This is a genomic window from Stenotrophomonas sp. Ker107b (assembly GCF_053847245.1).
In genome coordinates this window covers 420,001-535,343 of sequence record NZ_JBSPHX010000002.1, presented here as the reverse complement: position 1 = coordinate 535,343, position 115,343 = coordinate 420,001, and the positions used below count along the sequence as shown (strand labels likewise).

90 protein-coding genes and 2 rRNA genes (2 of these 92 only partly in view) are annotated in these 115,343 nt (G+C 67.2%); 25 read left to right on the top strand and 67 right to left on the bottom strand.

Features of this window, described 5'->3' with window-relative positions; all coding sequences use genetic code 11:
* The 12 genes in view from ACWV8V_RS12285 to ACWV8V_RS12230 are tightly spaced (at most 22 nt apart) and all read right to left on the bottom strand, a layout consistent with a single transcriptional unit that may run on beyond the window.
* A protein-coding gene (locus tag ACWV8V_RS12285) for an MMPL family transporter (RefSeq protein WP_259261970.1) crosses the window boundary here: on the bottom strand, positions 1-1,507 show its 5' portion. It extends 839 nt beyond the left edge of the window; 1,507 of the gene's 2,346 nt are visible here — the first part of the coding sequence; its start codon is at positions 1,505-1,507; the stop codon falls past the left edge of the window.
* A complete protein-coding gene (locus ACWV8V_RS12280; protein WP_259261969.1) occupies positions 1,500-2,120 on the bottom strand; it encodes an outer membrane lipoprotein carrier protein LolA in 621 nt (206 codons plus the stop codon). Before ACWV8V_RS12280 ends, ACWV8V_RS12285 begins: the two co-directional genes overlap by 8 nt.
* Complete coding sequence (locus ACWV8V_RS12275) at positions 2,117-2,539, bottom strand: acyl-CoA thioesterase (RefSeq protein ID WP_259261968.1); 423 nt, start codon at positions 2,537-2,539, stop codon at positions 2,117-2,119. The genes ACWV8V_RS12280 and ACWV8V_RS12275 overlap by 4 nt, the downstream gene beginning before the upstream one ends.
* Positions 2,526-4,082: an HAL/PAL/TAL family ammonia-lyase gene (locus ACWV8V_RS12270; RefSeq protein ID WP_455899838.1), complete on the bottom strand. Its 1,557-nt coding sequence runs from the start codon at positions 4,080-4,082 to the stop codon at positions 2,526-2,528. The genes ACWV8V_RS12275 and ACWV8V_RS12270 overlap by 14 nt, the downstream gene beginning before the upstream one ends.
* On the bottom strand, positions 4,072-5,019 hold the full coding sequence (locus ACWV8V_RS12265) for an LpxL/LpxP family acyltransferase (protein WP_259261966.1): 948 nt from the start codon (positions 5,017-5,019) through the stop codon (positions 4,072-4,074). The genes ACWV8V_RS12270 and ACWV8V_RS12265 overlap by 11 nt, the downstream gene beginning before the upstream one ends.
* Positions 5,016-5,801 (bottom strand): glycosyltransferase family 2 protein, encoded by a 786-nt coding sequence (locus tag ACWV8V_RS12260; protein ID WP_455899837.1) that lies wholly within the window; start codon positions 5,799-5,801, stop codon positions 5,016-5,018. The genes ACWV8V_RS12265 and ACWV8V_RS12260 overlap by 4 nt, the downstream gene beginning before the upstream one ends.
* Positions 5,794-7,479, bottom strand: coding sequence for an AMP-binding protein (locus ACWV8V_RS12255; protein WP_346468703.1), 1,686 nt, complete (start codon positions 7,477-7,479; stop codon positions 5,794-5,796). The genes ACWV8V_RS12260 and ACWV8V_RS12255 overlap by 8 nt, the downstream gene beginning before the upstream one ends.
* Positions 7,472-8,023: a COG4648 family protein gene (locus ACWV8V_RS12250; protein WP_088433443.1), complete on the bottom strand. Its 552-nt coding sequence runs from the start codon at positions 8,021-8,023 to the stop codon at positions 7,472-7,474. The genes ACWV8V_RS12255 and ACWV8V_RS12250 overlap by 8 nt, the downstream gene beginning before the upstream one ends.
* 22 nt (positions 8,024-8,045) lie before the next feature.
* Positions 8,046-8,303: an acyl carrier protein gene (locus ACWV8V_RS12245; protein WP_019185496.1), complete on the bottom strand. Its 258-nt coding sequence runs from the start codon at positions 8,301-8,303 to the stop codon at positions 8,046-8,048.
* A gap of 20 nt (positions 8,304-8,323) precedes the next feature.
* Positions 8,324-8,584 carry a phosphopantetheine-binding protein gene (locus tag ACWV8V_RS12240; RefSeq protein WP_019185497.1) on the bottom strand — a complete coding sequence of 87 codons (261 nt, stop codon included), beginning with the start codon at positions 8,582-8,584 and terminating at the stop codon, positions 8,324-8,326.
* Positions 8,571-9,374 (bottom strand): lysophospholipid acyltransferase family protein, encoded by an 804-nt coding sequence (locus tag ACWV8V_RS12235; protein WP_455899836.1) that lies wholly within the window; start codon positions 9,372-9,374, stop codon positions 8,571-8,573. The genes ACWV8V_RS12240 and ACWV8V_RS12235 overlap by 14 nt, the downstream gene beginning before the upstream one ends.
* Complete coding sequence (locus ACWV8V_RS12230; protein ID WP_346468702.1) at positions 9,367-10,101, bottom strand: beta-ketoacyl synthase chain length factor; 735 nt, start codon at positions 10,099-10,101, stop codon at positions 9,367-9,369. Before ACWV8V_RS12230 ends, ACWV8V_RS12235 begins: the two co-directional genes overlap by 8 nt.
* Positions 10,102-10,281: 180 nt before the next feature.
* Here ACWV8V_RS12230 and ACWV8V_RS12225 point away from each other — a divergent pair, with 180 nt between their 5' ends.
* Positions 10,282-11,304, top strand: a complete 1,023-nt coding sequence (locus ACWV8V_RS12225; RefSeq protein WP_455899835.1) for a chorismate transformation enzyme, FkbO/Hyg5 family — start codon at positions 10,282-10,284, stop codon at positions 11,302-11,304.
* 555 nt (positions 11,305-11,859) lie between these two features.
* Here ACWV8V_RS12225 and cydB read toward each other — a convergent pair.
* The 3 genes from cydB to ACWV8V_RS12210 form a co-directional block, all read right to left on the bottom strand.
* Positions 11,860-12,873, bottom strand: coding sequence for a cytochrome d ubiquinol oxidase subunit II (cydB, locus tag ACWV8V_RS12220; protein WP_455899834.1), 1,014 nt, complete (start codon positions 12,871-12,873; stop codon positions 11,860-11,862).
* 1 nt (position 12,874) lies between these two features.
* Positions 12,875-14,272 (bottom strand): cytochrome ubiquinol oxidase subunit I, encoded by a 1,398-nt coding sequence (locus ACWV8V_RS12215; protein WP_346468700.1) that lies wholly within the window; start codon positions 14,270-14,272, stop codon positions 12,875-12,877.
* 132 nt (positions 14,273-14,404) lie between these two features.
* On the bottom strand, positions 14,405-14,866 hold the full coding sequence (locus ACWV8V_RS12210; protein ID WP_455899833.1) for a hypothetical protein: 462 nt from the start codon (positions 14,864-14,866) through the stop codon (positions 14,405-14,407).
* A gap of 455 nt (positions 14,867-15,321) precedes the next feature.
* Between ACWV8V_RS12210 and ACWV8V_RS12205 the strand changes: the two genes are divergently transcribed.
* From ACWV8V_RS12205 to hemF, 5 genes are read left to right on the top strand one after another with little or no spacing between them, the layout of a single operon-like run.
* Entirely contained in the window at positions 15,322-17,688 is a 2,367-nt protein-coding gene (locus tag ACWV8V_RS12205) for a prolyl oligopeptidase family serine peptidase (protein WP_455899832.1), read from the top strand.
* A 7-nt stretch (positions 17,689-17,695) separates the two neighbouring features.
* Positions 17,696-18,133, top strand: coding sequence for an NUDIX hydrolase (locus tag ACWV8V_RS12200; RefSeq protein ID WP_455899831.1), 438 nt, complete (start codon positions 17,696-17,698; stop codon positions 18,131-18,133).
* A 30-nt stretch (positions 18,134-18,163) separates the two neighbouring features.
* Positions 18,164-18,763: a hypothetical protein gene (locus ACWV8V_RS12195; RefSeq protein WP_259261955.1), complete on the top strand. Its 600-nt coding sequence runs from the start codon at positions 18,164-18,166 to the stop codon at positions 18,761-18,763.
* 51 nt (positions 18,764-18,814) lie between these two features.
* Complete coding sequence (locus tag ACWV8V_RS12190) at positions 18,815-20,449, top strand: hypothetical protein (protein WP_455899830.1); 1,635 nt, start codon at positions 18,815-18,817, stop codon at positions 20,447-20,449.
* Positions 20,450-20,501: 52 nt separating this feature from the next.
* Positions 20,502-21,398, top strand: coding sequence for an oxygen-dependent coproporphyrinogen oxidase (gene hemF, locus ACWV8V_RS12185; RefSeq protein WP_455899829.1), 897 nt, complete (start codon positions 20,502-20,504; stop codon positions 21,396-21,398).
* A 108-nt stretch (positions 21,399-21,506) separates the two neighbouring features.
* Here the strand turns inward: hemF and ACWV8V_RS12180 are convergent, their stop codons facing one another.
* On the bottom strand, positions 21,507-21,980 hold the full coding sequence (locus ACWV8V_RS12180; RefSeq protein WP_123729821.1) for a DUF421 domain-containing protein: 474 nt from the start codon (positions 21,978-21,980) through the stop codon (positions 21,507-21,509).
* A 357-nt stretch (positions 21,981-22,337) separates the two neighbouring features.
* Complete coding sequence (gene polA / locus ACWV8V_RS12175) at positions 22,338-25,109, bottom strand: DNA polymerase I (protein ID WP_455899828.1); 2,772 nt, start codon at positions 25,107-25,109, stop codon at positions 22,338-22,340.
* 97 nt (positions 25,110-25,206) lie between these two features.
* Between polA and ACWV8V_RS12170 the strand changes: the two genes are divergently transcribed.
* Both ACWV8V_RS12170 and ACWV8V_RS12165 read left to right on the top strand, forming a co-directional pair.
* Entirely contained in the window at positions 25,207-25,488 is a 282-nt protein-coding gene (locus tag ACWV8V_RS12170; protein WP_123729819.1) for a DUF2782 domain-containing protein, read from the top strand.
* Positions 25,489-25,571: 83 nt separating this feature from the next.
* Positions 25,572-25,811, top strand: a complete 240-nt coding sequence (locus tag ACWV8V_RS12165; RefSeq protein ID WP_259261951.1) for a hypothetical protein — start codon at positions 25,572-25,574, stop codon at positions 25,809-25,811.
* Positions 25,812-25,851: 40 nt separating this feature from the next.
* On the opposite strand, the gene ACWV8V_RS12160 is transcribed toward ACWV8V_RS12165, so the two are convergent.
* The 3 genes from ACWV8V_RS12160 to ACWV8V_RS12150 form a co-directional block, all read right to left on the bottom strand.
* Positions 25,852-26,298 (bottom strand): universal stress protein, encoded by a 447-nt coding sequence (locus ACWV8V_RS12160; RefSeq protein WP_121040915.1) that lies wholly within the window; start codon positions 26,296-26,298, stop codon positions 25,852-25,854.
* A 75-nt stretch (positions 26,299-26,373) separates the two neighbouring features.
* A complete protein-coding gene (locus tag ACWV8V_RS12155; protein WP_346468695.1) occupies positions 26,374-26,943 on the bottom strand; it encodes a sugar O-acetyltransferase in 570 nt (189 codons plus the stop codon).
* Between the two features lie 49 nt (positions 26,944-26,992).
* Positions 26,993-27,250, bottom strand: a complete 258-nt coding sequence (locus ACWV8V_RS12150) for a hypothetical protein (RefSeq protein ID WP_259261949.1) — start codon at positions 27,248-27,250, stop codon at positions 26,993-26,995.
* Positions 27,251-27,473: 223 nt separating this feature from the next.
* Here ACWV8V_RS12150 and ACWV8V_RS12145 point away from each other — a divergent pair, with 223 nt between their 5' ends.
* The gene (locus tag ACWV8V_RS12145) at positions 27,474-28,205 is read left to right on the top strand and encodes a ThuA domain-containing protein (RefSeq protein ID WP_455899827.1); all 732 of its coding nucleotides are present in this window, start codon (positions 27,474-27,476) and stop codon (positions 28,203-28,205) included.
* On the opposite strand, the gene ACWV8V_RS12140 is transcribed toward ACWV8V_RS12145, so the two are convergent.
* The 11 genes from ACWV8V_RS12140 to ACWV8V_RS12090 all read right to left on the bottom strand — a co-directional run bounded on the left by ACWV8V_RS12140 (position 28,206) and on the right by ACWV8V_RS12090 (position 39,311).
* Positions 28,206-28,760, bottom strand: coding sequence for a hypothetical protein (locus ACWV8V_RS12140; RefSeq protein WP_455899826.1), 555 nt, complete (start codon positions 28,758-28,760; stop codon positions 28,206-28,208).
* A 120-nt stretch (positions 28,761-28,880) separates the two neighbouring features.
* Complete coding sequence (gene uvrD, locus ACWV8V_RS12135; protein ID WP_259261946.1) at positions 28,881-31,070, bottom strand: DNA helicase II; 2,190 nt, start codon at positions 31,068-31,070, stop codon at positions 28,881-28,883.
* A gap of 63 nt (positions 31,071-31,133) precedes the next feature.
* The gene (locus tag ACWV8V_RS12130) at positions 31,134-32,507 is read right to left on the bottom strand and encodes an FAD/NAD(P)-binding protein (protein WP_455899825.1); all 1,374 of its coding nucleotides are present in this window, start codon (positions 32,505-32,507) and stop codon (positions 31,134-31,136) included.
* A gap of 54 nt (positions 32,508-32,561) precedes the next feature.
* Entirely contained in the window at positions 32,562-33,980 is a 1,419-nt protein-coding gene (gene cls, locus ACWV8V_RS12125) for a cardiolipin synthase (RefSeq protein ID WP_123729810.1), read from the bottom strand.
* A 154-nt stretch (positions 33,981-34,134) separates the two neighbouring features.
* Positions 34,135-34,302 (bottom strand): 50S ribosomal protein L33, encoded by a 168-nt coding sequence (gene rpmG / locus ACWV8V_RS12120; RefSeq protein ID WP_172407465.1) that lies wholly within the window; start codon positions 34,300-34,302, stop codon positions 34,135-34,137.
* Positions 34,303-34,312: 10 nt separating this feature from the next.
* On the bottom strand, positions 34,313-34,549 hold the full coding sequence (gene rpmB / locus ACWV8V_RS12115) for a 50S ribosomal protein L28 (RefSeq protein WP_019185625.1): 237 nt from the start codon (positions 34,547-34,549) through the stop codon (positions 34,313-34,315).
* Positions 34,550-34,776: 227 nt separating this feature from the next.
* Positions 34,777-36,333: an AAA family ATPase gene (locus tag ACWV8V_RS12110; RefSeq protein WP_121040929.1), complete on the bottom strand. Its 1,557-nt coding sequence runs from the start codon at positions 36,331-36,333 to the stop codon at positions 34,777-34,779.
* 4 nt (positions 36,334-36,337) lie between these two features.
* Positions 36,338-36,886, bottom strand: a complete 549-nt coding sequence (locus tag ACWV8V_RS12105; protein ID WP_259261945.1) for a hypothetical protein — start codon at positions 36,884-36,886, stop codon at positions 36,338-36,340.
* Complete coding sequence (locus ACWV8V_RS12100) at positions 36,883-37,104, bottom strand: hypothetical protein (RefSeq protein WP_455899824.1); 222 nt, start codon at positions 37,102-37,104, stop codon at positions 36,883-36,885. The genes ACWV8V_RS12105 and ACWV8V_RS12100 overlap by 4 nt, the downstream gene beginning before the upstream one ends.
* A 9-nt stretch (positions 37,105-37,113) precedes the next feature.
* Entirely contained in the window at positions 37,114-38,829 is a 1,716-nt protein-coding gene (locus tag ACWV8V_RS12095; protein ID WP_259261944.1) for a hypothetical protein, read from the bottom strand.
* Positions 38,826-39,311 carry a hypothetical protein gene (locus ACWV8V_RS12090; protein ID WP_259261943.1) on the bottom strand — a complete coding sequence of 162 codons (486 nt, stop codon included), beginning with the start codon at positions 39,309-39,311 and terminating at the stop codon, positions 38,826-38,828. Before ACWV8V_RS12090 ends, ACWV8V_RS12095 begins: the two co-directional genes overlap by 4 nt.
* A 198-nt stretch (positions 39,312-39,509) precedes the next feature.
* Here ACWV8V_RS12090 and ACWV8V_RS12085 point away from each other — a divergent pair, with 198 nt between their 5' ends.
* A complete protein-coding gene (locus tag ACWV8V_RS12085) occupies positions 39,510-40,724 on the top strand; it encodes a glycosyltransferase (protein ID WP_455899823.1) in 1,215 nt (404 codons plus the stop codon).
* Between the two features lie 84 nt (positions 40,725-40,808).
* On the opposite strand, the gene ACWV8V_RS12080 is transcribed toward ACWV8V_RS12085, so the two are convergent.
* The 13 genes from ACWV8V_RS12080 to ACWV8V_RS12020 all read right to left on the bottom strand — a co-directional run bounded on the left by ACWV8V_RS12080 (position 40,809) and on the right by ACWV8V_RS12020 (position 54,457).
* Positions 40,809-43,991 (bottom strand): efflux RND transporter permease subunit, encoded by a 3,183-nt coding sequence (locus tag ACWV8V_RS12080; protein ID WP_455899822.1) that lies wholly within the window; start codon positions 43,989-43,991, stop codon positions 40,809-40,811.
* 35 nt (positions 43,992-44,026) lie between these two features.
* The gene (locus ACWV8V_RS12075) at positions 44,027-45,016 is read right to left on the bottom strand and encodes an efflux RND transporter periplasmic adaptor subunit (RefSeq protein ID WP_259261940.1); all 990 of its coding nucleotides are present in this window, start codon (positions 45,014-45,016) and stop codon (positions 44,027-44,029) included.
* A complete protein-coding gene (locus ACWV8V_RS12070) occupies positions 45,013-46,293 on the bottom strand; it encodes a TolC family protein (protein WP_455899821.1) in 1,281 nt (426 codons plus the stop codon). Before ACWV8V_RS12070 ends, ACWV8V_RS12075 begins: the two co-directional genes overlap by 4 nt.
* 54 nt (positions 46,294-46,347) lie before the next feature.
* Positions 46,348-46,728 (bottom strand): DUF2946 family protein, encoded by a 381-nt coding sequence (locus tag ACWV8V_RS12065; RefSeq protein ID WP_259261938.1) that lies wholly within the window; start codon positions 46,726-46,728, stop codon positions 46,348-46,350.
* A gap of 99 nt (positions 46,729-46,827) precedes the next feature.
* Positions 46,828-48,615: a DUF885 domain-containing protein gene (locus ACWV8V_RS12060; RefSeq protein WP_259261937.1), complete on the bottom strand. Its 1,788-nt coding sequence runs from the start codon at positions 48,613-48,615 to the stop codon at positions 46,828-46,830.
* Positions 48,616-48,699: 84 nt separating this feature from the next.
* Positions 48,700-49,041, bottom strand: coding sequence for a lipid-A-disaccharide synthase N-terminal domain-containing protein (locus ACWV8V_RS12055; protein WP_121040949.1), 342 nt, complete (start codon positions 49,039-49,041; stop codon positions 48,700-48,702).
* A complete protein-coding gene (locus ACWV8V_RS12050) occupies positions 49,041-49,763 on the bottom strand; it encodes a glycosyltransferase family 2 protein (protein WP_346468683.1) in 723 nt (240 codons plus the stop codon). The genes ACWV8V_RS12055 and ACWV8V_RS12050 overlap by 1 nt, the downstream gene beginning before the upstream one ends.
* Positions 49,764-49,850: 87 nt before the next feature.
* Complete coding sequence (locus ACWV8V_RS12045; RefSeq protein WP_259261935.1) at positions 49,851-50,816, bottom strand: SDR family NAD(P)-dependent oxidoreductase; 966 nt, start codon at positions 50,814-50,816, stop codon at positions 49,851-49,853.
* An 86-nt stretch (positions 50,817-50,902) separates the two neighbouring features.
* Positions 50,903-51,211 (bottom strand): helix-hairpin-helix domain-containing protein, encoded by a 309-nt coding sequence (locus tag ACWV8V_RS12040; RefSeq protein WP_019185615.1) that lies wholly within the window; start codon positions 51,209-51,211, stop codon positions 50,903-50,905.
* 35 nt (positions 51,212-51,246) lie between these two features.
* Positions 51,247-52,170, bottom strand: a complete 924-nt coding sequence (locus tag ACWV8V_RS12035; protein WP_259261933.1) for a ParB/RepB/Spo0J family partition protein — start codon at positions 52,168-52,170, stop codon at positions 51,247-51,249.
* On the bottom strand, positions 52,170-52,967 hold the full coding sequence (locus tag ACWV8V_RS12030; protein WP_259261932.1) for a ParA family protein: 798 nt from the start codon (positions 52,965-52,967) through the stop codon (positions 52,170-52,172). The genes ACWV8V_RS12035 and ACWV8V_RS12030 overlap by 1 nt, the downstream gene beginning before the upstream one ends.
* Positions 52,968-53,168: 201 nt before the next feature.
* Positions 53,169-53,807, bottom strand: coding sequence for a 16S rRNA (guanine(527)-N(7))-methyltransferase RsmG (gene rsmG / locus ACWV8V_RS12025; protein WP_259261931.1), 639 nt, complete (start codon positions 53,805-53,807; stop codon positions 53,169-53,171).
* 50 nt (positions 53,808-53,857) lie between these two features.
* Positions 53,858-54,457 (bottom strand): 4'-phosphopantetheinyl transferase family protein, encoded by a 600-nt coding sequence (locus tag ACWV8V_RS12020; protein WP_259261930.1) that lies wholly within the window; start codon positions 54,455-54,457, stop codon positions 53,858-53,860.
* A gap of 90 nt (positions 54,458-54,547) precedes the next feature.
* On the opposite strand from ACWV8V_RS12020, the gene ACWV8V_RS12015 reads away from it, so the two are divergent.
* Entirely contained in the window at positions 54,548-54,799 is a 252-nt protein-coding gene (locus ACWV8V_RS12015) for a GlsB/YeaQ/YmgE family stress response membrane protein (protein WP_123729793.1), read from the top strand.
* Positions 54,800-54,861: 62 nt separating this feature from the next.
* On the opposite strand, the gene xth is transcribed toward ACWV8V_RS12015, so the two are convergent.
* Positions 54,862-55,629, bottom strand: coding sequence for an exodeoxyribonuclease III (gene xth, locus ACWV8V_RS12010; protein ID WP_259261929.1), 768 nt, complete (start codon positions 55,627-55,629; stop codon positions 54,862-54,864).
* A gap of 262 nt (positions 55,630-55,891) precedes the next feature.
* Between xth and ACWV8V_RS12005 the strand changes: the two genes are divergently transcribed.
* Positions 55,892-56,125 carry a hypothetical protein gene (locus tag ACWV8V_RS12005; protein ID WP_455899820.1) on the top strand — a complete coding sequence of 78 codons (234 nt, stop codon included), beginning with the start codon at positions 55,892-55,894 and terminating at the stop codon, positions 56,123-56,125.
* 256 nt (positions 56,126-56,381) lie between these two features.
* The gene (locus tag ACWV8V_RS12000; protein ID WP_259261927.1) at positions 56,382-56,897 is read left to right on the top strand and encodes a PH domain-containing protein; all 516 of its coding nucleotides are present in this window, start codon (positions 56,382-56,384) and stop codon (positions 56,895-56,897) included.
* A gap of 22 nt (positions 56,898-56,919) precedes the next feature.
* On the opposite strand, the gene ACWV8V_RS11995 is transcribed toward ACWV8V_RS12000, so the two are convergent.
* The 3 genes from ACWV8V_RS11995 to ACWV8V_RS11985 form a co-directional block, all read right to left on the bottom strand.
* Positions 56,920-58,335 (bottom strand): coniferyl aldehyde dehydrogenase, encoded by a 1,416-nt coding sequence (locus ACWV8V_RS11995; RefSeq protein ID WP_259261926.1) that lies wholly within the window; start codon positions 58,333-58,335, stop codon positions 56,920-56,922.
* A 179-nt stretch (positions 58,336-58,514) separates the two neighbouring features.
* On the bottom strand, positions 58,515-60,170 hold the full coding sequence (locus ACWV8V_RS11990; RefSeq protein WP_123729789.1) for an MFS transporter: 1,656 nt from the start codon (positions 60,168-60,170) through the stop codon (positions 58,515-58,517).
* A gap of 66 nt (positions 60,171-60,236) precedes the next feature.
* Entirely contained in the window at positions 60,237-61,664 is a 1,428-nt protein-coding gene (locus ACWV8V_RS11985) for a DcaP family trimeric outer membrane transporter (protein WP_455899819.1), read from the bottom strand.
* A 382-nt stretch (positions 61,665-62,046) separates the two neighbouring features.
* Between ACWV8V_RS11985 and acs the strand changes: the two genes are divergently transcribed.
* The 3 genes from acs to ACWV8V_RS11970 all read left to right on the top strand — a co-directional run bounded on the left by acs (position 62,047) and on the right by ACWV8V_RS11970 (position 65,593).
* Entirely contained in the window at positions 62,047-63,990 is a 1,944-nt protein-coding gene (acs, locus tag ACWV8V_RS11980) for an acetate--CoA ligase (RefSeq protein ID WP_259261924.1), read from the top strand.
* A gap of 90 nt (positions 63,991-64,080) precedes the next feature.
* Complete coding sequence (locus tag ACWV8V_RS11975; RefSeq protein WP_121040978.1) at positions 64,081-64,746, top strand: response regulator transcription factor; 666 nt, start codon at positions 64,081-64,083, stop codon at positions 64,744-64,746.
* Between the two features lie 268 nt (positions 64,747-65,014).
* On the top strand, positions 65,015-65,593 hold the full coding sequence (locus ACWV8V_RS11970; RefSeq protein ID WP_259261922.1) for a manganese efflux pump MntP: 579 nt from the start codon (positions 65,015-65,017) through the stop codon (positions 65,591-65,593).
* A gap of 30 nt (positions 65,594-65,623) precedes the next feature.
* Here ACWV8V_RS11970 and ACWV8V_RS11965 read toward each other — a convergent pair whose 3' ends face one another.
* Positions 65,624-69,073: a hybrid sensor histidine kinase/response regulator gene (locus ACWV8V_RS11965; protein WP_259261921.1), complete on the bottom strand. Its 3,450-nt coding sequence runs from the start codon at positions 69,071-69,073 to the stop codon at positions 65,624-65,626.
* A gap of 63 nt (positions 69,074-69,136) precedes the next feature.
* Positions 69,137-70,498, bottom strand: coding sequence for a sensor histidine kinase (locus ACWV8V_RS11960; RefSeq protein ID WP_455899818.1), 1,362 nt, complete (start codon positions 70,496-70,498; stop codon positions 69,137-69,139).
* Between the two features lie 239 nt (positions 70,499-70,737).
* Between ACWV8V_RS11960 and ACWV8V_RS11955 the strand changes: the two genes are divergently transcribed.
* Positions 70,738-72,585, top strand: coding sequence for a tetratricopeptide repeat-containing diguanylate cyclase (locus tag ACWV8V_RS11955; protein ID WP_346468674.1), 1,848 nt, complete (start codon positions 70,738-70,740; stop codon positions 72,583-72,585).
* A 13-nt stretch (positions 72,586-72,598) separates the two neighbouring features.
* Here the strand turns inward: ACWV8V_RS11955 and ACWV8V_RS11950 are convergent, their stop codons facing one another.
* The 5 genes from ACWV8V_RS11950 to ACWV8V_RS11930 form a co-directional block, all read right to left on the bottom strand.
* Positions 72,599-73,609 (bottom strand): OmpA family protein, encoded by a 1,011-nt coding sequence (locus tag ACWV8V_RS11950; protein ID WP_259261918.1) that lies wholly within the window; start codon positions 73,607-73,609, stop codon positions 72,599-72,601.
* A gap of 10 nt (positions 73,610-73,619) precedes the next feature.
* Positions 73,620-76,976, bottom strand: coding sequence for a hypothetical protein (locus ACWV8V_RS11945; protein WP_455899817.1), 3,357 nt, complete (start codon positions 76,974-76,976; stop codon positions 73,620-73,622).
* Positions 76,973-86,527, bottom strand: a complete 9,555-nt coding sequence (locus tag ACWV8V_RS11940) for an SdrD B-like domain-containing protein (RefSeq protein ID WP_455899816.1) — start codon at positions 86,525-86,527, stop codon at positions 76,973-76,975. Before ACWV8V_RS11940 ends, ACWV8V_RS11945 begins: the two co-directional genes overlap by 4 nt.
* A 230-nt stretch (positions 86,528-86,757) precedes the next feature.
* The gene (locus tag ACWV8V_RS11935; protein WP_259261915.1) at positions 86,758-87,507 is read right to left on the bottom strand and encodes a response regulator transcription factor; all 750 of its coding nucleotides are present in this window, start codon (positions 87,505-87,507) and stop codon (positions 86,758-86,760) included.
* 121 nt (positions 87,508-87,628) lie between these two features.
* Positions 87,629-89,776 (bottom strand): S46 family peptidase, encoded by a 2,148-nt coding sequence (locus ACWV8V_RS11930; RefSeq protein ID WP_455899815.1) that lies wholly within the window; start codon positions 89,774-89,776, stop codon positions 87,629-87,631.
* Positions 89,777-89,901: 125 nt separating this feature from the next.
* On the opposite strand from ACWV8V_RS11930, the gene ACWV8V_RS11925 reads away from it, so the two are divergent.
* Both ACWV8V_RS11925 and ACWV8V_RS11920 read left to right on the top strand, forming a co-directional pair.
* Positions 89,902-91,587 (top strand): molecular chaperone HscC, encoded by a 1,686-nt coding sequence (locus ACWV8V_RS11925; RefSeq protein WP_346468670.1) that lies wholly within the window; start codon positions 89,902-89,904, stop codon positions 91,585-91,587.
* The gene (locus tag ACWV8V_RS11920) at positions 91,584-92,930 is read left to right on the top strand and encodes a hypothetical protein (RefSeq protein WP_259261912.1); all 1,347 of its coding nucleotides are present in this window, start codon (positions 91,584-91,586) and stop codon (positions 92,928-92,930) included. The genes ACWV8V_RS11925 and ACWV8V_RS11920 overlap by 4 nt, the downstream gene beginning before the upstream one ends.
* A 69-nt stretch (positions 92,931-92,999) precedes the next feature.
* Here ACWV8V_RS11920 and ACWV8V_RS11915 read toward each other — a convergent pair whose 3' ends face one another.
* From ACWV8V_RS11915 to glyQ, 4 genes are all read right to left on the bottom strand, one after another.
* Positions 93,000-96,845: a translocation/assembly module TamB domain-containing protein gene (locus ACWV8V_RS11915; protein ID WP_455899814.1), complete on the bottom strand. Its 3,846-nt coding sequence runs from the start codon at positions 96,843-96,845 to the stop codon at positions 93,000-93,002.
* Positions 96,842-98,647 (bottom strand): autotransporter assembly complex protein TamA, encoded by a 1,806-nt coding sequence (locus ACWV8V_RS11910; protein ID WP_259261910.1) that lies wholly within the window; start codon positions 98,645-98,647, stop codon positions 96,842-96,844. The genes ACWV8V_RS11915 and ACWV8V_RS11910 overlap by 4 nt, the downstream gene beginning before the upstream one ends.
* Positions 98,648-98,910: 263 nt before the next feature.
* Positions 98,911-101,007 (bottom strand): glycine--tRNA ligase subunit beta, encoded by a 2,097-nt coding sequence (glyS, locus tag ACWV8V_RS11905; RefSeq protein WP_455899813.1) that lies wholly within the window; start codon positions 101,005-101,007, stop codon positions 98,911-98,913.
* Complete coding sequence (gene glyQ / locus ACWV8V_RS11900; RefSeq protein ID WP_259261908.1) at positions 101,004-101,915, bottom strand: glycine--tRNA ligase subunit alpha; 912 nt, start codon at positions 101,913-101,915, stop codon at positions 101,004-101,006. The genes glyS and glyQ overlap by 4 nt, the downstream gene beginning before the upstream one ends.
* An 81-nt stretch (positions 101,916-101,996) precedes the next feature.
* Between glyQ and ACWV8V_RS11895 the strand changes: the two genes are divergently transcribed.
* The 3 genes from ACWV8V_RS11895 to ACWV8V_RS11885 all read left to right on the top strand — a co-directional run bounded on the left by ACWV8V_RS11895 (position 101,997) and on the right by ACWV8V_RS11885 (position 105,562).
* Positions 101,997-103,835 (top strand): GspE/PulE family protein, encoded by a 1,839-nt coding sequence (locus tag ACWV8V_RS11895; protein ID WP_455899812.1) that lies wholly within the window; start codon positions 101,997-101,999, stop codon positions 103,833-103,835.
* A complete protein-coding gene (locus tag ACWV8V_RS11890; RefSeq protein ID WP_259261906.1) occupies positions 103,807-104,526 on the top strand; it encodes a glutamine amidotransferase in 720 nt (239 codons plus the stop codon). Before ACWV8V_RS11895 ends, ACWV8V_RS11890 begins: the two co-directional genes overlap by 29 nt.
* A 136-nt stretch (positions 104,527-104,662) precedes the next feature.
* On the top strand, positions 104,663-105,562 hold the full coding sequence (locus ACWV8V_RS11885) for a BPSS1780 family membrane protein (RefSeq protein WP_070470085.1): 900 nt from the start codon (positions 104,663-104,665) through the stop codon (positions 105,560-105,562).
* A gap of 44 nt (positions 105,563-105,606) precedes the next feature.
* Here ACWV8V_RS11885 and tatC read toward each other — a convergent pair whose 3' ends face one another.
* From tatC to ACWV8V_RS11865, 4 genes are all read right to left on the bottom strand, one after another.
* Positions 105,607-106,356, bottom strand: a complete 750-nt coding sequence (tatC, locus tag ACWV8V_RS11880) for a twin-arginine translocase subunit TatC (RefSeq protein WP_102788725.1) — start codon at positions 106,354-106,356, stop codon at positions 105,607-105,609.
* Entirely contained in the window at positions 106,353-106,898 is a 546-nt protein-coding gene (gene tatB, locus ACWV8V_RS11875; protein ID WP_455899811.1) for a Sec-independent protein translocase protein TatB, read from the bottom strand. Before tatB ends, tatC begins: the two co-directional genes overlap by 4 nt.
* A gap of 15 nt (positions 106,899-106,913) precedes the next feature.
* A complete protein-coding gene (gene tatA, locus ACWV8V_RS11870; RefSeq protein WP_259261903.1) occupies positions 106,914-107,141 on the bottom strand; it encodes a Sec-independent protein translocase subunit TatA in 228 nt (75 codons plus the stop codon).
* A gap of 75 nt (positions 107,142-107,216) precedes the next feature.
* Positions 107,217-108,107, bottom strand: a complete 891-nt coding sequence (locus ACWV8V_RS11865; RefSeq protein WP_259261902.1) for a lipid-binding SYLF domain-containing protein — start codon at positions 108,105-108,107, stop codon at positions 107,217-107,219.
* 166 nt (positions 108,108-108,273) lie between these two features.
* Here ACWV8V_RS11865 and hemH point away from each other — a divergent pair, with 166 nt between their 5' ends.
* The 3 genes from hemH (at position 108,274) to ACWV8V_RS11850 (ending at position 112,246) form a co-directional block, all read left to right on the top strand.
* Positions 108,274-109,236: a ferrochelatase gene (hemH, locus tag ACWV8V_RS11860; RefSeq protein WP_346464594.1), complete on the top strand. Its 963-nt coding sequence runs from the start codon at positions 108,274-108,276 to the stop codon at positions 109,234-109,236.
* The gene (locus tag ACWV8V_RS11855; RefSeq protein ID WP_455899810.1) at positions 109,233-110,081 is read left to right on the top strand and encodes an alpha/beta fold hydrolase; all 849 of its coding nucleotides are present in this window, start codon (positions 109,233-109,235) and stop codon (positions 110,079-110,081) included. The genes hemH and ACWV8V_RS11855 overlap by 4 nt, the downstream gene beginning before the upstream one ends.
* Positions 110,082-110,515: 434 nt before the next feature.
* Positions 110,516-112,246, top strand: a complete 1,731-nt coding sequence (locus tag ACWV8V_RS11850) for a methyl-accepting chemotaxis protein (protein ID WP_455899809.1) — start codon at positions 110,516-110,518, stop codon at positions 112,244-112,246.
* Between the two features lie 3 nt (positions 112,247-112,249).
* Here ACWV8V_RS11850 and ACWV8V_RS11845 read toward each other — a convergent pair whose 3' ends face one another.
* From ACWV8V_RS11845 to ACWV8V_RS11830, 4 genes are all read right to left on the bottom strand, one after another.
* The gene (locus ACWV8V_RS11845; RefSeq protein ID WP_455899808.1) at positions 112,250-112,555 is read right to left on the bottom strand and encodes an NAD(P)-dependent oxidoreductase; all 306 of its coding nucleotides are present in this window, start codon (positions 112,553-112,555) and stop codon (positions 112,250-112,252) included.
* Positions 112,510-113,112, bottom strand: coding sequence for a hypothetical protein (locus tag ACWV8V_RS11840; RefSeq protein ID WP_455899807.1), 603 nt, complete (start codon positions 113,110-113,112; stop codon positions 112,510-112,512). Before ACWV8V_RS11840 ends, ACWV8V_RS11845 begins: the two co-directional genes overlap by 46 nt.
* A 44-nt stretch (positions 113,113-113,156) precedes the next feature.
* Positions 113,157-113,271, bottom strand: a 5S ribosomal RNA gene (rrf, locus tag ACWV8V_RS11835).
* Positions 113,272-113,397: 126 nt separating this feature from the next.
* Positions 113,398-115,343, bottom strand: a 23S ribosomal RNA gene (locus tag ACWV8V_RS11830) (it continues 933 nt past the right edge of the window).

Below are 115,343 nucleotides of genomic sequence, written 5' to 3'. Positions count from 1 at the left end.
GCTCGAGCACCTGCTCGGCGGTGTCACCCTGGACCAGATAGAACTGCGCCGGGCTGGGCATGCCCAGCATCTGGCTGATGCGGATCTGCTGGGCGATCAGCTCCGGTGGCGACGACTGCAGGCTGCGCAGGTCATCGTTGGTCTGCAGGCGCGCGATGCCGATCGCCGACAGCAGCGTCACCACGCCCAGGAACATCGCCGCCTTGCGCCCATGCAGGCGCGGCCAGCGCTCCAGCGTGGCGCCGAGCCAGCGCGCAAAGCCGGTGCGACGGATTTCGCCGCCATCCAGCCACGGGAACCAGAAGATCACGGTCAGGAATGCGGCGGCCAGGCCCACCACCGAGAACAGCGCCATCTGGCGCAGCCCCGGGAACGGGGCCAGGCCCAGCGCGAGATACGCCAGCGCGCTGGTCAGCAACGCCAGCCACAGGCCCGGCAGCAGATGCCGCAGCAGCTTCCAGCGACGGTCGGCCGGCTCGGCCTGGCGCGAGGCGAACCAGTGGATGCCGTAGTCCTCGGCAACACCGACCAGTGACGCACCAAACACCAGCGTGAGCACGTGCACCTTGCCGAACACCAGCACCGTCACCGCCAGCGCGACACCGCAGCCGATCAGCAGCGAAGCGGCCACCAGCAGTATCGGGCGCAGTGAGCGGAATGCCAGCCACACCAGCAGCAGCACCGCGGCCAGCGAGCCCCAACCAATCGTGTTGATTTCCCAGTTGGCCTGCACCGCAGCGGCTTCGGCATGCAGCGGCACACCGGCACGCAGCACCTCCAGTCCCGGCGCCTGCCTGGCGGCCGCCTCGGCGGCGGTGTCCAGCAGCAGATCGATATGGCGCTCGCCATCGAGCTGGAACGCCGAGCCGACCGTGTCGTACTGCACGATCGACCAGTGTTTGCCATCGGCCTCCAGCAGGCCGTCGTCGCCCATCTGCAGGCCCGAGCCCAGCGCGCGTTCCTGCCACCACTGCGGCCACAGCGACAGCGGATCCTGCCGCCACTCGGTCAGGCGCGGTGCGCCCATCGGGCCGTACAGCGCCGCCAGCGCGGACTCGGCCAGGCCCTGAGTGGGTTCGTTCTGCAGCCGCTCGCGCTGTGCGCTGGTCAGCAGGCGGTCGCGATACGGTGCGTAGAACGCGCGGGCCTGATCGAACCAGCCCTCGATCGAGCCGCTCTCCTGGAGCAGGGCCTTGCCGTCGGCGCTGTCGCGCAGGGTGGCGCGGAAGGCCGCCTCGGCTGCCTTGGTCTGCGCCGCATCGGTGCTGCCCAGCAGCACCACGATCTGGCGCGCATTGGCATCGGCGATGCGCCGCGTCACATCGGACAACAGGCGGTCATGCGCGTCCTGCGGCAGCAGCGCGAGAATGTCGGTATCGATCCGCGATTCGCTCTTCCACAGCTGCCACTGCTGCACGCCCAGGCCGACCAGCACCAGCAGCCAGGCGATGGCCAGCCAGCGCCAGATGCGCTGCAGGCGGCCGTTCGAGGTCAGCACGTCATTCAAACCTGCGACCCTCGTCGGTGCTCAGCGTGGTCGGCGTATCGCTCATGCCGGCAAACTGGATGCGGGTGACATCCTGGTTGGCCTCGTTGATCTGGACCTCGCGCACGTAACGGTCGCCGCTCAGGGTGAGCTGCGCGAACACCTTGCCGAGCATCGCCGAGCGCGGGGTCAGCTGCATTTTCCAGCCGTTGCCGGGCAGCACCTCGACCTTGACCGTGAACTGCGCCGACAGCGCCTGCGCATCGCCACTCATCAGCGCGAACATGATCGCGTTGACCGAGCGCATCGCCGGTTGCTGACGGCCATCCAGTTCGACCCGGCTGCTGCCATCGCTTTGCCGGCTGAGGATGCGGTCCCGGGTGACCACCACCTCGGACGGGAACGGCTTGAGCGTGGTCCAGATCACGCCGTGATCCTGGGCCAGCACAAAGCGGCCCTGCGAGCGCAGCGGGTTCTTGAAGCCGGCGACCTGCTTCTCCTGGGTGAACTCGCCACGCAGCACGTCGACCTTGGCCACGCGCTGTTTGACGGCCTCCACATCGGTGGCGGCCAGCGCCGGGGCGACCACGGCCAGCATCACCAGCACGCACAGCGTGCGCAGGAAACGGTTCATTGCGGTTGCACTCCCAGACGCTCCCACAGCACCGGCGGGCACAGGTAGAGCATTTCATTGGTGGCCGCGTCGACCGCGACCTGGATGGTGTGGGCGCGGGTCAGCGTGGTACCGCTGTCCGCATCCAGGATGTCGTAGGCGATCTTCAGGCGGTTTTCCCACTCGGTGATCGTGGCGCGCACGCGCAGCGCCTGGCCGTACAGCAGCGGCCGGATGTACTTGACCCGCGCATCGACCACCGGCCACAGGTAGCCGGAATCGCGCATCTGCGGGTAGTCGTAATCGTAGCGCTGCAGCAGTGCGCAGCGCGCGATCTCGAAATACTTGAAGTAATTGCCGTGCCAGACCACTTCCATGGCGTCGCAGTCATGGAAAGCCGGCGACAGCGTCACCTCGAAGCTCAGATCAGGCGTCGACATACAACTCCCAGCGCTGTGCGCGGATGTCATTCAGCAGGGCGCGCAGCTCGCCATCCAGCGCACGGTCTTCCTCGATCAGGGCGATGCGCTCGGACAGGTCCTGGTACATCGCAGCCAGATCGCCGTGCAACGTCGCCTTCATGCCGACGCGCTCGCGCAGGGCGACACCCTGGCGGGCAGTGATCAGCAGCGCGGCGACGACCTGTTCGGTCAGTTCGATCACGCGCAGGCAATCGCGCGCGGCGATGGTGCCCATGCTGACCTTGTCCTGGTTGTGGCATTCGGTAGAGCGCGAGAACACCGAGGCCGGCATGGTCTGCTTGAGGGCTTCGGCGGTCCAGGCCGACACGCTGATCTGCAGCGCCTTCAGGCCATGGTTGATCGCTGCACGCTCACCGGTGGCCGCCGACAGATTGGCCGGCAGACCGTGGTTGAAGCGCGCGTCCACCACCAGCGCCATCTGCCGGTCGAGCAGATCGGCCAGGTTGGCGATGGTGTTCTTCAGCGCATCCATCGCAAAAGCGATGTGGCCGCCATAGAAGTGCCCGCCATGCAGGATGCGCTCGCCCTCGACGTCGATCAGCGGGTTGTCGTTGGCGCTGTTGAGTTCGGTTTCGATCAGCTGGCGGAAGAACGGCAACGCGTCCTGCACCACGCCGATCACGTGCGGCGCGCAGCGCAGCGAGTAACGGTCCTGCAGGCGCTGTTCATTGCGCGGCGGGCGGTCGCTGTGCAGGTCCTGGCGCAGGCGCGCGGCGATCTGCGTCTGCCCCGGGTGCGGCTTGGCGGCAAACAGCATCTCATCGAAATGGTGCGCATTGCCGTCGCTGGCCAGCACGTTGAACGCGGTCAGGCGCGTGGCCAGCTTGGTCAGGTAATCGGCGCGGTCATAGGCCAGGCAGGCCAGCGCCGTCATCACGGCGGTGCCGTTCATGATCGCCAGGCCTTCCTTGGGCCGCAGCCGCAGCGGGGTCATGCCGATCTCGGCCAGCACTTCGGCGGCCGGGCGGCGCGCCCCCTGGTACATCACCTCGCGCTCGCCACACAGCACCGCGGCCACGTAGGACAGCGGGGTCAGATCGCCACTGGCACCGACCGAACCCTCGGCCGGAATCAGCGGCAGCACGTCGTGACGCAGCAGCGTGGCCAGGCCCTGCAGCAGCGGATGACTGACGCCGGACATGCCACGCACCAGCGAGGCCAGGCGTGCAGCGATCACCGCGCGGGTCTCCTGCGGATCCAGGAAACGGCCCAGGCCACAGCCGTGGTAGGTGAACAGGTGATGCGGCAGCTCGGCCACCAGCGCCGTCGGGATGTTCACCGTGCACGAATCACCGTAGCCGGTGGTCACCCCGTAGATGACGCCATCTTCGCGCAGCAGGCGATCAAGGAAATCCGCGCCGCGCTGGATGTGCGCGGTGAATGCCGCATCGTCGGTGACGACGGCCTGTGCCTGCCGCTGCGAGAGCGCGACCACGTCTTCGATGGTCAGCGGCGCATCGCCGAAGCGGACGGAGGGTGCCTGATCGGCCTTACTTGCCATGAGATGCCTGATCCCAGAAGGGGAAGAAATTGAACCAGTCCAAGGGTGCCTGGGTGACCTGAACTTCCAGCCACCGGGCGAAATCTTCAGCCTGCGCAGTCAGCGCGGCGTCACGCGAACCGCGCGGCAGTACGATGCGGTCGGTGAAATGCTCAAAGCGCACGCGGTAGCCCGCGCCGTGGTGCAGGCAGGCCATGGTGTAGACCGGGCACGCCAGCGCCGCAGCCAGCACATAGGCGCCGATCGGGAACTGCGCGGTGTGGCCGAGGAACGAGGCCGGTACCGTGCGACCGCCGCGCAGCGGCACGCGATCGCCGACGATGGCCACGAAGCCACCCGCCTCGACCCGGCGCTGCAGCTCGACCGCGGTGGCCGGCCCCATGTCCGTCACCTGCAGCAGCTCCACCGAGGCCAGCGGATCGAGCCGCTGCATCAGCCGGTTGAAACGCTGCGCGTGCGCGGTGTGCACCAGCACGGTGATGTGGAAGCCGGGCACCTGCTCGGCCAGCACCTGGCACAACTCCAGGCACCCGATGTGCGCGGTGAGGATCAGGCCGCCTTCACGGCGCGCGATCTTGTCCAGCACCAGGTCGCGCTGCAGATAGATGCGCTCGGGCGGATAGCGGCCGCCCAGGCCCAGCAGCTTGTCGAGCATGGTGTCGGCAAACAGCGCGAAGTGCTTCAGGCTCTGCCAGCGGCCCGGCGGTGCGGAAAACACGCCGGTGTGCGCCTGCAGACGCTGCAGATACTGCAGCGAGGATTCGCGCGCGACCCGGTTGGTCAGCCAATGGCACAGCACCACCGGGTAGACGCACAGGCGGAACGGCCAGCGCCCGAACCAGCGGTGCACCCAGCACAGGAACAGCACGCCGGCGGCCGAGGTCGACTCGCCGATGTCGGCCCAGTGCGGCGCGCTCTCAGGTGCAGGCGTGGTCATGCGCGAGGACCTGCGATGCGCTGCCACAGCAGCCGCGGTGCGCGCCACAGCATCCCGAAGAACAGGCGCGCGTGCATGCGGCTGATGCGCACGTTGTCGCGCCACACGTCGAAGTGCGAGACGCCATCACTGGGATAGGTGACGGCGGTCGGCACATTGATCACGTTGACGCCGCGCCAGAACAACCGCACCAGGATTTCACTGTCGAAATCCATGCGCCGGCCGATGGTTTCCTCGCCGACCAGGCGCGTCACCGGTGCCAGCGGATACAGGCGGAAGCCGCACATCGAGTCGCGGATCTGCAGCGACAGCGTGTTGATCCAGACCCAGATATGCGTGACATAGCGGCCGTACAGGCGCGCCTTGGGCACACTGGCATCGTAGGCGGGCGTGCCGCAGATCACCGCGTCCGGCTGCGCCTGCGACAGCGCGACAAAGCGCGGGATATCGCCGGTGTCGTGCTGGCCATCGGCATCGATCTGCAGCACGTGGCTGTAGTCCAGACGCGCGGCCTCGGCGAACCCGGCCAGCATCGCACCGCCCTTGCCCTGGTTGACCGCCAGCCGCAGCAGCGTCACCTGCGGTGCGTGCGCGCGCGCCAGGGCATCGAGCACCTGCGCGCAGTCCAGATGCGAACCATCGTCCACCAGCAGGCACGGCAGGCCACTGGCGAGCACGCCCTGCACCACCGCGCCGATCGCATGCGCGTGGTCGTAGACCGGGATCACCACCAACGGGGTGAAGGCCGGCCTGCTCATGCCACTGCCCGTGTCATCACGCATCGCCGAACACCACCCGGCCGCTGGCATGCACGCCATGGTCGGAAACATAGCGGAAGCTCATTGCCGATTTGGCCGCATCCCAGCCCAGGCTCAGCTGCAGGCAGTCGCCGGGGCGCGCCACATGCTGGAACTTCACCGCATCCATCCGTACGAACCGCGGCGGCATCGTGAAGGCGCTGCGGCCGTAGTGGATCGCCCAGTCCAGCTGAACCACACCGGGCAGGATCTTCGCCTGCGGGAAATGCCCGTCGAACGCCACCAGGTCAGCGTCCAGAACAAACTGCAGCGACGCGGTGGTGTCATCGCGCTGTTGCCACTCGGCCGTCGGCATCAACGGGCGGAACAGCGCCGCCAGTGCCGCGGCAGTGACCTTGCCCTGTGCGTTGACGGGCAGTTCGTCGATGAAGCGCCAGCGGCGCGGCCGGGTCACGGCGTCATGGCTGCGGGCCAGGTGCGCGCTGAGCTGCTGCGCCTGGCGGCGGCGCTCGGCGTCATCCCACTGTGCGGCGCCCGTCGCCTGCGGCACCACCACGGCGGCCAGCTGTTCGCGCGCGCCCGGCAACACCAGTACGCGCACCTCCTGTACGGCCGGGTGCGCGCGCAGCTGCTGCTCCAGGGCATCCAGCGAGACGCGGCGCTCTTCGATCTTGACGATGCGGTCGGCCCTGCCGAGCAGGCGGAAGCTATGGCCGTCGTCGGCCACGGCACGGTCCTGGGTCAGCCACCAGTCCTCGCTCGCCAGGTGCGGCGAGCGGACCGCCAGGCAGCCCTCGTCGATCCGCCAGGCGACGCCGGGCAACGGATGCCACTGCGGCCGCGCTGCACTCCAGCGCCGCCACGCCACGCCACCGGTCTCGCTGCTGCCGAAGACTTCGGTCGGGGCCACGCCCATCACGGCGCGCACCTGCAGCGCCGCGTCGGTCGGCAACGGACCGCCAGAGGAGAACACCGCGCGCAGCTGGCCGTCCAGCGAGGACCAGTCCAGCTGCTCGGGCAGACGTTTGAGATGGGCCGGGGTGGCCACCAGCACTGACGGCTGGCCGCCCAGCGCGCTGAGCAGGTCTTCGTGGAAGAACCGGCGCGGCTGGATCGCGCGCCCGGCCACCAGCGGCCACAGCACCCGGAACAGCAGCCCGTAGATGTGCTGGTGGGAGACCGTGCCCTGCACCTGCGCACCGTCGAGCTGCTCGCCGAAGGCGGCCTGCAGCGCATCCACCTCACGGGTCAGCTGGCGCATGCGTTTGACGATGGCGCTCGGCGCGCCGGTGCTGCCGGAGGTGAACACCACCAGCTCCAGCACCGCTTCGTCCAACGGCTGCAGCACCTGCTCCGGATCGGCTGCCGCATCGGGCTGCAGCGGCGCATACCGGGCCGGCACGTCGCCGGCGAACCCGGCCACGCGCGGGCTCAGCGCTTCCAGCGTGGCCGGCAGGTTGTCGCCGCCCAGGAACACCCGCTTGCCCGCATGCCAGGCACCCAGCAGGGCGGCGGCGAAGGTGAGCGTGTCATCGAAATACAGGGCCCAGTCGGTGCCGGGGGCACGCGCGAACGCCTGCTGCCAGCCCAGCACCTGCGCGCGGAACTGCGGGTGCTCCACCACGGTGTCGCCGGCGATGCCCACGATGCGGCCCGGGTGCGGGGCCAGCGCCAGCCGGTCCAGTGCGATCCACTCAGCCATGGGCATGCGCCGCCTTGACCCGTCGCCGGACCAGCCATTCCCCGCCAAACAGAGCACCCATCATCACGTACGCCAACAATCCGTTGTAGAACGCCCAGACCTGGTTGGACGCCCACAGCGCCGTGGCCAGGGCCAGACTTCCGTTGAGAACAAAGAATCCGCACCAGATCCACGTGACGCGGCGGGTATAGATCACGGCAAACGGCGGCAGGTCCGGCTCGCTCAGCCGCGCCAGGCGCTCCACGGCACTCGGCCCGAAGCGCAGGCTGGTGGCGAAGATGACCAGCATCACCGCGTTCACCAGCGCGGGGTACAGCTTCAGCGGCAGCGCCTCGTTGAAGGCCGTGGCCACCAGGGCGAGTACACCGGTGCCGAGTGCGGCCACCCACCACACCGCCTGGCGGGTGGTCAGCGCGCGCAGCGCGGCCAGGGTGAACAGCAGCAGCGACAACCAGCGCGGCTCGAACCGGCCCAGCGACAGGTAGACCACCAGCGGGTATGCCAGCGACAGCAACGCAAACGCCGCGACGCGTACCCGGACCATGGTCAGTCTTCAGCGATGGCCGTCAGGCGGCCGCTTGACCGGGCAACAGCCCGTGCACCACATCCACGATGTCCTGCACGGTGCGCACCTGTTTGAACGCTTCCGGCTGCAGATTGCGGCCGAGCAGCGGCTTGAGCTGCACGATCAGGTCGACCGCGTCGATGCTGTCGATGTCCAGGTCGTCATACAGCCGCGCGGCGGGCGTGATACGGCTCGGCTCGATCTCAAAGCTGTCCTTGAGGATCTTGACGATGCGCTCGAAAAGTTCGTTCTTGGTCATGGGTAAATCCTGACGCGCCGTTAGGACGGCTGGCGTGCGGCGACAAACTCGCTCAGGGCACGCACGCTGGAGAAATGGCGACGGGTCTCTTCCGAATCGGCTGACAGGCTGACACCGTACTTTTTCTGCAGGGCCAATCCAAGTTCCAGCGCGTCGATCGAATCCAGGCCCAGTCCTTCAACGAACAGGGGCGCGGCGGAATCGATGTCTTCGGGAGTGATGTCTTCCAGTGAAAGCGATGAAATGATCAATTCCTTGATCTCGTGCTCAAGTGCTTGCACGGGTCGGGTCTCCAGCGAAGTCGAAGTAATGGGCAAGATGATCGGTCACACGCCGGGCGGCCAAGGCATCCCCCCTGGGCGCATCGCCGGTCTCGTTCAGAAACGGGGCAATCGGGAGATCCTCCCCGACTTCCAGCTGAACGTGAAATCGCCGTGATGGCACACGATACCATTTCTGGCCCTTGGTCAGGGTCAGCGGGGTGCAGGTGATCCGGACCGGCGTGATGTCCAGCCGGCCCCGCACCGCGATGTTGGCGGCCCCGCGCTGCAGGCGCAGCGCCTGGCCCGGCACGGTGCGGGTGCCCTCCGGGAAGATCACCAGGTTGCCGCCGGCCTGGACCGCGGCGATGCAGTCATCCACCAGCCCCGCCCCGTCATCATTGGAGACGTAGCCGGCCGCGCGGACCGGGCCGCGCATGAACGGGTTGCGCGCCACGGCCTGCTTGACCACGCAATCGGCATTGGGCAACTGGGCGATCAGCAGCACCACGTCGATCAGGGTCGGGTGGTTGGCCAGGATGAGCAGGCCGTTGCGCTGCAGGCGCTCGCCCCCGCGGATCTCATAGGTCATCAGCCCGAGCCGGCGCATCAGGCCGACGTGGGTGGCGAAGCTGCCTTGGACCAGGCGCCGCGCCAACACGCGCCGGCGCACCGGATCGCGGATCAGCAGCAACGACAGGAACAACAGGCCGCCCAGCACCAGCCCCCCGATCCCGAAGGCGGCAAAGCTCAGCCCCGTGCCCAGCACCCGCCAGGCATGGTTGATCCGGGCCGGCCAGCGCTCAGCCATGGCGTTGCCAGGTCCAGCGTTGGCCATCGGCGTCCAGCGCCAGCGAGGGCGCGCCGGCCAGCAGGAAGCGCAGGGCTTCCAGGCCATGCGGCAGCCCTTCGGACGGGCGGTCTTCGCCACCGGCGCCCCAGCCCAGCGACAGCCGGGTGCCCGGACCGTCGGCCGGCCCCAGCCGCCAGCACCACGCGAAGAAGGGGTCGGGCTCGTCAGCGAAACCCGCGTAGACCGGCGGCAAGGCCGATTCATAGACCACCAGACGCACCTCGGGCGCGCCATCGGCCAGCAGCCCGAAGGCCTCGATGCAGGCGGTCTCGACCGTGGCCCGGCCGGCGGCAAGCGCCAGATAATTGCCGCGATGCCCGCGGGCGATCGAATACAGCGCGGCAATCGCGTTGTGCACCGACAGGCCGAAGGCCGTGGGCGACATCGGCTGGTCCGCGCTCAGGGTGTTGAGCAGCTCCATCGAGCGGGCCACGTCGCCATGTCGCGAGGCGAACACCAGTGGCACCTGGCCACCGTCGTCGGGCTGCTCACACCAGCAGGCGGTCTGGATCGCCATGCGCCCCAGCCGCTCGATCCGGCGGCGCTGCATGGCCGGCACTTCGGACAGTGCCGGGGTGTCCTCACCGGTCGGCAGCCAAGGGGCGATCGCCCACGCCTGCCACTGCTCCCGGGTGGTGATGCCCGGCGCCCAGGCCGACCAATCCAATACTGAAAACTCGATCATTCACGCCAACATGATGGATGGGTACCAGGACGGGCACGCGCCATGAGGCAACGCGGAGCGGCTCCCCCATGCCAGCCGGCCCGCGCCTGTCGTCGACAGCGTCCGGCACCGGACGCGGTGCCGAGAAAGGTGCGCACGCTATCATGACACTCTCGGCACTGGCAGCATTCACATTCTGAAATGAGCAACACGATCAACACCGCAACGGCCCCGGCAGTCGCTTCCCCGTCCTCCGGACCCGCGTCGTTCCGTGTTGCGTATGCCCCGGCCGCAGACCGCGAGACCGCCCTGGCCGACCCGTGCACGCTGGCCGTCTTCGGCTTTGGTCTGCGCCACGCGGCGCTGGAGGACCCGCGCTGGCTGCACGTACCGCTGGCCGAACACGGCCCGGCGCAGATCGAGGTCTGGCGCGGTGGCACCCCGGTCGAGCACGGGATTACCGAGGGCGTGCGCTGGTCGCACACCGACAGCGTGCTGTTCGGGGTGCTGGAGATCGACGAGATCGACAGCGACATCGAGTCGGCCGCGACCGAGGCCTACGCGCGGATGAGCGGGTTCCTCTCGCGCTGCGGTTATCCGCACCTGCTGCGGACCTGGAACTATCTCGACGCGGTGACCGAAGGCGATGGCGATGATGAACGCTATCGACGTTTCTGCGTGGGCCGCGTGCGGGGCCTGCGGGAGCTGGATGAGGCCGCGTTGCCGGCGGCAACCTGCATTGGTCGTTTTGACGGTGTGCGCCGGCTGCAGGTGTATTGGCTGGCCGCGCGCGAGCCGGGCCAGCCGCTGGAGAATCCGCGCCAGGTGAGTGCGTTCCGTTATCCACGCCAGTACGGGCCGCAGTCGCCGAGTTTTTCGCGGGCGCTGCTGCCGCCGTTGGCGACGGGTCTGCCGTTGCTGCAGTCGGGGACGGCGGCGATCGTGGGGCATGTGTCGCAGCACACGGGGGCGGTGGATGAGCAGTTGCGGGAGACGCTGAGGAATCTGCAGAGTCTGGTGGATGCGGCGCGCGGTCAGCGGCCGTCGCTGTCACCGGTGCTGGGGGCGACGTCGGTGCTGAAGGTGTATGTGCGGCGCGCGGAGGATATGGCGGCGGTAGCGGCGCAGATGGCGGCACTGCCGACGGCACCGCCGTTCTTGGTGTTGCATGCCGAGGTGTGTCGTGCGGAGTTGCTGGTGGAGATCGAGGGGCTGCACGGCTGAGTTTTCGCCGGAAGCCAACAGCGTTGGTTTGCTGGGCGCGCCTGGCCTGGGTCGGCGTGGGTGGGATGTCGGGACCCGCTGCAAGTCCCGCTCCGCGGCCCGGCCCAGCCGCTGGCGGCTGTGCGTTCAGTCGCATGCGAGGCAGTGCCTCGCGAGCAATGCGCCTTCACCCATGTAAGCCCATTGCCATCCATGGCAACACATGGTCCCGCCACCCCACCCACACCGCCCCTTCGACAGTTGGCTGGTGCGCATGGGAAACATCAAAAACAGACGGCACCCGATCGGCGCCTTGCTGCTTCTTCTCGACGATTCAGGCGAGGTGACGCTCTGTTAGAGCGGAGCCATGTCGGCTGCTCTTGACCCGTTTTTATGCGGTTGACTCTTCCCACCGACGACGCAGACCTTTCAGGGCGAGGGCGGTCGGACCCTGCCGGGACCGTCGGGCGCCATGGATGGCGCCCGTCGAGCCCCCAGGGATGGGTTCACGGCGCGTCCCGGCAGGGTCTGACCGCCCTCGCACACACGGAACCGGGAATAGCCACCGTGCTTTCCTCAGTGATACCCCACATCCGCCCGCACCTTGCCGCGGAACACCCGGTACGACCACGCCGTATAGCCCAGGATCACCGGCAGCAGGATCACCAGCCCGACCAGGCTGAAACTCAGCGACGAGGCCGGCGCGGCGGCCTGCCACAACGTCATGCTCGGCGGCAGCAGGTACGGCCACATGCCCAGCACCAGGCCGATGAAGCCAAGGACGAACAGCGCCAGCGTCAACAGGAACGGCGGCAGATCGCGCTTGGGGTGCATCGCGCTGCGCCACAGCGCGGTGGCGACCGCCAACGTCAGCAACGGCACCGGCGAGAGCCACCAGAAGTTGCCATCGCTGAACCAGCGCGCCATCAAGCGCGAATCCAGGAACGGCAACCACGCGCTCACCAGGCCCATGAACACGATCACCGCCACCACCAGCGGGCGGGTCAAGGTGCGCGCGAAGGTCTGCTCGCGGCCTTCGGTCTTGAGGATCAGCCACGTGCTACCCAGCAGTGCGTAGCCGAACACCACCGCTGCACCGGTCAGCATCGAGAACGGGCTGAACCAGCTGAACGCGCCGCCCACATAGCGGCCATCCACCACCTGCAGGCCCTGCACCAGTGCGCCAAGGATCACGCCCTGCGCGAAGGCGGCCAGCAGCGAGCCCAGGCCGAAGGCCACGCTCCACAGCCTGCGCGAGCGTTGCGCCTTGAAGCGGAATTCGAAGGCCACGCCGCGGAACACCAGTGCCACCACCAGCAGCAGCACCGGCAGGTACAGCGCCGACAGCAGCGCGGCGTAGGCCTTCGGGAAGGCGGCCATCAGCCCGGCCCCGCCCAGCACCAGCCAGGTTTCGTTGCCGTCCCAGATGGGCGCGGCGGTATTCATCATGATGTCGAGCTGCTCCTCATCCTCGGCCATCGGCGCGAGGATCCCGATGCCGAGCACGAAACCATCGAGCACCACATACATCAGCACACCAAAGCCGATCACCGCGAACCATGCCACGGGCAGCCAGGTTGTCATCTCCATCTCAGCGCTCCTCCAGCGGTTCATCGGCACCGGACAGCGGCCGCGCCGGGGTGTGGCTGCCGGCATCCAGCGCCGGTGCCGGCTCATGCGGCTTGGGACCAGTGCGGATGATCTTCACCAGGTACCAGACGCCCCAACCGAACACGAAGGCATAGCCGACGATGTACACCCCCAGCGACAACGCCGTCATCCACGCACTCTGTGGGCCGACGGCATCGGCCGTGCGCAGCACGCCATAGACCACCCACGGTTGCCGGCCCATCTCGGTCACGAACCACCCGGAGATCAGCGCGATGAAGCCGCTGGGCAGCATCCAGTTCCAGCCGCGGATCAACCAGCGTGACTGCAACAACTTGCCGCGCCACCACTGGAACGCCGAGACCCAGGCCAACAGCAGCATCAGCGTGCCCAGCCCGACCATCACCCGGAACGCGAAGAACACCGGCACCACCGGCGGCCGCTCGCTGGCGGGCACCGAGGTGAGCGGATCGAAGGTGCCGTCCAGTGAATGGGTAAGGATCAGGCTGCCCAGGCGCGGGATCGCGATTTCGTAGTCGTTGCGCTCGGCCTTTTCATTGGGCACCGCGAACACCACCAGCGGCACGCCCTTGCCCTCGCCTTCGGAATGCCAGTGCGCTTCCATCGCCGCGATCTTCATCGGCTGATGCTTGAGGGTATTCAGGCCATGCATGTCGCCGACGAAGATCTGCACCGGCACCGTCAGCGCGGCAAATCCCACCGCCGCCAGCAGCATCTTGCGGCCAGCTTCGCGGTGTACGTCCTTGCGCAGGTACCACGCGCCCACGCCACCGATCACGAAGCAGGTGGTGATGAACGAGCCCAGCGCCATGTGCGCCAGGCGGTACGGGAAGGACGGGTTGAAGACGATCTGCCACCAGCTGTCCGGGTGCACGATGCCATCGACCATCGTGTAACCGGCCGGCGTCTGCAGCCAGCTGTTGGAGGACAGGATCCAGAACGTGGAGACCAGCGTGCCCAGCGCCACCATGCAGGTGGAGAAGAAATGCAGGCGCGGCGAGACCTTGCCCCAGCCGAACATCATCACGCCCAGGAAGCTGGCTTCCAGGAAGAACGCGGTGAGCACTTCATAGGTCAGCAGCGGGCCGATCACCGTGCCGGCCACCTCACTCAGCCGTGGCCAGTTGGTCCCGAACTGGAAGGCCATGACGATCCCGCTGACCACGCCCATGCCGAAGGAGACCGCGAAGATCTTCTGCCAGAAGAAATACAGCTCGCGCCAGACCGGATTGCCGGTGCGCAGCCAGCGCGATTCGACAAAGGCCAGCCAGCTGGCGGTACCGATCGTGAAGGCCGGGAACAGCACGTGGAAACTGATGACGAACCCGAACTGGATCCGGGACAACAACAACGCGTCCAAGAGACGCCTCCGACTGGCTTCTGAAATCCGCACCAGTCTGGGCCTGTATCCGTGAAAGGCACATGCGACCCGGTGACGCGCTGCTTCACTTTGTCGCAGGCGGCGGCCCCCGGACCGCCGCGCACCGGCGGATCAGCGTGTGACCAGACTCTCGTGCACCCAGCCGTCGTGGGTCAGGATCAGGGTGGCCTTGGAGGTCACGCTGTCCTGCGCGTGCTTGTCCAGCTCGGGGTAGGCGCTGCGCAGCGCGTCAGAACGCGCCCAATCGGCGCTGCCCTTGACCGTATAGGTGTACTCGACGTGGGAGAGCTTGACCCCCATCAGCTCGCCCGGCTCGGTGAAGTTGGTCACGTCCTGCACCTTGTAAGCCCCGCTGCAGAAGGCGGAGCGCTGGACCAGGGTATTCGGCGCCTGGGCGACCAGGGCACTCTGGCCGGCCGCCGTCGCGCGGTATTCGGTGGCGCGGCGGGTACTGCTGCCGAAGGGCTGCTTCACCTCGGTCGGGTGTGACGACAGCAGGCCCGCCTGGACCAGAGCATCGGCGCGGGTCTTGTTCTGCGGGAACAGGTCCTGGTCGGGCAGGGTGAAGGGCACCTCGTTGGCCGCAGCGGGACACAGAGCCCGCTCTGCCCATCCAGGTAGGCCTGGATGGCACGGGTGAAGTTGGCTTTGCTTGCCTCGCGGGGATTGCTGCACGCCCCCAGCGCCAACACGGCGCCGGCCAGCACGGTCACGCGGGTGATCGTCTTGAACATCGAATCGCTCCTTGAAATGGATGTCCCCCTTGAATCCCCGGGGGTCACGCCCACCGTAGAGAGCCGGTTCCGGGCTGTCGACGCGACCAGCGGTTGCGACGTGCCAGGCAAGACAGGACAAGGCCTGCGCTCGGTCGGCGCGTGTCGGGATCACCCTCACCCCGCGCATGGCAGCGCCTCAAGGTCACCACGTTGCCGATACTGTCGATGGGGCCGCGACATGACCTGTGGCCCCCTCCCCCGGCCCTTGCGGCTGCTACGCTTGCCGGGTTTTCCTCATTGGTGCCGCCCGCAATGCCCAGAACGCTGCCTTTGTCCCTGTTGCTGCTCGCCGCCCTCGGCGGTGCTGCCCATGCGGCGCCGACGCCGATCACCATCGAGCAGGCCATGGCCGACCCGGACTGGATCGGTCCGCCGGTCGAGAGCGCGTGGTGGTCCTGGAACAGTCAGCAGGTGGAGTACCAGCTCAAGCGCAACGGCAGCCCGGTGCGCGATACCTTCCGCCAGCCGATTGCCGGTGGCGTGGCCGCACAGGTTGGCGATGACCAGCGCGGCACCCTGGATGTGGACAGCCCGGTCTACGACAGCGCGCGCCAGCGCTCGGCCTTTGTGCGCAACGGCGATGTGTTCGTGCGCGACCTGCGCAGCGGCGCGCTGACCCAGCTGACCCGCAGCACCGAGAAGTCCAGCGCGGTCAATTTCGCCCGCGACGGCGGTGTGATCTGGCGCACCGGCCAGAACTGGTTCCATTGGACCGCCGCGGCCGGCGTGCAGCAGGTCGCCAGCCTGAAGGCCGAGAAGAATCCGGACGACGCGCCCAAGGCCGATACCCTGCGCGAGCAGCAGCTGCGCACCCTGGCCACGCTGCGCAACGACCGCGCCCAGCGCGACGCGCTCAAGGCCCAGGAAGCCAGCTGGCGCCGCGCCGATGGCACGCGCGCACCGGGCCCGGTGTATCTGGGCGCGGATGTGGAGATCGTCGACAGCGTGCTCTCGCCGGATGCGCGCACCCTGATCGTGGTCACCAAGCCGAAGAGCTTCGATGAGGGCCGTGGCGGCAAGATGCCCAAGTACGTGACCGAGTCGGGCTACGAAGAGTTCGAAGACACCCGCACCCGCGTGGGCCGCAACGATCCGGAGCCGAACGCGCTGTGGCTGGTCGATGCCGTTGCCGGCACGGTCAAGCCGCTGTCGCTGGACGGCCTGCCGGGCATCGGCACCGACCCGCTGGCCGCGCTGCGCAAGGCCGCTGGCAAGGACGCCCTCAAGGGCAACCGCCCGGTGGAAGTGCTTGGTGGCCCCGGCGCGCCCGGCATCCGCTGGAGCCCCGATGGTCAGCAGGCCGCGATCATGCTGCGCGCCAACGACAACAAGGATCGCTGGATCGCCAGCGTGACCCCGACCAGCGCCAAGCTGGAGACGCGTCATCGCTTGACCGACAGCGCCTGGATCAACTGGAGCTTCAACGATTTCGGCTGGTCCAACGATAACCGCACGCTGTGGCTGCTGTCCGAAGAATCCGGCTATTCGCACCTGTACACCCAGCAGGGCACGGCCAGGCCGCAGGCGCTGACCGGTGGCAAGTGGGAAACCTCGATGCCGGTGCCCAGCGCGGACGGGCGCGGCTTCTACTTCCTGTGCAATCAGCAGTCGCCGGGCGACTACGAAGTGTGCGCGGTCGACACCGCCAGCAAGCAGGTGCGTGAGCTGACCGCGCTCAACGGCGTGGGAGACTTCTCGCTGTCCCCGGACGGCCAGCAGCTGCTGGTGCGTTACTCCGGCGCCTACCTGCCGACCCAGCTGGCCGTGGTGCCCGCTGCCGGTGGCCAGGCCAAGGTGCTGACCGACACCCGCACCGCCGAGTTCAAGGCGCGCGAGTGGATCCAGCCCAAGCTGGTGCAGGTACCGTCCAAGCACGGCGCCGGCGTGGTCTGGGCCAAGTACTACGGCCCGGAGACCTTCGAGCCGGGCAAGCAGTACCCGATCGCCATGTTCGTGCACGGCGCCGGTTACCTGCAGAACGTGCACCAGCAGTACCCGGCCTACTTCCGCGAGCAGATGTTCCACAACCTGCTGGTGCAGAAGGGCTACGTGGTGCTGGACATGGATTACCGCGGCAGCGCCGGCTACGGCCGCGACTGGCGCACGGCGATCTACCGCAACATGGGTCACCCGGAACTGGAAGACTACAAGGACGGCCTGGACTGGCTGGTCGCCACCAAGCAGGGCGACCGTGACCACGCCGGCATCTACGGCGGTTCCTACGGCGGCTTCATGACCTTCATGGCGCTGTTCCGCTCGCCGGGCACGTTCAAGGCCGGCGCCGCGCTGCGCCCGGTGGTTGATTGGCACCAGTACAACCACGGCTACACCGCCAACATCCTCAACACCCCGGACATCGATCCGGAGGCCTACCGCAAGTCCTCGCCGATCGAGTACGCCGAAGGCCTGCAGGATCACCTGCTGATCGCGCACGGGATGATGGACGACAACGTGTTCTTCCAGGACTCGGTCAACCTCACCCAGAAGCTGATCGAGCTGCACAAGGACAACTGGACGATCGCGCCGTACCCGCTGGAACGCCATGGCTATGTGCGTGCCGATTCCTGGCTGGACCAGTACAAGCGCATCCTCAAGCTGTTCGAAGAGAACCTGAAGTAATCCAGCGATGACGTCGGTTTCTACTGACGGGCAGCACGCGGCGACGATCGATATCGTCGCCGCGGTCGTTTTCGATCCCGGCGGCCGCGTACTGGTCGTGCGCAAACACGGCTCGGACACCTTCATCCAGCCCGGCGGCAAGCCCGAGCCCGGTGAAGCACCGTTGGTTGCCCTGGCGCGTGAGCTGCAGGAAGAACTCGGGGTCACGGTGGAGCCTGCCAGTGCCGTGCCGCTGGGCCGGTTCGAGGCATGGGCGGTGCACGAAGCCGGGCACCGCGTACGGGCACATGCCTACCTGGTGACGGTCATCGGCATGCCCCGCGCACAGGCGGAAATCGCCGAACTTGCGTGGGTGCCGCTGCGCCCGCCGCATGGCCTGCGCTTGGCACCGTTGAGCGCAGACCATATCCTGCCCGCGGCCGCGAACGCGGTGGCTGCGACCTAGACGTCACGGCCTGCCCAATCAGGACACCGGATGTCAGCCTCGCTTCCCCCGCAATTGCCCTCCTGCACGCCACGCCCCAGCGGGGATGGCGCGCCTGCCTTCCTCGCTCCGCTGCTCAAGTCCGTGCTGCTGGTCTGTGTGGCCTCGGCCGCGCTGTGGGCGGTGCTGGCACTGATTGCCATTCCTTTGTCAGCCTCGGAGACGCTGCAGGCGCTGCTGGCCGATGAGGATTTCCACTGGCTGCCCGGCTCGCTGCGCTGGCTGCTCACCCACCCGGTGCTGGCGAACGTACTGCTGTGCGTGTCCAGCCTGCTGGGCGTTGCCGCGTGCTGGGGCATGCTGCGGCGCTGGCGCTGGGCGTGGGGATCGTTCGTGGCGCTGCTCGCGATCACCGCCGTGCTCAATGGGGTGGTGGTCTGGGGCGTCGACGATGCCTTCCGCCACCTGCTGGCGCAGCTTCCGGCGGAGACCTATTCGCTGGAGATACTGCAGTTGCGCAGAGACCTGCGGGTGCTGCGCGTGATCTGGACGGGCTTGACCGGGCTGACCGCTGCCGCGTTCGCCGTGCTGCATGGCTGGCTGATCGTGCGCCTGTGCGCGGCCGATGTACGTGCGCTGTTCCGCCGCTGACATGTTTCCCGCAGCGCCACGGTGCGCTGCACGACCTGCAAGGATGATCGTGTGACTGTTTCCCTCCCCCTTCTGCGCCGCCACGGCTGGCGCGCGACCCTGTTCACCCTGCTCACGGCGGTCAGCCTGCCGGCGGCGGCCCAGGCCATGGTCTGTGGCACGTTCGTGGCCAAGGACAGCGGCACCACGTTGACCCTGCACAGCGCCAACGAGGGCGTTCGGCAGATTCCCGGCCAGGCGCCCGAGCCTTACATCCTCAGCCGCATCGGTGACGAACTGAAGTTGGCCGACCTCGACAACGGCGGCGTCGGATCGCTGAACGTGCAGGAGGGCGGTCGCCTGCTCAGTGACCGCTTCAACGAATACCGCTTGCAGAAGGCGGCCACCTGCCGTCGTGCGACGGTGTTTCCGGCGGCGTCGTGCCGGGCCGAGATCGGCACCTGCCTGAACGACACGCTCTTTGCCAGCAACGACCGCCTGCGGCAGTGGTGCCGCGAGGATGTCCCGGCCGCCTGCAAGCGCCTGCTGGCCAACTTCCAGACCGAAGCGCGCGAGGCCGACAGGGTGGTCGCGAGACAGAACATTGCCGCAGAGCCGCCCGAACCGGACGTCTGCAAGCCCGAATCCGCTCAGTATGACGAGGACGCCTGCCTGGAGGCCGCGCGCGAGGCCGTGAGCCAGGCCTTTGCCAAGGCCCTGCTCGGCGGCCTCACCGCCGCCAATCCCTCGCCACTGCCCGCCGCGCAACTGGATGAGATCACCACGCTCTGCCAGGCGCAGACCGGCGGCACCTTCTGCGCCAAGGCCGCCGAAGCGCTGTGGGACGCCGGCCGCCTGGTTCCCGCCCGCGATGCGCTGCAACGGGCCTGCACCCACGGCAAGGACCCGCGCGCCTGCCAGCGGGCCGCCCCGCTGGCCACGCTGGATGCCAAGGCACTGACCTCGGTGGCGGTCACTGCCCTGCCCTGCGGCAGCTACGTGGCCAGCCAGGGCCTGATGGACCATCTGCCGTTCGGCGATGGCGGCATGATCGACAGCGGCTTCGGCGGCAAGCTGCGCGCGCGGCTGGTCGATGGCAACATCCATGTGCGCCATGAACAGGGCGATGACTTCGTGTTCAAGCGCCTGGCCAACGGCAATCTGATCGGCATGGACAGCTGGAACCGCTTCAGCTACTACGAGCACACCGGCGAGGCGCAGCAGTGCAGCACGCCGGTGGTCTTCGTCGAGACCCCCCTGCCGCAGGATTGCCCGACGCTCGGCCGCGAGGGCGGTGCGCAGGCGTGCTGCGCGGCAGGCAAGCTGCAGGGCTGCAATGCCGCCGGCCACCAGCTGGCGCTGCGCAACCGCTGGGCCGAGGCGGCGCCCTTCTATATGAAGCTGTGCACCGCTGGCGTACGCGAAGGCTGCGAGAACCTGGCCAGCGTCTACGAGCACACCGGTGACGAGGCGCTGCCCGAACAGATGGCCGCCCTGTGCGCGAAGGATGGCAAAGGCACCCATGTGGCCTGCGATGTGCACGCGACCCGCAACTGGGGCCTGATGCGGGTCAGCGCCGGGCTGGAACAGATTGCCGAGCGTATGGCGACCGAGCCCGATGCCGAAGCGGACGACGACGATGCACCGGCCGAGGCGCCCGCCACGACGAAGAACAGCAAGAGCAGCAACCGCAAAGGCGGCCACTGAGCGCAGCTGAGCACACGCAGGCCGTGCACCGGCCTGCGGTAAAGTAGCGCCCATGAACGACTTCGACCGCGTCCGCGCGTATCTGACCGACCTGCAGGACCGCATCTGTGCGGCGATCGAAACCGCCGACGGCCAGGCCCGCTTTGCCGAAGATCTCTGGCAGCGTGCAGAGGGCGGCGGTGGCCGGACCCGCATCCTGCGCGATGGCGCGGTGTTCGAGCAGGCCGGGATCGGGTTCTCCGATGTGGCCGGCACGCGCCTGCCGCCGTCGGCCTCGGCGAACCGTCCGGAGCTGGCCGGGGCTTCCTGGCGCGCCACCGGCGTCTCGCTGGTGTTCCATCCCGCCAATCCCTACCTGCCGACCACGCACGCCAACGTGCGCTACTTCCGCGCCGAGCGCGATGGCGTGGCGGTGGCCTCGTGGTTCGGGGGTGGCTTCGACCTCACCCCGTTCTATCCGATCGACGAAGACGTGCGGCACTGGCATCAGGTCGCGCACGATCTGTGCGCGCCCTTCGGCGAAGAGCGCTATGCGGCGCACAAGCGCTGGTGCGATGAGTATTTCTTCCTGCGCCACCGCAACGAGACGCGCGGCGTGGGCGGATTGTTCTTTGACGATCTGCACGGCGATTTCGAGCGCGATTTCGCGTATCTGCGTACGGTCGGCGATGGTTTCCTGGACGCCTATCTGCCGCTGGTCGAGCGCCGCAAGGACACGCCGTATGGCGAGCGCGAACGCGAATTCCAGCTGTACCGGCGCGGGCGCTATGTCGAATTCAACCTGGTCTACGACCGCGGCACCCTGTTCGGGCTGCAGAGTGGCGGGCGCAGCGAGAGCATTCTGATGAGCCTGCCGCCGCGCGTGCGCTGGGAGTATGGCTTCCAGCCGGAGGCCGGCAGTGATGAGGCGCGTTTGGCCGATTACCTCGTCCCGCGCGACTGGCTCTAACGGGGACGGGGACGGCTCTAACGGGGACGGGGACGGCTCTAACGGGGACGGAGGTAGTTAAGCGCATGCGCTTAACTACCTCCGTCCCCGTTATTTCTTCCGTCCCCGTTATTTCTTCGGCACGATCGTGATGTGCCCGTTGATCTCCAGCACCGCCAAGGCGACGTCGTCGATGGTCAGGCAGCCCTGCTGACGCAGCGCGGCGTCCAGGTCGGACGGGGTGACCAGCTCACGCTTGAGTACCGAGTCGAGCACTTTGCCATCGCGTGCGATCAGCACCGGCTCGCCTTCGACCAGCGATTCGATCCGTCGGCTGCGCGTGGTCAGCCAGCCGACGCCGTAGTTGATCGAGATCAGCGTCGCCGCGAGCAGCAGGCCGCCGCCCAAGGACGTGTCCTGGCCCAGCAGTGCGTTCTGCACCGCGTTGCCCAGCAGCACGATCAGCAATACGTCGAAGGGGGTGATCTGGCCCAGCGCGCGTTTGCCCGAGAGCCGCACCATGCCCAGCACCACCACGTACACCACCACCGCGCGGAGGATGAATTCCCACCACGGCATGGCCAATGCAAACAGGTCGCTCATCGCCTCTCCCCGACTGGTCCGGCCAGCATGGGCCGGCACCCGGTCAGAGGCAATGGTTGGGCGTCGCGGGCAGGCGCTTTCGGCCGCCACAAATAAAAAGCCCCGCCAACCAGGGGGAGGTTAGCGGGGCCGGGGAACGGGCGCTTGGGGAGGAGCCCCCGTTCCGAGATCTGCTCCAGGGGATGGGAGAGATCCACAACAGGCATTGCGCCTGTCGAGGTCTATAAAAGCACTCCGAACATTGATAGTTCGTGAAGGGGCCCAATTAATACTGGGCTCCTCCCGGGAACATTCATCCAGCAGTCAGATTATCGGGAAGCAATGAACCAATTCAGCCTTTTGACTGTGATTCAGGCCTCAATGTGCCTCATCCCAGTTGTCGCCGACGCCAGCGTCCACCACCAACGGCACGCGCAGTTCGGCGGCTGACGACATCAGTTCAACCACTTTCAAACGCAAGGTGTCGAGGAAACTGCTTTCGGTTTCAAACACCAGTTCATCGTGTACCTGCAGAATCATCTTGGCCTGGTCGCTGTGCTCCTGCAGCCAGTCGTCCACCTTCACCATGGCGCGCTTGATGATGTCCGCCGCGGTGCCCTGCATCGGGGCATTGATCGCCGCCCGTTCAGCACCGGCGCGCAGGCCCTGGTTGCGGGCGTTGATATCGTTCAGGTACAGACGGCGGCCGAACAGGGTTTCCACATAGCCCTGGTCACGGGCCTGCTGACGCATCCGCTCCATGAAGTCGCGCACGCCCGGGTAGCGGCTGAAATACAGCGCCACGTAGTCCTGGGCCTGGCCGCGGTCGATCCCGAGGTTGCGGGCCAACCCGAACGCGCTCATGCCGTACATCAGGCCGAAGTTGATCGCCTTGGCGGCCCGGCGCTCGTTGGAGGTCACGTCCTCCAGGGATCGGCTGAAGACTTCCGCCGCGGTCGCCCGGTGCACGTCCACGCCCTGCTCGAAGGCCCTCACCAGGCCGGGGTCCTCGGAGAGGTGGGCCATGATCCGCAGCTCGATCTGCGAGTAATCGCAGGCCAGGATCTTGCGGCCCGGCGGGGCCACGAAGGCGCGGCGGATGCGGCGGCCGTCCTCGGTGCGGATCGGGATGTTCTGCAGGTTCGGGTCCGAGGAGGACAGCCGGCCGGTGGCGGCGCCGGACTGGTGGTAACTGGTGTGCACCCGGCCGGTGTCCTGGTTGATCATCTCCGGCAGCTTGTCCGTATAGGTGCTGCGCAGCTTGGCCAGCCCGCGGTACTCCAGGATCACCCGCGGCAGCTCGTGCTGCTCGGCGATCGCCTCCAGCGCCTCTTCATTGGTGCTGGGCTGGCCCTTGGGGGTCTTCACCAGCGCCGGCAGCTGGAGTTCGTCGAACAGCACGGCCTGCAGCTGCTTGGGCGAATCCAGGTTGAAGGTGCGCCCCGCCAGCTCGGTGGCCTTCTGCTGGGCGGCCAGCATGCGCGAGCCCAGGTCCTGGCTCTGCCGGCGCAGTTCGGCCATGTCGATGTGCACGCCATTGGCTTCGATACGGGTCAGCACTGGCACCAGCGGCATCTCGATGTCGCGGTAGACGCTGTCCAGCGAGGGCGTGGCCCGCAGCTGTGGCTGCAGCGCGTGGTGCAGGCGCAGGGTCACGTCGGCATCTTCGGCGGCGTAGCGGCAGGCTTCGTCCAGTCCCACCTGCGAGAACGAGATCTGCTTGGCACCCTTGCCGGCCACCTCCTCGAACTTGATGGTGGTGTAGCCCAGATAGCGCATCGCCAGCGAGTCCATGTCATGGCGCGTGGCGGTGGAATTGAGCACGAAGCTCTCCAGCATGGTGTCGTCGTGGTACCCCTGCACGTTCACGCCGTGGCGGCGCAGCACGTGCAGGTCGTACTTGCCGTGCTGGCCAAGCTTCTTCTTGGCGGGGTCTTCCAGCGCCGGGCGCAACGCCGCCAGTACCTGCTCACGCGGCAGCTGGGCCGGCGCGCCGGGGTAATCGTGACCGACCGGGATATAGGCCGCCCGGCCCGGCTCGACCGCCAGGCTGATGCCGACCAGGTTGGCGCGCATGGCGTCCAGCGCGTCGGTCTCGGTATCGAAGGAGATCAGCTCGGCATCGGCCAGGCGCTGCACCCAGGCGTCGAGCTGCTCGCTGGTCAGCACCATCTCGTACTCGCCGGGGGCGGACAGCGCCGGGTCGACCGGCACCACCGCCTCATCCGGCGTAGCACGCGCGTAGCCGGCCGCGGTGCCACGCAGGCTGACCGGGACATCGCTGGCAGCGGCCGGGGCCGGCACGGGGCCGCCCAGCTCCTTGAGCGCCTGGGTGAAGCCGTAACGCAGGTACAGCTCGCTCAGCGACGGCACGTCCGGCTCGCGCAGCGGCAGCGTCTGCGCCGACACCTCCAGCGGCACATCGGTACGGATCGTGACCAGCTCGCGGTTGAGCGGCAGGCGCTCCAGCGCCGCGCGCAGGTTCTCGCCGATCTTGCCCTTCATGGTCGGCGCCGCCGCCATCACCCCCTCCAGGTGCTGGTATTCGGCCAGCCACTTGGCGGCGGTCTTGGGGCCGCACTTTTCCACGCCGGGCACGTTGTCCACAGCGTCGCCCATCAGTGCCAGCAGGTCGACGATCTGGTCGGCGCGCACGCCGAACTTCTCCATCACCGCCGCGTCCGAATCCATGCGGCTGCCGGTCATGGTGTTGACCAGCTCGATACCCGGGCGGACCAGCTGGGCGAAGTCCTTGTCGCCGGTGGAAATGGTCACCTGCAGGCCATCGCGGTGACCCTGCAGGGCCAGCGTGCCGATCACATCATCGGCTTCCACGCCGGGGATGCGCAGGATGCTCAGGCCCAGCGCCTCAACGATGCGGCACATCGGCTCGATCTGCGGGCGCAGGTCGTCGGGCATCGGCGGGCGGTTGGCCTTGTAGTCGGCATACAGGTCGTCACGGAAGGTCTTGCCGGGCGCATCGACCACGAAGGCGACGTACTCGGGGCGCTCCTTCAGCGTGGCGCGCAGCATGTTGACCACACCGAACAGCGCGCCGGTGGGTTCACCGTGTGCGTTGGTCAGCGGCGGAAGCGCGTGGAACGCGCGATACAGGTAACTGGACCCGTCAATCAGGACTAATCGGCTCATGTGACGATTCTACGCGCCCGGCCCTGACCGTCGTCGGCACCGGCCTCACGATCCATCGGGCATAATCAGGCCCTCTTCGCCCAAGGACTCCCGGCCCATGAAGATTCTGTTGCTCGCAGGCGTTCTCGCGCTGGCTGGCTGTGCCACCGGTGGTGGCGGCAGGCCCCCGGTCGATGTCACCGGTGCCGATGTGGTCAAGACGGTGCAGGACAACGGCGACACCATCGAGGAATACCGGGTCGGCGGCCAGTTGCGGATGGTCAAGGTGACCCCGTCGCGCGGTGCCCCGTTCTACATGTACGACCAGAACGGCGATGGCCGCATGGACGGGGACAAGGACGGCGTCTCGCCGGTGTACTGGAAGCTCTACAGCTGGTGATTCCGGGCGTCGACCGCGCTGCCGCCCCGTGACCGCACGGGGTCGGCCAGGCGCTGACCCCCATCCCTGCTTTCCCACGCTCGATGACGACACCCGAACGCCGCCACGATCCGAATCCGGCCCAACTGCGCGCCGGCCTCACTGCAGAGCAGCGCCAGGCGGTGGAGACGCTGGAGCATTTCGGCTGGCAGCTGCGCTTCGTGCGCCGCCCGCTGTTCCGTGATCCGATCCCGGTACTGTTCGACCGCAGCGGCGAGCGTTATGTCGTGCTGCAGCCGGATGGCACGCTGGATGAATCGCAGACGCTGAAACTGCGCGACTGAGGGGCACTGCCGGCCAGCGGCCGGCACTACCGCTTTCCCGTTATCGGATGACCAGCACCGGCACCGTGCTGCGGGCCAGCACTTCGGCCGTCTGGCTGCCGAGCAGCACGCGGGTGACGCCACGGCGGCCATGCGAGGTCATCACGATCAGGTCGCTGCCGCGTTCGGTGGCGGTATCGATGATGCCGTCAGCGGCATAGCGGTCCAACACGTGCACGGTCGCCGTACGCAGGCCTTGCGCTTCCGCGGCGGCCTTGGCCGGCTGCAGCACCTTCTGCGCGGTCTCTTCGCGGTCGGCTTTGTATTCGGGCGTGTTCATGTAGCCCACGCTCCAGCCCATCGCGTCGTACATACCGACGGCCCATGGCTCGGAGACGGTCACGATATCGACCTCGGCATCGAGGTCTTTGGCCAGCTCCAGGCCCTTGGCCAGGCCTTTCTCGGCCAGCTCCGAACCATCGGTGGCAATCAGGATGCGCTTGTACATGGCAGAGCTCCTTGGGGTGGGCAATGGGAACATCACCATTGCACACCCGATGTGGACGCGGTGCCTTGAGTTGGATCAATCGCCGTGGGCGCGCGCAGGCACCCTCCGCGCCGGATTGCCCACCACGGTCGCGCCCGCCGGCACATCGCGGGTGACCACACTGCCCGCACCCACCACCGCGTCATCGCCGATGGTGACGCCGGGCAGCACGATCGCGCCGCCACCGATCCACACATTGCGCCCGATCCGGACCGGCTTGGCCGACTCCAGGCCTTCAGCCCGTGCCTGCGGATCACGCGGATGATCGGCGGCATACAGCTGCACTGCCGGACCGATCTGGGTGCCATCGCCGATGCTGACCTCGGCCACGTCCAGGATCACGCAGTTGTAGTTGAGGAACACGCCCTGCCCCAGGCGGATGTTGTAGCCGTAATCGCAGTGGAATGGCGGCCGGATCACCGCACCCTCGCCGACCGCACCGAGCTGCTCGCGCAACAGCGCGCGGCGCACGGCCGGGGTTTCGGCCAGGGCAGCGTTGTAGCGGACCATCCACACCTTGGCCGCAGCCATGTCGGCCTGCAACTCGGGATCCCCGGGGCGGTATGGCAGCCCGGACAGCATCTTTTCCTTTTCACTCGGACTCATATGGCCTCCATCAGAGAGAGGCCGATGATGCCGGTTGCGTGTTCGACTGTCAGCGCGTGCGGCGACGCGTGCCCAGCAGCGCGACCACCGCGAAGACGATGCCGCTCAGCCAGAACCACAGTGTTGCCTGGCCGATGCACACCCCACTGGGCTGCGGCTGGCAGCGCAGGCGCAGCAGATCGAAGTCGCCACCGTCGGCCAGGCAGGTCTGCGCGTGCTGGAACAGGGCCAGCACCGGCTCGGCCCAGCCTGCCGACCATGTCAGCAGGACCAGTGCAGCAAGCAGATACGGAATTCCCTTGTTCACGAGTGCGCTCCCAGCGGACAGGGGCAGACTCTGGGCGCAGGCCCGGGGTGCGACAAGCGCCACGCGACGAACTGTGTGAAATCCGGGATGAGCCGGGGGCGATCGGGGATGAAGCGAGGCGCTCTGGCCCACCACAACGCGGATAGCGCAGGCATGCGCTGCTTGGGATGCCTGTGCTGCAGCGCAGGACGGAGACCGGCAGCGCCCATGACAGACTTCACGCATGCGCCCTCTGCTCATCGCCCTGCTGTGCTCGCTGGCCCTGCTGCCGCTACCCGGCCTTGCCGCCGCGCCGGGTCCGGACCGCGTCCTGATCTTCAGCCGCACCGCCAAGTTCCACCACGACTCGATTCCTGTGGCCGTGGCGGCGCTGCGCGAGCTGAGTGCCGAGGCCGGCATGACGGCGGACCCGAGCGACGATCCCCGGGATTTCCGCCCCGACAACCTCGCCCGCTATCGCGCCGTGGTCTTCGCCAATACCACCGGCGATGTACTCGACGACACGCAACAGGCGGCGATGGAGCAGTTCATCCGCAACGGCGGCGGCTTCATGGGCGTGCACGCCGCGGCCGACACCGAGTATGACTGGCCGTGGTACGGCGAACTGGTCGGCGCGTGGTTCCACAAGCACCCGGAGGGTCTGCAGGACACGCGGGTGCAGCCTGAGCGTGACGGCAAGCCGTCAGGCCCGTCGTGGCCGATCCGCGATGAGCTCTACAACTACCGGCGCAATCCGCGTGGGATGGTGCAGGTCATCGCGACGGTGGACGAAGCACGCTACGACGGCGGCACCATGGGCGCCGATCATCCCATCGCCTGGTGCCGGCCCTTCGATGGCGGCCGCAGCTGGTACACCGGGCTGGGCCATGATGCTGCGGTGTACGCCAATCCGGATGTGCGGGCGCAGCTGCGCCGTGGCCTGCGCTATGCAGCAGGCCACGCGCCGGACTGCTGATCAGGCGGTACGCACCACGCGTGCGCCCTGGCACAGCGGGTAGCTCGCCAGCAGATCGGCGATGCACGCATACAGGGTGTCGAACGAGGCGCCATACAGATACAGCCCCGTCTCGGTCGGGCCCTGCCACCAGCTGCAGATCTCGCCGTGGCCTTCGATGCGCTCGACGATCTGTTCGAACACATAGTTCGAATCACACTGTTCGTAGACCTCATCGGGCAGATCGGTGCCGTTGAGATACAACGCCAGGCCTTCGGTGACGCCGAACGGCTGATCGGGGGCGCCTTCGCGCTGGATCAGCGAGCCCTTCGGCGCTCCCAGCTGCTCCAGCAGCTCGATCACACCAGGCAACGAGGCCGGATCGTTCAACGCGACCTCGATATCGCCGTAGTCCACTTCACCGTCTTCGGTCAGCGCGGTGCCGCCGCCCGTGATCTCGCCCAGCTCGGCACTGCCCAGCAGCGCATCGAGCGGATCTTCGAACAGCTCATGGCGATGCTCGGGCTGGAGCTTGGCATTCAATTTGACGGTGAGGTGCAGCGGCGAATCGGTCATGGCGGGGGCCTGTTCGAAAAGGATGGCGCCATTGTAGTGCCGGCCGCTGGCCGGCTCGCGACAACGCCGCGGCAAAGAGCAGCCGGCCAGCGGCCGGCACTACTGGATGACGGCCGTCGCTCAGAGCACCGTCAGATTGGCATACGCCATCACCAGCCACTTGCTGCCGGCCTCGATGAATTCCACCTGCACGCGGGCGTGCTGACCGCTGCCTTCGTAGTCGGTGACCATGCCTTCGCCGAACTTGGGATGGTTGACCATCGCGCCCAGCTTGAGCGGCGGTGCTTCCAGCGCCGCGTGGCCCATCACCCGGTTGGCACCGAGCGAGGTGCCGCGCGAGACCTGCACCTTGGGGCGCACTTCGTTGACCAGCTCCCGCGGGATCTCGCGCAGGAAGCGCGAAGGCACGTTGTAGTTGTCCTGGCCATGGATGCGACGTGATTCGGCGTAGCAGAGCACCAGCTTCTGGCGCGCGCGGGTGATGCCCACATACGCCAGGCGACGTTCTTCTTCCAGCCGGCCGCTTTCTTCCAGCGAGCGCGCGCTCGGGAACAGCCCGTCTTCCATGCCGGCCAGGAACACCAGCGGGAACTCCAGGCCTTTGGCGGCGTGCAGCGTCATCAACTGCACGCCCTCTTCGCCGGCCTGGGCCTGGCCTTCGCCGGCCTCCAGCGAGGCATAGGCGAGGAAGGCGACCAGCTCGCTCATGTCCTGGGTTTCTTCGACATCGTCTTCGCGACGCACGAAGCGCGAGGCCACCGAAACCAGTTCGTCCAGGTTGTCCGCGCGCGATTCCGAATCCAGCGCGTTGCGGCTTTCCTTGGACCAGTGCTCGCGCAGGCCCGAGCGCATCAGCACGTGGTCGATGCGTTCAGCCAGGGTCATCGTGTCGGCTTCGGCTTGGAGCTGGTTGACCAGCACCAGGAAACCGGCCAGCGCGTTGCGTGCACGTGCAGCGAGCTCATTTCCCTGCGTGGTCAGCATCGTGGCCTCCCACAGCGAGATGGCGTGGGTACGGGCCAAACGGCGCACTTCATCCAGGGTGCGGTCGCCGATGCCACGCGTCGGCGTGTTGACCGCGCGCTCGAAGGCAGCGTCATCGTTGCGGTTGGTCATCAACCGCAGGTACGCCAGCGCGTCCTTGATTTCGGCGCGCTCGAAGAAGCGCATGCCGCCGTACACGCGGTACGGCACCTGCTCGGAGAGCAGCGCTTCTTCGAAGGCACGCGACTGTGCATTGCTGCGGTAGAGCACGGCGACGTCGCCGTAGCTGCCACCATCGCGCACCCACTGGCGCGCGCGCTCGACCACGTAACGCGCCTCGTCCATTTCGTTGTAGGCCGCGTACAGATCGATGGGATCGCCATCGCCGCTGTCGGTCCACAACTCCTTTCCGATACGGTCCGGGTTGTGCGCGATCACCGCATTCGCCGCGCCGAGGATGTTGGCGGTGGAGCGGTAGTTCTGTTCCAGGCGCACGGTCTGCGCGCCCGGGAAATCCTTCAGGAAGCGCTGGACGTTCTCGACCTTGGCGCCGCGCCAGCCGTAGATGGCCTGGTCGTCGTCGCCGACCACGAACACGTGACCGGTATCGCCGGCCAGCACGCGCACGAAGGCGTACTGGATGGCGTTGGTGTCCTGGAACTCGTCCACCAGGATTTCGCGGAAGCGCGAGCGGTAGTGCGCCAGCAGCGCCGGGTTGTCGCGCAGCAGTTCATGCGCGCGCAGCAGCAGCTCGGCGAAATCGACCAGACCGGCGCGGTCGCAGCGCTCCTGATAGGCGATATACGCTTGGCGCATGGTTTCCAGCCACGCGTCATGCGGCTCGGGCTGGATATGCTGCGGGCGACGGCCCTCGTCCTTCTGCTCGTTGATCCACCAGGCGATCTGCTTCGGCGGGAACTTGCCGTCATCGATCTCCAGCTGCTGGACCACGCGCTTGACCAGCCGCAGCTGGTCGTCCGAATCCATCACCTGGAAGCTGTCGGGCAGCTTGGCGTCCTGGAAATGCAGGCGCAGCAGGCGATGGGCCAGGCCGTGGAAGGTGCCGATCCAGGCACCGCGGCTGCCCTGCGACAGCTGCAGGTCGATGCGGTGACGCATCTCGCCGGCAGCCTTGTTGGTGAAGGTCACCGCAAAAATGCCATGGGTCGGCACGCCGCAGACTTCATTGAGCCAGGCGATGCGGTGGATAAGCACGCGGGTCTTGCCGGAACCGGCACCGGCAAGCACCAGATGGTGGCCGGGCGGGGCGGACACAGCTTCGCGCTGGGCGGGGTTCAACCCGTCGAGCAAGTGGGAAACATCCATGTCCCCATTTTACCCTCGGGCGGGGCGCTCCGGGCCGTTACCCGGCACCCGGATCGAACGGGTTCAGCCGCGCGCGGCCTGTTCGGCCTGCACGCGCAGTTCCGGGATCGCCAGACTCTCCCACAGGGTGCCGATGCGCAGGCTGCCGACCACCCGGATCGCGGGCTGCGGCTGGCCATGGCCATCGATCAGGGCACCCTCGTCCACGGTGGTCTCCAGCCCAAGGCCATGCGGGCCCGGGCAGGCATGTCCGTCCGCCAGCAGCTGCTGGATCAGCGGATTGCGCATGGACAGCGCGCGGGTCTCCACCCCGGTGGCATTGATCACCGCGCCCACGGTCAGGGGCCGCAGGCCACCGTCCGGGCTGCGGCCGTGCAGCTGCAGCCCGCTTTCCTGCACCAGCAGCGTATCCAGCCGGGCCCGATGGCGCTGCAGCTGGCCGCTGCGCTCCAGCTCGCTGACCTGGGCATGCACCGATTCGGCGATGCGGTGGCGGTGCACGTCCCAGTACCGCACCACGTGGCGCAGGAAGCGGCGCTGATCGGCCTCGCCCAGGCTCAGCCACAACGCCTGGCCCATCGGCCGGATACGGTCCATCACGCTCTGCCATGGAATGCCTTGGGCCACGGCGGCATCGGCCTGCGCGCGCAGCTCGCGCACGCGCTGGCGCAACGACATCGTCAGCAGCGGCTGCGGATCGAAGGTGACCGCATCGCCGTGCGCCTGTGGCAACGGCAGCAGCGCATGGCGCGACAGCACGTAGATGCGCCCGCGGTGACCGGCAGCGGCCAGGGCAACGACACTGTCGGCCATGCTCAGGCCCGAGCCGATGATGGCCAGATCGTCATCGCCGGCCAGCACGCGCACGCCGTCGTAGTCCCACGCTTCCACCGCCTGCGCGGGCGGCAGTGCGTCGGCACCGGGTACCGGCAGCGGGCGCATGCTGTTGCCACAGGCCAGCACCACGCGCTGCGCGCGCCACGTCGCGTCATCGTCGAGCCGCAGCTCCACACCGTGTCCGGTCGGCTCCAGTGCGAACACCGGCTGCTCGACCACCTCCAGCGACGCTTCGCTGCGCTCGCACGCCTGTTCCAGGCGCTCACGCAGGTAGGCGGCGAAATGGCGGCGCGGCACGAACTGGTCCGCCAGCACCTCGCGCGGCACATCGGCAAGCGCCTGGCTGTCGATCAGGTAATCCAGGAAATCCGCAGGCTGATCGGGCAGCCCGCTCATCTTGCCCGCCGGCACGTTGAGCAGGTGCTCAGGCCAAGGGGTGGCGTAGGCGATGCCCTCGGCCAGCGCCGACGCCGGCTCGAACAGCACGATGCGTGACGGTCGCGCAGCATGGCGCAGGGCCTGCAGCGCGACGAGGACGCCGGCAGCGCCGCCGCCGACGATGGCCAGATCACACTGGCGGTGGGTATCGGACGCAGTCATGCCTCGATTGTAGGCGATGCGCGTGGACCGGCCGTCCACGTGCGTCACAGCGGGCTACATCAACGCATCGGCCAGCCGCGCGATGCCTTCACGGCTGCGCTTCCACGCCGGCCGTTGGCGCCACGTCGCCAGATCGAGCTGACGGGACTGTTCGAGATAGTCGGCTTCGATCTGCGCCAGCTGCCGCACCATGCCCGGGTCATAACAAAGCATGCCGATCTCGGCATTGAGCGCGAACGAGCGGATATCCAGATTGATCGAGCCGACCAGGGCGATGTCTTCATCGACGGTCAGGTGCTTGGCATGCAGGAAATGCGGTTCGTACAACGCGATGCGCACACCGCTGCGCAGCAGCTCATCGTAGTAGGCCTCCTGCGCCCACGAGGTCAGCCGCTGGTTGGTGCTGGCCGAGAGGATCAGCTGCACCTGCACGCCGGACAAGGCGGCGATGCGCAGCGCACTCAAGGTCGCCTCATCCGGCACGAAATACGGCGTGACCAGCACGATGCGCCGGCGCGCCAGATGGATCAGCGCGTTCACCGCATCGCGCGCGTTGCTGAAGGGATAGGCCGGGCCACTGGGCAGCAGCTGGGTCGGCACATCGGCCGAGCACACCGGCACGGCGGTGAGCACATCCAGGCGCTGCCCGGTTTCCATGTACCAGTCGCTGGCGAACACCGCTTCCAGGTGCGCCACCACCGGCCCGCGCACGCGCGCCACCAGCTCCTTGTTCGGGAACCCGGCAACAAACTGCGCGCGCGCCAGATTCTGTGAGCCGATGTAGCCGACACGGTTGTCGATCACCGCGATCTTGCGATGGTTGCGCAGGTCCATGCGGCCACTGCGGCGCCAGCGCAGCCCACCGGGCAGCATCGCGCGCACATCCACGCCAAGAGCTTGGAGACGGTGGCGGTAGTGGCGCAGCCCGCGCTTGGCCCCGACTGCATCGAGCAGCACGCGGCAGTGCACGCCGCGGGCCGCAGCCCGCTGCAGCGCTTCGACGATGGCCTCGCCGACGGCATCGTCGAACATCAGGTAGTACAGCAGGTGCACGCGCTCACGGGCCTGGTCGATATCTTCGATCAGGGCCTGCAGCGAGGCGTCGTAGTCATTGAGCAGATCCACCGCGTTGCCGTGGATGGGCATGAAATCGCCCTGGCGCTCGATCAGCGGCACGATCTCGGCGGTGGCCGTCTCCGGCGGCGGCGTCCAGCGCAGGGGCGGCTGCAGGGCCTGCTCCTCGCGGATCACCTGGGAGGCCTCGGCCTGGCGCTGCACGCGCTGGCGCGACAGCCAGGGGTGGCCAAACAGCAGATACAGCGGCAGCCCGAGCAACGGCACGAAGCCGACCAGCAGCAACCAGCTGCGCGCGGCACCGGGCGTGGTGCGGCTGGGAATCCACAACAGCGCGGCCAGCCGGATCAGCCAATCCAGCATCAACAACCACGAACCCAGCAGCCACTCGAACAGCATCGCGTCGCCCGTCGGGAGGGGAACCGCATTCTGCCATGGGCCGCTGCATGCAACCGGTAGTGCCGGCCGCTGGCCGGTGCCCCGTATCGCCGCCCAACAAAAAACCCGCCACGAGGGCGGGTTTTTCGTCGGGAAGCTCAAGGATCCTTGCGGATTACTTGATCTTGCCTTCCTTGTACAGGACGTGCTTGCGCACGACCGGATCGTACTTCAGGAATTCCATCTTCCCGGGGGTGTTCTTCTTGTTCTTGTCCGTCGTGTAGAAGTGGCCAGTGTTGGCCGTCGAAATCAGACGGATCTTATCGCGCTTGCCTGCCATGATCGTTTACTCCTCAGACCTTTTCGCCGCGCGAACGCAGCTCAGCCAGAACGGAGTCGATACCGTTCTTGTCGATGGTGCGCAGGGCATGCGCGGAAACACGAAGCTTGACCCAGCGGTTTTCGCTGGCAACCCAGAAGCGGCGCTCGTGCAGGTTGGGCAGGAAACGACGACGGGTCTTGTTGTTGGCGTGCGAGACGTTGTTACCCGTCTGCACTCGCTTGCCGGAAACTTGGCATACGCGGGACATTGCGCACCTCGATAAAAGTAGTTGTCAGCCCATAGCCCGGGCGACGGCGGCCTCGGCGGTTTCCCGCCACACGTCATGAGAATCAAAGGGTTACGCTGTCGAGGGCGGACCGGATGACGTGTTCCCGGCCACCGATCCAAAGGTTTTTGGACACAGCGAGCCGCGCATTATGCCCGCTTGGCCCTGATGGCGCAACCGAGGCCGGCAGGGCCTGCCGGCCGGGTCGTTCATGCCAGGACGGCGCGGCGCGGCCGCCCGGCGGCCGGGGTGCTGGCCGCAATCGGCTCACCCGAGGCCGGTACGGCCCGTTCACGGCCCCACGCGCGGATGTTCTCGATCTGCTCCGGTGCGGTCCGCGACAACGGCACCACGTTCTGGAAACTCCGCCGGAACAGCGCATCGGTGACCACGGCATCGCCCTTCAGGTACGCCTCTTTCACCACCTCACGCACCGCCGATTCCAGGTCCGAACCGGCAAAGCCCTCAGACAGCTCGACCAGCTCGTCGAGCAGCGCCGGCGCCAGTTCGCGCTGCTGCAGGCCCCGCCGGGCGTAGATGCCGATGATGTCGCGGCGTTCCGGCGCGGTCGGCAGGTCGACGAAGAAGAGTTCGTCGAACCGGCCCCGGCGCAGCAGCTCCGGCGGCAGCTTGGACACATCATTTGCAGTTGCCACCACGAACACGCGGGTACGTGCTTCCTGCAGCCAGTACAGGAACTGGCCGACCAGACGGGTCGAGGTGCCGCCGTCGCCGCCCCCGGTGGCGCCGGCCAGGCCCTTTTCGATCTCGTCGATCCACAGCACGCAGGGCGCCACGTGATCCGCCGTGGCAAGCGCTTCCTTGAGGCGGCCTTCGCTCTGGCCCAGGTACTGGCCGTGGATGGTGGAGAGGTCCAGGCGGTACAGCGGCAACTGCCAGTCCTGGGCAATGGCCTTGGCCGACAGCGATTTGCCACAGCCCGGTACGCCGACCAGCAGCACGCCTCGCGGCGGGCGGATGCCGCGCTCGCGCAGATCGGCGGTCAGCAGCGGCCGTTCGCGTGCCAGCCAGCTCTTGAGGCCACCAAGGCCACCCACACTCAGATCGCCCCCGCGCACCGGCACACGCTCGATGCCGGAAATGTCGGCGAAGATCCGGTCCTTGGCATGCATCAGTTCGACCAGATCATTCTTGTCGATGCGCCCGTTGACCAGCAGCGTGGCGATGATGTTCTCCGCCTCCAGCCGCGAGATGCCGGCCAGGATGGCCGCCGCCTGGCGGATGTCGGCGTCGTCCCACTCGATCTGGAACTGGCTGCGGTACGGATCGATCTGTTCGTGGATGATCGCCGCCATCTCGTCTTCGGTGGGCGGCGACAACACCAGCGACATGCCCAGCCGCTGCAGCTGGCCGAATACCGGCTTGCTGGTGACCACCACCAGCGAACCACCGTGGTCGGCCGCCAGCATCGCCACATCGATCAACTGCCGCGCCGAGGGCGTGTCGTCCTCCAGGTCGGACACTTCAGTCAACACGAAACTGAGGTTCTGCCGTTGCGCCATCTGCTGGCTGGCGAAGTCGACCGCGCCGATGACCGAGCGGTCTTCGTTGACGATCCGCCCGGTGGCCAGCTCGCGCGTTCCCTGCGAGAGGGTGTGCACGTAGAACGGCGCACTCAGCGCACCGGCCACGTCACGCAGGATATCCAGCACCCGCGCGCGCTCGGTGCTGCGGATGGAGATGAAGGGCACGCGCGCTTTCAGGTAGCGGGTCAGCGTGGCATGGAACTCGCGGGTATCGCTCATGGATTCAGATCATCAAGGTTCGCCGGCGACCCGCTACGGCGGGGACGTCGGCAGGTGAAGCAGACGGGAGTGGCGGCGGCGCGGCGGCATCCAGCGCGGCCGGCCGGTAGTGGCACAGGCTGTTGTAGCGCACCGCACGCAGGGTGCGGTCGCAGCGCAGCGTGCGTGCGTTGGCTTCCAGGTCGGCCTGCATCCTAGCCGTGATGCGGACCAGTTCGTCGCGCAGGAACGCACGCAGCGATTCAGGCAGCGTTGCCAGCGAGGCCAGCTGATGCAGCACACTGAAGTGCCGACGCGCATCCAGCAGCGCACGCACCAGGGTCACTTCATCGGCGCGATCACCCAGATCGCGCTGCAGGCGAGCGCTGCAGTGCTTCAGCCGCAGGTCAAGCAGCGTGGTCACCCGGTCGGTGAACAACTGCGCCACGCCGGGGGTCCAGTCCAGGCGCCCAGCCGCCATGGCCGCGAGCGCCTCGGCTTCGCGACCTCCTTCGCTGAAGGCATCCAGGACCTGGCTCCATTCGGCATAGGTCCGCGGAACCGGCAGTGTCATCCGTGCGAGGCGCGTTTGCGGCGTACGAAACCGGTCTTCGGCAGCAGGTCCCAGCCAGGCAGGGCGCCGGCGAGCGCATCCGGGGCCGCAATATTGACCAGCGGCGCGCCGGAAACAACCGGGGTAGCCGCCGCGACATCGTTCAGCGGCGGCGGGAGGGCGTCCTGGGCCGGCAACGGAGGCGGCACGGCGGAAGCATCAAGCAGGGAACGGGTCATGGTCGGGCCTCAGGCGGTGGCAGCAAGGATGCGGCGGGTAGTGTCATGACCGCCAAGGGTGAACTGCTCGGGCGTGATCGACTCCAGCAGCGCGGTCAACTCGGCAGACTGGGCATCGCGTGCGGCGAGGTCACGCCGCACCTCCACGACTTCAGCCATGCAGGCCTTGAGCGCGTTCTGCAGTTGCTCGCGCTGCCGCGTGAAGTCGGCGCGGACCGTTTCGCGGGTCTTTTCCAGATTCTTGTAGGCCATGCCCACCCACAGCAGCATCAGCGCGGCGATCACCATGCCGATGACGTTGCCAATGGTCATCACCAGCAGCAGGACACCCAGCACCAGGACAGCCCAATGCTGGAAGCGCAGCTTCACGCCCGCCAGCGCCTGGGCCAGCCCGGTGTCAACGTGCGCATTGAGCGAGGTCTCCAATTCAACCTGGTTGCTGCCATCGCGGGTGCTGCCCTGCCATGCATCCAGGGTGACCTCCACGTCGGTCGGAATCGCCTGGCGGATGCTGGCAGTGAGATCGTGGTGAGCCTCCAGAATCCAGCTGCGCGACTGGGCGGTCGCAAAGCGCTGGGTGGCGCGCGAGGCCTGCGAGGTTTCAGGATGCATCGCGGCGTTGGTGAGCAACTGGGTGAAGCTGATGCGGTGCTCCAGTGCCGGGTCCTGCAGCTGGAAGCGACGGTCGGCCGCGGGGCGGTCACCGTTTTCATCGATGATCAGCTTGCACAGGGCTTCATCGCGCCGCAGCGGCAGCTCTTCGGCATCGAAGTGCGAGACCAGCTTGGTCAGCAGGGCGTCGACATCGGCGGCCAGACCGGCCGTCGCACGTACATCGCCGCTGAACACACTCTGGAAATGCCGGGTGACAGCCGCGTGGGTCGCCGTGGCATTGAGCGAGTCCTGCAGGGACGGCCAGGTTGGACTGAACCGCTGCAGGTGCGGGTAGCGGGCGCTGTCGTCGCCATTGGGGGTCTTGGAGCGCAGTGCATCGATCCACTGGCTGCGCTGGGCCTCCACGAAGCCGGCCCGCTGGGCCAGCTCTTCGATCCATTCATTGGTGCGGGCCACACAGATGCGGGCGGTATCCACGCCGAACACCCCCCCCGCGATCGCGTCGATCAGCACCACCGTCTGGCGGTCCAGTTCCACCGGGTTCTGCATGCCCAGATAACGGTCCATCCATTGCTGGGCGGCCGACAGACGACCCGCGCGGCGGCTGACAAGAGAGAACAGCAGGCTGGTTTTCTCGTCATCACGACGGATGGCCTCGGCCAGCGCACGCTGCGCCAGATCCTGCTGGTCGTTGAGCCACGCGGCCAGCGCCACCAGTGCCGGGGCCAGCCAGTAACCGGGCGCCGCCAGCATGAGATTCTCGCTGGCGGCACGGATGGTGTCCTGCCGGACCAGACTGATGTCGGCCGCCTGCAGGATGCCGGTGGTCTGGCGGCGGACCTCGGCGTAGTGGCCGAACCGGTTCTCCAGCTCCTGGCGGATCTTGACCTGACGGGTTTCGGCCAGCGACAGTTCCTTGGCTTTCAGGTCCGCTGCCACGAAATCCATGAATGCCTTTTCCAGGCGCGCCAGTTCGCTGCGGGTGGCACCTACATCGCTCTGGATCGCGTGGGCCTGGGTGTGCAGTGCGTCCAGGTCCCGCCCCAGCGAGCGCAGGCTGCTGTTGATGGCGGACAGATCCGCCATATGGATGATGCGTTGTGTGCTCATGTCGTTCCTTCGATGACGGCGGTCTGGCCGGAGTCGCTGACGGTGACCATCCGGTTCGCGTACACCTCGATGAAGGCGTAGGACGGATGCAGGGCCAGCGTGCGTGCCCGTTCGAGCGTTAGCGGCAGGGTGTGGCCGATCTTGAAGTGCTCGATGATCTGCCCGGTCATGTCCAGCGTATGGACCTCATAGGGGTGACCGAGCATGCAACGGCTGACGATGCCGAGCAGGCGATCCTCGAGGGCTATCTCGCCGAGCTCCGCGGCGACCAGCTGCTTCAGCGCCGCCAATGCGTCGCGATCGTGCACGTGGCCGCCAACATCGACCCGGGTCATGGCCTGCACGTACGCGGGCGATCGTTTCTGCCGGAGCCGGCTGTCGAGCGAGGCCGCGCCCAGCGTGGTGGTGCGTGCCTGAGAGCGCGTGGCGACAGACAGGCCCGCGATAGCGGCCTCCTTGCCGAACAACAGATTGCGAGCCATTCCCTGCTTCCTGCGACACCGCGAGCGCGGTCGTTCCGAGGCGGAAAGTAGCAGAGATGCCGTGCCGTTCCAATGCGATGCGTGCGTGGACGATGCGGCCGTCACTGGCGCCTGCGCTAGGCTGGCCACCTGAGAAGGACCGCCCCGCATGAAGATTCTCGCAATGACCTGTCGTGCCATGTTCCCGAAGCGCCTGCCATGAAGCTGCTCGCCCTGACCTACGGCACCGAAGGCGATACCCGCCCGCTGGTGATGCTCTGCCATGGATTGATCGCCGCAGGCCATGAGGTGCGGCTGCTGGCCGAGCGCGGCACGCTGGAGACCGCGCGCGAACTGGGCGTCCCGCATGCCGCGCTGGAAGGCGACATCCATGACGAGGTGGTGGCATTGGTCTCGCGCGGCAACGCCCGGCTCGCCGCCTCACGGGGTCTGGCGCGGATGGCGCAACGGCACGTGCCCGGATGGATGCGCCAGGCCGATGCCGCTGCCGCCGGGTGCGATGCCGTGCTGACCGGCGGGCTGGCCGCTTTCGTGGGACTGACCGTGGCCGAGCACCACGGGCTGCCGGTGATCGGCACCGGGATGATCCCGCTGACGCCGACCACCAGCTTCCCCTCCCCGTTCCTGCCGCGCCTGCGCCTGCCGGGGGGGCTCAACCGGCTCAGCTACACCCTGGTCAACCAGGCGGTATGGCGCACCTTCCGCCGCCCGATCAACGCGGCGCGCCAGGCACTGGGAATGCCGAGGCGCGCCTCCCCCTGGCGGGATCTGCCGATGCTGTACGGCATCTCGCCCCGTCTGCTGCCACCGCCGCCGGACTGGCCGGACAACCACCAGATCTGCGGCCAGTGGCGCGCGCCCGAGCGCGGCTGGCAGCCGCCGCCGGATCTGCAGGCCTTCCTGGACGCCGGCCCCGCCCCGGTCTACCTCGGCTTCGGCAGCATGACCGGCTTTGATCGCGAGCAGGTGCTACCCGCGCTGCTGGCGGCCTTGGCGCCGCGGCGGGTGCTGCTGTTCCCCGGCTGGGCCGGGCTGCCCAGTGCTCCCCTGCCGCCCAACGTGTTCGTGATCGGGCCGACCCCGCATGAGGCCTTGTTCCTGCGCTGCGCGCTGATCATCCATCACGGTGGCAGCGGCACCACGCATTCGGCCTGCCGGGCCGGGGTGCCCTCGCTGGTGATGCCGTTCGCCGCCGACCAGTTCTTCTGGGCGGATCGGCTGCACCGGCTGGGCGTGGCACCGGCGGCGCTGTCGCCGAAGCGGTTGGATGCCGTCCGGCTGGCCAGTGCCATTGCCGTTGCCGAGCGGGCCGACACGCGCTCGCGTGCCGTCGCGCTTGGCCGGGCGATGACGGTCGAAGATGGCGTGGCCGTTGGCGTCGCGGCGATCGAGGCGTATCTGTCACCTCGATGACCGCGGCCATGGTGGGCACGGCAGTTGCCGTGCCGCCTGCGGGTTTACCCGACCAACGGTCGGGTGTTACCCCACAACCCGGTGCTACCCCGTAACCGGTACGGCGGCGTCCTTGCGATGCAGCCACCGATACAGCACCGGCAACACCAACAACGTCAGCAGCGTGGACGAGACGATCCCGCCGATCACCACGGTCGCCAGCGGACGCTGCACCTCCGAGCCCGCACCAACATTGAACGCCATCGGCACGAAGCCGAGCGAGGCCACCAGCGCGGTCATCAGCACCGGGCGCAGACGGCCCAGCGCACCGTCGCGGACCGCCTGCGGCAGCACCATGCCCTGCTCGCGCAGGCTGCGCACGAAGCTGATCATCACCAGGCCGTTGAGCACCGCCACGCCGGACAGCGCGATGAAGCCGACGCCGGCCGAGATCGACAACGGAATGCCGCGCAGGGCCAACGCAAGCACGCCGCCAGTGAGCGCCAGCGGCACGCCACTGAACACGATGGCCGCATCCTTGACCGAGCCGAATGCCCAGAACAGCAGCGCGAAGATGATCGCCAGCGTCACCGGCACCACGATCGACAGGCGCTGGCTGGCCGAGATCAGCTGCTCGAAGCTGCCGCCGTACTCGATCCAGTAGCCGTTGGGCACCTGCACATCGCGCCCGATCGCCTGCTGCAGCTCGCCGACGAACCCGCCGAGGTCGCGGTCACGCACGTTGGCGGTGACCACGATCCGGCGCTTGCCGTTTTCGCGGTTGATCTGGTTCGGCCCTTCGCTGTTGCTCAGCGTCGCCAGCTCACGCAGCGGCACGGTGCGTGCACTGCCGCTGGTCCAGCTGCCGGTGCGGCTGGACTCGTCGGCGTCATCGGCCAGCGCCGTCTCCAGCGACACCGGCAGATCCGCCAGTGCGGCCGGGTCCTGGCGCAGTGCTTCAGGCAGGCGCACCACGATGTCGAAGCGGCGGTCACCCTCGAACAGCTGCCCTGCCACCTGCCCGCCGACCGCAGTGGCTACGGTCGACTGCACCTGGCCGGGATTCAAGCCATACCCGGCCAACGCGGTGCGGTTGGGGGTAACGGTCAGCAACGGCAGGCCACTGGTCTCCTCCACCCGCACATCCGCCGCGCCCGGCACCGTGCCGACCACCGCCGCGATGCGCTTGCCGACCGACAGCAGCGTGTCCAGGTCATCGCCGAACAGCATCACCGCCACGTCGGCACGGACGCCGGAGATCAGCTCGTTGGTGCGCATCTGGATCGGCTGGGTGAACTCGTAGTTGTTGCCGGGCAGCTGCTCGACCGCCTCCTCCAGCTCGGCCAGCAGTGCCGCGCGCGACTTGCGTGGATCCGGCCAGGCCTTGCGCGGTTTCATCATGATGAAGGTATCGGCGACCGACGGCGGCATCGGATCGGACGCGACTTCGGGCGTGCCGATCTTGGAGAACACCTTGTCCACCTCGGCGAACTGCACCAGCCGGTTCTCGATCTGCTTCTGCATCTCGATGGACTGGGTCAGGCTGGTCCCGGGGATGCGCATGGCGTGCATGGCGACATCGCCTTCGTCCAGGTTCGGCACGAACTCGCTGCCCAACCGCGTGGCCAGCAGGCCGCAGCCGATCACCAGCACCAGCGCACCACCGACCATCCAGCGGCCGCGACGCAGCGCGAAGCCCAGCATCGGCTCGTAGCGCCGACGCACCCAGGCCATCAGGCGGTTCTCCTTCTCCTGCACACGGCCACCGAGGAACAGCGCGATCGCGGCGGGCACGAAGGTCAGGGCCAGCACCATCGCACCGGTCAGGGCCAGCACCACGGTGATCGCCATCGGGTGGAACATTTTTCCTTCCACGCCAGTGAGCGCGAAGATCGGCAGGTACACCGCGGTGATGATGCCCAGCCCGAACAGGCTCGGGCGGATCACCTCGGCGGTGGCGCTGGCGGTTTCGGCGAAGCGTTCCTCGCGGGTCATGTCGCGGCCGAGCGCGTGCTGGCGCTCGCCGAAGCGGCGCAGGCAGTTCTCGATGATGATTACCGCCCCATCGACGATCAGGCCGAAGTCCAGCGCCCCCAGGCTCATCAGGTTGGCCGAGACGCCGCCACGGGCCATGCCGGTCAGCGTGAACAGCATCGCCAGCGGAATCACCGCCGCGGTGATCAACGCCGCGCGGAAGTTGCCGAGCAGCAGGAACAGCACCACGATCACCAGCAAGGCGCCTTCGATCAGGTTCTTGGCGACCGTTGCGATGGTGCGGTCGACCAGCGCGGTGCGGTCGTAGCTGGCGGTGACGGTGACGCCCTCGGGCAGACTGGCCTGCGCCTGCTGCAGACGCGCCGCCGCGGCCTGGGCCACATCGCGGCTGTTGGCCCCGATCAGCATCACCACCGTGCCCATCACCACTTCATGGCCGTTCTGGGTGGCCGCACCACTGCGCAGTTCCGGTCCGTCCTGCACCTGGGCGACGTCGTGCACGTGGATCGGCACGCCTTCGCGGCGGGCCAGCACGATGTTGCCGATCTCCTCCAGGTTGGCGACCTGGCCGGGGATGCGGACCAGGAACTGCTGGCCGTTGCGTTCGATGTAGCCGGCGCCGACGTTCTGGTTGTTGGCCTCCACCGCCTGCGCCACGTCCTCCAAGGTAAAGCCCAGCGCGCGCAGCCGTGCCGGATCCGGCGTGATGTGCACCTGGCGCTGGAAGCCACCGATGGTGTTGACCTCGGTCACGCCGGGCACGTTGCGCAGCTGCGGCCGGATCACCCAGTCCTGCAGGGTGCGCAGGTCGGTGGCGGTGTACGGCGTGCCATCGGCCTTGCGCGCCTTGGGATCGGCATCGATGGTGTACATGAAGATCTCGCCGAGGCCGGTCGAGATCGGTCCCAGCTGCGGATCCAGCCCGTCGGGAATCTGCGATTTGACCTGCTGCAGGCGTTCGGCGACCTGCTGGCGGGCGAAGTAGATGTCGGTGCCGTCCTTGAAGACCACGGTCACCTGCGAGAGCCCGTAGCGCGACAGCGAGCGTGCCTGCTCCATCGCCGGCAGGCCGGCCATCACTGTTTCCACCGGATAGGTGATGCGCTGTTCGGTCTCCAGCGGCGAGTAGCCGGGGGCCGCGGTATTGATCTGCACCTGGACATTGGTGATGTCCGGCGTGGCGTCGATCGGCAGCCGGGTGAAGCTCCAGCTGCCGATGACGATCAGCACCAACGTCAGGGCCATCATCAACCAGCGATGGGCGATGGCGGCGCGGAGGATGCGCTCAAGCATGGTGGCGCCCTCCATGTGCGGGGCGCGGCAACGCATCAATGTTCATGCGATGCCCCTGCCTTGCCGATGTCGGCCTTGACCACGTAGCTCTGCTCGACCACGACGTCTTCGCCGACGGTCAGGCCACTGAGTACTTCCACCTTGCCCGCATCGCGCGCACCCAGGGTCACCGCACGCGCGGTGTAGGTGTCGCCTTCGCGCACGAACACCACGTCCTTGCCGTCCATCGTCTGCAACGCACTCAGGGGCACCACCTGCGCGGCCGGCGTGGTGGCCACCACAATGCGCGCCTTGACCGCGGCACCGGGCCGCCATTGGCCGTCGTCGTTGCGCAGCGTGGCGCGCGCGACCGTGCTCTGGCTGGCGGTGGCGGTGCCGGGCAGCACGCGCTCCAGCGTGGTGGTCTGGCTGACGCCGTCGGTCATGCGTGACACCGTGACCGGCACGCCGGCAGTGATGTGCTGGGTATCGTTGCCGAAGATATGCAGATCCACCCACAGCGTGGACAGATCACCGATCTCGAACAACGGCGTGCCCTCGCCCGCCACCCCGCCCACCTGCGCCTGGCGCGCGAGCACCACGCCGCTGATCGGTGCGGTCACGGTGTACGTGGTGAGACTGAGGTTGCTCTCGATGCTGGCCAGCACCTGGCCGGCACGCACGCGGTCGCCCACATCGGCGCGCAGCGAGCGGATCGGGCCGGGAAAGCGCGCCATCACCTGGGCAACGCGGCCATCGACCGGGGTCAACAGACCCTGCACATCGTGTTCGTCAGCGATGGTGCCGGCCACGACCGGTGCCACGCGGATGCCGGCCTGTTCGGCCATGGCCGCGGCGATGGTGGTGCTTTCCGGGGCGTCGTGGTCGTCATGATCATCGTCATGCCCGGCCTCGCCATGGCCGGCATCCGTGCCGGCGGCCTTGTCCGGCGCTGCAGCGGGCGCACTGCTGCCACAGCCGGTGAGCGCCATCAGCGCGATCAACAGGCTGCCGGCCAGCGCGGTACGGGTCTGGAAAAGGGTCATCGGCGGTCCTCCGTGGACACGGTGTCGGTAGCGGCGACCATGCTCTGGCCGGTCAAGCGCTGGAGTTCGATCAGGGCGGTCTGTGCGGCGATGGCCGCGTCCAGCTGGCGCTGGCGTGCGTCGATCCGCATCGCCTGCAGCTGCGCCCATTCCATGTAACTGATCGCGCCGGCGCGCCATGCCTTCTCGGCAGCGTTCTCGGCACGCTGCAGCTGCGGCAGTACGTCGCGCGCCATGCGGGTGACTTCCAGCCGCGAGGTCAGGTAGCGGCCATGTGCTTCGGCCAACGTGGCGTACAGCTGCAGCGCGCGCGACTCGCGCTCCACACTGTTGAGCGCCAGTTCGGCCTCGGCGGCGCGGATCTCCGGGTCGGCACGGCGCACACTGCCCAGCGGCAGGCTGAAACCGGCGACCAGGGAGGTGTCGCGGGTATCGCGCGCATTGCGCACGCCCACCTGCCAGCTGACATCGGGCCGTGCCTGGGTGCGGGCCAGCTGCACCTGCGCTTCGCGGATGCGGCGCTCGCCGGCCAGCACTGCCAGTTCCGGGGTGCGCTGCAGTTCCTCGGCGAGCACGGCGAAGTCCTGCAGCGCGGGCAGCTGCATCGGGTCGCCGGTGACCACGTCGAAACCGGGCTCGCGCTGGCGCCACAACGCCGACAGCGCCGCACGTGCGGACTGATCCATCTGCCGGGCGCGATCGCGGTCCAGCTCGGCCTGGGCCTGCATCGCCTGTGCGGTCAGCAGCACCGATTCCGGTGAGGCACCGGCCTGCAGACGCAGCCGCGCGGCGGCGACGGCGCGCCTGCGCTGCTCGATATCGGTCTCGGCGATGCGCAGCTGCTGGCGCGCGTCGGTCACGGCCAGATAGCGGCGGGCGACCTCGGCCATCAGATCCAGCCGTGCGGTTTCGCGCTGCGGGGCCAAGCTGTCCAGGTTCGCTTGGGCCACGGCACGGCGGGCATCCAGCTTGCCGCCGCGTTCCAGCACGCCGGCCAGGGTAACGGTGACTTCGGCGGCATCGAAGCCACGAGCGTCCCCGCTGCCGAGTGCGTTCTCCAGCTCCACGCCCACCGTCAAAGGGGGCGACAGGCCGGCCGCGTCACGGCGGGCTTCCCACACCGGGCGCTGAGCCTGCGCCAGGCGCAGGTCGGGGTGGTACTGGGCGACGCGCGCGATGGCGTCGTCGAGGGTCAACGGTGCAGCAGGTGTCGTGCCCTGTGCGTACACGCACGGCACGAACGCAATGGCAGCCAAAGCTGCCAGACGCATCCACATGGGAGTCTCCAGAAAGCGATCAGATGGCAAACGGCGGCGCGCGGCCGCAGGGCATCAGATCGCTATCGGAGGACGCAGCAGGTTCTCGGGCGGCTGCGTGCGCAGCTGCGCGATCAACCCGGCAGGCACGCCGTGGCTGGGGGCCGCCGGCAGGCTCCAGGCCATCGCGGCCATCGGCAGCACGCCGCCGTGGCCATGACAGTGACCGCAATGCACCAGGGCATGCAGCCAGTCTTCCTTGCCGTCGTCGTCAACTGGTACATCGGCGGCGGCGTCATCCAGGCTGCCATGCACGTCGCTGCTGTCCGCGTGCACGGTCAGGTGGATGTCGGCCAGGGCCGAGGCCAGCGAACTGCCGAACACGCCCACACCGACCACCACCAGCATCAGCAGGCGGAGCAGCAGGGACGGACGCGGGCGGGCACGACGGAACATGGCCCGCAGGGTAGCCGGGCGTGAAGCCGTTACACAATCGCAGCCCGGCCGCTTGGTTCACGTTGGCCGGGGCCGGCGCGATGGCCGGCCCGGCGCACCTCAGCTGGCGGCGGCCTTGCGCTGGGCGATGAAGGCCTGGATCTGTTCCTCCAGCACCGGCAGCGGCACCGAGCCTTGGCTGAGCACGGCGTCGTGGAAGGCCTTGACGTCGAAACGGTCGCCCAGCTCCTGCTCGGCCTGCGCGCGCAGGCGCACGATCGCGATCTCGCCAAGCTTGTAGCTCAGCGCCTGGCCCGGCCAGGAGATGTAGCGGTCCACTTCGGTGGTCACTTCATGCTCGCTCAGCGCGGTGTGGTCGCGCAGGTAGGACAGCGCCTGCTCGCGGGTCCAGCCCTTGTGGTGCACGCCGGTATCGATCACCAGGCGCGCGGCACGCCACATCTCGTAGGTGAGGCGGCCGAAATCCTCGTACGGGGTTTCGTAGATGCCCATCTCCACGCCGAGCTTCTCGCAGTACAGACCCCAGCCTTCGCCATAGGCGGAGATGTAGTTGTTGCGACGGAATGCGGGCTGCTCGCCCTGCTCTGCCGCCAGCGCGCCCTGCAGGGCATGGCCCGGATCGGACTCGTGCAGGGTCAGCGCGGGCAGGTTGTACAGCGGCCGCGCCGGCAGGTTGTAGGTGTTGAGCCAGTAGGTGCCCATGCCACCGCGGCCGGCGGTCCAGAACGGGGCGATGTCCGGCGGCACCGGCACGATGGTGAAGCGCGCACGCGGCAGCGTCATGTACTTGCCGATCACGCCATCCACGCGCTTGGAGATCCATGCCGCCCGGTGCAACAGCTCGTCCGGGGTCTTGGCGTAGAACTGCGGATCGGTACGCAGGAAGGTCAGGAACTCGGCGAAGCTGCCCTTGAACTCGACCTGCTGGATGATGCCGTTCATCTCGGCCTGGATGCGCGCGACTTCCTTCAGGCCGATCTCGTGGATCTGCTGCGGGGTCAGGTCCAGCGTGGTGTACTCGTGGATCTGCTGCTTGTAGTACGCCTTGCCGCCCGGCATCGCCTCAGCGGCCAGGGTGGTGCGCGCCTGCGGGACGTACTCGCTGACGAAGAAGGTGCGCAGCTTGGCGAACGCCGGCACCACGCTGCCGCCGATGGCCTGGCGGGCCTGTTCCTGCAGCTGTGCCTGCTCGGCGGCCGGGATGCTGGCCGGCAGCTTCTTGAACGGTGCGTACAGCGGCGACTGGGTCGGGTCCTTCAGCTCGGACACGGTGGCAATCGAGACCTCGCGCCCATCGAGCACCGCACGCGGCACGCTGAAGCCGCGCTTGAGGCCGGCACGCATGTTCTCGGTCTGCTGGTCGAAGTAGCGCGGCACATCGTTCAGGCGCGCGATGTAGTTGCGGTAGTCCTGCGCGGTCTTCATCTCGCGCCGGGCCATGAAGGACAGGTTCGACCAGAACGAGGAGTCCGCGTTGAACGGCATTTCGTAGGCGCGCAGGCGTACCTCGGCGGCCAGGTTGAACACCTGGTCGCGGTAGATCGCGTAGTTGATGCGGTTCTCGGCCGAGAGTGCCTTGGGGTCGACCTTGTCCAGCTGGGCCAGGACGTCGTCCCAGACCTTCAACCGGCCCTGCTGCGCGGCCGCGCCGACATCGGGCATACGGGTGGCGTTGGCCGGGCCGTCGCCGTCTTCGCTGGCTTCACCACCCCCGGCTTCGCGCCAGGCCCATTCTTTCTCGTAGATCGCGCGGAACTGCGCATCGGCGGGGCTTTCGGCAGCCAGGCTGGCCGGGGCGGCGGCCGGGGCAGCCGGGGGCGCAGCCAGGGCGGCGCCGGCGGGAAGGGCCAGGGCGAGCAGCAACGCAGCAACGAGCGGTGATTTCACGGTCAGGGGTTCCCGAGGGACGGCAAACCCCGATCATGGCACCAAGCTGGCGCGCGGTGCATGGATCAAAAGTCCTGCGCGACCCTAGTGCGTCGCCTTGTCCCGCTTCCACCCACGGTGCGCGATATCCAGCTTCAGGCTGTACAACGCGGTGAAGGCCGGAAACAGGTTCTGCAGCACGCCCACCGAGTCCTGCTTGGCCGAGAACAGGAAGTAGCTCAGCGTCATCAGGCTGCCGACCACGCTCATGTACCAGAACAGGCGCGGGATCACCGGCTTGCCGGCGCGGCGCGAAGCCACGAACTGGACCAGCCAGCGGCCGCCGAACATCAGCGCGCCGGTGTAGCCGATGAGCTTCCAGCCGGTCACATGCAGGCCGGTCCAGTACAACCAGGTGAGCGGCTGATCGAGCCAATGCAGTTCCATCAGCGTTCTTCCACGGCGGTGCGCTTGCTGCGCGTGATCAACCAGGCCACCCCGCGCAGGTCGCGGATGCCGACCAGGGCGCGGCCGAGGTTGTTGTACTTGGAGACCCCGGCGGTGCGGTGACGGTGATTGACCGGCACGCTGGTGGTCTGCCAGCCGGCCCGCTGCATCAGCGCCGGCAGGTAGCGGTGCATGTGGTCGAAGTACGGCAGATCCAGGAACGCGGCGCGCTCGAACAGCTTGATGCCGCAACCGGTATCGGGCGTGTCATCGCGCAGCATGCGGGCGCGGATCGCATTGGCCCACTTGCTGGCCCAGCGCTTGCTGCCCGAATCCTGGCGATTGACGCGCCACCCGGCGAACAGCTTGACCTCGGTGGCGGCTGCGGCCCGTGCAGCGAGCAGCTTGGGGATGTCGGCCGGGTCGTTCTGGCCGTCGCCGTCCAGGGTGGCGATCCACGGCGCACGCGCGTGCTTGACGCCGTTGCGCACCGCGGTGCTCTGCCCGCTCTGGGTCACGTGGTGCAGCACCCGCAGCTCCGGCGTGACGGCCTTCAGGGCCTGCAGCACCGCCAGGGTGTCGTCGCGCGAGTGGTCGTCGATATAGACGATTTCGAAATCGATCTGCCCACGCAGTGCGGTGGTGATCTCGTTGATCAGGGGCGTGACGTTGTCGCGTTCATTGAAGACCGGGACGACGACCGACAACTGGGGTTGGCTCATGGTCGGGCTCTGCGAATGGCCAGGATCGAAAAAGAGCGCGCATTCTCCGCGCCCGAGGTTATCCGAAGATGAATCGGCGTGTGTGTGTCAGGCGTGATCGCCGAAATACTCGCGGCACCAGGCCACCACGGGCGGCAGACCGCGCTCGATCGGCATCGCCGGCGCATAGCCGAAAGCGTCATGCGCGCGGGTGGTATCGGCCATGGTGCGGACCATGTCGCCGGGCTGCATCGGCTTGTAGACCTTCTGCGCCGGGCGTCCGGCCGCCGCCTCGATGACCCCGATGAAATGTTCCAGCTCGATCGGCGTGTGGTTGCCGAGGTTGAACACCCGGTGCGGGACCGTCTCGCGGGACGGATGCGCCAGCGCCCCGAGGATGCCATCGACGATGTCGGAGACATGTGTGAAGTCGCGCTGCATCTTGCCGTCGTTGAACACGTCGATGGGGCGGCCGGCCAGCACCGCGCGCGAGAACAGCAGCGGTGCCATGTCCGGGCGGCCCCACGGGCCGTACACGGTGAAGAAACGCAGGCCGGTGGCGTGCAGGCCGAACAGCTGTGCGTAGGTGTAGGCCATCAGCTCGTTGGCGGCCTTGGTCGCGGCATACAGCGAGCGCGGCTTGTCGATACGCTGGTCTTCGGAGAACGGCGGGGTCGCCGAATCGCCGTATACCGAACTGCTGGAGGCATACACCAGATGGGCCACGCCGCGATGGCGGCACAGCTCCAGCATGTTGACGAAGCCGGTCAGGTTGCTGTCGACGTAGGCATGCGGGTTCTCCAGCGAGTAACGCACGCCGGCCTGTGCGGCCAGGTGGATGACCCGGGTCGGTTGGACCTCATCGAACAGTGCGGCCAGGCCGTCGCGGTCGGTCAGATCGAGCACGCGGATGTCGGCGTCCGGGCACAGCGCGGCCACGCGATCGCGCTTGATCTGCGGGTCGTAGTAGTCGTTGTAGTTGTCCAGGCCGACGACGCGCTCACCGCGCTCAAGCAGGGCCTTGCAGGTGTTGGCGCCGATGAAACCGGCCGCGCCGGTCACGAGAATCGTCATGGGGTCTGTCCGTCATGCAGCCACGTATCAATACAGTGCGTGCCCGGGACGCCCGCGTGGCGATCCGCGCGTCCCGGTGGCCCACCTCACCAGAGGCTGAGCGGCGCTTCCTTGGCCAGGGTGGCCTTGCGTTCCTTGCTGAAATCCCACCACGGCCGCGGCGCCTCGCCCTGCATGAAACGCAGCACCGACAGAAATACATCGATCACACAGGGGTCGTGCATCACCCCGGTGCGCAGACACAGCTGCGCGTACATGTCGTAGGCATCGCGACCGCGCAGATGCGCTGGCACGCGGATGCCGATCAGACGGAGATCTTTCTCACAGGCCGGCCCGACATTCGGCAGGTCGGTCAGACGCAACAGATGGTTGCGGTCGACCTTGGTGGGGTTCATTGGTTGGGGGAAATCCTCTGACGCCTGCGGGGGACTCAGCCCTTCTGTGCGCGAAGTCGGTCGAGCACGCCATCCAGCGTGTCCAGGTCGGTGTAATGGATGATCAGCTTGCCCTTGCCGCCACGGCCGTGGGCGATCGCCACGCGGGTACCCAGCGACTCGGACAGTTCAGTCTCCAGCGAGGCGATATCCGCCTGCGGCGCCGCGGCAGCGGGCTTCTTGCGCAGCGCGCCGGGCACCTTGCCGGCCGCGAACTGCTGCGCACGGTGTTCCACTTCGCGCACCGACCAGCCCTGATCGGCCGCTTCCTGGGCCAGCTTGCTGGCCAGTTCCGGCGCCAAGGTGAGCAGCGCGCGGGCATGACCCATTTCCAGCCGCCGGGTTTCCAGCAGCAGGCGGATGGCGATCGGCAGCTCCAGCAGACGCAGCAGATTGGACACCGCCGCACGCGAGCGGCCGACGGCCTGCGCGGCTTCGGCGTGGGTCAGGGCGAACTCGCTGATCAGCCGCTGCAGCGCTTCGGCTTCTTCGAGCGGGTTGAGGTCTTCGCGCTGGATGTTCTCGATCAGCGCCATCGCGATGACGGTGCGGTCTTCCAGCTCGCGCACCACCACCGGCACTTCATCCAGTCCAGCCAGCTGCGACGCGCGCCAGCGGCGTTCGCCGGCCACGATCTCGAAGCTGTCCGGGCCCAGCTGGCGGACCAGGATCGGCTGGATCACGCCCTGCGACTTGATCGACTCGGCCAGCTCGGCGAGCTTGGTCTCGTCCATGTCGCGGCGCGGCTGGTACTTGCCCGGCTGCAGGTGACCGACCGGCAGCTTGCGCAGGCGTTCGCCCGGCTGCGGTTCGACCACGGCGGCTGCCTGCACCTGTGTCACTGCCCCCTTGGGCCCCAACAGCGCGTCGAGGCCACGGCCGAGGCCGCGTTTCTTGCCGAGGGCAGGCTTGGTGCTCATCAGGCGGTCTCCATGGCCTTGTCGGCCTTCTTGCGTTGGTTGTTGCGACGGATGATCTCGCCAGCCAGGCCGAGATAGGCAACGCCACCGCGCGAGGCACGGTCGTAACCGACGATGCTCTGGCCATGGCTGGGCGCCTCGGCCAGGCGCACGTTGCGCGGCACGATGGTGCGGAACACCTGCTCGCCGAAGTGCTCGGTCAGCTCGGCCGACACGGCATTGGCCAGGTTGTTGCGCACATCGAACATGGTCCGCAGCACGCCCTCGATCTCCAGCGCGGGATTGAGGTTGGCACGCAGCGCCTCGATGGTTTCCACCAGCGCGCTCAGCCCTTCCAGCGCGTAGTACTCGCACTGCATCGGCACGATCACCGAATCGGCGGCGGCCAGCGCGTTGAGCGTCAGCAGCGACAGCGCCGGCGGGCAGTCGATCAGGATGTAGTCGTATTCGTCGCGGATCGGCGCCAGTGCGCGCTTGAGGCGCTGCTCGCGCTCGCTCTGGTCCATCAGCTGGATCTCGGCGGCGGTCAGGTCGATGTTGCCCGGGAGCAGGTCGAAACCTTCCGGCGTCGTGACCCGGACCTCGGCCGCGGTGCTTTCGCCCAGCAGCAAGTCACAGGTGGAGGCGGCGACTTCGCGCTTGTCCACGCCGCTGCCCATGGTCGCATTGCCTTGGGAATCGAGGTCGACGAGAAGCACGCGCTTGGGTGCAGCAGCCAGGGAGGCGGCCAGATTGACGGCGGTCGTGGTCTTGCCGACGCCACCTTTCTGGTTGGCGATGGCGATGATGCGGGCCATGCGGGTGAGCCTCATCGGCAGGGAGTGGGACTGGTCATTATGCGTATATGGGGCGTGTCATGCACTGTGAGATGCGCGGCAGGCACGCGCCGCAATGCCGCAGCGACGCCCACGGGCACGCCGGCGGCGCCACGTGAGGCCACCACGGGGGCGGATCGGAACGCTGCTGGGGCGGGCGCTGCGCTCGCCGAGGTCACCGGCTCACGGGCCGGTAACCACCACCAGATGGCGCTCGCCGGTCAACCCGGGGACGCTCAGCGGCACCACCTTCTCCACCACCCAGCCGGCCGGCAGCTGCGCGATCTCGTCGTGCGGGTACACGCCTTTCATGGCCAGCAGGCGGCCGCCCGGGCGCAGCAGATGCCCCCCGACCCGGATGATCCCGGCCAGGGTATCCATCGCGCGGGCGGTCAGATGGTCATAGGCGGCCGGTTCGGCCAGCGCCTCGGCACGCGACTCGGCTACGCGGGCGTTGCCCAGGCCCAGCTGGCGCACGGCCTCGCGCATGAAGCGGGCTTTCTTGCCGTTGCTCTCGACCAGGGTCACCTGCAGCTGCGGGCGCGCGATCGCCAGCGGAATGCCCGGCAGCCCGGGGCCGGTGCCCAGATCGGCCAGGGTGCCGGTCTCCAGGAACGGCTGCATCGCCAGCGAATCGAGCAGGTGGCGGGTCACCATCTCCAGCGGATCGCGGATGGCCGTCAGGTTGTACGTGCGGTTCCAGCGATCGAGCAGGGTCAGGTAGGTCAGCAGCGGCGGTGCCAGCGCGGCATCCAGCTGCATGGCGGCCAAGCCGCGCTCAAGCGCATCGGCGACGCCAGCGGGGAGGGTGTGTTCTGTCATGGGAGCATTATCGCAGGTCGGTAGCGCCGACCGCGGGTCGGCGCCCCATCTCACATGGCATGCCAGGCCAGCGCGGCCCGGAAATCATCGGCTGCCTGCCACTCATGCAGATGCCAGCGCTCGGCCGGTCCCAGCTCCGGGTCGCACCAGGCCAGGTGCAGGCCACCGTCGATGCCGGGCGCGAGCTGCAGCCGGTGCAGACCGAAGGAGATGCCCTGCCCCTGCGCCTTCAACAGCGCTTCCTTGGCACACCACACACGGAAGAACCAATGGTTGCGGGCGTTCTCGTCCAGCGATTCCAGCCAGGCGATCTCGGCCGGGTGGAAGAAGCGCTGCACGATGTCCAGCATTCGTGGGCGCGGGCGCAGCGGCTCCAGGTCCACGCCGAGGCGGACGCCTTCACCGAGGGCGACCAGCAGCTGCCCGTGGCTGTGGCTCCAACCAGTGCCGATATGCGCCAACGGGCCATGCAACTCTGGCCGGCCGCGCGGATCGCGCTGCAGCGGCAGCTCCTCCGGCACCCCGCCCAGCTGCTCGGCCAGCAGCACCCGGGCCTGGGGCTCGCCCCGGGTGCCCGGCACATGCGGCAGGCGCCAGACCGTGACCGGGCCGAAGCGCCAAGGGCCGTCCAGCGTCGCTGGCAGGGTCATGCCACGGCTCCGCCATCGCGGCTGCACGACGATTTCACAGGGTGTGCCGTCCACTGCAGGGGTTGCAACCGCACAGAGGGAGTCAACGTTATGGGCATCATCATCTGGTTGATCGTCGGCGGCATCGTGGGCTGGCTTGCCAGCATCATCATGAAGCGGGACGCGCAGCAAGGCATCATCCTCAACATCGTGGTCGGCATCGTCGGCGCATTGCTGGCCGGTTGGCTGTTCGGCGGTGGCATCAATGAAGCGATCACCATCCGCACGTTCCTGTTCTCGTTGATCGGCGCAGTGATCCTGCTCGCGATCGTGAATCTGTTTACGCGCAGAAACGTGCGGTAACGACCGCACGTACCCGTTTGATCAACAAGGCCCGGCGGTGCCGGGCCTTGTTGTTTCCACGATCAGCCCAGCTGCACCCAGGCCGGGGCATGGTCGCTGGGGCGCTCCCAGGTACGCGGCTCACGGTCGATGCCCGAGGCCAGCGCGCGCGCCTTGAGCGCGTCGGAGACCAGGGTCAGGTCGATGCGCAGGCCCAGGTTGCGACGGAAGCCGGCCGCCCGGTAGTCCCACCAGCTGAACACGCCCTCTTCCTCGCTGTGCAGACGGAAGGCATCGTGCAGGCCCAGCTGCAGCAGCTTGTTCAGGGCGCCGCGCTCGGCAGTGGAGGTCAGGATGTGGTTCTCGTTCCAGACCAGCGGGTCGTGCACGTCGCGGGCATCGGGCGCGATGTTGAAGTCACCCATCACCACCAGCTCCGGGTACTTCGCCAGCTCGGCCTCGACCCAGGCATGCACGGCCTCCAGCCAGCGCAGCTTGTAGGCGTACTTGTCGGTGCCCACGTCCTGGCCGTTGACCACGTACAGGTTGATGATGCGCACGCCGTTGACGGTACCGGCGATGACACGCTTCTGCTCATCCTCGAAGCCGGGGATGCCGATCTGCACGTCCTGCGCCGGCTCGCGCGAAAGCAGCGCGACGCCGTTGTAGGTCTTCTGCCCGGCAAACACGCTGCGGTAGCCCAGCCCGGCCAGCACCGCGTCGGGGAATTTGTGGTCCTCCATCTTGGTTTCCTGGATGCCGACCACGTCCGGCGCGAACGCCGTGAGCCATTGTTCCAGGTGCGGCAGGCGCACGTTGAGCGAGTTGACGTTCCAGGAGGCGATTTTCATGCGCACCATTCTACCGGTAGCCACCGACCGTTGGTCGGTGGGCGCAGGTGGTGCCGGCCGCTGGCCGGCAGCCTCACACGTCCGGGACACGCAGATTTTTGCCACACGTCTCTCTCTCCCCGCTAGGCTCTGGCCCACCCCTCCGGAGCGCAGTTATCCCATGAACGCAGATGCCTTCGTCTCAAAATGGTATGCGGAGAAAGCGCACCTGCTGGCCGCTGCATGGACCCCAGGCACGGCGTGCGCAGCAAGGATCGCCGCGATGGACCTGTCGCCCGAGCAGACCCAGCAGTTGCGGGAGATGCTCGATGTCTTCACCACCGACGCCCTGTACACCCTGCTGCTCGGGCTGGATGGCAGTGCCGCGCTGGGCGGTGACCAGCGCCACTACACCCTGCTGGACGAGGACGGTTCGGTGATCGCCGAGGAAGGCGAGCTGGAAGCTGCGGCCTATGCGTGGTTCCACGACGGCCGATCGTCGCAGCCGGGGCGTTGAGGGAGCGTTGCGCCACATGACGTGATTGACCCGCAGCGCCACTCGCGGGCAGAGGCGCCGGGGCCAGTAGCGCAACACATTGTCCAGTGGGCAAGGCGATATCACGCTGTAAATGTCGCCGATGACTCGGAGTTCTGTAGGTGCTTTCGCACATCAAGGCGAGGAGCTTCCCCACTTGTATCGTTGTCGACCGGAGGAAGATTCTCGACATGCCGCCCGTGACTGCGACATATGCCCGAAGGAGTTCCGACACCCCATGCCCACTGAATTCGCCATCCACGCGTTGAACTACAAGACGCTCGCTGCGGTGCTGCTGATCGGCGTCGTCCCGCTGCTGTTGGTCGGCATAGCGGTCTATTTCCTAGGGCAGGACAGGATTTCCCAGTTGGCCGCGCTCGGCGCCACCTGTCTGGCCGCCATCATCGGCCTGCTTGGTGTCTGGCAGCTCAGCGCGATCCGACTGACAGCGGACGCCACGACCCTGACCGTCGGCGGCGGGGCATACACCGTCTCGGTCGCGATGGCGCAGATTGATCTCTCCGCTGCACGCCGACGGCTGCCCGGCAGCAACGACACCCCACTGACCTTGCGAACCAATGGCATCGGCATGCCGGGCCTCTCACTGGGGTGGTTCCGAACCAGCAAGGGGAAAGCATTTGCAGCGGTGACGGATCCAGCGAAGGTGGTGATTCTGCCGACGACGGCCGGTTACACGCTGCTGGTATCCCCGGAGGATCCCGACGCGTTCCTGGCTGCCCTCAGGAATCTGTAGCGGGCGTCCCTGCCGGCGGTCATCACCGCACCATCGCCTTCAACATTACGGCGATCTTCGAATACGGCGGCTTGAGCAGATCGCTGGCGGCCCAGCGCGACTGCCACAGGATGGGCAGCTGCTTGCTCATCGCATCGAAGCCGGCACGCGCGTGATAGGCGCCCATGCCACTCGGGCCAACGCCGCCGAACGGCAGCCCATTGACCGCGAAATGCAGCAGCGTGTCGTTGACGGTGACGCCGCCGGCCACCACCTGCGCCAGCACCCGTTCCACCTGCATACGCTCGTGACTGAAGACGTACAGCGCCAACGGGCGGTCACGTGACTGCACCGCCGCGATGGCGGCGTCCAGATCGGGATATGCGCAGACCGGCAGGATCGGACCGAAGATCTCCTCGCGCATCAGGGCCAGATCGGCCGGCGGATCGAGCACGATGGTCGGTACGATCAGCCGCTCGCGCTGCGCACGCTCGGGATCGACCATGGCCAGTTCGATCACCGGCACGCCCCGCGCGCGGGCCTCCTCGAGATAGCCGCGCAGGCGCTGGTACTGGCCGTCGTGGATGATCCGGGTGTAATCGGCGGCGTCGCTGAAATCGCCATAGCGCGCCTGCACCTGGGTCTGCAGCTGCTGCACCAGCTCGCGCTGGCGATGGCCGTCGATCAGCACGTAGTCCGGCGCGATGCAGGTCTGGCCGGCATTGAAGAACTTGCCGGTGGCCAGGCGCGCGGCGGCTTTCTCCAACGGGTAGTCGCTGCAGACAATCGCCGGGGATTTGCCGCCCAGCTCCAGCGTGAGCGGGGTCAGGTGCTCGGCGGCGGCCGCCATGACCTTGCGGCCGATGGTGGTGGAGCCAGTGAACACCAGGTGGTCCAGCGGCGAGCCGGCCAGGGCGCCAGCGAGGTCTCCATCGCCCTGCACGACCGCCACGCGATCCGAGGGGAAGACGTCGGTCAGCAGCGACTGCAGGAAGGCGCTGGTGCGGGGGGTGTGCTCGGACGGCTTGAGGATCACGTGGTTGCCGGCGGCGATCGCGGTGGCCAGCGGAATCAGCGCCAAGTTGACCGGGTAGTTCCAGGGGGAGATCACCCCGACCACGCCCAGTGGCACCGGCCGGGTCTGCGCGCGCGCCGGCCAGAACCGCCAGCCGACCCCGACCCTGCGCGGCCGCATCCAGCCGCGCAGATGGCCGCACAGGTGGTCGATATCGCCGAGCACGGTCATGCCATCGGCGATCAGTGATTCGTGGGTGGAGCGGTGGCCGAAATCGGCCGAGATCGCCGCGGCCATGTCCGGCAGGCGCGCCTTGAGGGCAGCGCGCAGGCGCTGCAGGTCATCGCGGCGCTGTTCCAGCGTCGGGCGGTTGGCCTGCCAGGCGGTGCGCAGGGTCTGCAGGATCGCGGGCAGTGCAGCGGGATCGGTGTGGGCATCGCTCATGGCCCGACTATAGCGGCAGGCTGCGTGATGGCGGGATCGGTAGTGCCGGCCGCTGGCCGGCAGCCTCACACGCTTCTCCGTAGGTTCTTCGGGAGCCGGCCAGCGGCCGGCACTACCCCGGACACAGAAAGGGCCGCGATCTGCATCGCGGCCCCTTCGTCTTGCCATGTGGATCACCGTTACTTGGTGATATCCACATCCTTGGTTTCATGCAGGAACAGGCCACCGACCACGACCGTCATCAACGCGATGATGATCGGGTACCACAGGCCGTAGTAGAGGTTGCCGGTACCGGCCACCAGCGCGAAGGAAATCGCCGGCAGGAAGCCACCGAACCAGCCGTTGCCGATGTGGTACGGCAGCGACATCGAGGTGTAGCGGATACGCGTCGGGAACAACTCGACCAGGTAGGCGGCGATCGGGCCGTAGACCATGGTCACGTACAGCACCAGCAGCCACAGCATGAAGATCGTGCCGGGGATGTTGATGCGCGCGTTGTCCGCCTTGGCCGGGTAGCCGGCGGTGCTGAGTGCGCCCTTCAGCTCGCCACCGAAGGCATCGCCCTTGGCCTTGAGCTCTTCCTTGGTCAGGCCGGCAGCCTCGTACGAGGTCACCTCGGCGCTGCCCACCGATACCGTCGCCAGCGTACCGGCCGGTGCCGGCTTCACTTCATAGGGCACACCGGCCTTGGTCAGGGCCGCGGTGGCCACGTCGCAGGAGCTGGTGAACTTGCGCAGGCCGACCGGATCGAACTGGAACGAGCAGGTGTTCGGATCGGCATTGACCAGCGCCGGCGAGTTGGTGCGGGCTTCTTCGATGGCCGGGTTGGCGAAGTGGGTCAGGCCCTTGAAGATCGGGATGTAGGTGATGGCAGCCAGCAGACAGCCGGCCAGGATGATCTTCTTGCGGCCGATACGGTCCGACAGCCAGCCGAAGAAGATGAAGAACGGCACGCCCAGCGCCAGCGCGGCGGCGATCAGCAGGTAGGAGGTGGTCGCGTCGACCTTGAGCATGCTGCTCAGGAAGAACAGCGCGTAGAACTGGCCGCCGTACCACACCACGGCCTGACCGGCTGCGGCACCGAGCAGGACCAGCAGCATCAGCTTGAGGTTGCCGTCCTTGAGGCTGTCACGGAACGGGGTCTTGGAGCCCTTGCCTTCGGCCTTCATCTGCTGGAACAGCGGGGATTCGCTCAGCTGCAGGCGGATCCACACCGAGATGCCCAGCAGCACGATCGAGACCAGGAACGGAATACGCCAGCCCCAGGCTTCGAACGCTTCATTGCCCAGGAAGTAGCGGCAGGCCAGGATGATCAGCAGCGACATGAACAGGCCGAGCGTTGCGGTGCACTGGATGAAGCTGGTGTACAGGCCACGCTTGTCGGCCGGTGCATGCTCGGCGACATAGGTCGCGGCACCCCCGTATTCGCCACCCATCGCCAGGCCCTGGGCCAGACGCAGGATGATCAGGATCACCGGGGCGGCGAAACCGATCGAGGCGTAGTTGGGCAGCACGCCGACCAGGAAGGTCGAGATGCCCATGATCAGGATCGTGACCAGGAAGGTGTACTTGCGGCCGATACGGTCGCCGAGGCTGCCGAAGAAGGCCGCACCGAACGGGCGCACGAAGAAGCCGGCCGCGAACGCCAGCAGGGCGAAGATCATGCCCGTGGTTTCATTGACGCCGCTGAAGAACTGCTTGGCGATGATCGCGGCGAGCGAGCCGTACAGGAAGAAGTCGTACCACTCGAAGACAGTACCCAGGCTGGACGCGAAGATGACCTTCTTGTGTCCCTGGGTAAGTTGGGCTTTTGTTGGTGCGGGTGTGGTGGACATAGGACGCTTCCCCTCCGAAGCAATCGTTGTGTTGTGCCGGCTGTACACCGGCAATCGTTTTTTCTTTTAGAAGCTGTATTTCGTCGTGAACTGCAGGCGGCTGATATCGCCCTTGCGGCCATCCTCGATCTCGCGCACGCCATACATCAGCTCGGCGCCGACATCGACCTTGGGCATCGGTGTGTAGAACACGTTGCCGCGGATGCTCTGCACGCTCTTGGTGACCAGCGGGCCGAGGCTGCCGTCGTTGTCGTAATCGCTGCGCGCGTAGATCAGGTTGGTGCGCAACTTCTGGGTGAAGGCATGGCGCCAGCCGACGTAACCGGCCAGGACGCCGGTCGGGTTGAGTTCGTCGCGGGCGATGTCATACGCGGTATCAGCGGTGACACCCAGGCCGATGTAACGTGCGATGCCTTCGCCACCGGTGACCTGGTAATGCAGCGTATCGGTCGCGCCCATCACCCACTTGCCGCCCAGGGTGAGGCCGCCGCCGATCTTGTCCGCATCGGCACCGGTGGTCTGGTTGTCGACCTTGAGCTGACGGACCACGCCGCCGACACCGAAGGTGCCCCAATCGCCCTTCCAGCCATAACGCAGGGTCAGATCCGGCAGCGCGCCGCGATCGGAGTTGCTGGCCACGTTGGTCCACGCGCCGGTGACCGGGTTGCGGGTGCCGGTGAGCAGCGTGGTTTCCGGGTTTTCCAGCGCGACGCTGAAGCCGCCCTGGGTGTAGCGGATCTGTGCCTGGCGCACGAAGATCACACCGTCGGTCGGGCCGACGAAGTCGGCGGCTTCCGGCAGCGAGGCCGCGTCCATGAAGTTCGACCAGGTCTGGCCGGCCATCCAGTTGTTCCAGTACATGTAGGCGTGACGCAGGGTCGCACCGTAGGTATTGGTCGCGGTCTGGTTGCCCAGCGAGTTGCCGAAGAAGTCCATCTCGAAGAACGCACCGGACTTGTTGCCAGCCTCGCTGACATTGTCGATGCCAAGATTGAAGCGCGAGAACTTGGCGTGGGCGTTGTAGTCCACGTCCGAACGCTTGCCGCTGCCGCCGGCACCGGCCACCGGGGTCTGGCCCGGCAGATACAGCGCGCGGCCGGTGGCATCGTCGGCGAGCTGACCGTCGCCGGTCTGGGTGGCGAGGAAATCGGCCTTGATGAAGCCGCCGATCTTGACCGTGGTGCCCGGCGCGGCGCCCGGGGTGATGGTGGTGACCTGGATCGGCTGCTTGCCGGCCGGCACCGTGGCCGCCACCGGTTGCTGTGCCTGGACCGTGCGCACCGCGGTGACATCGGTCTGGGCCTGGCTGATCTGGACCTGCTGTTGCTGCTGGTTGTTCAGCAGCAGCTGGACCTGGCGTTCCAGCTCGACGACGCGGGCTTCCAGGGCTTTCTCTTTTGCGGTTTCGGCGAACGCCATGCCTGGCGCGATCAATGCGACGAACATGGCAGCGGCCAACGGCCGGCGTGTCGTCCTCAGCAAACGGTGGCTCATGTTGCCCTCTCTCCCGGGTGGCAAGGTGATGCCGCGCATGGGGCACGGTCGACCCGAGGGTGCGGCGCGTTGACGCACCGAAGCTATTGGCCATTAGTCGTACTCGCCCCAACGGGCGAGTACGACCCGGGCGCCGGCAGGCGACCGGCAGGTGCCGCAGGCACCGCGCAGGTACCGACCGTTGGTCGGTCCGCCTTGCCTCACGACCAACGGTCGTGAGCTACCGGGGTTGGCTGCCCTGTCATATAGGGGTGGTCGGCGTTCGACCATGGTCTAACCACCTCGACACCGCGCAGGCGGGTGGATGCGGCAAACTGAGGGGGATAGGTCGCCGCTTATGCTGCGACCGCACAACCCAAGTCAACGTGCAAGTGAGGGTGCCATGGCTGATCTTTACCCCGTCGACGCCGCGTTCGCCGCGGCATCGCGGATCGACAAGAACACGTACCAGCAGCTCTACCGTGAATCGGTGGAGCATCCGGATGCCTTCTGGGGCAAGGCTGCCGAGCGCCTGGACTGGTTCAAGAAACCGACCCGTATCAAGAACGTCAGCTACCAGCTCGACGATTTCCGCATCAAGTGGTTCGAAGACGGCGAACTCAACGCCAGCGTCAACTGCCTGGATCGCCAGCTCGACAAGCGCGGCGACAAGATCGCCCTGCTGTTCGAACCGGACAGCCCGGATGCCCCGGCGCAGGGCGTCACCTATCGCGAGCTGTATGAGCGCACCTGCCGCCTCGGCAACGCGCTGCGCAACCTCGGCGTCAAGAAGGGCGACCGGGTCACCATCTACCTGCCGATGATCGTCGACGCCGCCGTGGCCATGCTGGCCTGCGCGCGTATCGGTGCGATCCACTCGGTGGTGTTCGGCGGCTTCGCCCCGAACTCGATCGCCGACCGCGTCATCGACTGCGGCAGCAAGCTGATCATCACCGCCGACGAAGGTCTGCGCGGTGGCAAGAAGATTCCGCTCAAAGCCAATGTCGATGCGGCGTTGAAGCTGCCCGGCACCACCACCGTGGAAACGGTGCTGGTGGTCCGCCACACCGGCGGCGCGGTGGACATGCAGGCCCCGCGCGACCGCTGGTTCCACGATGTGGTGGACCCGCAGCCGGCGCAGTGCGAGCCCGAGCGCATGAATGCCGAGGATCCGTTGTTCATCCTCTACACCTCCGGCTCCACCGGCAAGCCCAAGGGCGTGCTGCACACCACTGGCGGCTACCTGCTGTACGCGGCCTACACCCATGAAGCGGTGTTCGACCTGCGCGAGGACGACATCTACTGGTGCACGGCCGATGTCGGCTGGGTCACCGGCCACAGCTACATCGTGTACGGCCCGCTGGCCAACGGCGCCACCTCGGTGATGTTCGAAGGCGTGCCGAACTTCCCGAACACCTCGCGGTTCTGGGACGTGATCGACAAGCACCAGGTCACCATCTTCTATACCGCCCCCACCGCGATCCGCGCGTTGATGCGCGAAGGCGATGCACCGGTCAAGCGCACCTCGCGCAGTTCGCTGCGCCTGCTCGGCAGCGTTGGCGAGCCGATCAATCCGGAAGCCTGGCGCTGGTACTACGAGGTGGTCGGCGACAGCCGCTGCCCGATCGTGGATACCTGGTGGCAGACCGAAACCGGCGGCATCCTGATCTCGCCGCTGGCCGGCGCGGTCGATCTCAAGCCGGGCTCGGCCACCCTGCCCTTCTTCGGCGTGCAGCCGGCGCTGGTCAATGCCGATGGCGAAATCCAGGAGGGGGCCACCGAAGGCAACCTGATCATCCGCGATTCGTGGCCGGGCCAGATGCGCACCGTCTACGGCGACCATCAGCGCTTCATCGACACCTACTTCCGCACCTACCCGGGCAGCTACTTCACCGGCGACGGCTGCCGTCGTGACGAAGATGGCTACTACTGGATCACCGGCCGCGTCGACGATGTGATCAACGTTTCCGGCCACCGCATCGGCACCGCCGAAGTGGAAAGCGCGCTGGTCTCGCACCCCAAGGTTGCCGAAGCGGCCGTGGTCGGCTTCCCGCACGACATCAAGGGCCAGGGCATCTATGCCTACGTGACGCTGATCGCCGACGAGACGCCGAGCGATGAACTGCACAAGGAGCTGGTGGCCTGGGTGCGCAAGGAGATCGGTCCGATCGCCGCGCCCGACCATCTGCAGTGGGCGCCGGGCCTGCCGAAAACGCGCTCGGGCAAGATCATGCGCCGCATCCTGCGCAAGATCGCCGAGAACGCCCCGGACCAGCTTGGCGACACCTCGACCCTGGCCGATCCGTCGGTCGTGGCCTCGCTGGTGGAAGAACGCAAAGTGAAGTGAAGTAACCTTTCGCCCCCTGACTCAGGGGGCTGTCATCTCGATAGACTTTTTCGTTGCGTCGCTGCACGCCTCCGCAACATGGCCCCCACCATGACGACCCTCCTGATTGCCGATGACCACCCGCTGTTCCGCGAAGCCCTTCGCGGGGCCGTGCAACGCGTCATCCCCGGCGTGCAGCTGTACGAAGCGGACAGCGTGGAAGCGCTGTACCAGCTGGCCGACCAGCACACCGACGCCGACCTGGTCCTGATGGACCTCAACATGCCCGGCGCGCAGGGCTTCAACGCGCTCGTGCATATGCGTGCCCTGCACCCGCAGCTGCCGGTGGTGGTGGTGTCGGCACGTGAGGAACCGACGGTGATGCGACGCGCGCTCGACCACGGCGCCTTTGGCTTCATCCCAAAATCCGCCGATTCGGACACCATCGGTCATGCACTGGGCACCATTCTCGATGGCGAGACCTGGGCCCCACCGGAAGCGCACAACGTGCCCCAGACCGGGCGCGAGGAACGCGAGATCGGCCAGCGCCTGCGCGAGCTGACGCCGCAGCAGTTCCGGGTATTGCAGATGCTCGGCGCCGGCCGCCTCAACAAGCAGATCGCCTACGACCTCAACGTCTCCGAGGCGACGATCAAGGCCCATGTCACCGCGATCCTGCGCAAGCTCGGCGTCACCAACCGCACCCAGGCGGTGCTGATGGCCGGCAAGCTGGCCATCGACGACGAACAGATCGTGTTGCCGCCCGAAGAAGAGTAGGCGTTATAGCCGGAGCTATGAATTCCAGCGTTACCTGCGCAATTGCCGGTAAACGCTCCATGCCGCAACCCCGGTGCTAAGCTTCGCGTCCCCTTGGGGAGTAGCCGGATTCCTGCTGAAGGAATCGCCCGTATCAACATACTCGGCCAGTGCGCCGTGGTGCGGGCAACCATCTTGGTTGGCGAGACCAGCGGTCCGCGTGCGCAACGACAGGTTGGGCGCGTTCGCGGTCCGTTGCTCGCTATCGCCCGACCTGCCGCGTACCCCAATGTCCCCTGTTTCGATCCTGCTGATCGGCTTTGCCATGTCCACCGATGCCTTCGCTGCGGCGATCGGCAAGGGCGCGGCCATGCGCAAGCCACGTTTCTCCGATGCATTGCGCGCCGGCCTGATCTTCGGTGTCATCGAAGGCATCACCCCGGTGATCGGCTGGCTGCTCGGTCGCGCTGCGCTGGAGTACGTAGAGGCCTTCGATCACTGGATCGCGTTCGGCCTGCTCGGGGCGCTGGGCGTGCACATGATCATCAACGGCCTGCGCCCCGATGAGGGCGCAGAGGAAGACGACACCAGCAGACACCACGGCTTCTGGCGCCTGGCGATGACCGGTTTCGCGACCAGCATCGATGCGATGGCGGTCGGCATCGGCCTGGCCTTCCTCGACGTGCATATCGGCGTCATGGCGCTGGTCATCGGCCTGTGCACGCTCACCATGGTGACCTGCGGAATCATGCTCGGCCGCGTCTTGGGCGGCATGGTGGGCAAGCGCGCCGAGATCATCGGTGGCGTGATCCTGATCATCATCGGCTCCACCATCCTGTACGAACACCTCAGCGGTGCGGTGGCCTGATCGGGCACGGCGACCGCCGCCAGCCCGCGGCTAGAGATCGCCGCGGGTGTCGTGGAAGGCGGCCAGGAAAGCACGCAGCGAGGCCGGCTTGATCGGCTTGGTCAGCAACCGGTAACCGCGGTCACGCGCCATCCGCTTCAGCTCATCGCGGCCATCGGCAGTGAGCAGCGCGCCCGGAATCGCACGCCCGGCCTTCTGGCCCAGGGCCACCAAGGTATCCAGCCCATCCAGGCGGTCATGCAGGTGGTAATCCACCAGCATCACATCCGGCCGTTCCACCACTTTCTCCAGTGCCTGGTCGACCGTGCTGGCGGTGATCACCTGCACCTGCCAACGGCCGAGCAGTGCGCGCATGCCATCCAGGATCTCCTGGTCGTTGTCCACGCACAGGACGCGCATGCCCGCCAGCGAATCGGTGCGGGTGACCGGGCTGGGTGCCGGCAGCGCTGTCACGCTGGGCAGCGCCGGTGCGGCCACCAGCGGCAGCAGGATCGAGAACATGCTGCCGCTGCCCACGCGGCTGCGCGCATTGAGGCGGTGATCGAGCAGGCGCGAGATGCGCTGGCAGATCGACAAGCCCAGCCCCAGCCCCTGCTCGCCCCAGTCGAAGGGCTGCTGGTAGCGATGGAACTCATCGAAAATCTGCTGCATGTGGTGTTCGGGAATGCCCGGGCCGGTATCCCATACCTGCAGCTCCACCTCCGGCCCGCGATGCCGCACCGCCAGCACGATGCGGCCCTGGCGCGTGTAGCGCAGTGCATTGGCCAGGAAGTTCTGCAGCACGCGGCGCAACAGGCGGCGATCGCTGCGCACCCACGCCGGCCGTGCGAACAGGTCCAGGCGCAGGCCACGCCCGGCGGCGACGGGTGAGTACTGCGCCGCCAGTTCGCGCATCAACAGGCTGACGTCGAAATCGCCGATCACCGGGTGCAGCCCGCCGGCATCCAGCCGGGAAACGTCCAGCAGGCCATCCAGCAGCTCTTCGGCTGCGCGCAGTGACGCATCCACGCGCTCGGCCAGATGCCGCTGCTCTTCGTTGTTGTGGTGGCTCTCACGCAGCGCAGAAGCGAACAGGCGCGCGGCGTTGAGCGGCTGCAGCACGTCATGGCTGATCGCCGCCAGGAAACGCGTCTTGGACTGCTGCGCCATCTCCGCCTCGTGCGAACGTTCGGCCACGCGCTGCTCCAGCGTTTCGTTGGCTTCCAGCAACGCGCGCTCGGCGTGCTTGTAGTCGGTGATGTCGTTGTAGCTGGTGACGTAACCGCCGCCGGGCAGCGCCTGCCCGCGCATTTCGATCACCTTGCCGTCGCTGCGGGTGCGCTCGAAGATATGCGGCGAACCGGCGCGCATGTAACCGATGCGACGGTTGATCTGCACCTCGATCTCGCCCTCGCCCAGCTCGCCACGCTCGGCGTTGTAGCGGATCAGATCTGCGACCGGGCGGCCCACGTAGAGCATCCCGTCGGGATAGCCGAACATCTGCTGGTAGCGGCGGTTCCAGGCGGTCAGACGCATGTCCGGATCGACCACACTGACGCCCGCGCTGATGTTCTCCAGCGTGGTCGACAGGATCTCGCGGTTGAAGCGCAGTTCCTGGCCGGCTTCATCGAGCACCGCCACCACTTCGCCCAGATCCATGCCCGAGCCGCGCAAAAGGCTGGTCAGCAGCAGACGTGCGGACGCCGCACCGATCGAGGCGGCCAGCAGGCGTTCGGTGAACTGCACCCAGGCACGGTCGGCCGGGGCCGACGCCTGCAGCTCGCGCCCCAGTGACTGCGCCTGTTCGAAGAACGAGCGCCGTGCATGGCGGTCACCCACCACGCGCGCGGCCAGCGCCAGCAGGTCACCCACGTGCACATGGCCCGGCCACGCACCGGCGACCGACGGCCGCTGTGCATACGGATCCAGGAAGGGCGCCGCGCCCAGCCGCTCGTCCACGCCGGGACGCCAGCGCACCGAGACCAGTACCATCGCGGCCACGTTGACCAGCAGCGACCAGAACGTGCCGTGGGTCAGCGGGTCCCAGCCACTCATTCCGAACAGGTGCTGCGGCTGCAGCCAGTCGATACCGAACGGGCCCTGCACCAGCCAGCTCGCATCCATCCAGCCGGCATGCGTCAGCGCCGGCAGCAGCAGGGTATAGACCCAGGTGCCAAAACCGAGCAGCATGCCGGCCTCGACACCACGGCGGCTGGCACCGCGCCAGTACAGGCCGCCGATCAGCCCGGGCGCGAACTGGGCCACGGCCGCGAAGGCCATCAGTCCATACGACGCCAGCGTGCTGTCATTGCTGCTGCCGCGGTAATAGCTGTAGGCCACGAGGGCCAGCAGCAGGATCGCCGTACGCCGGATCCACAACACGCGTGAGGCGACGTTTGCTGCGTCCTCGTGGTGATCATTGCGGCGCAGCAGCACCGGCATCACCAGGTCGTTGCTGACCATGGTGGCCAGCGCGATCGACGCCACGATGACCATGCCGGTTGCCGCCGAGAAGCCGCCGACGTAGGCGACCAGTGCCAGGAACTTGCGCCCCTCGGCCAGCGGCAGGGCCAGCACCATGCTGTCGTCGGCCACGCTGCCACCGGTGCCGAACAGGGTCACGCCCGCCGTGGCGATGGGAATCACCATCGCCGAGATGATCACCAGGTAGGCCCCGAACATCCAGCGCGCGCGCCGGATATCACGCACATCGCCACATTCGACCACGGCCACATGGAACTGGCGCGGCAGGCAGATGATGGCCAGGAAGCTCAGCAGGGTCTGCGAAATGAAGCCGACCGGCGGTAGGCCGCTGAACAGTGTGTGCGCCGATTCGATCACCGCATCGGTGCGGTCGTTGAGCCACAGGTAGGCGAACAGACCGAGCGCGACCATCGCGATCAGCTTGATCATCGACTCCAGCGCGATCGCCAGCATCATGCCGTGGTGGTGCTCGGTGGCATCCACCTGGCGGGTACCGAACAACGTGGCGAACAAGGCCATCAACAGCGCCACGTACAGCGCCGGATCGGTGAAGAAGCCGGTGGGCCCGACGTTGCCGGTCAGCACCTGCAGGCTCATCGCTACGGCTTTGTACTGCAGGGCCAGGTACGGCACGATGCCGATCAGCGCGATCACCGCCACCAGCGCGGCCAGCCGCCGCGAGCGGCCGAAGCGCGAGGAGATGAAATCGGCGATGGACACCACGTTCTGGCTGCGTGCGATCAGCGCCAGGCGCTCGATGATGCGCCAGCCGAACACCCACAGCAGCAACGGCCCCAGGTAGATCGGCAGGTAGCCCACGCCGTTGCGCACCGCAGTGCCGACGGCGCCGTAGAACGTCCACGACGAGCAGTACACCGCCAGCGCCAGGCTGTAGACCACCGGGCGCAGCCACGGGCGGTCGGGGTACATCGGCCGACGGTCGCCCCACCACGCCACCCCGAACAGGAGCGCGGCATAGGCCACCGAGACCAGCAGCAGGATCCAGCTAGAAACCACAGGGTTGTTTCCGCGAGAGCAGCCCGCAGTGTAGCGGCTGGGCGGCCCCGCCCACGGCCCGGTTCAGGCCGGCACCGCCGCCAGCGGCCGGGTCGGCAGACGGATGCTGACCCGGGTACCCCGGTCCTTGCCGCTCTCCACCTGGATGTGTCCTCCGGCCGCCTCGACCAGGCTGGCCGTGACGGCCAACCCGAGTCCCGTCCCCTGCCCGACCGGCTTGGTCGTGAAGAACGGCTCCAGGCAGCGTGCACGCACCTCCTCGCTCATCCCATGGCCGCTGTCACTGACCTGGATGACCACCTCATCAATACGCGAGGGCTGCACGACCGCCAGGCAGAAATGGCCGCCCTCCGGCATGGCCTGGTGGGCATTCACCGCCAGGCTGAGCAGGATCGACTCCAGCTGGGCCGGATCGAAATGGATCAGGCACTGCACCTGACCGCTGTCGACCTCGCACTGCACCCGCGCGTCGAACACCTGCTGCAGGGTGGGTACCATGGCCGTGATCGTCGCCGCGACATCCAGCAGCTGCGGCCGACTGTGCTCCAGCCGGCTGAAATCCAGCAAGCGCCGGCTGACGGCCGTCGCGCGCCGCACCGCGGCGTCGGCCCCCTGCAGTGCCACCTGGAGCTCACCTGCCTGGCTGCGCCGGGCTTTGGCGATATAGCTCTGGATCAAGGCCAACAGATGGTTGAAGTCATGCGCGATGCCGCTGGCGAGGCGACCGACGTTCTCCATCTTCATCGCGTGCACCAACTGGTCGCGCGAGCGCTCCTTCTCCTGGATCTCCACCTGCAGCTCATCGCGCTTGCGGGCCAGGTCGCGGCCGTGCTCCCGCTCGACCTGCAGGCTCTCACGCAGGCCAGTGACGCTGTGATGCAGCAACCAGGCAGCCAGCAGGGTGGCGAACATGCATATCGCCAGGTCATTCACCGCGAGCAGGAGCCGATCAGGGCGGAACATCAAGGTGGAGGCATCCACCCACGCCCCCACCACGATCAGCAGGCACAGCCAAGCGGTGACCCACCACAGCGGACGCCTGCCCAGCACCGCCGCCACGAACAGGACCGGTAACAGCAGCACCAGTTGCAACCGCAACTGTGCCGCCAGCCCCCAGTACGCATAGGCTGCAGTGAGCAGCAGCAGCTGGCCGCCGACAAAGAGGCTTGCAGCGCGGAGGGCGTTCCCCGCCCGCTGTTGAAGCAGGCACAGCAGGCACAGTAGCGCGTGCAGCACGGCAATGAGCGGCACCATCAGGTCCAGGCCCATGCCCATGCGCAGCGCGATCCAGACCGCCATCAACAGATGGAACAGGCCGACCATGTTCAGCAGGCCACGCAGCATGGCATCGGTACGGCGACCCAGCGACTGCGTCGCAGTCCCGGGGAGGGAGCTGGTCCGGGGGGACGGTGGAATAATGGGCATGCGCGGCAGGCTCCAGGCCGGAGCGACAGCGTCCGGCGGCAACGAGGGTATATTAGCGGCGCGTGATCCGGCAGCGTCGCTGCTGCGGTGTCACCAGGAACGTGCCTCATTGCCGTCCGTCCGCACTCGACCGGGAAGTCGCTGTCCTCATGCCTACGTTGTCGCTTGTCCGTCGCGGGCTGTCCGCGCTCGTCTGTCTATCCTGGCTGGCTGCCCCGTGCGCGCTGGCGCAGCGCCCCATGGACAGCGTTCCACTGACTGCGCAGGTGCAGCAGTGCCACGGCCTGCTGACCAGCGCGCCGCGGACCTCGCTGCAGATCGCGCGCTCGTTGCTTGCGGCACCCGCTCTGCCCACGTCGATCGAAATCGGTGCGGTCGGCTGCCTGGGTGCGGCACTGCGCTCGCAGGGCCACCTCGACCAGACGATGGACCTGCCCGACCGCCTGCTGGCTGCGGCCGCGCGCGCCGATGCGACGGCCGAGGACCAGCTGCGCGCTCACTCCATCGCCGCACACCTGCTGTTATGGCGCGGCGACCATGGCCAGGCACTTGAGCTGACCAATCGCTTCCTGGAGGAGTCGGTCCGCCAACGCGACGTGCAGGGCCAGATCGGGGCGCTGATGCAGATCGCCATGATCCGCGGCGACGCGATGGGCGACGCACAGGGCGCTCTGACCTATCTGCAGAAAGCCACCGCATTGAGCGAGCATCTGCGTCGGCCGCCCAATCCCGGCGATCTCATCCTGTACTACAACTTCGGGTATGCGCTGCTGCAGATGCAGCGGCTTGAAGAGGCCAACACGGCCTTCAGTCGGGCCGAGGCGATTGGCACGCGGGTGGGCGGCCAGGACCTGTTCCTGCACCGCATCGTCAGTCACCGCGCCGAGATCCAACGCCTGCGCGGACAGCTGCCGGCCGCCGAAGCGGGGCTGCGCCGGGCCTTGGCCTGGCAGGCGGCGCAGGACCCGCAGGGACAGGTGGTCACCCTGCAGCGGCTCGCCCGGCTCACCCTTGATCAGGCCGGTGCGGAAGCGGCGCGCCCCTTGGCGGAACAGGCTCAGGAGCAGGCTGAGCGCGGCCATTTCAGCGATGAAGTCCGTGGCGGGCTGGACCTGCTGGGCGATATCCATACCTTGCTGGGCAACCGCGAGCAGGCCCTGCAGTACGCGCGCCAGGCCCGTGATATCGATCGGGCTCGCAGCAAAGGGGAGACGCTCAATCAGCTCGCCAAGCTGCAGGCCACCGCCGAGCGCAGCATCCACCCGGCCGACATCCATGCGATGCAGGACCTGGATCGTGTGCGGGTGCTGCGCAATGGCGCGCTGATTGCATTGTTGGTGGTGGCGGGCATCGCCACGTTCGTCGTGCTGCGCATGCGCCGGCAACGACATCACCTCGCCCTGCTGAGCAGCACCGACCGGGTGACCGGCCTGATCAACCGGCGGGAGGCCGAACAGCTGCTTGCCGCGGAACGGGCCAAGGGCGGGGCCGATCAGCGCAGCGTGGTGATGCTGCTGGAAGTGGATGCGTTCAAAGCCCTCAACGAGCGACACGGCGAGGCCGCCGGCGATGCCGTGTTGCGCGCCGTGGCTCAGTGCCTGCGCCGACACTGCGACAGCCATGACCGCATCGCCCGATGGGGTGGCGCCAGCTTCCTGGTCGTCCGGCACGATACCGCTGCGCCAGCCGCGCAGGCGCTGGCGAGCCATCTGCGTGCCGCGATCGAGCGCCTGGTGGTGGACATCGGCCCGGCTCAGCATCTGACCCTGACGGCGACTATCGGCATGGCACCGTTGCCGCTGTTCGCGCATGCGCCGGATGCGCTCGACGACAGCCTGCGTGCCGCCGATCGGGCGCTGCAGAGCGCCCGCCGAAGTGGACACAATGCCTGGGCCATGTTGTGGGGCGAGGACGCCGGCCGCGATGTCGATCTGTACAGCCTGCTCCACGACCCCGCCAAGGCGATGGCCAGCGGCTGGTTGTCATTGGCGGGGAGCAGGCCGATGGCCTGGCTTCCGCCACGCCCGGAGCCCGCGCGCACCCCGGTGGATCAGGATGTGCAGACCGGGACCGGTCACCCGCGCTGATCGCGCGCTGCGATCAGCGCGTCACATCGAAGCGTACTTCCACCCGGCGGTTGGGGAGCAGGCATTCCAGCAGTGCCGCACGCGGGCGCACGCCATCGCATTGCTGTACCTGCTGGGTGTCGCCCTTGTACTCATAGCGGATGCGGTGCGGATCGATACCCCGCCCGATCAGCAGCTCACGCACGGTCCGGGCACGCCGCTCGGACAACGCCTGGTTGGCATCGAAGCCGCGGCCCTGCATGCGGTCGGCATGACCCACCAGGGTCACACCGTCAAGCTGCAGGGACTCATCGGCAATGCTGGCCAGCGCGCGGTCCACGCTTTCCAGTGAATAGGTGCGGATGTCGCGGTACGCATCGCGGTCGAACTCGAACAGCACATTGGCCACCAGCGGCCCCGGCGCAGCGACGATGGCCGGGCCGACATCGCACTGGCGGGCCAGCGCCTCGGCGTCATTGACCAGTTCCTCGGCGATCTGGATATACGGCTTGGAATGGCGCCACTGCTGCTGGTTGAATTCGTTGCCGGCGTGCACCAGCTCGACTTCGCCACAGGCGACCTGCTGCTGCGCGCACACGAAGCCCGGCGCACCGTGCAGTACCCGCAGGCGCTGCCACAGGTCATCGCGCAGGTACTTGGCGTTGTTCACCAGCGGCGTATCGGTGGGCAGCGGCGAGACGCCCTGCTCCATGCCCACGATCAGCGTCTCCGATTCGGTGAGCGCCTGCTGCGGGAACGCGCTGCGATCGTTGCGACTGTATTCGTGGAAGGACACGTCCAGCCAGCACTGCGCCTTGGACAGGTGGTAGTCGCGGATCGGGCGCCCACCGTCATTGAGCGCCTGGATGCGACCCTGGGTGGCCTCATAGGTGCCATGGTCGGCATGGATCGCCTCATCGGTGATGCGCTGCTGCTGCGGCAACAACTGCGCCTGCTGCGCGTCGGCGTGCCCGGCCACGGCAGCCAGAAGAGCCGCGGCAAGCAGCGACGGAGCAATACGGTCAATCGGGAAAAGAGTCGTCATCAGGGCATCCTCAGCGTGCCGGGTCGCGGTAGCGGACGGGGTCCGGCCGGAAAAGGTCTTCATCGAACTTGAAGCGCAGGCGCAGGAACACGCCCTGCTGGGTGTACTCGTAACCGTTCAGATCGCGGTCGCCGGCGAAGCCGCTCCAGTTGTAGCCGGCCGACAACCACAGGTTCTGCCGCAGCAGGCGGCCGACCTCCATGCCGTAGGCATACTGGTTGGCACCGCTCTGCCCACGGAAGGTGGAGCCAAGCACGCCGATGTCCCAGTTCTCGGTGATGTCGTACACCACACGGCCGGAGAACAGCATCGCGCGGAAGCGGCTGTTGACCCGTGCACTGTCGGTATAGGCGAACTGGTCCTGCTGCCACTTGCCGGCCACGCGGCCGGTGAACCACCACGGTCGCGACGGGTGCCAGTCGGCATGCGCCGAGACGATATGCGCGCGGGTGCGCACATCCTGGCTGCTGCCATCGACAGTGTTGCCGTCGGACAGGGTCAGGCCGCTTTCATCGCGCTCCAGCTTGTACTCGTAGCGGGCCAGCGCGTTGATCCGGTTGCGGTCGGTATCGCGGTACGCCACGCCGAGCTGGAAACGATCCTGCAGCACATCGCCGCGGGCATCGTAGCGGGTGCTGAGCAGATAGTTGCGGGCCAGCAAGGTCCAATCGCGGCTGAGCTTGCGGGCGAGCATGAACTGCAGCAGCGTGGTGTTGAACGCCTCATTGACCTCGGTGTCGGGCACATCCTCGGAGATGCGGTGCTCGGCACGGATCGCCCCTCGCCACAGCGGATTGGCGCTGTAATCCAAGGCGAGCGCCAGGCCGGTGCTGTCGCCGGTGCTGCCATCGATCACCTTGACGTGCTCGGCCGAGCTGGCCAGGCGCAGGCCTTCGCGGATGTCCCAGTTGTTGCGGATACCCGAGGCGGCCTGCACATCGCGGCCGCTGATCGAATCGCGCAGACGGTACTCGCTGAAGGTCTGGGTATCGCGCAGGTAGCTGCTGTCGATACCGAATACCAGCGCATCGGCTTCGCGGTCGGTGGTGGTGATGCCGTAGGCGCTGGTCAGGCCGGTCTGCTTCTCATAGCGGCCATACACACGGCTGCGTTCGAACACCTGGTAGTCCAGGCCGGCCGCCAGGCGCTTGCGGTCTTCGCCGCTGACGCTGTGCTCCACTTCCGCACCGGCACTGAGGCGATCGCTCAGGCGGTAGCCCAGCCCGAACCGGGCACTGTCCGATTCCAGCTCGGTGCCGACCGGCAATTCGCTGGTGATCGGACTGCCGCTGCTGCTGCCGTTGATGACCATCAGGCCGGTCAGCGGATCCAGCGCCTGCTGGCCGTAGCCCAGCGCGCCGCCACCGGAACCGGTCGCAAACCCACCGGTGAGACCGCCGGGATTACCGAACGGCACCCCCGACGACCACGGCGAGGTCACGCCGATGGTCTCGCGGATGCTGCGTACGCCCAGGTCCACGGTCAGCCGTTCGGTAGCGCCGATGCGTACACCGGCACCGCCGGCATCGCGCTTGCCACCATCGGGGTTGCGGTCCTCGCTGCGCAGGCCTTCCACGTACAGTTCCAGCCGCGGGCCGACACGGTAAGCCAACCGCGCGTTGTACTCGCCGCGGCCACCGTACAGCGGTGCGGCCGGGTTGTTGAAGGCCGGATCGGTACGTGCGGCGAACACGCGCGCGTCGAGCTTGTCGGCGCTGTGGGCGAACTCCACCCGCCACGCATCGCCCTCCACTTCCCCGGTGATGTCCTTCAGGCCCTGCGAGGTGATCTGATTGATCGAGTTGGTATTGACCTCGCTGCGGGTGCGCGCGAACTCGGCGACCAGCAGGGTGTTGGCACCGAACCGGTAGCTCGCGTTCGCGCTGCCCATCTTGAACTCGGCATAGGGATTGCGGTCATCGACCGCCGCCGCACCGACCTCGAGCTGCTCGGTGAGTTTGACCTGCGCATCGGCGCCGACCACCCAGAACTTCTCGGTGCCCTGGTCCAGCTCATAGGTGATGCGCAGCGACACCGGATTGAGATCGCTGTCGAACGCCGGCAGGAACTGATTGAGCAGGATCCGGCCGGAGAACGGCTCGAAGCTGTAATCGACCAACCGCGCCAGCGAGCGCACCGAGGTGATGCGGGTGGGCTGGTTGCGATCGCGCACGATCACCTCCACCCGCTCGCTGCCTTCCAGCACGGCGTTGTTGCGCAGCGCATACGGGCCACTGCCCTGGCTGCGGAACTCCTCGATCACCTGGCGCAGCGAATCCTGCATCGCAAACACGTTGCTGCGCACGCGCTCGCTTTCGAAGTGCCAGCCCAGGCCAGTAGCGGTGCGGTTGTAAGTGCCCAGGCTGCGCTGCGGGATCGCGCCACTGCCGCCAATACCGCTTGCGGTGGCCAGCGTGTCGCCGGTCTGGAAGTCGCCGTACAACAGATAGCTGCGCTGATTGTCGATGCGCACATACAGGCGCTCGGCCGAACGCGCATCGAAGCCGCGCAGCGAAGAGTCCCCGTAGACCGGGTAGAACTCTTCCGGCTGGATGTCGCGCAGCAGGCGGCCACGGGTGTCCTTGTCCGAGTCGTAGGCGGCGGTGAGCAGATATTCGCCCTTGATCCGGCCCTTGACGAAGAACGCGGTGCGCGCGGCCGCATTGGCCTTGCCGTTGTTGAACTGGCGCTCCCAGCGGCGGATGTCACGGTCGAAGGCATCGTGATGCTCCACCGGCGAGATCAGGCCGGCGTTGCTGCGCCGGCGGAAGTTGACCACACCTTCGATCAGACCGGTGGCCAGCAGCTCACGCATCTCCGGCAGGAAGCCGATCGTGCCCTGGGCCGTCTCGGCGCCGGCAGTGATGCGCAGCACCACGTCCTGCGGCTCATGCGGGGCAAGCAGGTCGAATTCGGCCATGCCGTCGACCACCTGCAGTTGGATGCCCGGGGTGACCTTGTCGGCATCCAGCGCGCCAGGACCGAGTTCGTCGGTCCGCGAGCCGGGCAGGCGGATGCGGCCGCCGCTGGTCTCGATGGTGGCGTAGGTGGTACCCGGCAGCGCGCGGCCGGCGGCGTCCAGCAGCTGCACACGCACATGCACGGCGCTCTGGCCATCGGCCGGCACGCCATCACGGTCCAGCTCGACCAGGATGCGGTCGAGCGTGCCCGGCACCGCGTTGTCCAGCGCGCGCGGGGCGGCATCGGTACTGGCCGGGCTGCGCGGGTACAGGGTGCTGGCATCGCCGAGCACCGGCGTGAAGCGGCCGGGGCTGCCCACGCTCTGTGCCATGGCGGGGACGGCCGCCAGGGCGCAGGCAAGCAGGCTCAGGCGCGGCAGACGGGACAGCGTCGGAACGCGGCTCATGGCTGGTCCTCCGTCGAAGCGCCGGCAGCAGGCAGGTGGACTCTGGGATGCACGATCGGTCTCTGGTTGGCCGAGTCGGTCGCCTGTTGCGGCGCCCGCGCGGGTTTGCTGTCGAAGCGCAGCGGCGGCTGCCCGGTCTCGGTCTCCGGCGCACGCACCTCGCCCTGGGTGCGGCGGGCCTTGACCTGCTCCAGCACCGGGTTGGCACAGCTGCCTTCAATGAAATCGGCGCGGTGCAGCTCGCCGTTCTTGAGGTCCAGGAACAGGCTGTCGGCGTCGCCCAGGTTGCGGTTGCTGCTGGTGGTCAGGCGCGCGCCGAGCGGCAACGTGCTGGCATCCACCTTCAGCGTGTGGCTCTGCGGCGGCAGGCCGCAGTAGCTGTACTTGCCTTCCGAGTCGCTGATCACCCAGGTGCCGTCGGAGAAGTACAGGCGCACGCCGGGGATGCCCAGCTCTTCGCGGTCCTGCACATGGTTGTTGTTGCAGTCCACGAACACCTTGCCGAGCACGCAGGCCTGGTCGGTGAACACACCGCCGGTGACGCGCACGCGGTACTCGGCGCGGTTGGACGGCAATGCGCCCGGCAGCGGCGTGAGGCTGCCGGTGTCGATGCAGCCGCCGCTGAAGGCACAGCCGAAGGCCTGCGCACGGTTGATGCCATCCCCTTGCTGCGCACCCACACCGACCCGCACACGGTAGGTCAGCACGATCTGGCCGCCGACGCTGATCGGGCCGACATCGAAGCCCAGCAACGGGCCCGGCTTGCCGGACGGATCGGTCACGGCGCGGCCGTCGGCACGGGCGGTGCCGTCGATGTAGGTGAAACCACGCGGCAGGCGATCGATCACGTTGACCGTGCGCAGCGTGCTGCCCGCGGTCTGGCGGATGGTGATCGTGTACTGCACGGTGTCGCCGATCTCCGCGGTCTGGCGGTCACCGTTCTTGCTGATCGCCAGGCCGGTCGCTACCGCAGTGTCCAGCGGCAGGTGGTTGTTGATGATGGCCGCGGTGTCCGACCCGGCAAACAGGGTCAGGTAGTACTGCGTGGCCGTGCCGACCGCACCGGTCGGTGCGAGCCGGTTCGGCTGCACCTCATGGTTGGCGCCCGCGCTGCCGGCCGGCGACAGCGCGCCAGCCTGCGGCGGGATCAACGTCGATACGAACTGGTAGCTGCCCGGGGGCGTCACGGTGAGCTGGAATTCGCAGCGCGCCGGCGCGGCCGGGCTGAAGGCGAACTGGTAGAAGCCCTCGCTGCCCACCGTCATCGAGATCGCACTGCCCTCCAGACGGTAGCCGCCGCTGCCGGCGTTGAGCACGGCGGTACGCGGGTCGTAGCCGGCACACATGCCGACCGGGCTCAGCGTCACGATCGAGCCCGGCACCGGGTCGCGGGTGGTGGCGTCGTAGACCACGCCCGACGGATCCACCGGCAGGCTCTGCTGCGGCAGATGCTGGCCGGGGCTGAGCACGACTTCCAGCTGACTGATGCCGTTGTCGCTCACACGGCAGGCACTTACGCCAGCCCGAGCGATGGCCGCCTGGGCGTCGCAGGTCTGCTGGATGCCGCTCACGGACTCGCGGGTGACCGGGTTGGGCCACAGGATGTTGGAGGCCGGGTCGCGGAAGCGGATGTTCCAGATGACGCCCGGCACCACATCGCCAAAGCGGTAGCTGCCGTCGGCGCCGGTCGTGGTGGTCTTGACGATCTGGCCAGTGGCCGGATCGACCAGTTCCACGATCCACGACGACAGACGCTGATCGCCGCTGTCCAGCAGCTGATCGTCGCCACCGATGTCGTACCACACGGTTCCGCCGACCGACGCGGCCAGCTGCACCGCATTGGGCACACGGCAGGCGTTGAACTGGATCGCGTCCACGCACTCGGGCAGCTGGGTCACATCGCCCTCGAACGCGCCGCGCTCGGCCGGCGTCGGCGTGCGGAACTCATTCTCGCCACCGCCTTCGACCAGTACCGCATTGTTGACACTGCCAGCCTCTGCGGCAGCGGCGCCCACCAGAGCCTGCACGCTGATCGTGTCCACCGAGGTGGCACCGGCAGCCACGACCTGCTGGCTGCGGCAGTCGAAGCGGGTGTCACCCACGGCGCCGGTGCAGACCCAGCCGGTCCCGCTCGGCGCGGCGGCCAGGGTCAGCCCCTGCGGCAGGCGGTCCTGCACCACGTACTCGCCGCGCGACGGCTGTTGCCCGCCATTGCGCACCTGGATGGTGTAGGTGGCGATGTTGTTGACGGTGAAGCGCGTGCTGCCGGCGGACTTGCTGACCAGCATGTCCGGCGAATCACCGATCTCACCGAAGTTGTTGTCCAGCGAATGGCCGCCCAGCGGCAGCACGATCTGGCTGATCGCCGAGGGCACGGTCTCGCGGCCGGTGGCCACGCCGGTGGCGATGCCGTCCACCGCACCGGAACTGGTGATGCCGTTGAGGGTCTGCGGCGGCTGGGTCGGCTCGGTCACCGTGTAGGTGCCCGGGCGCAGCCCATCGAACCGGTAGCGGCCGTCGGCATCGGTGGTAAGCGTGATCGAGACAGCCTGGCCCAGGTCGTCGGTGCCGGTCAGCACCACGGTGACGTTGGCGATGCCGCCCTCACCCGTGTCGACCACCCCGTTGTCATTGCTGTCGTTGTACACGCGGCCGGCGATGCTGCCGGTCGGGATCTCACCGAAGTTGTTGTTCACCGACTGCTGGTTCACGCCCAGCACCAGGCCGGCGATCGTCGACGGCGCGGTGCCCGGTGCCGTCACCGTGCCACCGGTGCTGCCGGCCACGGTGCGGCCGTCACGGGTGCCCGTCGGCTGGTCCGGCTCGGTCACGGTATAGGTGCCCGGCGGCAGATCGCTGAAGCTGTAGTTGCCGTCGGCGTCGGTCACGGTGTCGCGGGTAACCGGATTGCCGACCAGGTCCGTGCCGGTCAGGGTGATGGTGACGTTGGCCAGACCGGTCTCACCCGGGTCGACCACGCCATCGTTGTTGCGGTCGGTCCACACCTTGCCGCTGATCCCGCTGTTGAGCGGAATCTCGCCGAACAGGTTGTCCACCGAGGCGCTGCCCGGGGTGGTCAGATCGATCGTGCCGATGCGGCTGGGCACGGTGGTCACCGGCGTGGCGGTGCCGCTGCTGACGCCGTCGATGGTGCCGGCGGTAGTGATGCCATTGCTGGTGCCGGTGGGCTGCTGCGGTTCGGTCAGGGTGTACGTGCCCGGGCGCAGATCGGCGAAGGCGAAACGGCCATCGGCATCGGTCTGCACGCTGCGGGTGACGCTGGCGCCGGTGTCGTCGGTCCCGGTCAACTCGATGGTCACGCCTTCGATGCCGGTTTCGGCCGCGCCGTTCTGCGCACCGTTGTTGTCGGCGTCGAAGAACACGGTGCCGGACACGGCCACCGCGAGCACTTCACCGAAGTTGTTGCTGATCGAGGCCTTGCCCGCCGGCAGCACCACCGCGCTGATCGCACTGGGTACGCTTGCCACCGGGGTGGCGGTGCCGACTGCAGTGCCGTCGATGGTGCCGGCGGCCGTAATGCCATTGATCGTGGCGACGCCATTGAACACCGGCTGCGCGGCCTGCTGGGTCACCGTATAGGTGCCCGCCAGCAGGTCGTCGAAGCGATACCGCCCGTCGGCGTCGGTCGCGATCGTCGCGACCGGCTGGCCCAGCGCATCCACGGTGCCGCCCGGCAGCTGCACCTGCACGTTGGGCAGGCCCGGTTCGCCGGCGTCCTGCACGCCGTTGTTGTTGCGGTCCAGGTAGACCGTGCCGGAGAGTGCAGCAGCGCGCTCGCCGAAGTCATTGCCGGTGGAACCGGCCGCGGGCAGGTTGGTGATCGTGATCAGGTTGGCCGGGGTTTCGCGTCCCTCGGCCAAGCCGGTCGGCTGGGTCTCGGTGATGCGGTAATCCTGGCCGGCCACGGCGCCGGGATAGCTGTAATGGCCATCGGCATTGGTCACCAGCGTTTCGGTGGTGTCGTCGGTGGTGCCGAACACTCCGTCCGGGCCTGCACCCACGATGATCACCTGCACGCCGGGGATGCCGACATCGCCGGCGTTGTTGTCGCCGTCATCGTTGCGGTCCAGGTAGACCGTGCCGCTGATCGGGGCGTTGGCCAGCTCACCGAACAGGTAGCCGGTAGCGTCCTGTCCGGCGTTGATGGCGATGCCGGAGATCACGTTGGGCACGGCGGTGCTGCCCGGCGTGGCGGCGTTGCCGGCGGTGTGCTTGCCGTCCAGGTACGTGGCCGGCTGGGTTTCCGTCAGTGTGTAGCCGGTGCCCGCCTGGGCCGGCAGCAGGTCGCTGAAGCGGTATGCGCCATCGGCGTCGGTGGTCGCGGTCAGGTTGACCGGATTGCCGAGCACATCGGTACCGGTGAGCGTCACGATCACGTTGGCGATCGGGTTCTCGCCGCTGTCGCGCAGGCCATTGTTGTTGCCGGCGGCCACGTTGGAGAAATCTTCGTAGACCGAGCCGGCAATCGAGCCGAGCGTCTCACCGAAGTCATTACCGTTGGAACCGGTCAACGGCAGCGCGGTGATGTCGATCTGGTTGCTCGGGTTCTCGGCCGCATCCGCGTAGCCCTGCGGCTGCGTTTCAGTGATGCGGTAGTTCTGCCCCACGACCAGATTTTCGAAGGTGTAACGGCCCTGTGCATCGGTCTGAACGCTCACCGGCGGCAGATCGTCGGCGGTGCCATGGATGCCGTCCGGGCCTGCGCCGGTCAGAGTGATGGTGACGTCCAGCAGGCCACCATTGGGCTGCGAGCCGCGGTCGCCGGCGTCACCGGCGTCGAAGTCGCCATTGCCGTTGCGGTCCAGATAGACATGGCCGGAAATGGACGTGATCGCGTCTTCGCCGAAATTGAACGCGGTGCCATCTTCGCCATTGGACAGATCGATGCCGGCAATGCGGTCGGTCGTGGGCGCATCGCCGCTCGCGCCGGTGGCCACCGTACAGCTCGTGCAGGCGATCCCACCGATCAGACCCGGATTGATCGCGCCGGGGCGGTTGCGATAGCTGCCATCGGGCAGCACTTCGCGCAGCGTATAGGCCTGCAGTGGATCCAGATCGATGAAGCTGTAGCTGCCATCGTTACCGGTGGAGCGGGTCGCAACCACCGTCCCCGCGGCATCGAGCAGTTCAAGGGTGGCATTGGCGATCGGCGCATCGCCGGCGTCGCGTACGTTGCTGTAGTTGCTGTCCACATAGACGAAGCCGGACAGCGACGGGCGACGCACTTCCGGGAAGTTGTAGCGCACCGCATCCACGCCGGCGCCCAGCAGGATCGAGGTGTAGACCGAATCGGCGGTGCTGGCCGGGGTCACGGCAGCGAACACGCCACCGGCCGACGGCGCTTCGGCGCCGCTGGTGGGCGGTGCGACCGGGCCGTTGACGTAGGCCACAGGCTGGGCCTGGGTAAGGGTGTAACCGGCAGCACCGGCCGGGGCAAGGTTCTCGAAGCGATACACGCCCTGCGCATCGGTGGTGGCCTCCCGTGCGACCACGGCGCCATAGGCATCTTCACCGCTGAGGTACACGGTCACGCCGGAGATCACCGGCTCGCCACTCTGCAGCGTGCCGCCGTTGGTGCCGCTGCGGTCGCGGTCCTGGAACACCACGCCGGTCAGCGAGGAACGGACCACGGTGTGGGTCGTCGTATCGTCGTTGTTGCCCGGCTCGGGATCGAGCTGGTCACTGGTGGCCTTGGCGGTATTGATGCCGCTGCCATTGGCCGGCAGTGTGGTCCAGCGTGCCGGGATCAGCACGCGTACGCGCCCGTCCAGCGCCAGATCGCCCATGCGGCAGGTGACGGTGCGGCCAGCCAGCAGGCAGTTGCCCATGCCGGTGGTCTGCACGCCCGGATCGGCGGTGGTGCCGATCTTCTGCCAGGTGATCGCAGCGGCGCCGCCGATCACCTCAAGCCCTGCGGGCAACGTGTCGGTGACGGCCACGCCTTCGCCGTTGAGCGGGTTGGTCCCGGTGCGGTCGCGCGAGAGGCTGTGCCCGGGGCCGTGGTTGACCACGTCCAGCACGAACCAGAACGGCTGATGCAGGCTGACCGTGCCGGCGTCGGCAGGCAGCGCGACGCCAGGGTCGGCGCTGGGCGCGATCACCACGCTGGACTTCTTCATCTCCAGATCCGAGCGGGTGCGGATGCTGGTTTCCTGGGTGGCGGTGTTGTTGCTGGTATCGCTCTCGGCCTCGGCCGAGCGCGCGGTGACCGAGTTGCGCAGCGTTTCGCCGGTGGCCGGCGGCGCGGTCATGTACTGGTAGACCAGGTACAGGTAGCTGGTCTGTTCGCTGGCGATCACCCCGTCGTCGGTCGTGATCACGCCTACGCTGGGCATGGTGCAGGAAATGGTCTGCGGGCCGGTGCTCGGATTGGTGCTGCCGGCAGCCATCGAACAGCGGGTACCGACCGGCTCCAAGGCGCCCTGCGGCGTGGTGGCGGTACCGGTGCGGCTGCCCACCAGGCTGATGCTCGCGCCCGCAGCCGGACGGATCGTGTCATCGATCATCGTCTGCGTGGCCAGGGAAGGGCCGTCGTTGCGCACGCTGATCTGGTAGTAGATGTAGTTGTTGATCTCCATACCGGCGCGCGAGTCGAAGCCCAGCGGGTCGACCGCACCGTCGAAGTTCTGATCGATCTTGTTGACGATCAGGTCCACACGCCCGGCGTCGAAGTTCAACGTGGCGTCTTTGCTGTCGTCATCGGTGCGGCTGTTGTAATCGTAGGTAAGACCATTGGCATCGGTGCCGCTGGACGGATCTGCGGTGCCATCGCCATCAAGGTCGAAATGGAAGCTGCCGGTGTTGGTGAACTGGCGTCCGGTGTTGCCACTGTTGACGTTCGGGCGGATCACCACCGTCATGGTTTCGGTGGAGTTGTTGGCCATCTCCTTGGGCGCACAGGTCAAGGTCAGCGTGGCGGGTGCGCTGCCGGTGTTGAACCAGGACGTGCCGCCGGGCGCTGCTGCGGAGCTGATCGAGGGGTCGCGTGCGGTTACGGTGCAGAGCTTGCTCGCCGCATCCGCACCGGTGCGCAGGGCGGAGATCAACACGAAACCGGCATCGTTGGCAGGCAGCGTGAACACATCGCTGAAGACCACGCCACGTGCGGTCGACGGCCCCTTGTTCTGGTAGGTGATCTGGTAGGTCGTGTTGACGCCAGCGCGCCCGGGCGTGCCGGAAGTGATGCTCTTCAGGGTAGTGGCGACATTGGCCACCGGATCGATCTGGACCCAGTCAGAGGCAGTGTTGTTGCTCTGGTCGATCTCGCCGAGTGCACCGGAAATGGCCGGGTCGATGCGCACACCGGCCGTGTTGCAGAAGCGACCGGCCGGCATGGCCTGACCACCGCAACTGCCGGAAGGCTGGAGCTGGCTGTCGAACAGGCCACGGTTCACGGTGAAACGGACGGTGGCGGTCTCGTTGCGGCCCAGCACGGTGGTGCCCGCATTACAGACCCACGCACTGCCACTGAGACGGCAGTTCCAGCCTGCCGGACTGGCGTTGCCGGTGACCGTGGTCATGCCGGTGACGAAGCCCGGGATCGGGTCGTTCACCACCACGCCAGTGGTGGCTTCGCCCGCATTGTGGATCTGCAGGGTGTAGGTCACCGAGTCATCGCTGTTGCGGATGATGTTGTCGGTGTCGCCTGGTCCATTGGTCTGCTTGGTGATCGACAGGTCGGCACGGTCGTCGGTAGCACGGCTCTCACCACCGGCACAGTCGTTGGTATCGTTGGGGTCGCGATCGATGCCGCCAGCGGTCGTCGGCTCGAGCGAGCCGCCGCTGCCACCGGTGCAGGCGTCATTGCGCAGCACCCCGGCAGTGCGCGCAAGCGTCTGCAGTGCCAGTGCGGGCGCGCTGGCATTGACGGCGACTGGATAGCCACTGGTCAGGGTGCACGTCACCGTCTGCGCCTGGCCGACGGCCCAGGCGCGATCGACGCTGCAGCTCCACGGGCCGGTGGCCACCGAGGTGCCCGGCAGAATGGGTTGCCCGCTGGCATCGACCCACTGTTCGCCGGCGGCCAGCGTATCGACCACCTGCAGGTTGCCGGTCACCGCGCGCGGCCCCTCGTTCCGCACGCCCAGCGTGGAGGTCATCATGCTGTCGCTGCGTACGCCCGTGCCGTTCCACACCGGCACCAGCAACGGCGCCTTGGATTTGCTCATGCGCAGATCGGCGCCATCGGGAATGATGGTCAGCCCGACGGTGCCACTATTGTTGCCCGGCACGGGGTCCGGTGTGGTCGCGCTGATCTGGGCGGTGTTGCTGACCACGCCGCTGCTGTTGGTGCCGGTCGAAGGCACCTGTGCGGTGATGGTGATGATCGCCTGCGCGCCCGGCGCGAAGCTGCCGGCCAGGCTGCAGGTGCGTGTGGTCGCGCCCGCGTTGTCGGTGCAGGTCCAGCCCGCGGGGGCATTGCCGCCGGTGATCACGAAGCCCTCGGGCATCGCATCGGTGACCACCACGCCAGTGGCGGCGCTGGGTCCGTCGTTGCGCGCGGTCAAGGTGTAGGTGACGACCGAGCCAGCCGCCGCCGGGGCCGGCGAGACCGACTTGGACATCGCCAGGTCCGCACCGGCGGTGACCGCGGTGGTCACCTGCGCGGTATTGTTGTCCGGCACCGCATCAGGCACCGAACCGGCGTTGACCACAGCGGCGTTGACGATGTTGCCGGTGCCCACGTTGACCTTGCCGCGGAACTGATAGCTCGCGCTTGCGCCCACAGCCAGGGTGCCGCTGTAGGTGCCGTTCTGCGCGCTGAAGCTCCAGTCGGCGCCGCTCGGCACGCCCACCAGCGTCACGTTGGGGGGCAGCGTGTCCACCACCCGGAAACCGGTGGTGACACTGGGACCGTTGTTTTTGACGGTAAGGGTATAGGTGACCTCGCCGCCACCGATGACCGGATCGGGCGTGGCGGACTTGCTCAACTCCAGATCGGCCGCTGCCTGGATCGTGGTCGTCTGGTTGGACGTATTGTTGGCCGTGTTGGTGTCACCGGCGAAGAACGGATCACTGCTCTGCAGCGCCACGATCGGGGTCGATGCCGGGGGCAACGCCGCCGCGAATCCAATTGCGGCATGCAGGTTGATCGTGGCCGGCTGGGTCTGCAGCGTGGTGACCGGCAGCTTGAACTGGTACGGCGCGCCGGAGGCGATCAACGTGGGGTTGGTGCACACCACGCGGGTCGTGCCGGCACTGCCGGGCGAAGCGCTGCAACCGGACGGTGCCGGGCTGCCCAAGGCCGTACCGACCGGCAAGTCGATGATCGTGACGCTGCCGGCCGCGGTGTCGTTGGCACCGTTTTCGACCTTGACGTTGTAGATCACGGTCGTGCCCGCCGGTACCGGGTCGTAGCCGGTATCGGAGAAGTCGGTGATCTGCAGATCCACTGCCAGTGCGGACAACGGCATGGCCAGCATCAGCATCGCGAAGGCGGCGCGCCAGCGGCCCTTGCGGGCGGCTGCGTACACGCGCTCGAACGGCGTCACCGCCGCGCAGATGGCTGCGCGATCGCTATGGCTGGACATGCGTTGTTCCCCTGTTCCGGTCTCTGCTGCTTTCAGAGGGAACGCGGCCAGGTGCGGTGATGACCGCGGGCAGGCACTGCGCTCCCGTGACGTGATGCGACTGGAGCGGTCGTGACTGTCGTCATCGGCACGCTCAAGCGGGGCGCATTGTGGTGTCGCCGCATCGGCAAGTCAGTGCCGCCCGCTCACGCTGGCTCACACTTCCTCACACGTCGGGCCCACCGGCCGGATCAGGGGGTCAGCAGGTAGCCTTGCCCACGCAGGGCACGGATCGGCAGTTCAAGGCCGGTGGCGGTGCGTACGCGTGCGCGCAGGCGGTGCACCAGCACATCGAGCCGGTGCGGGTCGAAATCCCACGGGGCGTCGGTAACACGCTCGATCAGGCGCTCGCGCGTGACGGGTTCACCCACCGCCTCGAACAACAGCTGGAGCGCGCCACGCTCCATCGCGGTCAATGCCAACGTCTGCTGGGCGGGCGAGTGCAGCGTCCAGCCATCAGCAGAGAGCTTCCAGGCCCGCTGCACCTCCGTGACAGTCTGCACGGCGGGGCGCCCGGCGGACAGGCGACGACGCAGGCTGAGCAGCCCGGCGGCCAGCACGTCCAGATCCAGCGGTTTCACCAGGTACACATCGGCGCCCTGGGTCAGGCCATGGGCCATGTCATGCGGACTGCCACGCCCGGTCAGCATCACGATGCCCATATCCGCGGCCTGGCGCAGATGGCCGGCCACGGCATAGCCATCCTCGCCGGGCAGGCCGACATCCAGCACGACGATGTCGCACCGGTCCTGCAACAGCGCGCGATAAAGCGCCTCGGCACTGCCCAGGCCGCGCACCGCGGCACCGCGCCAGGACAGGTCATCGAGCATCAGCGCGAGCAACTCGGGGTCGTCCTCGACCACCCAGACGGTCAAGCCGTCCAGTTCCCTGTCCACCACCGGCAGCAGTGCGCCGCTGTGGTTGTCCTGATCTGCCGTCACGTGACCGCTCGCCTCCCTACGCTGGCCTGCAGTCTAGCGGCCCCCTCGAAGCGAGCCAAATGCGACATAGGTGGCAGACGCAGCGGCCGGCCACGACGTGGATCGTGGCCGGCCCGGTGCCTCATTCCGCCGGAACGCCCATTTCCTTCAGCAGCTCCGGCGCCGGGTAAACCTTGGCCAGCAGCCAGCGCAGGTAGCGCATGTCCACGTGCACGGCACGCTTGAAGCGCGGGTCGAACCACCAGCTGGCGCTGACCGACTCCCAGTTGCTGTCGAAGTTCAGGCCGATCAGTTCGCCCTTGGCGTTGAGCACCGGGGAGCCGGAGTTGCCCCCGGTGGTGTCCAGGTTGGTCAGGAAGTTGACCGTCTGGGTCTTCAGCACCGGATCGGCGGTGGAACCGAAATCGCCCTTGGCGATCGCGTCCAGCAGCGGCTTGGGCGCATCGAACGGGTAGGCATTGGTGTTCTTCTCGACGATCCCGGCCACGGTGGTCACCGGGTCGAAATGCACCGCATCGCGCGGCGCCAGCGCCTCGACCTTGCCGTAGCTGATGCGCAGGGTACGGTTCGCATCCGGGTAGACCGCGCGGCCCTGCTTGGCGCGCCAGGCGAACAGCGCCTGCATGTACGCCGGGCGCAGGCGCAGCTGCTCGCCTTCGCGGGTCTTGCGCTCGTCATCCAGGCGCAGCTGCGCGGCCACCAGCGGGCCGGCCAGATCGATCAGCGGATCGCGCGCCAGCGCCTTGCCCTCTCTCGCCGCGGCAAAGCGCGACAGGCGCTCGGCTTCATCGCCCAGGTGCGTGTTGGCGTACAGCGTGTCCAGAGTCTTGGCCAGCGCGGCCGGCGTGCGGCCGAAGGCCGCGTCGAACTCGGGCACGCGCTGCGCATCGGGCAGCTGCTGGTAGCGGGTCAGCAGCGTGGTCAACAGAGCTTTTTCGATGGCCGGATCGTAGCGGCGCTGGACCTGCTTGAGCACGCCTTCGATCAGCGCCAGATCGCGCTGCTGGTAGCCCGTGTCGCGCTCGGCATCGGGCTTGGCCGATTCGATGCGCAGGCGCTCCAGGGTAAGCGCCGAACGCAGCAGCTGGCTCTGCGCCGCGAGCAGATCCAGCAGCAGATCGCGCTCGCCCACCGAGGCGCCGCTGGACAGCGAGGTCAGCAACGACTGGATGTCGCCCCGGTACTTCGCATCGGTGGCCTGCAGCATCGCCGCCTCATCGGCGGCGCGCTGCGCCTTGGCATCGCTGCGCAGCAGGCCTTCCAGCTCCCCGGCGGCACGCTTGCGGTTGTTCTTCAGCGACTGCAGCTGCGAGGCGTAGCGGGTGCGTGCCTGGGCATCCTTCGCACTGGCCGCTTCGATGGTGTCGATCATCTGCTGGAACACCGCCACGCGGCGCGGCAGCACGGCATCGATCTGGCCGGCGAATTCCGCGGCGGTGCGATGGCGGTAGGTGATGCCGGGGTAACCGGCCAGCATCGCGTAGTCGCCGGTCTTCGGACCGTCGATCGCCATCTTCAGGTGCGCGGGCGGGTGGTACGGCACGTTGTCCACGCTGTACGGCGCGGGCTTGCCGTCCTTGCCCACGTAGGCACGCAGCAGGGTGAAATCACCGGTGTGGCGCGGCCACATGAAGTTGTCGATCTCGTCGCCGTAATTGCCGATCGCGCGCGGCGGTGCGTAGACCAGACGCACATCGCTCAGCTCAAGTTGGCGGATGCGATAGAAATCGGTGCCGTAGTACATGTCCGCCACGCTGCAGCGGACGTTGCCTTCTTTCTCGCACTCGGCCACCAGCTGCTTGCTGGCGTGGTCGACCGCATCGAAATACGCACGTCCGGTCTTGCCGCGCGCATCGCGCAGCACCTCATCGGTGACCTTGTCGAACCCGACCGTGACCAGCACGCGGAAATCGGGGTTGGCCGCGCGCTCATCGCTGCGGCCCGTGGCGATGAAGCCGTCGTTGATCAGGTTGTGCTCGGGCGAGGTGTTGTACTGGATCACGCCCATGGCCACATGGTGGTTGGTGAGCAGCAGGCCGTCGTCGGAGACGAACGAACCGGTGCCGCCACCCGCACGCACCACCGCACTCAACGGCGGCGCGGTGACGTTGGCCAGGTCGCCCGGGTTGCCCTTGAAGCCCGCCGCCTTCAGCGGTTTGGCCAGGTCCGGCAGCTGGGTCGGCATCCACATGCCTTCGTCGGCATGGGCGCCGGCAGCGAGGGTCAGGCCAAGCGCCAGCGCGGCGGTGAGGGGTTTGCGTGAAGACATGGGCACATCCGGTACGTCAGAACAGCCCGAGACCTTAGCCACTGAGGCCCCGCAGGGCAACGGCCGATGGTCAGGGGTGGCCGGGGCTGGCTAGAATCAGCGCTTCTCAGGGGGAGATGGCAGGAATGATCGTAGGGATCGATCTGGGCACGACGCATTCGTTGATCGGGGTGCATGACGGCCAAGGGGGCCGCCTGTTTTCCAACGCTTATGGTGAACTGCTGACACCTTCGGTGGTCAGCCTGGACGGCGACACGGTCCTGGTCGGAAGGGCGGCCCGGGAACGGCTGGTGACCCACCCTCAGCTGACGGCGGCAACGTTCAAGCGACTCATGGGCACCGACCATGAGGTCACGCTCGGCGAGCGCAGGTTCCGTCCTGAGGAGCTTTCCGCACTGGTACTGCGATCGCTGCTTGCCGACGCCGAAGCGGCACTTGGCGTTCGTATCGAAGAGGCCGTGATCAGCGTGCCGGCCTACTTCAGCGACGCGCAGCGCAAGGCGACGCGGACGGCGGGAGAGCTGGCCGGCATCCGCGTTGAACGCTTGATCAATGAGCCCACCGCTGCGGCGCTGGCCTATGGGCTGCGTGACCGCGAGGACGAAGGCAGGATCCTGGTACTGGACCTGGGCGGTGGCACGTTCGATGTGTCGATCCTCGAGTTGTTCGACGGCGTCGTCGAAGTCCACGCGTCCGCAGGCGACACCTTCCTGGGGGGTGAGGACTTCCTGGACGTGCTGCTGCAGGCGTTTGCAACCGATACCGCCACCGATCTGAAACGGTTGCCGGCGCCGGAGCTCGCGCGACTGCGCCAGCAGATGGAAACGTTCAAGCAAGGGCTGTCGATCCGAGGCGACAGCACGCTGCAGATCCAGCTGCTGGGTGCGGCAGTACAATGGGACTGCACCGCGGAGCGTTTCGAGACACTGGCCGCGCCGTTGCTGCAGCGCATGCGCCTGCCCATCGAACGCGCGTTGCGCGATGCCCGGCTGGGTGCCGACGACATTGATGATGTGGTGCTGGTTGGCGGCGCGGTGCGCATGCCGATGGTCGGGCGACTTGCGACTCGACTGCTGGGCCGCCTGCCCTTGCGGCACATTCACCCGGACCAGGCCATCGCGCTGGGCGCCACGCTTGCGGCGGGCCTCAAGGAACGGGCCATCGATCTCAATGAAATCGTGTTGACTGACGTGTGCCCCTACACGCTTGGCATCGACATATCGCGTATGGACGAACGTGGTCGCTATCACCCGGGCTATTTCCTGCCGCTGATTCCGCGCAACAGCGTGGTGCCTGTCAGTCGCGAGCAGTCGATCAGCCCGATGTCAGACAAGCAGAAGATGCTGTCGGTCGGCGTCTACCAGGGCGAACACCCGGTGGTAGAGCGCAATATCCTGCTCGGCCGACTGGAAATACCCATCGATCCAGCGCGCGGTGGTGATGGCAGCTTCCGGGTGCGCTTCACCTACGACGTGGATGGCTTGCTGCAGGTGGAAATCACTGACACCAGTGACGGGCGCAGGCATGACCTGGTTCTGCAGCGAAATGAGGGCGCACTGGATACCGCCCAGATAGAGGTGCGGTTGGCCGCGCTGCAGGCGCTGAAGGTGCATCCGCGCGAGCATTTGCCAAACGTGGCACTGATGGCGCGTGCCGAACGGGTGTATGCGGAGTACATCGACAATCGGGACGACGTACAGGGGTGGTTGGCGCAGTTCCGATCCACCTTGGAAGGTCAGGACCCTGCCCGTATTTCCGAGCAGCGCGATGCGTTCAGTGCTGCGTTGGATGCGATGGAGGCAGATGCATGAGTACGGGGGAGGAACTGCTGGAGCTCGCCGGACAGGGCGACGAGCGCGCGATAAAACGTGCCTACGCGCGTCTGCTGCGCTCCAATCGACCCGATGACGATGCTGACGCATTCCAGGACCTGCATGCGTGCTACCAGCACGCACTTGCGCTGTGCCGCAGTACGGCGGACGAGGGGCACCACGCACGCGTCGTACCCGACGCTGGACAGGCAGGTAGGGAGGCTTCTGATATCCCACGGGTTGTCCTGGCCGACACGGCTGCGCCCGTTCTGGATCCGCATGGCGTAGCGCTCGATATCGTCCAGCATGCGGCAGTCGCAAGCGCATCCTCGCTGGCCGTGTTGTTGCAGGAGCGGGCGTTGAGCTGGTCGCTGCGGTTTCGCAACGACGTTGGGTGGGCACTGCTGGACCACCTGCACCGGGAACAGCCGCCGCTGTCGGAGGCGCACTTCAGCACGCTCATTCAGGGCTTCGACTGGGACGACATCGCGCTTGAACTCGATCCGTTATGGCTGGCGGCGGTGGAACGGCGTTGTCGGCAGGCATGGCTGCTGCTGCCCGAGTCGCGCGGAACACTCCGGCAACGCTATGAACAATGCAGTGATCGCTATCTGTCCACGCAGGAGATGGATGACGCCGTGGCGCGCCTTCAAGACCGGCGTCCACGTTGGCGCAACCGCCTCGAAGCCATCGTCCCCATGCGCGCCCGTGACACTCCGTACCTGCTTGCCGCGCTGGAATACTGGCCCGCAGAAGAGGTACCGGCGGGGCTGGATCCGACCCAGGTCGAGTTCTGGGCGAGGTTCGGCGAGCCGTCTCATCGCGTCCATCTTCGATACGGCGCATTGCGTAGCGCAATCATCGGCCTGTTCATGGGACTGGTCACGGCATGGGGAGTCAACGCCAGCCCCGCAGTGGATGCGTACCGGGGTGGGATGATCATTGCGGTGGCGACCCTGCTGGCACCTTCCAGCTGGCTGCTGTTGCTCGGCTACAGGGCGTTGCTGCGCTGGCAGTGCGCCCATGAAAGCGACGCACGTGGACCGGCCTGGCTGCGCTGGGCTTTCCTGCCGACAGCGGCCGCCGCGGTGGGAACCGCGATGTGGGTACAGCGGGCGCTGGGAATGGATGGGCTGTTGTTGATGTCGCTCGACCGCGCATGGGTATTCGGGTTGGCCCTCGTCGCGATAAAGCGCGCCAGGACGCGTGGCCCGGATCCACACAGCGAGGCCAATGCACTGCCGCTGTTCATCGGCATGATCTGGCCGGTGGCGGGGATCGCGCTATCGCTGGTGTTCTGGTCCATGGATCTGCGCAGACATCTCAGCGATACCCGGGGGTGATCGCGATCACCTGACCAGCATCGATCGCCTACCGGGTTGCACGCATCTGCAACCCGGCAGCGCACGACGTCATTTCTCCCGGCGCCAGTTCAACGACCCACGGTTTTCCACCGTGCTCGATTCCAGCTCCACATCGAAGCCACGGCGCAGCAGGTACTTCAGGGTCAGCACCGAGCCACTGCCGACCAGCGACACGCCGTAGCCGATGTACAGCTTGGGCGAGATGTACTTGCCGAAGCCGATCACCGAGCCGCCCAGCGCGCGCGACTGGCTCACGCCGGCGTCGTCCAGGCCAAGCTTGGCGCCCAGCTGCGAGGCGAGCAGGCCACTGCCGGCCGACAGCGCGGCCGAGGCCGCGTTGACCTGCTGGGCCTGGTCGCTGCTGGCACCGGTGAGGCTGCGGCCCAGTACCAGGTAGGCCAGTGCCTCGGACTGTGACATCGCCGGTTCCGACCACACATCCACGCGCGGCGACTGCGCCCGCCCGGTCACGTCGATGCCGGCGGTGACATCCCCCACGGTGCGCTGGGCACGGATGTTGATGCGCGGATCGGAGACCGCGTTGTAGTTCCAGTTCAAGTTGCCGCGGGTGATGGTCAGGTCCTGTCCGTAGGCCTTGTAGCGCCCACTGACTTCCAGCCCGCCGTTGGCGGTCATCTCCCGCCCCGGGCGTGCCCATACCTGCATCTTGCCGGTCAGCGCGCCCTTCAGGCCGAACCCGGCCATCTTGACCTTGTCGCCCAGGCTCACGGTCAGGTCCATGTCCAGCGGCGAACTGGGGCCCTCTTCCGGATCGACCGGGTCCAGCACCACCACATCTTCAGAGACCGAGGTGCCACGATCGAGGCGCTCCAGGTCCAGATCCGCTTCGGGCACATGCACGGTCCCACGCAGCTGCATCGCGCTGCCGGCCAGGGTGAAATCCAGGTCCGGATTGGCGATCACGCGCAGCTCGCTGGTGTTGGCCAGCAGCACGTTCTCGCCGTGGATATGCAGCTGCAGCGGCTGTGCATCGCCGAACCACGACAACCCGCCATCGACGTACAGCGTGCCCTTGCCGGAATTGGCCTGGGCGGTGATCTTGGCCGAGCCGTCCGGCTGGGCGGTGAAGCTGCCCTTGCCTTCGGCGAAGGTCAGGCCGAGCGCGGGGAACTCGCCGTTGAACTTGCTCAGCGTGGCCTCGCCACCCAGCGACGGCGTGCCACGGGTGCCGCGCAGGCTGACGTGGCCTTCGATCAGGCCGGTCGGGCGCACGATGTCGGGCGAGAACAACTCCAGCCAGTACAGCCGCGCGATGTTCATGTACAGCTCGCCGGTCAGCGGTGCGTTGGCATCCCACCCGGTCTGCACCTTGGCATCGACGAAGCCATCGCCCTGGAAGCCGACACCGAGCTTGGCGTTGATCTGCTGCGGGGTCATCTCCAGGTTCACCGAGAACTGGTCGTAACGCACCAGTTCGCCGCGTGCGTTGTCGCCCAGGCGTACCCCGCCTTCGCGCGAGGTGACCGAGGCACTGCCTTCCCACGCGTTGCCGCGGGGACGAATGCGCCCATCCAGATTCACTTCACCGCGCAGGAAGATGCGGCGCCCGGACTGCGGCGGCAGCCACGGCTGCACCAGCGACAGCGGCAAGGCATCGCCCCGCACCAGCAGCCCTTCGCGCGGCCAGTTCGCGCTGGCGCACAGCGCGCCGCCGGTGGCGGCACCCAGGCACGCATCGCTCAAGGTGACGTTGCTGCCCTGCACGCTGAAGGTGGCCGGTGCACGCAGGCTCCAGGCATCGCCCTTGACCGGTGCGATACGCAGCGCGGTCAGATCGCCGCGCCAGGCCTGGCCCTGCTGGCGCACGCCACCTTCCAGCGCGACAGCACCCAGCTCGTTCTTCGTCTGTGCATCCAGGCGCAGATTGGAGAGGCTGCCGCGTGCATTGACGTTGAGCGTGTCCAGCAGCATGCCGACCTGGACCTTGCTGCCCTGCACCGCCAGCGTGCCACTGTCGCCCTGCCACGGCAGGCGCCCCTTGATGCTGATCGCCTCCGCGCTCCAGTCGTCCCAGCGCAGGCCACTGCCAACCAGATCGGCGGTGATGTCCGGTGCGGTACGCGCGCCCTTGATCAGCACGTGGCCGCGCAGGCTGCCGCTGCTGTTGGGCAGCAGGTCGTCCAGCTGCACCGGCTCCAGCTGCGCATCGATATCCAGACGGTCGCCGACCGAGCCCTTGGCGGTCAGGCGGCTGTTGCCCAGCGCCAGCCGGAGGTTGCCCTCGCCCTGCTCGCCGCGCAGCGCGAACTTGCCCTGTGCATCCAGCGCGCGCTTGCGCAGCGTGCCCTTGATGCCGGGCACATCGACGGTGGCTTCGTAGCTGCCAGCGGTACCGGCCGGACTGCCGGCGGGCGGCGGCAACTGGCGGCCCTTCGAGGCAAACGAACCGGACAGCTTGCCGTCCCAGCCCGGCGCGAAGTAGCCCGGATCGAAGCCGGCCAGTTTGGCGGCCACGTCCCAATCCAACTGCGGCGCCCAGGCCACCTGCCCGGTCACGTCGAGCGAACCGCCCGGCGTGCTGGCCTGCAGCTGTTTGATCACGGCGGCCTGGTCATTGCCGCGCACGTCGAACTGCAGATCCGCCACCTGTTTCTCGCGTTCCACCGAGGCACGGCCGACCGCCGCCCACGCCTTGAGCGTGCCGGCCAGGCCCATGCGTGCTTCCTTGAGCGTCACCGGCACCGGCGCAGCCGCGCCCGGGGTGGTGGTATCGGCGGCGGGCACGAAGGTGAGGTCGTTGGCGACGATCGAGAAGCGCAGGCTGGCGTTTTCCTTGTCGGTGAAATCGGCGATGCCTTCCAGCCGCGCCTGGCCACCAAAGCCCTTCACCTGCAGCGGCGACACGGTCAGCACCTGATCGGCCAGACCCACCTTGGACGGTGCCAGTTCCACCGCGATGTCGCCCTGCTTGAAGCTGCCCTGCAGATTGGCCTGGCCACCCTTGCCATCGGCCTGCACATCCAGCGCCATCGGCGTGCTGGTGCTCGCGTCCATCCCCGGCACCAGCAACGCCAGGTCCAGTTCCTTGCTGCGCGCAGCGAGTTTCCACACCGGGTCGGTGCGGCCATCGAACACCAGGCTGGCCTGCAGCGGCGCCGGTGCATTGCCGGCGATCGCCACTTCCATATGGCCCAGGTCACCGCGGGCGACCAGGCCCAGGCGCGCCGGGGTACGCCCGCGCGGCGCCGGCATCAGCGCGCCGATGGTGATATCGGTGTCGTAATCGCTGCGCGGCAGGTAATGCCCGTCCACGCGGAAATCGCCGTAGCTGCTGTCCACGATGAGCTGGCGCGCGCGGAATTCGCCATTGGCGATCTCCAGCCCACCGCGCACCTTGGCGATGTCGATCAGCGGCTGCTGCGCCTGGGTGATGCGGAAGCCATCGATGATGATGGTGTCGGCCTGGATCGCCAGCGGCATCTCGATCTGCGGCAGCGAGTCCGGCCACGACGGCAGCTCGAACGGTTCATCGCTCTTGGCCAGGTTCAACGTGGCGTTCTTGATCTGCAGCGCATCGAGCTGCAGCTTGCGGCCCAGCAGCGGCCGGATGTCCGGATCCAGGTAGGCGCGTTCGGCGGTGAAATGGATGTCGTCGTAGCGGAAGTCCAGATCGTGCAGCACCAGCGGCCCGGCGACCGGGCCATCCACTTTGCTCCAGGTGAGCGAGGCGCCGACCGGCAACCGAGCGACCACCTGGGCCAGCAGCACATCACGGCCGGCCACGGTCTGCAGCAGCCAGTACACCAGCAGCAGGGCCAGCAGCACCAGGCCGAGCACGGTGAAGCCCGACCACGCCCAGAAGCGGCGCTTGCGGTAGAAACGCACGCGCGGCGGCGGCGGCGTGGCAGGTGCGGACGGCGTCGGCGTACTCACAGGTCCGCTCCGATGTTCAGGTACAGCTGGAACTGCGAATCCGGGTTGTTCAGGCCATGCGCGATATCCACGCGCACCGGGCCCACCGGCGATTTCCAGCGCACGCCGAAGCCCACGCCGGTATGCAGGTCGATGGTGTTGTCGAACGCGCTGCCGGTGTCGACGAACACCGCCGCGCCCCAGGGGCCGCCCTTGAAGTAATGCTCATACTCGGCCGAACCGACCACCAGGTTCTTCGCGCCGAGCGCGTACTTGTCCGGCGGTGCGGTGCGCGGGCCGACTTCGCGGAAGGCATAGCCGCGGATGCTGCGATCGCCACCGGCGAAGAAGCGCAGGCTCGGCGGCATCGCGACCAGATCGCTGGTCCAGGTGGTGCCACCTTCGCCACGCAGGATCAGGCGGTCGCTCTCGCCGATCGGCACATACCAGCGCAGCACCATGTTGGCCTGCACGAAGCTGGTGTCCGAGCCGGCACCTTCGACGCCGCCACGCAACGTTGCACTGCCGCTGATGCCACGACGCGGGAACATCTCATCGTCCACGTTGACGTAGTCGGCGACCAGCTGCGGGTAGACCAGCGTGGAGGTGTTGTAGACCGCATCGGTGAACTCGGTGCCGGAGGCATACCGCCAGCGCTCGCGCAGCGCGTTGATCGAGGCGATCGCGGTCCAGTACTCGTTGATCTCACCGCTGCGGCTGGCCGACAGTTTGAAGTTGCGCAGGTCGATGTAATCGGTCTGCTCGTCATAGGCGCTGGCGGTGAACGCATACCAGCCGTCGAGCCAGGCGAAGCCCGGGATGCGGTAGCTGGTGACCAGACTCTTGCGCTTCTGCGCATAGTCGAGCTGGGTGTTCATCTTGTGGCCGCGGCTGTTGAGGAAGCGCCGCTCCAGGCCGCCGCGCACACCGGCGCCACTCTCGCTGCCGTAGCTCAGGCCGGCGGTGTAGATCGTGCGCTTGGCCCGGGTCAGGTTGACGTCCACCGGCACGTCACCGTTCTCGTCGGCCTGGTCCGGGCGCGGCTGGATGTCGATCACGCTGAAGTAATCGAGCTTGGTCAGCGATTCGCGCAGGCGGTCCAGTTTGCCTTCGTGGAAGTAGCTGCCTTCGTCCCAGTACACCAGCGGGTCGAACAGCTTGTCGACGAAGTAATCCTGATGGAAGCGGATCTCGCCCATGTTGTAGCGGCGGCCACTGTCCCAGGTCAGATCGACGTCGGCCGCGTTCTCGGCGCGGGTGATCTGCACCTGGCGCTGGGTGAAGTCGGCATCGAAATACCCACGCTCGGCCAGGCGCCGGGTGACCCGGATCTTGCTGGCTTCGTACTCGGTGTGTTCGAAACGCTGGCCCTTGCGCGGCTTGAAGTTCTCCAGGTCTTCCTGGAGGTACTGGTCCAGCTGGGCCGGGCCGGTGATGTCGATATGCTCGCGGCGGACCACGGTCGGCGGTCCCTTCTCGACCTGGATCACCACGCGCAGGTTCTCGCCCTCGCGCGGGCTTTCCACGGTGATGGTCGGGTTGTAGTAGCCGAACGGCTCCAGCGCCTCGCGGGTCTGGCGCTCAGCCTGGGACAACAGATATTCCAGCCGCGACTCGCCCTGGACCTTGCCGATGGTGTCGTACAGGGACAGCGAGACCTCGATGTTCTCGATCATCTCGGCGTCGTCGCCCTTGTCCAATCCTTTGATGTCCACTTTCTCGATGGTCCCCCGTGCATGTGCCACCGAGACGGTGGCAAGGGACAGGAACATCAGCGGAAGGGCGAATTTCGTTGGCTGCATGGCGACAGCATAACGGGCCATCGCAAGCATGCGAAATCGGCGTGGCTGTTTCAGAACGGCAGTGAAGACGCCGTTAAATTCCGCGAGAAAGTCGCTTGCGTTACACGCGGTCTGATCGATGACAACACGTCATCGGACAGAAGCGTCCGCGACACAACAGCGACACCAAATGACGCTTCCAGCACGAATATCGCAGGACGCCGCCCTCCCGGAAACGCAGAAGGCGCGAACAGCCCACGCCGTCGCGCCTTCTGGTCCACCGTGGGGCGCCCGGCCCCGCCGCGTCAGTTGGACAGGTGTTCGATCGCCGCCACGCTGCCCAGGCGGTCGCCCAGGCGCTTGAGCAGGGCCAGACGATTGGCCCGCAGCGCGGGATCCTCGGCATTGACCATCACCGCATCGAAGAACGCGTCCACCTGCGGGCGCAGGCGCGCCAACCGGTTCAATACGCTCACGTAGTCCTTCTGGTGCAGGCTGGCGTTGCTGTCGTCGATGGCCGCTTCCACCGCTTCGGCCAGTTCGCTTTCGGCCGGCTCGGCCAGCAGCGCCGGGTCGATCATGCCCGGGATCGCGCCCTCGGCCTTGCGCAGGATGTTGCGGATGCGCTTGTTGGCCGCTGCCAGCGCCTCGGCTTCCGGCAGCGCGGCGAAGGTGCCGATGGCATCGATGCGGCGGTCGAAGTCATACAGCGAGGCCGGCTTCAACTCGGCGACCGCGTTGAAGTGCGTGGCCGGCACGCCCTTGTCGGCGTAATAGCCGCGCAGGCGGTCGATGATGAAGTCGTACAGCTCCTGCGGCAGCGCGTCGGTCTTGCGCTCGGCACTGGGCTGCACGCCCGCCGGCAGGCCGGCGAGGGCGGTGCCGATCAACGCGCGCAGATCCAGATCGAACCCGCTCTCGATCACCGTTCTGGCCAGGCCCAGCGCATTGCGGCGCAGCGCGAACGGATCCTTGTTGCCGGTCGGCTTCAGGCCTGCGGCGAAGCCACCGGCCAGCGTATCCAGACGCTCGGCGATGGCCAGCACCTTGCCCAGCGGCGACAGCGCGATGTCATCCCCACCGAAGCGCGGCTGGTAGGCCTCGTCGATGGCCAGCGCGACCTCGGGCGACTCCCCGCCGACCACGGCGTAATGCCGGCCGGCAATGCCCTGCAGCTCCGGGAACTCGTTGACCATGCGCGACTGCAGGTCGTTCTTGGCCAGCACCGCGGCGCGCTTGGCCAGCACCGGGTCCACGCCCACCTGCGGCGCGATGGCCTCGGCGAGGGCGGCCACGCGGGCGACCTTGTCGGCCACCGAGCCCAGCTTGGCCTGGTAGGTGACGGTCTTCAGGCCATCGCCCATCGCTTCCAGACCCTGCTTCAGATCTTCGTCGAAGAAGAACTTGGCATCGGAGAAGCGCGGACGGATCACGCGCTCGTAGCCCTTGGCCACTTCGGCCACGTCTTTGGATTCAATGTTGGCGATGCCGATGAACTTCTCGGTCAGCTTGCCGCCGGCATCGAGCACCGGGAAGAACTTCTGGTTGATCTCCATCGTCTCGATCAGCGCTTCCTGCGGCACCGCCAGGAACTCGCGCTCGAAACTGCACAGCACCGGCGCCGGCCATTCGACCAGGTTGACCACCTGTTCCAGGTTGTCCGGGGTGATCCGCGCCTGGCCGCCGGCCTGCGCGGCCGCCGCGTTGACCTGCTCGACGATGCGGGTACGGCGCGCGTCGGCGTCGACCAGCACATAGGCGGCCTGCAGCGAGGCGACGTAGTCCTCCGGCGCGCTCAGCCACACGGTCTTGTCATGCATGAAGCGATGCCCGCGGCTCATGCGGTCGGCCTTCAGGCCCAGCACCTCGGCCTCGATGATGTCCGGGCCGTGCAACAGCACCAGCCAATGCACCGGGCGGGCGAAGCCATAGGTGTGGCTGCCCCAGCGCATCGGCTTGGGGATCGGCATCGCGGCGATCGCCTCGCGCAGGATCTCCGGCAGCAGCGTCGCGGTGCGCGCGCCCGGCGTGGTGGAGCGGTGCACGAAGCGCTCGCCCTTGGCATCGGTGGTGCGCTCCAGCGCGGTCCACTCGATCCCGGCCTTGGCGGCGAAGCCCTGCAGCGCCTTGGTCGGCTGACCCTCGGCGTCAAGCGCGATGTTCAGGTACGGGCCCAGCACTTCGCTGTGCTGTTCCGGCTGTTCCACCGCCACGCCGGGCAGCAGCACGGCCAGGCGGCGCGGGGTCGACAGCGGCTTGGCATCGCCCCGTTCAATGGTCACGCCACGCTTGGTCAGGCCGTCCACGACGCCATCGAAGAAGGCCTGGGCCAGGCCCGGCAGCGCCTTGACCGGCAGTTCTTCGGTACCCAGTTCGATCAGCAGCGGCTGCATCGTGCTCATGCCTGCACCTCCTTGGCGGCCACCGCTTCCAGGCGCTTGGCCTCGTACAGCTTGGCCACGGCCTGGGCCAGCGCGCGCACGCGCAGGATGTAGCGCTGGCGCTCGGTCACGCTGATCGCGCGGCGCGCATCCAGCAGGTTGAACGCATGGCTGGCCTTGCAGACCTGCTCATACGCGGGCAGCGGCAGGCCGACATCGACCAGCGTCTGCGCTTCTTTTTCGCAGGCATCGAAGCGATGGAACATTTCCTCCACGTCGGCGTATTCGAAGTTGTAGGTGCTCTGCTCGATCTCGTTCTGCAGGTACACATCACCATAGGTGACCGGGGTGCCATCCGGACCGTAGGTCCAGATCAGGTCATAGACGTTGTCGCAGTTCTGCAGGTACATGCACAGGCGCTCCAGACCATAGGTGATCTCGCCGAGTACCGGCTTGCACTCCAGGCCGCCGGCCTGCTGGAAATAGGTGAACTGGGTGACTTCCATCCCGTTCAACCACACTTCCCAGCCCAGGCCCCAGGCACCGAGGGTCGGCGATTCCCAGTTGTCCTCGACGAAGCGCAGGTCATGCACCAGCGGATCGATGCCCAGCGCCTTGAGCGAATCCAGATACAGCTGCTGGATATTGTCCGGGCTCGGCTTCATCGCCACCTGGTACTGGTAGTAGCGCTGCAGGCGGTTGGGGTTCTCGCCGTAGCGGCCGTCGGTGGGGCGGCGCGAAGGCTGCACATACGCGGCATTCCAGCTTTCCGGACCGATCGAGCGCAGGAACGTGGCCGGGTGGAAGGTGCCCGCACCCACCTCCAGGTCCAGCGGCTGGATCAGCACGCAGCCCTGCTGCGCCCAATACTGGTTGAGGGTCTGGATCAGGCCCTGGAAAGTGATCGGAACGTTCGGGATCGCGGACATGCGGCGGATTCTTGCCTGCAGAAGGGGTGCGCTAGTATAGCGACCGACCGCACGGGCCTTCCGTGCCTGGGGAAATGGAGGATGTATCCACGCCTGCCAGCGGCTTCTGCCAGCGTCCCTGAGGGGGTTCTCCCCCTGCCACACGGCCGCCTCGATTTCGACCAGGTCGCCGCGGCGCTGGTCGCCGATGGCCTGGTCGCCGCCGCCGATCTGGAGCGCATCCGCTTCTCCGCCCAGGGCGCACGCAACGCCAGCGAGGTCCATCCACTGGTCCTGCTGGCCAACCTGAAGCTGGGGGCCAGCGCCGGCGGCGAGCTCGGCCTGGAGCGCCTGAGCGAGTGGCTGGCCCAGCGCGCGGGTGTGCGCTACCTGCGGGTGGACCCGACCCGGGTCGACGTTTCGGCCGTCACTGCCCTGGTCTCCCATGCCTATGCACGCCGCCACCGCTTCCTGCCGCTGGCCGTGGACAGCGAGCGCGTGCTGGTCGCCACCAGCGAGCCGCTGGCCCAGGAATGGCTGCGCGACCTGCAGCACCTGAGCCGCCGCCGGATCGAGCTGGCGATGGTCAACCCGCTCGACCTGCACCGCTACACCATGGAGTTCTACGGGGTGACGCGCTCGGTGCGCGGCGCCCGTGGCGATGTCCGCGGCGAGACCAGCAGCACCCTGCCCAGCTTCGAGCAGCTGGTCGAGCTGGGCCGCGCCGGCGACGTCAACGCCGACGACCAGCACATCGTGCACATCGTCGACTGGCTGCTGCAGTACGCCTACGAGCAGCGCGCCTCGGACATCCATCTGGAGCCGCGCCGCGACATGGGCCGCATGCGTTTCCGCATCGATGGCGTGCTGCACAAGGTGTTCGAGGTGCCGCCGGCGGTGATGACCGCCGTGGTCAGCCGGATCAAGGTGCTGGGCCGGATGGACCTGGCCGAGCGCCGGCGCCCGCAGGACGGCCGCATCAAGACCCGCTCGCCCGGTGGGCGCGAGGTGGAAATGCGCCTGTCGACCATGCCCACCGCGTTCGGCGAGAAGTGCGTGATGCGCATCTTCGACCCGGATGCCGCCTTCAAGAGCATCGACCAGCTCGGCTTCAGCCCGCAGGAAGCGGCCGGCTGGACCGCCCTGGTCGAGCGCCCGCACGGCATCGTGCTGGTCACCGGGCCGACCGGCTCGGGCAAGACCACCACCCTGTATTCCACGCTGAAACGGCTGGCCACCCCGGACGTGAATGTCTGCACGGTGGAAGACCCGATCGAAATGATCGCGCCGGAATTCAACCAGATGCAGGTGCAGACCAACATCGACCTGGATTTCGCCAGCGGCGTGCGCACCCTGCTGCGGCAGGACCCGGACATCATCATGATCGGCGAGATCCGCGATCTGGAGACCGCGCAGATGGCGGTCCAGGCCTCGTTGACCGGCCACCTGGTGCTGTCCACCCTGCACACCAACGATGCGCCCTCGGCGATCACGCGCCTGCTCGATCTGGGCGTGCCGCATTACCTGCTCGCCTCCACCCTCAACGGGGTGCTGGCCCAGCGCCTGGTGCGCACCCTGTGCGCCAGCTGCAAGGTGCCCACGGTGCTCTCGGCCGAGCAATGGGCGGTGCTGACTGATGCCGATGCAGCATTACCTCAGGCGCCCACGCCATATGCACCGGTCGGCTGCATCGACTGCCGACGCACCGGTTTCCTGGGTCGCGTGGGCCTGTATGAGTTGCTGCCATTGGGTTCCAGCCTGCGCCGGCACATCCGCGCGGACATGGATCTGGCCGCCTTCAACCGTGCCGCACGTGCTGAAGGGGTACGAACCCTGCGTCGCGCAGGGCTTGAAAAGGTAGCGGCAGGGCTGACTACAATCGAGGAAGTCCTCTCGGTCCTGCCTCCCCCGGATGAATTCCGCCCCGTTCCTGATTCTTGAAACCGGCCAACCCGTCGCCTCGCTGCGCCGCTACGGGCGGTTTTCGCACTGGATCCGGGTCGCGGCCGGGCTGGATGCCGACGAGACCGTGGTGGTCGATGTCGAGCATGGCGGCACCCTGCCCAGCCACCGCGATTTTGCCGGGGTGATCGTCAGCGGCTCGGCCGCCTACGTCACCGACCGCGCCGAGTGGAGCGAACGCAGCGCGCAGTGGCTGCGCGCAGCCGCCCACGACGACCGCCCGGTGTTCGGTATCTGCTACGGCCACCAGCTGCTCGCCCACGCGCTGGGCGGCGAAGTCGCCTACAACCCGGCCGGGCGCGAGTCCGGCACGATCGAGCTGGCGCTGGATCCTTCCGCAGTCGACGATCCGCTGTTCGGCGGCCTGCCGGCCCGCTTCCCGGCCCACGCCACCCACCTGCAGACGGTGCTTCGCGCGCCCGAGGGCGCGGCGATCCTGGCACGCTCGGCGCAGGACAACTGCCACGCCTTCCGCTGGGGCGCACACGCCTGGGGCGTGCAGTTCCATCCGGAGTTCGCCACCCACCACATGCGCGGCTACGTCCGCGCCCGCGCCGAGTGCATCCGCCAGCACGGCGGTTGCGCGCGCAGTGTCGCCCGCGACGTCAGCGCCGCGCCGCTGGCCCGCCAGCTGCTGCGCCGTTTCGTCCGCCAGGCACGCAACGCCTGAGCCCCGCGCGGGGACGTCATCCGGGCGCAACGCAGCGTCCGCGCCGCGCCGGGCGGCCTTCAGGTCACGCGCCGGGAAAACAGGGATAATCGACCGCAATCGGGCGTTCGCGCCTCCTCCCCTGTCCCGGAATGTTATGAGCGAGATTCGCAAGCTGCCGGCCTCCGCCGGCGCGGAATGGCTGGTGTCGGGTTTCACCCTGCTGCGCAAGGCGCCGTTGGCGCTGGGCCTGCTCGGCGTGATCTGGGCCGTGGCCGCGTTGCTGGTGATGTCGCTGGCGATGGTCAGCCCGGCGCTGAGCACGCTGGCGCAGCTGTTGATGGCACTGGCCGGCCCGCTGTTCTTCGGCGGCCTGGTGTGGGCCGTGCGCGAAGTCGACCAGGGTCGCGTCGCGCAGCCGTCGCACCTGCTGCAGGGCCTGCATGAAGGCCGCGCCTTGAACCTGCTCGCCTCGCTGCTGCCGCAGCTGGTGGCCGGCCTGTTCCTGGGCGTGTTGTTGCTGGTGCTGATCGGCAGCAGTGGCCTGCAGCACCTGAGCGAGGTGATGGTGCAGCTCAACGCGATCAGCCAGTCCGGCGCGCAACCGGACCCGGCGCAGATTGAAGAGCTGATGGCGAGCCTGCCGGCGATGCGCATCCTGCTCTGGCTGGCACTGGTGGTGGTCACCTTCCTGGCGATGGCGCTGGCGCTGTTCACCCTGCCGCCGCAGGTGATGTTCGAGCACCGCAACGGCCTGCAGGCGATGCGCCTGAGCCTGCGCGCCTGCCTGCACAACGTGCTGGCGATGCTGGTGTTCTTCCTGCTCGCCTTCGTGGCGGTGTTTGCGATCTATTTCGGCGTGATGCTGGTCGCGCTGATCGCGCAGTTGATCGGCGGCACGATGCTCGCGCTGTTCGTTGCGCAGCTCCTGCTGATGGGCGTGGTGATGCCGGTCTTCGCCGGTGCCATCTACACGGCGTGGAAGCAGATGTTCGGCCAGCAGGGGCCGCAGACCCCGCCGCCGATGCCGGGCCCGAACAACGTGTTCGCGGCCTGATCCAAACAAAAACCCCGGCCTTGGCCGGGGTTTTTGTTTGTGCCTTACTCCGGCTGCTCTTTCCCGCCCGGGCGTGGCACCAGCCAGCGCGCGGCGTGGATGCCCAGTTCGTAGAGCAGGCACATCGGAATGGCCAGCATCAGCTGCGAAACCACGTCCGGCGGCGTCAGCACCGCGGCCAGCACGAAGATGCCGACGATCGCGTAGCCGCGACCTTCCTTGAACTGCTGCGGCGTGATCCAGCCCAGCAGCACCAGGATCACCATCGCCACCGGCAGCTCGAAGCTGGTGCCGAAGGCGAAGAAGATCGCCAGCACGAAATCCAGGTACGCCGTCGCATCCGGCGTGATCGCAATCACCTCCGGGCGGAACGTGGTGAGGAAGTGGAACACCGCCGGCAACACCAGGAAATACGCGAACGCGCAGCCCAGATAGAACAGCAGCACCGACGAGGCCAGCAACGGCACCGCCAGGCGTTTTTCGCGGGCATACAGGCCCGGCGCCACGAACGACCACAGCTGGAACAGCAGCCACGGCACGGCGATGAACACCGCCACGAAGAAGGTCAATTTCAACGGCGCGAAAAACGCGCCCGCCGGGTTGGTCGCGATCATCGTCTGCCCGTTCGGGAGCTGCGAGATCAGCGGTTCGGCGATCATCGTGTAGATCTGCCGCGAGAACGGCATCAGGCCCAGCAACACCACGCCCAGCCCGATCAACGCGCGCACCAGGCGCGCACGCAACTCGATCAGGTGTTCAACCAGCGAACTCTCGTTGCTCTCATGCTCGCTCATCGCGTTGCCTCATCGTTCGGCAGCGTGGGCGCAGGCGTCGGTGGCGCGATGTCAGTCGACGGCGGCAGAGCCGCCGGGACGTCCGCCCGCGGCGCGCTGCCATCGATGCCCGGCGGCGCCATCGCATCGCGCGGCGGCTCGGCCTCCTCGGTGGCCACCACATGCTGGGCCACGCTGGCCGGGGAACCTGGCGCGGGGCCGATCATCACCGGTTCGTCGTCCGCAGCGGCAGGCGCAATGCCATCGCCATGCTGCGCCACGTCCTGGCGCATCTGCTCGGCCTCGCGGCGCACCGCTTCGCCACTGGCGCGCAGCTGCGACTCGGTATCGCGCATCGAGGTTTTCACATCATCGAACTGCCGCTTGATCTCTTCGGCGTGCAGCTCGCGTTCGAGCTCCTGCTTCACCGAATCCCACTGGTTGCGCGCGCGGCGCACCCACAGCCCGGCGAAGCGGGCTGCCTTGGGCAGCCGCTCGGGGCCGAGGACGACCAAGGCCACCACCGCGATGACCAGCAGTTCACTGAAACCGATATCGAACACGCCAAGCCGCCCGGATCAGCGCGGGTCGCGGTCGTGCTCGGTCTGCGACGTCGTCGTCGAGTCCTGCGGACGCGAACTGTCGCTGAGCTGCGCGTTCGGCTTGTCCTCGTCGCGCATGCCCTTCTTGAATTCCTTGACGGCGCTGCCAAGGTCCTTGGCGCCGCTGGTCAGCTTCTTGGTGCCGAACACCAACAGAACGATGACCAGCACAACCACCCAATGCCAGATGCTCAAACCGCCCATGACTCGCTCGCGTTACGTAGTGATCAGACGGTTGAGCATAGCGCACCGGCGGTAAGCCGGCGCGCGTGACAAAAGTCAGTTGCCGTCCAGCGATTCGGTACGGACTTCACCGTCGCCGACCGGCTGGAAGCCCTGCTGCGCGGCCGGTTGCGCCGGCACGGACTGCAGGGGTGCCGTGGTCGCGCCGGCGGCGGCCGGGGCCGGTGCCTGTTCAGGTCGAACCGGTACAGCGGCCGCACGCGGGGCAGGCGCCGGTGCGCTGCCTGCGGTGCCACGCTTCTCGCGGGCGGTATAGGTGGCTTCTTCCAAGCGATCCCGGAAAGCGACCACGTCCACCGACGGCGGCTCGCCGACGCGGCCTTCGAAGACCATGCGCGGAGTGGTGTTGCTGCCGTAGGCATCCAGGTTGGCGGCATCGTCGATCTGCAGCACGGCACCATCCAGCGCCACACCGGCAAACAGGCCGCGGGCGCGCGACCAGGACCAGATTTCGGCCTTCAGCTGGCCATCGGTGGCGGCGGCGGCGTTGCGGCCGACCGGACCCGCGGCCACGCCGGCATCGGCGCCCAGGGTGAACTTGCCGTTCACGAGATTGTCCAGGCTGCGGTCGTTGCGGAAGACCAGCACGACATCGGACGACTGCACACCGGCCTGGAAGCCGATGCTGCCGCCGGTGAGCTTCACGAACACCGGGTTGGACCAGCTGCCATCGGGCGTCTTGACCGACATCAGGCCGTGGCCGCGACGTCCGCCGATCACCAGACCGGCCTTGATCGTGTCGGGAATGACGATGACCGCGCGGCCTTCGTCCAGCAGCTTGTCCGGAATGCCCTGCTCGGGGATGTCCTGGATTTCATTCAGGACGCGCACCGCATTGCGGGCGCGCTGATCCTCCTGTGGCCCGGCCATCGCCTGGGTCGACAGCAGGCTGGCGGAGATCAGCAGTACAAGGCTGAGACGGCGCATGGTGGGCTCCAGAAGGTCTACGTAGACAAAGATAAAGCAACTGCCCGACGTTAGAAGGCTTGCGATGAATCCGCAATGAGTGATCCGGACTATCGATACGGCTGACAAATCGTGTTCATCATCCAAATCCATCCCGCCAATCGCGCAGACCTGCGAGAATGACGCCATGCTCGACGCACCCGACACCGCCGTGCTGGCGGTCAATCTAGGCACGCCCGAGACGCCAACCGCCCCGGCGGTGCGTCGCTACCTGGCTGAATTCCTCAGCGATCCGCGCGTGGTCGCGATTCCGCCGCTGTTCTGGAAACCCTTGCTGTTCGGGCTGATCCTGCCGCTGCGCAGCGGTCGTTCGGCCGCCAAGTACGCCCAGGTCTGGCTGCCGGAGGGCTCCCCGCTGATGGTCTACACGCGCCGGCTGGCCGAGGCCATGCAGGGCCTGATGCCCGATCTGCGGGTGCGCCATGCGATGCGCTATGGCGCCCCGGCGCTGCCGGCCGAGCTGGACCGGCTGGCCGCGGAGGGCATGAAGCGGATCGTGGTGCTGCCGCTGTATCCGCAGTATTCGACCACCACCACTGCCTCGATCGAGGACCAGGTGCGCGAATGGCAGCCCAAACACCCCGGGGTCACTGTCACCCTGGTGCGCGATTACGCGGTCGATCCGGACTGGGTCGCCGCCGTCGCCGGCAGCATCCGCCAGTGGTGGGAGCAGCATGGCCGCGGCGAGAAACTGGTGTTTTCTTTCCACGGCATTCCGCAGCGCCTGGCCGATGCCGGCGATCCGTATCCGCAGCGCTGCGAAGCCAGCGCCCACGCGATCGCCCAAGCGCTGGAGCTGCCCGACGATGCCTGGCAGCTGACTTACCAATCGCGTTTCGGCCGTGAGAAATGGCTGCAGCCCTACGCCGAGCCGACCCTGTGGGCGATGGCCGAAAAGGGCGTGCGCAGCATGGACGTGGTCTGCCCTGGCTTTGCCACCGACTGCCTGGAAACGCTCGAAGAAGTGGCCATGGGCTTTACCGAGACCGTGGCCGAGCGTGGCGCGACGATGCGCTACATCCCCTGCCTCAATGACGCGCAGGCGCATGCGCTGGCGCTGTCGCGGCTGAGCATCGCGGCGCTGGCATGACGCTGGAGTCGTTCTCGCTGTCGGTCGCCGGCAGCCCGGTGGCTGGCCTGCGTTCGGGTGCTGCAGGGGCCACCCGCGTGTTGGCGCTGCACGGCTGGCTCGACAACGCGGCCAGCTTCGTGCCGCTGGCCGCGCAGCTGCCGGATCTGGATCTGGTCGCGATCGATCTGCCCGGCCATGGCCACAGCGCGCATCTGCCGCCGGGCACGCAATACAACACACCCGGTGCGATCTGCCATGTGCTCGATGTCGCTGACGCGCTGGGCTGGGACCGCTTCGTGCTGCTTGGTCATTCGATGGGCGCCGGCATCGCCAGCCTCACCGCAGCGGCTGCCCCGGAACGGGTAGAGCGCCTGATCGCGATCGAGGCACTCGGCGGCCTGCGCGGTCCGGAGAATGAGACGGCGCAGCGCCTGCGCGAACACGTGCGCGCCGCGCGGGCGCTGCCTACCCGCAAACTGCGGGTGTTTCCCGATCTGGCCGCCCCGATCCGCGCCCGCATGATGGCCAACCAGCTCAGCGAGCCCTGTGCGCGCCTGCTGGTCGAACGCGGCGTCAAATCTGTTGAAGGGGGTTACAGCTGGTGCAGCGATCAGCGCCTGATGCTGCCCACCGCGATGCGCCTTAGCGAGGCGCAGATCGACGACCTGCTCGGCGCGATCGACTGCCCGACCCAGGTGATCTACGCCACACCGGCGCAGTCGTATTACCCCGAGCCGCTGCGCAGCGAGCGCATCGGTCTGCTGCGTGACGGGCGGCTGGCGGTGTTCCCGGGCACGCATCATCTGCACATGGAGCACCCCCAGGTGGTGGGTGAGGTGATCCGCCGCTTCCTGGCCGAATGACAGGCTTCGCGTAGGCGCCCGTCAGGCGCCATATCGCGACGGTCCGGCGCGTATTCCTCTAGCAGAGGGTGGTGACAGGCCGATGTCACGCCGCTCAACTTTTCCATTTCCGGGCCGATACCAAGGATGCAGCCCGGCGTGCGTGGTCTGCACTGCCGCTTGCTCCGCCGCTGCGAAGCCGCGTATCCATCAGGGCTTCCAGGGAAGGTCGTAAGCAATGTCGGATTGGCCGCGCCACCGCCCACCGGGCCGCGCCGTGCCGGTGGCACCTGCCGCCATGGCACGCATGCATCCACGTGCACGCGCACCGACGCTGCGCCCACACCCCTCTCATCCCGCTGCCACGCCCACCGCACTGCCGGTGTCTGGGGTGGCATCCGCCTGTGCGTCTGCGCGCGACGGATTCCCTGCTTTCTACTGATCCTGGAGTCGCTATGTCCGCCATTTCCCACGCCCCGCCCCGTCCGCCGGACCCCACGCTGCGCGCTGCCTTCCACATCGATACGGTGTGCCTGCTCGCTGCAGGTGTGCTGTTGCTGGTCTCGCTGATCACCGCGGTTTGGCAACGACAGCCATGGTCCGTGCTGCCACTCGCGATGGGGGCGGCGCTGCTGTGGGTGCTGGCGACGCGAACCCGACGACAGGCATTGGCGCTGCTCCGCGCTGGAGAACGCGCCACCTTGGCCGTTGCCGAACTCACGCAGCGCCGCCAGGCTGAGGACGTCGTCCATCAGCACGACAGCCAGGTCCGCCAGGCCTTGGACGTCTCGCGCACCGCGATGATGATCGCCGACAACGATCACGTGATCCGCTACGTCAACCAGTCCGTGGTGACCCTGCTGCGCAACCAGCAGGCCAGCCTGCGCGAGGCCTTTCCGGACTTCGATGCCGAGCGTCTGGTCGGCAGCAGCATCCATCGCTTCCATGCCAATCCGGACCGCATCCGCGCCCTCCTCAATACCTTGATGGCCACCCACCATGGCCGCGTCCGGATCGGCCCGGTGCATTTCGCCCAGGTGGTGACGCCGGTCTTCGATGCGCAGGGGCAGCGCCAGGGCTTCGCGGTGGAGTGGCATGACCGCACGCATGAGCTGCTGTTGGAGAACGCCGTGGCTGGCATCGTCGACGCCGCCAGCAAGGGCGATCTTGATCGCCGCCTGCAGGCCACCGATGGCGGCGCCAGCTTCCTCAATGGCCTGACCGGCGGCATCAACCAGCTGCTGGACAGCGTGGGCGGCACGGTCGGTGAAATCCGCCGAGTGCTGTCCGCGCTGGCCGACGGGGATCTGGATCAACGCATGCAGGGCGATTTCCATGGCTCGTTCGAGGCCATGCAGCGCGACGCCAACGCAACGGCAGCGCAGCTGACCGCGATGGTGGAGCGCATCAAGCAGTGCACCGGTTCGATCTCGCTGGCCGCCAGTGAGATCGCCAGCGGCAACGATGATCTATCCGAGCGCACCGAGCGCCAGGCCGCGCATCTGGAAGAGACCGCCGCCTCGATGGAGGAACTGACCTCCACGGTGCGCCAGAACGCCGAACATGCACGTCAGGCCAGCTCACTGGCCCACGGTGCGCATGACGTCGCCACGCGCGGCAGCCACGTGGTGAGCCAGGTGGTAACGACCATGGATGGCATCCAGACTGCATCACGCCGGATCGGCGACATCACCCGCGTGATCGACGGCATCGCCTTCCAGACCAATATTCTTGCCCTCAACGCCGCCGTGGAAGCCGCACGCGCAGGCGAGCAGGGTCGCGGCTTTGCGGTGGTCGCCAGCGAAGTCCGCATCCTCGCCCAGCGCTCGGCCGATGCGGCCAAGGAGATCAAGAACCTGATCGACGCCTCCGTGGTGCAGGTCGCCGAGGGCGCGCGTCTGGTGCAGGACGCCGGGCAGACCATGGGCGAGATCGTCAGCAGCGTCGCCAGCGTCAGCGGCATCATGGCCGAGATTTCGTCGGCCTCGCAGGAGCAGGCCGCGGGCATCGATCAGGTCAACCAGACCGTGGCGCAGATGGACGATGCCACCCAGCAGAATGCAGCGCTCGTTGAGGAAGCCAGTGCCGCCGCACGCGTGTTGGAAGCGCAGGCGGCCGACCTCACCCAAGCGGTGGCCGTGTTCCGCCACCAGGCCCACCCCGTACGCCAGTCCGCGCTGGCGTGATCCTCAGCCCAGCGTGCGCTGCGGCGTGCCCTGCAGCCAGGCGGCGATGTTCTCGACCGCCTGGCCGAAATAGTCCCGGTAATGGCGCTCGGTGACATAGCCCAGATGGGGCGTCGCCGAGACGCTGGGTAATGTGCACAGCGGATGCCCTGCCGGGAGGGGTTTGATGTCGAAGACATCCAGGCCGACACCGGCAATGCGCTTTTCAGTCACAGCATCGATAAATGCCTGCTGATCAACGAGGCCGGCCCGCGCGGTATTGATCAGGCGCGCGTGTATCGGCAGGCAGGCGAGCGTGTCGGCATCCACGATCCCGCGGCTGCGTTCGCCCAGGACCAGATGCAGCGAGACGACGTCACCAACCGCGCACCATACAGGTCACGGCCGACCGTCTGCTGCCATGGTCCGTCGCTGCGTAGCGCGTTGACCTCCGGCACCAACTGACGCATCAGGCCGGGGATCAGCGCCCAGGTCATCTCCACGGCAGGCTCGGGATGGCTGTCGGTGCCGCAGACGATGATCCCCTGTGCTTTCGCTGCCGCGACATCGACCGCCGCATTGCGCATGCCGCTGGTGATCAGCAGGCGGAGACGGGGCAGGCGGGCCAACAGTGCCACGGTGATGGGTGTGCGTTCGCGCATGACCACCAGGATGTCGGCATCACCGAGCGCGGCCACCAATGCATCGCCGGTGTGTGGCGTCGTCAGCGTGCGTACCTGCACTGCCTCGCCGAGCGCGTTCCAGTCGGCATATGCCACCGCGACGTTCTGGTAGTCGTCGACAATCACGCAGGCGCGCTCTACGGACAGACCCGACACCTCGCGGCGTGCCGGGCACGCGTTGGACACGCACTTGATCGCGGACATAAAGAAAACCCCGCTGCGTGAGCAGCGGGGTTTTCGGGTAAAAACCCTGGCGATGACCTACTCTCGCATGGCTTAGGCCACACTACCATCGGCGCAGCTGCGTTTCACTTCCGAGTTCGGGATGGGATCGGGTGGTTCCACAGCGCTAATTTCACCAGGGAGACAGTTGGAGCGTCGCCATCCTAAAGAAACGGATTAAGGCGCCTGCCTCTCGTAAGTCTTGTGACGTAGCGTGCACTTGGGATCTATCGACATGTCATGTCGGCCAAGGCAACTTGAGGTTATATGGTCAAGCCACACGGATCATTAGTATCAGTTAGCTCAATACATTGCTGTACTTACACACCTGACCTATCAACCACATAGTCTATATGGTTCCTTCAGGGGGCTTGTGCCCCGGGAGATCTCATCTTGAGGCGCGCTTCCCGCTTAGATGCTTTCAGCGGTTATCGCTTCCGAACATAGCTACCCGGCAATGCCACTGGCGTGACAACCGGAACACCAGAGGTTCGTCCACTCCGGTCCTCTCGTACTAGGAGCAGCCCCTCTCAAATCTCCAACGCCCATGGCAGATAGGGACCGAACTGTCTCACGACGTTCTGAACCCAGCTCGCGTACCACTTTAAATGGCGAACAGCCATACCCTTGGGACCGACTACAGCCCCAGGATGTGATGAGCCGACATCGAGGTGCCAAACACCGCCGTCGATATGAACTCTTGGGCGGTATCAGCCTGTTATCCCCGGAGTACCTTTTATCCGTTGAGCGATGGCCCTTCCATACAGAACCACCGGATCACTAAGTCCTAGTTTCCTACCTGCTTGATCCGTCGATCTTGCAGTCAAGCACGCTTATGCCTTTGCACACAGTGCGCGATGTCCGACCGCGCTGAGCGTACCTTCGAGCTCCTCCGTTACTCTTTAGGAGGAGACCGCCCCAGTCAAACTACCCACCATACACGGTCCCCGATCCAGATTATGGACCTAGGTTAGAACGTCAAGCACGACAGGGTGGTATTTCAAGGATGGCTCCACTGCAGCTAGCGCCACAGTTTCATAGCCTCCCACCTATCCTACACAGACGAACTCAACGTTCAGTGTAAAGCTATAGTAAAGGTTCACGGGGTCTTTCCGTCTTGCCACGGGAACGCTGCATCTTCACAGCGATTTCAATTTCACTGAGTCTCGGGTGGAGACAGCGCCGCTGTCGTTACGCCATTCGTGCAGGTCGGAACTTACCCGACAAGGAATTTCGCTACCTTAGGACCGTTATAGTTACGGCCGCCGTTTACTGGGGCTTCGATCAAGAGCTTCGCCTTGCGGCTGACCCCATCAATTAACCTTCCAGCACCGGGCAGGCGTCACACCCTATACGTCCACTTTCGTGTTTGCAGAGTGCTGTGTTTTTGATAAACAGTCGCAGCGGCCTGGTTACTGCGGCCCTCTTCAGCTATAGCTCGCATGAGCCACCAAAAAGGGCGCACCTTCTCCCGAAGTTACGGTGCCATGTTGCCTAGTTCCTTCACCCGAGTTCTCTCAAGCGCCTGAGAATTCTCATCCTACCCACCTGTGTCGGTTTACGGTACGGTCTGCGTAAGCTGAAGCTTAGGAGCTTTTCCTGGAAGCGTGGTATCAGTGACTTCGCCTTAAAGGCTCGTCTCGGTGCTCGGTCTTAAAGGATCCCGGATTTGCCAAAGATCCAAACCTACCGCCTTTCCCCCGGACAACCAACGCCGGGTACACCTAACCTTCTCCGTCCCTCCATCGCACTTACGCGAGGTGCAGGAATATTAACCTGCTTCCCATCGACTACGACTTTCGTCCTCGCCTTAGGGGCCGACTCACCCTGCGCCGATTAACGTTGCGCAAGGAAACCTTGGGCTTTCGGCGTGCGGGTTTTTCACCCGCATTATCGTTACTCATGTCAGCATTCGCACTTCCGATACCTCCAGCAGACTTCTCAATCCACCTTCAACGGCTTACGGAACGCTCCTCTACCGCGTACATATAAATATGCACACCCCAAGCTTCGGTTCACTGCTTAGCCCCGTTAAATCTTCCCCGCAGACCGACTCGACCAGTGAGCTATTACGCTTTCTTTAAAGGGTGGCTGCTTCTAAGCCAACCTCCTGGCTGTCTGTGCCTTTCCACATGGTTTTCCACTTAGCAGTGAATTTGGGACCTTAGCTGTGGGTCTGGGTTGTTTCCCTTTTCACGACGGACGTTAGCACC

What these genes read in the sequence shown, in the direction of transcription:
- ACWV8V_RS12280 (WP_259261969.1), bottom strand. Translation starts at nt 2,120, where the DNA reads ATGAACCGTTTCCTGCGCACGCTGTGCGTGCTGGTGATGCTGGCCGTG.
- ACWV8V_RS12275 (WP_259261968.1), bottom strand. Translation starts at nt 2,539, where the DNA reads ATGTCGACGCCTGATCTGAGCTTCGAGGTGACGCTGTCGCCGGCTTTC.
- ACWV8V_RS12270 (WP_455899838.1), bottom strand. Translation starts at nt 4,082, where the DNA reads ATGGCAAGTAAGGCCGATCAGGCACCCTCCGTCCGCTTCGGCGATGCG.
- ACWV8V_RS12265 (WP_259261966.1), bottom strand. Translation starts at nt 5,019, where the DNA reads ATGACCACGCCTGCACCTGAGAGCGCGCCGCACTGGGCCGACATCGGC.
- ACWV8V_RS12260 (WP_455899837.1), bottom strand. Translation starts at nt 5,801, where the DNA reads ATGCGTGATGACACGGGCAGTGGCATGAGCAGGCCGGCCTTCACCCCG.
- ACWV8V_RS12255 (WP_346468703.1), bottom strand. Translation starts at nt 7,479, where the DNA reads ATGGCTGAGTGGATCGCACTGGACCGGCTGGCGCTGGCCCCGCACCCG.
- ACWV8V_RS12250 (WP_088433443.1), bottom strand. Translation starts at nt 8,023, where the DNA reads ATGGTCCGGGTACGCGTCGCGGCGTTTGCGTTGCTGTCGCTGGCATAC.
- ACWV8V_RS12245 (WP_019185496.1), bottom strand. Translation starts at nt 8,303, where the DNA reads ATGACCAAGAACGAACTTTTCGAGCGCATCGTCAAGATCCTCAAGGAC.
- ACWV8V_RS12235 (WP_455899836.1), bottom strand. Translation starts at nt 9,374, where the DNA reads ATGGCTGAGCGCTGGCCGGCCCGGATCAACCATGCCTGGCGGGTGCTG.
- ACWV8V_RS12230 (WP_346468702.1), bottom strand. Translation starts at nt 10,101, where the DNA reads ATGATCGAGTTTTCAGTATTGGATTGGTCGGCCTGGGCGCCGGGCATC.
- ACWV8V_RS12225 (WP_455899835.1), top strand. Translation starts at nt 10,282, where the DNA reads ATGAGCAACACGATCAACACCGCAACGGCCCCGGCAGTCGCTTCCCCG.
- cydB (WP_455899834.1), bottom strand. Translation starts at nt 12,873, where the DNA reads ATGGAGATGACAACCTGGCTGCCCGTGGCATGGTTCGCGGTGATCGGC.
- ACWV8V_RS12205 (WP_455899832.1), top strand. Translation starts at nt 15,322, where the DNA reads ATGCCCAGAACGCTGCCTTTGTCCCTGTTGCTGCTCGCCGCCCTCGGC.
- ACWV8V_RS12200 (WP_455899831.1), top strand. Translation starts at nt 17,696, where the DNA reads ATGACGTCGGTTTCTACTGACGGGCAGCACGCGGCGACGATCGATATC.
- ACWV8V_RS12195 (WP_259261955.1), top strand. Translation starts at nt 18,164, where the DNA reads ATGTCAGCCTCGCTTCCCCCGCAATTGCCCTCCTGCACGCCACGCCCC.
- hemF (WP_455899829.1), top strand. Translation starts at nt 20,502, where the DNA reads ATGAACGACTTCGACCGCGTCCGCGCGTATCTGACCGACCTGCAGGAC.
- ACWV8V_RS12180 (WP_123729821.1), bottom strand. Translation starts at nt 21,980, where the DNA reads ATGAGCGACCTGTTTGCATTGGCCATGCCGTGGTGGGAATTCATCCTC.
- polA (WP_455899828.1), bottom strand. Translation starts at nt 25,109, where the DNA reads ATGAGCCGATTAGTCCTGATTGACGGGTCCAGTTACCTGTATCGCGCG.
- ACWV8V_RS12170 (WP_123729819.1), top strand. Translation starts at nt 25,207, where the DNA reads ATGAAGATTCTGTTGCTCGCAGGCGTTCTCGCGCTGGCTGGCTGTGCC.
- ACWV8V_RS12165 (WP_259261951.1), top strand. Translation starts at nt 25,572, where the DNA reads ATGACGACACCCGAACGCCGCCACGATCCGAATCCGGCCCAACTGCGC.
- ACWV8V_RS12160 (WP_121040915.1), bottom strand. Translation starts at nt 26,298, where the DNA reads ATGTACAAGCGCATCCTGATTGCCACCGATGGTTCGGAGCTGGCCGAG.
- ACWV8V_RS12155 (WP_346468695.1), bottom strand. Translation starts at nt 26,943, where the DNA reads ATGAGTCCGAGTGAAAAGGAAAAGATGCTGTCCGGGCTGCCATACCGC.
- ACWV8V_RS12145 (WP_455899827.1), top strand. Translation starts at nt 27,474, where the DNA reads ATGCGCCCTCTGCTCATCGCCCTGCTGTGCTCGCTGGCCCTGCTGCCG.
- ACWV8V_RS12140 (WP_455899826.1), bottom strand. Translation starts at nt 28,760, where the DNA reads ATGACCGATTCGCCGCTGCACCTCACCGTCAAATTGAATGCCAAGCTC.
- uvrD (WP_259261946.1), bottom strand. Translation starts at nt 31,070, where the DNA reads ATGGATGTTTCCCACTTGCTCGACGGGTTGAACCCCGCCCAGCGCGAA.
- ACWV8V_RS12130 (WP_455899825.1), bottom strand. Translation starts at nt 32,507, where the DNA reads ATGACTGCGTCCGATACCCACCGCCAGTGTGATCTGGCCATCGTCGGC.
- cls (WP_123729810.1), bottom strand. Translation starts at nt 33,980, where the DNA reads ATGCTGTTCGAGTGGCTGCTGGGTTCGTGGTTGTTGATGCTGGATTGG.
- rpmB (WP_019185625.1), bottom strand. Translation starts at nt 34,549, where the DNA reads ATGTCCCGCGTATGCCAAGTTTCCGGCAAGCGAGTGCAGACGGGTAAC.
- ACWV8V_RS12110 (WP_121040929.1), bottom strand. Translation starts at nt 36,333, where the DNA reads ATGAGCGATACCCGCGAGTTCCATGCCACGCTGACCCGCTACCTGAAA.
- ACWV8V_RS12105 (WP_259261945.1), bottom strand. Translation starts at nt 36,886, where the DNA reads ATGACACTGCCGGTTCCGCGGACCTATGCCGAATGGAGCCAGGTCCTG.
- ACWV8V_RS12100 (WP_455899824.1), bottom strand. Translation starts at nt 37,104, where the DNA reads ATGACCCGTTCCCTGCTTGATGCTTCCGCCGTGCCGCCTCCGTTGCCG.
- ACWV8V_RS12095 (WP_259261944.1), bottom strand. Translation starts at nt 38,829, where the DNA reads ATGAGCACACAACGCATCATCCATATGGCGGATCTGTCCGCCATCAAC.
- ACWV8V_RS12090 (WP_259261943.1), bottom strand. Translation starts at nt 39,311, where the DNA reads ATGGCTCGCAATCTGTTGTTCGGCAAGGAGGCCGCTATCGCGGGCCTG.
- ACWV8V_RS12085 (WP_455899823.1), top strand. Translation starts at nt 39,510, where the DNA reads ATGAAGCTGCTCGCCCTGACCTACGGCACCGAAGGCGATACCCGCCCG.
- ACWV8V_RS12080 (WP_455899822.1), bottom strand. Translation starts at nt 43,991, where the DNA reads ATGCTTGAGCGCATCCTCCGCGCCGCCATCGCCCATCGCTGGTTGATG.
- ACWV8V_RS12075 (WP_259261940.1), bottom strand. Translation starts at nt 45,016, where the DNA reads ATGACCCTTTTCCAGACCCGTACCGCGCTGGCCGGCAGCCTGTTGATC.
- ACWV8V_RS12070 (WP_455899821.1), bottom strand. Translation starts at nt 46,293, where the DNA reads ATGTGGATGCGTCTGGCAGCTTTGGCTGCCATTGCGTTCGTGCCGTGC.
- ACWV8V_RS12065 (WP_259261938.1), bottom strand. Translation starts at nt 46,728, where the DNA reads ATGTTCCGTCGTGCCCGCCCGCGTCCGTCCCTGCTGCTCCGCCTGCTG.
- ACWV8V_RS12055 (WP_121040949.1), bottom strand. Translation starts at nt 49,041, where the DNA reads ATGGAACTGCATTGGCTCGATCAGCCGCTCACCTGGTTGTACTGGACC.
- ACWV8V_RS12050 (WP_346468683.1), bottom strand. Translation starts at nt 49,763, where the DNA reads ATGAGCCAACCCCAGTTGTCGGTCGTCGTCCCGGTCTTCAATGAACGC.
- ACWV8V_RS12045 (WP_259261935.1), bottom strand. Translation starts at nt 50,816, where the DNA reads ATGACGATTCTCGTGACCGGCGCGGCCGGTTTCATCGGCGCCAACACC.
- ACWV8V_RS12040 (WP_019185615.1), bottom strand. Translation starts at nt 51,211, where the DNA reads ATGAACCCCACCAAGGTCGACCGCAACCATCTGTTGCGTCTGACCGAC.
- ACWV8V_RS12035 (WP_259261933.1), bottom strand. Translation starts at nt 52,170, where the DNA reads ATGAGCACCAAGCCTGCCCTCGGCAAGAAACGCGGCCTCGGCCGTGGC.
- ACWV8V_RS12030 (WP_259261932.1), bottom strand. Translation starts at nt 52,967, where the DNA reads ATGGCCCGCATCATCGCCATCGCCAACCAGAAAGGTGGCGTCGGCAAG.
- rsmG (WP_259261931.1), bottom strand. Translation starts at nt 53,807, where the DNA reads ATGACAGAACACACCCTCCCCGCTGGCGTCGCCGATGCGCTTGAGCGC.
- ACWV8V_RS12020 (WP_259261930.1), bottom strand. Translation starts at nt 54,457, where the DNA reads ATGACCCTGCCAGCGACGCTGGACGGCCCTTGGCGCTTCGGCCCGGTC.
- ACWV8V_RS12015 (WP_123729793.1), top strand. Translation starts at nt 54,548, where the DNA reads ATGGGCATCATCATCTGGTTGATCGTCGGCGGCATCGTGGGCTGGCTT.
- xth (WP_259261929.1), bottom strand. Translation starts at nt 55,629, where the DNA reads ATGAAAATCGCCTCCTGGAACGTCAACTCGCTCAACGTGCGCCTGCCG.
- ACWV8V_RS12005 (WP_455899820.1), top strand. Translation starts at nt 55,892, where the DNA reads ATGGACCTGTCGCCCGAGCAGACCCAGCAGTTGCGGGAGATGCTCGAT.
- ACWV8V_RS12000 (WP_259261927.1), top strand. Translation starts at nt 56,382, where the DNA reads ATGCCCACTGAATTCGCCATCCACGCGTTGAACTACAAGACGCTCGCT.
- ACWV8V_RS11995 (WP_259261926.1), bottom strand. Translation starts at nt 58,335, where the DNA reads ATGAGCGATGCCCACACCGATCCCGCTGCACTGCCCGCGATCCTGCAG.
- ACWV8V_RS11990 (WP_123729789.1), bottom strand. Translation starts at nt 60,170, where the DNA reads ATGTCCACCACACCCGCACCAACAAAAGCCCAACTTACCCAGGGACAC.
- ACWV8V_RS11985 (WP_455899819.1), bottom strand. Translation starts at nt 61,664, where the DNA reads ATGAGCCACCGTTTGCTGAGGACGACACGCCGGCCGTTGGCCGCTGCC.
- acs (WP_259261924.1), top strand. Translation starts at nt 62,047, where the DNA reads ATGGCTGATCTTTACCCCGTCGACGCCGCGTTCGCCGCGGCATCGCGG.
- ACWV8V_RS11975 (WP_121040978.1), top strand. Translation starts at nt 64,081, where the DNA reads ATGACGACCCTCCTGATTGCCGATGACCACCCGCTGTTCCGCGAAGCC.
- ACWV8V_RS11970 (WP_259261922.1), top strand. Translation starts at nt 65,015, where the DNA reads ATGTCCCCTGTTTCGATCCTGCTGATCGGCTTTGCCATGTCCACCGAT.
- ACWV8V_RS11960 (WP_455899818.1), bottom strand. Translation starts at nt 70,498, where the DNA reads ATGCCCATTATTCCACCGTCCCCCCGGACCAGCTCCCTCCCCGGGACT.
- ACWV8V_RS11955 (WP_346468674.1), top strand. Translation starts at nt 70,738, where the DNA reads ATGGACAGCGTTCCACTGACTGCGCAGGTGCAGCAGTGCCACGGCCTG.
- ACWV8V_RS11950 (WP_259261918.1), bottom strand. Translation starts at nt 73,609, where the DNA reads ATGACGACTCTTTTCCCGATTGACCGTATTGCTCCGTCGCTGCTTGCC.
- ACWV8V_RS11945 (WP_455899817.1), bottom strand. Translation starts at nt 76,976, where the DNA reads ATGAGCCGCGTTCCGACGCTGTCCCGTCTGCCGCGCCTGAGCCTGCTT.
- ACWV8V_RS11940 (WP_455899816.1), bottom strand. Translation starts at nt 86,527, where the DNA reads ATGTCCAGCCATAGCGATCGCGCAGCCATCTGCGCGGCGGTGACGCCG.
- ACWV8V_RS11930 (WP_455899815.1), bottom strand. Translation starts at nt 89,776, where the DNA reads ATGTCTTCACGCAAACCCCTCACCGCCGCGCTGGCGCTTGGCCTGACC.
- ACWV8V_RS11925 (WP_346468670.1), top strand. Translation starts at nt 89,902, where the DNA reads ATGATCGTAGGGATCGATCTGGGCACGACGCATTCGTTGATCGGGGTG.
- ACWV8V_RS11920 (WP_259261912.1), top strand. Translation starts at nt 91,584, where the DNA reads ATGAGTACGGGGGAGGAACTGCTGGAGCTCGCCGGACAGGGCGACGAG.
- ACWV8V_RS11910 (WP_259261910.1), bottom strand. Translation starts at nt 98,647, where the DNA reads ATGGCCCGTTATGCTGTCGCCATGCAGCCAACGAAATTCGCCCTTCCG.
- glyS (WP_455899813.1), bottom strand. Translation starts at nt 101,007, where the DNA reads ATGAGCACGATGCAGCCGCTGCTGATCGAACTGGGTACCGAAGAACTG.
- glyQ (WP_259261908.1), bottom strand. Translation starts at nt 101,915, where the DNA reads ATGTCCGCGATCCCGAACGTTCCGATCACTTTCCAGGGCCTGATCCAG.
- ACWV8V_RS11895 (WP_455899812.1), top strand. Translation starts at nt 101,997, where the DNA reads ATGTATCCACGCCTGCCAGCGGCTTCTGCCAGCGTCCCTGAGGGGGTT.
- ACWV8V_RS11890 (WP_259261906.1), top strand. Translation starts at nt 103,807, where the DNA reads ATGAATTCCGCCCCGTTCCTGATTCTTGAAACCGGCCAACCCGTCGCC.
- ACWV8V_RS11885 (WP_070470085.1), top strand. Translation starts at nt 104,663, where the DNA reads ATGAGCGAGATTCGCAAGCTGCCGGCCTCCGCCGGCGCGGAATGGCTG.
- tatC (WP_102788725.1), bottom strand. Translation starts at nt 106,356, where the DNA reads ATGAGCGAGCATGAGAGCAACGAGAGTTCGCTGGTTGAACACCTGATC.
- tatA (WP_259261903.1), bottom strand. Translation starts at nt 107,141, where the DNA reads ATGGGCGGTTTGAGCATCTGGCATTGGGTGGTTGTGCTGGTCATCGTT.
- ACWV8V_RS11865 (WP_259261902.1), bottom strand. Translation starts at nt 108,107, where the DNA reads ATGCGCCGTCTCAGCCTTGTACTGCTGATCTCCGCCAGCCTGCTGTCG.
- hemH (WP_346464594.1), top strand. Translation starts at nt 108,274, where the DNA reads ATGCTCGACGCACCCGACACCGCCGTGCTGGCGGTCAATCTAGGCACG.
- ACWV8V_RS11855 (WP_455899810.1), top strand. Translation starts at nt 109,233, where the DNA reads ATGACGCTGGAGTCGTTCTCGCTGTCGGTCGCCGGCAGCCCGGTGGCT.
- ACWV8V_RS11850 (WP_455899809.1), top strand. Translation starts at nt 110,516, where the DNA reads ATGTCCGCCATTTCCCACGCCCCGCCCCGTCCGCCGGACCCCACGCTG.
- ACWV8V_RS11840 (WP_455899807.1), bottom strand. Translation starts at nt 113,112, where the DNA reads ATGTCCGCGATCAAGTGCGTGTCCAACGCGTGCCCGGCACGCCGCGAG.